The organism is Microbulbifer sp. GL-2 (assembly GCF_007183175.1).
Lineage (GTDB): Bacteria > Pseudomonadota > Gammaproteobacteria > Pseudomonadales > Cellvibrionaceae > Microbulbifer.
In genome coordinates this window covers 1,686,091-1,777,500 of the sequence record NZ_AP019807.1, presented here as the reverse complement: position 1 = coordinate 1,777,500, position 91,410 = coordinate 1,686,091, and the positions used below count along the sequence as shown (strand labels likewise).

At 51.9% G+C, this 91,410-nt stretch carries 86 protein-coding genes, 1 tRNA gene and 1 pseudogene (2 of these 88 cut by a window edge); 40 read left to right on the top strand and 48 right to left on the bottom strand.

Annotation, left to right across the window (positions count from 1 at the left end):
- From GL2_RS07805 to GL2_RS07795, 3 genes are all read right to left on the bottom strand, one after another.
- Positions 1–288: the 5' portion of a superinfection immunity protein gene (locus GL2_RS07805; protein WP_143730125.1), read on the bottom strand. 45 nt of this gene lie to the left of the window's left edge; 288 of the gene's 333 nt are visible here — the first part of the coding sequence; it begins with the start codon at positions 286–288; the stop codon falls past the left edge of the window.
- A gap of 72 nt (positions 289–360) precedes the next feature.
- Positions 361–954 carry a DUF1673 family protein gene (locus GL2_RS07800; protein WP_143730124.1) on the bottom strand — a complete coding sequence of 198 codons (594 nt, stop codon included), beginning with the start codon at positions 952–954 and terminating at the stop codon, positions 361–363.
- Entirely contained in the window at positions 951–1,454 is a 504-nt protein-coding gene (locus tag GL2_RS07795; protein ID WP_143730123.1) for an RNA polymerase sigma factor, read from the bottom strand. The genes GL2_RS07800 and GL2_RS07795 overlap by 4 nt, the downstream gene beginning before the upstream one ends.
- 493 nt (positions 1,455–1,947) lie before the next feature.
- Here GL2_RS07795 and GL2_RS07790 point away from each other — a divergent pair, with 493 nt between their 5' ends.
- On the top strand, positions 1,948–2,376 hold the full coding sequence (locus tag GL2_RS07790) for an organic hydroperoxide resistance protein (RefSeq protein ID WP_143730122.1): 429 nt from the start codon (positions 1,948–1,950) through the stop codon (positions 2,374–2,376).
- A 128-nt stretch (positions 2,377–2,504) separates the two neighbouring features.
- On the opposite strand, the gene GL2_RS07785 is transcribed toward GL2_RS07790, so the two are convergent.
- The 4 genes from GL2_RS07785 to hutI all read right to left on the bottom strand — a co-directional run bounded on the left by GL2_RS07785 (position 2,505) and on the right by hutI (position 6,227).
- The gene (locus tag GL2_RS07785) at positions 2,505–2,906 is read right to left on the bottom strand and encodes a RidA family protein (protein ID WP_143730121.1); all 402 of its coding nucleotides are present in this window, start codon (positions 2,904–2,906) and stop codon (positions 2,505–2,507) included.
- Between the two features lie 98 nt (positions 2,907–3,004).
- Positions 3,005–3,895: a LysR family transcriptional regulator gene (locus GL2_RS07780; RefSeq protein ID WP_143730120.1), complete on the bottom strand. Its 891-nt coding sequence runs from the start codon at positions 3,893–3,895 to the stop codon at positions 3,005–3,007.
- 156 nt (positions 3,896–4,051) lie between these two features.
- Positions 4,052–5,014, bottom strand: a complete 963-nt coding sequence (gene hutG, locus GL2_RS07775; RefSeq protein ID WP_143730119.1) for a formimidoylglutamase — start codon at positions 5,012–5,014, stop codon at positions 4,052–4,054.
- The gene (gene hutI, locus GL2_RS07770; RefSeq protein WP_143730118.1) at positions 4,998–6,227 is read right to left on the bottom strand and encodes an imidazolonepropionase; all 1,230 of its coding nucleotides are present in this window, start codon (positions 6,225–6,227) and stop codon (positions 4,998–5,000) included. The genes hutG and hutI overlap by 17 nt, the downstream gene beginning before the upstream one ends.
- 189 nt (positions 6,228–6,416) lie before the next feature.
- On the opposite strand from hutI, the gene hutC reads away from it, so the two are divergent.
- The 4 genes from hutC to GL2_RS07750 all read left to right on the top strand — a co-directional run bounded on the left by hutC (position 6,417) and on the right by GL2_RS07750 (position 11,200).
- Complete coding sequence (hutC, locus tag GL2_RS07765) at positions 6,417–7,127, top strand: histidine utilization repressor (protein WP_143730117.1); 711 nt, start codon at positions 6,417–6,419, stop codon at positions 7,125–7,127.
- A gap of 92 nt (positions 7,128–7,219) precedes the next feature.
- Positions 7,220–8,896: a urocanate hydratase gene (gene hutU / locus GL2_RS07760; RefSeq protein ID WP_143730116.1), complete on the top strand. Its 1,677-nt coding sequence runs from the start codon at positions 7,220–7,222 to the stop codon at positions 8,894–8,896.
- A gap of 115 nt (positions 8,897–9,011) precedes the next feature.
- A complete protein-coding gene (gene hutH, locus GL2_RS07755) occupies positions 9,012–10,562 on the top strand; it encodes a histidine ammonia-lyase (protein WP_143730115.1) in 1,551 nt (516 codons plus the stop codon).
- 299 nt (positions 10,563–10,861) lie between these two features.
- Positions 10,862–11,200 carry a hypothetical protein gene (locus GL2_RS07750; protein WP_143730114.1) on the top strand — a complete coding sequence of 113 codons (339 nt, stop codon included), beginning with the start codon at positions 10,862–10,864 and terminating at the stop codon, positions 11,198–11,200.
- Between the two features lie 238 nt (positions 11,201–11,438).
- Here GL2_RS07750 and GL2_RS07745 read toward each other — a convergent pair whose 3' ends face one another.
- Positions 11,439–11,795 (bottom strand): hypothetical protein, encoded by a 357-nt coding sequence (locus GL2_RS07745; protein ID WP_143730113.1) that lies wholly within the window; start codon positions 11,793–11,795, stop codon positions 11,439–11,441.
- 300 nt (positions 11,796–12,095) lie between these two features.
- On the opposite strand from GL2_RS07745, the gene GL2_RS21450 reads away from it, so the two are divergent.
- Positions 12,096–12,272 (top strand): hypothetical protein, encoded by a 177-nt coding sequence (locus GL2_RS21450; RefSeq protein WP_172621089.1) that lies wholly within the window; start codon positions 12,096–12,098, stop codon positions 12,270–12,272.
- Between the two features lie 64 nt (positions 12,273–12,336).
- Here the strand turns inward: GL2_RS21450 and pyk are convergent, their stop codons facing one another.
- Positions 12,337–13,773 carry a pyruvate kinase gene (gene pyk / locus GL2_RS07740; protein ID WP_143730112.1) on the bottom strand — a complete coding sequence of 479 codons (1,437 nt, stop codon included), beginning with the start codon at positions 13,771–13,773 and terminating at the stop codon, positions 12,337–12,339.
- A 179-nt stretch (positions 13,774–13,952) separates the two neighbouring features.
- Here pyk and GL2_RS07735 point away from each other — a divergent pair, with 179 nt between their 5' ends.
- Together GL2_RS07735 and GL2_RS07730 are read left to right on the top strand one after the other, a co-directional pair.
- Positions 13,953–14,426: an META domain-containing protein gene (locus GL2_RS07735; protein WP_143730111.1), complete on the top strand. Its 474-nt coding sequence runs from the start codon at positions 13,953–13,955 to the stop codon at positions 14,424–14,426.
- 64 nt (positions 14,427–14,490) lie between these two features.
- Positions 14,491–14,991, top strand: a complete 501-nt coding sequence (locus GL2_RS07730) for an META domain-containing protein (protein ID WP_172621088.1) — start codon at positions 14,491–14,493, stop codon at positions 14,989–14,991.
- 162 nt (positions 14,992–15,153) lie between these two features.
- On the opposite strand, the gene smrA is transcribed toward GL2_RS07730, so the two are convergent.
- The 6 genes from smrA to GL2_RS07700 form a co-directional block, all read right to left on the bottom strand.
- On the bottom strand, positions 15,154–15,744 hold the full coding sequence (gene smrA, locus GL2_RS07725; RefSeq protein ID WP_143730109.1) for a DNA endonuclease SmrA: 591 nt from the start codon (positions 15,742–15,744) through the stop codon (positions 15,154–15,156).
- 19 nt (positions 15,745–15,763) lie between these two features.
- Complete coding sequence (locus GL2_RS07720; RefSeq protein WP_143730108.1) at positions 15,764–16,627, bottom strand: NAD(P)-dependent oxidoreductase; 864 nt, start codon at positions 16,625–16,627, stop codon at positions 15,764–15,766.
- Positions 16,620–17,072, bottom strand: coding sequence for a thioesterase family protein (locus tag GL2_RS07715; protein ID WP_143730107.1), 453 nt, complete (start codon positions 17,070–17,072; stop codon positions 16,620–16,622). Before GL2_RS07715 ends, GL2_RS07720 begins: the two co-directional genes overlap by 8 nt.
- Before the next feature lie 123 nt (positions 17,073–17,195).
- Positions 17,196–17,690 carry a protein-export chaperone SecB gene (gene secB, locus GL2_RS07710; RefSeq protein ID WP_143730106.1) on the bottom strand — a complete coding sequence of 165 codons (495 nt, stop codon included), beginning with the start codon at positions 17,688–17,690 and terminating at the stop codon, positions 17,196–17,198.
- 158 nt (positions 17,691–17,848) lie between these two features.
- Positions 17,849–18,109 carry a glutaredoxin 3 gene (gene grxC / locus GL2_RS07705; RefSeq protein ID WP_143730105.1) on the bottom strand — a complete coding sequence of 87 codons (261 nt, stop codon included), beginning with the start codon at positions 18,107–18,109 and terminating at the stop codon, positions 17,849–17,851.
- A 40-nt stretch (positions 18,110–18,149) separates the two neighbouring features.
- Positions 18,150–18,566, bottom strand: a complete 417-nt coding sequence (locus GL2_RS07700; protein WP_143730104.1) for a rhodanese-like domain-containing protein — start codon at positions 18,564–18,566, stop codon at positions 18,150–18,152.
- 227 nt (positions 18,567–18,793) lie between these two features.
- Between GL2_RS07700 and gpmI the strand changes: the two genes are divergently transcribed.
- The 3 genes from gpmI (at position 18,794) to GL2_RS07685 (ending at position 23,062) form a co-directional block, all read left to right on the top strand.
- A complete protein-coding gene (gene gpmI / locus GL2_RS07695; protein WP_143730103.1) occupies positions 18,794–20,341 on the top strand; it encodes a 2,3-bisphosphoglycerate-independent phosphoglycerate mutase in 1,548 nt (515 codons plus the stop codon).
- Complete coding sequence (locus GL2_RS07690) at positions 20,341–21,468, top strand: murein hydrolase activator EnvC (RefSeq protein WP_143730102.1); 1,128 nt, start codon at positions 20,341–20,343, stop codon at positions 21,466–21,468. Before gpmI ends, GL2_RS07690 begins: the two co-directional genes overlap by 1 nt.
- A 235-nt stretch (positions 21,469–21,703) precedes the next feature.
- Entirely contained in the window at positions 21,704–23,062 is a 1,359-nt protein-coding gene (locus GL2_RS07685) for a S41 family peptidase (protein WP_143730101.1), read from the top strand.
- Positions 23,063–23,152: 90 nt separating this feature from the next.
- On the opposite strand, the gene hisF is transcribed toward GL2_RS07685, so the two are convergent.
- The 4 genes and pseudogenes from hisF to hisB all read right to left on the bottom strand — a co-directional run bounded on the left by hisF (position 23,153) and on the right by hisB (position 25,933).
- Positions 23,153–23,914 carry an imidazole glycerol phosphate synthase subunit HisF gene (hisF, locus tag GL2_RS07680; protein WP_143730100.1) on the bottom strand — a complete coding sequence of 254 codons (762 nt, stop codon included), beginning with the start codon at positions 23,912–23,914 and terminating at the stop codon, positions 23,153–23,155.
- Positions 23,914–24,645 carry a 1-(5-phosphoribosyl)-5-[(5-phosphoribosylamino)methylideneamino]imidazole-4-carboxamide isomerase gene (gene hisA, locus GL2_RS07675; RefSeq protein WP_143730099.1) on the bottom strand — a complete coding sequence of 244 codons (732 nt, stop codon included), beginning with the start codon at positions 24,643–24,645 and terminating at the stop codon, positions 23,914–23,916. The genes hisF and hisA overlap by 1 nt, the downstream gene beginning before the upstream one ends.
- A gap of 48 nt (positions 24,646–24,693) precedes the next feature.
- Positions 24,694–25,347, bottom strand: a complete 654-nt coding sequence (hisH, locus tag GL2_RS07670) for an imidazole glycerol phosphate synthase subunit HisH (protein WP_143730098.1) — start codon at positions 25,345–25,347, stop codon at positions 24,694–24,696.
- Positions 25,347–25,933 (bottom strand): annotated as a pseudogene (gene hisB, locus GL2_RS07665) (imidazoleglycerol-phosphate dehydratase HisB). Before hisB ends, hisH begins: the two are co-directional and overlap by 1 nt.
- A 101-nt stretch (positions 25,934–26,034) precedes the next feature.
- Here hisB and GL2_RS07660 point away from each other — a divergent pair.
- The 18 genes from GL2_RS07660 (at position 26,035) to GL2_RS07585 (ending at position 46,031) form a co-directional block, all read left to right on the top strand.
- On the top strand, positions 26,035–26,349 hold the full coding sequence (locus GL2_RS07660; RefSeq protein WP_143730097.1) for a hypothetical protein: 315 nt from the start codon (positions 26,035–26,037) through the stop codon (positions 26,347–26,349).
- A gap of 83 nt (positions 26,350–26,432) precedes the next feature.
- Positions 26,433–28,535 carry a TonB-dependent receptor gene (locus tag GL2_RS07655; protein ID WP_143730096.1) on the top strand — a complete coding sequence of 701 codons (2,103 nt, stop codon included), beginning with the start codon at positions 26,433–26,435 and terminating at the stop codon, positions 28,533–28,535.
- A gap of 173 nt (positions 28,536–28,708) precedes the next feature.
- On the top strand, positions 28,709–30,871 hold the full coding sequence (locus GL2_RS07650) for an AsmA family protein (RefSeq protein WP_143730095.1): 2,163 nt from the start codon (positions 28,709–28,711) through the stop codon (positions 30,869–30,871).
- Positions 30,872–31,111: 240 nt separating this feature from the next.
- Entirely contained in the window at positions 31,112–31,639 is a 528-nt protein-coding gene (locus GL2_RS07645; protein ID WP_143730094.1) for a hypothetical protein, read from the top strand.
- 302 nt (positions 31,640–31,941) lie between these two features.
- Positions 31,942–33,027, top strand: coding sequence for an A/G-specific adenine glycosylase (mutY, locus tag GL2_RS07640; RefSeq protein ID WP_143730093.1), 1,086 nt, complete (start codon positions 31,942–31,944; stop codon positions 33,025–33,027).
- A gap of 16 nt (positions 33,028–33,043) precedes the next feature.
- Positions 33,044–33,319 (top strand): oxidative damage protection protein, encoded by a 276-nt coding sequence (locus GL2_RS07635; RefSeq protein ID WP_020414063.1) that lies wholly within the window; start codon positions 33,044–33,046, stop codon positions 33,317–33,319.
- Positions 33,320–33,444: 125 nt separating this feature from the next.
- Positions 33,445–33,520: transfer RNA gene (locus tag GL2_RS07630), tRNA-Phe, on the top strand.
- A 570-nt stretch (positions 33,521–34,090) separates the two neighbouring features.
- Complete coding sequence (locus GL2_RS07625; protein ID WP_143730092.1) at positions 34,091–34,375, top strand: BrnT family toxin; 285 nt, start codon at positions 34,091–34,093, stop codon at positions 34,373–34,375.
- 8 nt (positions 34,376–34,383) lie between these two features.
- Complete coding sequence (locus tag GL2_RS21445) at positions 34,384–34,560, top strand: hypothetical protein (protein ID WP_172621087.1); 177 nt, start codon at positions 34,384–34,386, stop codon at positions 34,558–34,560.
- Positions 34,557–34,739, top strand: a complete 183-nt coding sequence (locus GL2_RS07620) for a hypothetical protein (protein WP_143730091.1) — start codon at positions 34,557–34,559, stop codon at positions 34,737–34,739. The genes GL2_RS21445 and GL2_RS07620 overlap by 4 nt, the downstream gene beginning before the upstream one ends.
- Positions 34,740–35,367: 628 nt before the next feature.
- Positions 35,368–36,282, top strand: a complete 915-nt coding sequence (locus tag GL2_RS07615; RefSeq protein WP_143730090.1) for a restriction endonuclease — start codon at positions 35,368–35,370, stop codon at positions 36,280–36,282.
- A gap of 87 nt (positions 36,283–36,369) precedes the next feature.
- Positions 36,370–38,061: a class I SAM-dependent DNA methyltransferase gene (locus GL2_RS07610; protein WP_143730089.1), complete on the top strand. Its 1,692-nt coding sequence runs from the start codon at positions 36,370–36,372 to the stop codon at positions 38,059–38,061.
- A complete protein-coding gene (locus GL2_RS07605; RefSeq protein WP_143730088.1) occupies positions 38,051–39,547 on the top strand; it encodes a restriction endonuclease subunit S in 1,497 nt (498 codons plus the stop codon). Before GL2_RS07610 ends, GL2_RS07605 begins: the two co-directional genes overlap by 11 nt.
- Before the next feature lie 303 nt (positions 39,548–39,850).
- Positions 39,851–41,197, top strand: a complete 1,347-nt coding sequence (locus GL2_RS07600; protein ID WP_143730087.1) for an FRG domain-containing protein — start codon at positions 39,851–39,853, stop codon at positions 41,195–41,197.
- Positions 41,194–44,355, top strand: coding sequence for a type I restriction endonuclease subunit R (locus tag GL2_RS07595; RefSeq protein WP_143730086.1), 3,162 nt, complete (start codon positions 41,194–41,196; stop codon positions 44,353–44,355). The genes GL2_RS07600 and GL2_RS07595 overlap by 4 nt, the downstream gene beginning before the upstream one ends.
- Positions 44,356–44,533: 178 nt before the next feature.
- Positions 44,534–44,704, top strand: coding sequence for a hypothetical protein (locus GL2_RS21440; RefSeq protein ID WP_172621086.1), 171 nt, complete (start codon positions 44,534–44,536; stop codon positions 44,702–44,704).
- A 202-nt stretch (positions 44,705–44,906) separates the two neighbouring features.
- Complete coding sequence (locus tag GL2_RS07590; RefSeq protein ID WP_143730085.1) at positions 44,907–45,332, top strand: thioesterase family protein; 426 nt, start codon at positions 44,907–44,909, stop codon at positions 45,330–45,332.
- Positions 45,333–45,596: 264 nt separating this feature from the next.
- The gene (locus tag GL2_RS07585; RefSeq protein WP_143730084.1) at positions 45,597–46,031 is read left to right on the top strand and encodes a DUF1810 domain-containing protein; all 435 of its coding nucleotides are present in this window, start codon (positions 45,597–45,599) and stop codon (positions 46,029–46,031) included.
- 31 nt (positions 46,032–46,062) lie between these two features.
- On the opposite strand, the gene GL2_RS07580 is transcribed toward GL2_RS07585, so the two are convergent.
- The gene (locus tag GL2_RS07580; RefSeq protein WP_172621085.1) at positions 46,063–47,400 is read right to left on the bottom strand and encodes a dicarboxylate/amino acid:cation symporter; all 1,338 of its coding nucleotides are present in this window, start codon (positions 47,398–47,400) and stop codon (positions 46,063–46,065) included.
- Positions 47,401–47,742: 342 nt separating this feature from the next.
- On the bottom strand, positions 47,743–48,687 hold the full coding sequence (locus tag GL2_RS07575) for a LysR family transcriptional regulator (RefSeq protein ID WP_232053788.1): 945 nt from the start codon (positions 48,685–48,687) through the stop codon (positions 47,743–47,745).
- A gap of 108 nt (positions 48,688–48,795) precedes the next feature.
- Between GL2_RS07575 and GL2_RS07570 the strand changes: the two genes are divergently transcribed.
- From GL2_RS07570 to GL2_RS07560, 3 genes are read left to right on the top strand one after another with little or no spacing between them, the layout of a single operon-like run.
- Positions 48,796–49,710, top strand: coding sequence for a CmcJ/NvfI family oxidoreductase (locus GL2_RS07570; protein ID WP_143730082.1), 915 nt, complete (start codon positions 48,796–48,798; stop codon positions 49,708–49,710).
- 58 nt (positions 49,711–49,768) lie between these two features.
- Positions 49,769–51,097 carry an aldehyde dehydrogenase gene (locus GL2_RS07565; RefSeq protein ID WP_143730081.1) on the top strand — a complete coding sequence of 443 codons (1,329 nt, stop codon included), beginning with the start codon at positions 49,769–49,771 and terminating at the stop codon, positions 51,095–51,097.
- A gap of 26 nt (positions 51,098–51,123) precedes the next feature.
- A complete protein-coding gene (locus tag GL2_RS07560) occupies positions 51,124–51,951 on the top strand; it encodes a 2OG-Fe(II) oxygenase (RefSeq protein WP_197736533.1) in 828 nt (275 codons plus the stop codon).
- 67 nt (positions 51,952–52,018) lie between these two features.
- Here GL2_RS07560 and GL2_RS07555 read toward each other — a convergent pair whose 3' ends face one another.
- Positions 52,019–52,663 carry an SOS response-associated peptidase family protein gene (locus GL2_RS07555; protein ID WP_143730080.1) on the bottom strand — a complete coding sequence of 215 codons (645 nt, stop codon included), beginning with the start codon at positions 52,661–52,663 and terminating at the stop codon, positions 52,019–52,021.
- A 557-nt stretch (positions 52,664–53,220) separates the two neighbouring features.
- Between GL2_RS07555 and GL2_RS07550 the strand changes: the two genes are divergently transcribed.
- Complete coding sequence (locus tag GL2_RS07550) at positions 53,221–54,723, top strand: lipopolysaccharide assembly protein LapB (protein WP_143730079.1); 1,503 nt, start codon at positions 53,221–53,223, stop codon at positions 54,721–54,723.
- Between the two features lie 132 nt (positions 54,724–54,855).
- Here GL2_RS07550 and map read toward each other — a convergent pair whose 3' ends face one another.
- The gene (gene map / locus GL2_RS07545) at positions 54,856–55,590 is read right to left on the bottom strand and encodes a type I methionyl aminopeptidase (RefSeq protein ID WP_370452150.1); all 735 of its coding nucleotides are present in this window, start codon (positions 55,588–55,590) and stop codon (positions 54,856–54,858) included.
- Between the two features lie 34 nt (positions 55,591–55,624).
- A complete protein-coding gene (locus GL2_RS07540) occupies positions 55,625–55,831 on the bottom strand; it encodes a ParD-like family protein (RefSeq protein ID WP_143732826.1) in 207 nt (68 codons plus the stop codon).
- A gap of 125 nt (positions 55,832–55,956) precedes the next feature.
- Here GL2_RS07540 and GL2_RS07535 point away from each other — a divergent pair, with 125 nt between their 5' ends.
- The gene (locus GL2_RS07535; RefSeq protein WP_232053787.1) at positions 55,957–57,690 is read left to right on the top strand and encodes an NAD(P)/FAD-dependent oxidoreductase; all 1,734 of its coding nucleotides are present in this window, start codon (positions 55,957–55,959) and stop codon (positions 57,688–57,690) included.
- Positions 57,691–57,767: 77 nt separating this feature from the next.
- On the opposite strand, the gene GL2_RS07530 is transcribed toward GL2_RS07535, so the two are convergent.
- The 6 genes from GL2_RS07530 to GL2_RS07505 form a co-directional block, all read right to left on the bottom strand.
- On the bottom strand, positions 57,768–58,340 hold the full coding sequence (locus GL2_RS07530; RefSeq protein WP_143730077.1) for an OmpA family protein: 573 nt from the start codon (positions 58,338–58,340) through the stop codon (positions 57,768–57,770).
- A gap of 107 nt (positions 58,341–58,447) precedes the next feature.
- Positions 58,448–59,095, bottom strand: a complete 648-nt coding sequence (locus GL2_RS07525) for an HAD family phosphatase (RefSeq protein WP_143730076.1) — start codon at positions 59,093–59,095, stop codon at positions 58,448–58,450.
- Between the two features lie 14 nt (positions 59,096–59,109).
- Positions 59,110–59,475, bottom strand: coding sequence for a hypothetical protein (locus GL2_RS07520; RefSeq protein ID WP_143730075.1), 366 nt, complete (start codon positions 59,473–59,475; stop codon positions 59,110–59,112).
- A gap of 52 nt (positions 59,476–59,527) precedes the next feature.
- A complete protein-coding gene (locus GL2_RS07515; protein WP_143730074.1) occupies positions 59,528–60,274 on the bottom strand; it encodes a 16S rRNA (uracil(1498)-N(3))-methyltransferase in 747 nt (248 codons plus the stop codon).
- Positions 60,275–60,410: 136 nt separating this feature from the next.
- Positions 60,411–63,542 carry an efflux RND transporter permease subunit gene (locus tag GL2_RS07510; RefSeq protein ID WP_143730073.1) on the bottom strand — a complete coding sequence of 1,044 codons (3,132 nt, stop codon included), beginning with the start codon at positions 63,540–63,542 and terminating at the stop codon, positions 60,411–60,413.
- Complete coding sequence (locus tag GL2_RS07505; RefSeq protein ID WP_143730072.1) at positions 63,542–64,789, bottom strand: efflux RND transporter periplasmic adaptor subunit; 1,248 nt, start codon at positions 64,787–64,789, stop codon at positions 63,542–63,544. Before GL2_RS07505 ends, GL2_RS07510 begins: the two co-directional genes overlap by 1 nt.
- Before the next feature lie 293 nt (positions 64,790–65,082).
- Here GL2_RS07505 and GL2_RS07500 point away from each other — a divergent pair, with 293 nt between their 5' ends.
- Entirely contained in the window at positions 65,083–67,425 is a 2,343-nt protein-coding gene (locus tag GL2_RS07500; RefSeq protein ID WP_143730071.1) for a Tex family protein, read from the top strand.
- A 66-nt stretch (positions 67,426–67,491) separates the two neighbouring features.
- Here GL2_RS07500 and GL2_RS07495 read toward each other — a convergent pair whose 3' ends face one another.
- The 5 genes from GL2_RS07495 to GL2_RS07475 form a co-directional block, all read right to left on the bottom strand.
- Complete coding sequence (locus tag GL2_RS07495; RefSeq protein WP_143730070.1) at positions 67,492–68,163, bottom strand: RluA family pseudouridine synthase; 672 nt, start codon at positions 68,161–68,163, stop codon at positions 67,492–67,494.
- Positions 68,164–68,252: 89 nt separating this feature from the next.
- Complete coding sequence (metF, locus tag GL2_RS07490) at positions 68,253–69,089, bottom strand: methylenetetrahydrofolate reductase [NAD(P)H] (protein ID WP_143730069.1); 837 nt, start codon at positions 69,087–69,089, stop codon at positions 68,253–68,255.
- Between the two features lie 61 nt (positions 69,090–69,150).
- A complete protein-coding gene (gene ahcY / locus GL2_RS07485) occupies positions 69,151–70,536 on the bottom strand; it encodes an adenosylhomocysteinase (RefSeq protein ID WP_143730068.1) in 1,386 nt (461 codons plus the stop codon).
- Positions 70,537–70,637: 101 nt separating this feature from the next.
- Positions 70,638–71,858, bottom strand: coding sequence for a methionine adenosyltransferase (metK, locus tag GL2_RS07480; RefSeq protein WP_143730067.1), 1,221 nt, complete (start codon positions 71,856–71,858; stop codon positions 70,638–70,640).
- Positions 71,859–71,930: 72 nt separating this feature from the next.
- Positions 71,931–72,887: a metalloregulator ArsR/SmtB family transcription factor gene (locus GL2_RS07475; protein WP_143730066.1), complete on the bottom strand. Its 957-nt coding sequence runs from the start codon at positions 72,885–72,887 to the stop codon at positions 71,931–71,933.
- Between the two features lie 257 nt (positions 72,888–73,144).
- Here GL2_RS07475 and tkt point away from each other — a divergent pair, with 257 nt between their 5' ends.
- Both tkt and gap read left to right on the top strand, forming a co-directional pair.
- The gene (gene tkt, locus GL2_RS07470) at positions 73,145–75,145 is read left to right on the top strand and encodes a transketolase (protein ID WP_143730065.1); all 2,001 of its coding nucleotides are present in this window, start codon (positions 73,145–73,147) and stop codon (positions 75,143–75,145) included.
- Between the two features lie 86 nt (positions 75,146–75,231).
- Positions 75,232–76,236: a type I glyceraldehyde-3-phosphate dehydrogenase gene (gap, locus tag GL2_RS07465; RefSeq protein ID WP_143730064.1), complete on the top strand. Its 1,005-nt coding sequence runs from the start codon at positions 75,232–75,234 to the stop codon at positions 76,234–76,236.
- 418 nt (positions 76,237–76,654) lie between these two features.
- Here the strand turns inward: gap and GL2_RS07460 are convergent, their stop codons facing one another.
- On the bottom strand, positions 76,655–78,679 hold the full coding sequence (locus GL2_RS07460; RefSeq protein ID WP_143730063.1) for a hypothetical protein: 2,025 nt from the start codon (positions 78,677–78,679) through the stop codon (positions 76,655–76,657).
- 214 nt (positions 78,680–78,893) lie between these two features.
- Positions 78,894–80,066 (bottom strand): aminopeptidase, encoded by a 1,173-nt coding sequence (locus GL2_RS07455; protein ID WP_232053786.1) that lies wholly within the window; start codon positions 80,064–80,066, stop codon positions 78,894–78,896.
- Positions 80,067–80,168: 102 nt separating this feature from the next.
- Between GL2_RS07455 and GL2_RS07450 the strand changes: the two genes are divergently transcribed.
- Positions 80,169–80,402 (top strand): hypothetical protein, encoded by a 234-nt coding sequence (locus GL2_RS07450; protein WP_143730061.1) that lies wholly within the window; start codon positions 80,169–80,171, stop codon positions 80,400–80,402.
- A gap of 102 nt (positions 80,403–80,504) precedes the next feature.
- Positions 80,505–80,705 carry a DUF3149 domain-containing protein gene (locus GL2_RS07445; RefSeq protein ID WP_143730060.1) on the top strand — a complete coding sequence of 67 codons (201 nt, stop codon included), beginning with the start codon at positions 80,505–80,507 and terminating at the stop codon, positions 80,703–80,705.
- Positions 80,706–81,061: 356 nt separating this feature from the next.
- On the opposite strand, the gene tatC is transcribed toward GL2_RS07445, so the two are convergent.
- From tatC to ubiE, 8 genes are all read right to left on the bottom strand, one after another.
- Positions 81,062–81,811, bottom strand: a complete 750-nt coding sequence (gene tatC, locus GL2_RS07440; RefSeq protein ID WP_143730059.1) for a twin-arginine translocase subunit TatC — start codon at positions 81,809–81,811, stop codon at positions 81,062–81,064.
- A complete protein-coding gene (gene tatB / locus GL2_RS07435) occupies positions 81,808–82,383 on the bottom strand; it encodes a Sec-independent protein translocase protein TatB (RefSeq protein WP_143730058.1) in 576 nt (191 codons plus the stop codon). The genes tatC and tatB overlap by 4 nt, the downstream gene beginning before the upstream one ends.
- A 30-nt stretch (positions 82,384–82,413) precedes the next feature.
- A complete protein-coding gene (gene tatA / locus GL2_RS07430; RefSeq protein ID WP_143732824.1) occupies positions 82,414–82,689 on the bottom strand; it encodes a Sec-independent protein translocase subunit TatA in 276 nt (91 codons plus the stop codon).
- Positions 82,690–82,814: 125 nt separating this feature from the next.
- Complete coding sequence (locus GL2_RS07425) at positions 82,815–83,153, bottom strand: phosphoribosyl-ATP diphosphatase (RefSeq protein ID WP_143730057.1); 339 nt, start codon at positions 83,151–83,153, stop codon at positions 82,815–82,817.
- 10 nt (positions 83,154–83,163) lie between these two features.
- A complete protein-coding gene (hisI, locus tag GL2_RS07420; RefSeq protein WP_143730056.1) occupies positions 83,164–83,565 on the bottom strand; it encodes a phosphoribosyl-AMP cyclohydrolase in 402 nt (133 codons plus the stop codon).
- Positions 83,566–83,631: 66 nt separating this feature from the next.
- Entirely contained in the window at positions 83,632–85,242 is a 1,611-nt protein-coding gene (ubiB, locus tag GL2_RS07415; RefSeq protein ID WP_143730055.1) for a ubiquinone biosynthesis regulatory protein kinase UbiB, read from the bottom strand.
- A gap of 2 nt (positions 85,243–85,244) precedes the next feature.
- Positions 85,245–85,874 (bottom strand): SCP2 domain-containing protein, encoded by a 630-nt coding sequence (locus GL2_RS07410; RefSeq protein ID WP_143730054.1) that lies wholly within the window; start codon positions 85,872–85,874, stop codon positions 85,245–85,247.
- A gap of 53 nt (positions 85,875–85,927) precedes the next feature.
- Positions 85,928–86,677: a bifunctional demethylmenaquinone methyltransferase/2-methoxy-6-polyprenyl-1,4-benzoquinol methylase UbiE gene (gene ubiE / locus GL2_RS07405; protein WP_143730053.1), complete on the bottom strand. Its 750-nt coding sequence runs from the start codon at positions 86,675–86,677 to the stop codon at positions 85,928–85,930.
- 140 nt (positions 86,678–86,817) lie between these two features.
- Between ubiE and GL2_RS07400 the strand changes: the two genes are divergently transcribed.
- Entirely contained in the window at positions 86,818–87,639 is an 822-nt protein-coding gene (locus GL2_RS07400) for a CHAD domain-containing protein (RefSeq protein WP_143730052.1), read from the top strand.
- A 69-nt stretch (positions 87,640–87,708) separates the two neighbouring features.
- Here GL2_RS07400 and GL2_RS07395 read toward each other — a convergent pair whose 3' ends face one another.
- From GL2_RS07395 to GL2_RS07385, 3 genes are all read right to left on the bottom strand, one after another.
- The gene (locus GL2_RS07395) at positions 87,709–89,280 is read right to left on the bottom strand and encodes an alkaline phosphatase (protein WP_143730051.1); all 1,572 of its coding nucleotides are present in this window, start codon (positions 89,278–89,280) and stop codon (positions 87,709–87,711) included.
- Positions 89,281–89,296: 16 nt separating this feature from the next.
- A complete protein-coding gene (locus GL2_RS07390; protein ID WP_143730050.1) occupies positions 89,297–90,832 on the bottom strand; it encodes an alkaline phosphatase in 1,536 nt (511 codons plus the stop codon).
- A 291-nt stretch (positions 90,833–91,123) separates the two neighbouring features.
- Positions 91,124–91,410: the 3' portion of a gamma-butyrobetaine hydroxylase-like domain-containing protein gene (locus tag GL2_RS07385; protein ID WP_143730049.1), read on the bottom strand. The gene runs 88 nt beyond the window's last position; 287 of the gene's 375 nt are visible here — the last part of the coding sequence; its start codon lies off the right edge, out of view; its stop codon occupies positions 91,124–91,126.

The following is a 91,410-nucleotide window of genomic DNA, read 5'->3' as shown; positions in this document are numbered from 1 at the left end:
AATAGGGCTTTTATTCTGCACATCCAACTTTTCACCCTTCTCCTTACTCCTGCGCTTACCTGTAAACGCCCAAGCCAACAGTGCAAGCCAAGCGATCCAGGAAAGCGTTGCGGGCACATTGGCTGCAACGATCTTTGGGAAGTGCTTACGGTTAAAAAAAAACGCAACTATCGAAGGCAAAAAACAAACTAGCAAGAAAAAAGTAACAAAAACAAAACCTTTGTACGCACTGATACCACTGAGGATTTCCAAAAAGCTGGCAACCAACTGGTCGAGATCTGTAAACATAAATTGCTTCTCCTTATTGCGAATTTTTATTTACTTATTACTTACAGTCTCGTCCGATTTATTTTCTTTACATTAATTGAGATATTTTTTTTGTAATTCCTTCAAGCTCGATTTTTCACGCCCGGTGCGCCAATAGATGTAAGTACTATACACTGACAGAAAGGCAATCATTCCAGCACAAAAAATTAAGAAACTCTCTGGGTTGCGTATTACCGGTATTTCTAACCCCAAGCTAGTAGATCCAAAGTGCCAAATATTGATAATTACCAGCTGTATAAGTAGAAACAACCAGCTAAAATGTACTTCTCGACGTTTACGCCTCAATCTTAAAAGTGCAAGATTGACATAGGCTTGAGCAGTTTCCTCCAGAGGAGCCCATAAACCACGCCGATTAACTATGGAAAATCCCAAGCCCAAAGCAAACATGCTAAAAGCAAAAAACAATCTGGCAGGGGCGTCCGGTAGGCTCTGATCCAGTATTACCTTGACCAGGAAAAATCCAATTGCCACCCACATTAGCCACTCGGAAGCTAAAACCAAACGCATACGCCGCTCCTGACGACGTACCCAGCTCAAAATCTCATTGGGTACCTCAGAGCGAACCGGCTGCTCTTTCCACAAGCTTTCCAGTTCCGACCATTGCTCTTCAGTGCCAGCGGCTTTCATTTCGCACCCCCTGAAAGGCTGATATTAAGGCGCTCTTTTGCTCGGTTAAGACGCACAGCAATATTTGATTCGCTAATACCCAAAACCTCAGATATTTCTGCATAACTAAACCCTTCCAGGCGGAGAGTCAATGTCTGCCTAAGTCCTAGAGGCAATTGCTGCACAGCATGGACCAGCCGCTCAGATTTACGTTCAGCATCCAGGCACTCTGCAGGGCCCGGCTGGCTATCTTCTAACTCCATAAGCTCATTTTCACCATCATGCTGAGGTTTTCGCCTGGCAATCTCCGTTACACAGCGGTTATGGGCAATACGATATACAAAGGTTTTTAGGCTGGCATCACCACGAAAAGCTGGTAGGGCTCGCCATAGCCCCAGCCATATCTCCTGCAATAAGTCTTCATGCTCCACCTTGGAGCGCACGTAGCTGCTCACCACACGAGAGATGCCCTCGGTATACTCCGCTATCGCTTGTTGAAATAATTGGTCCCGCAATTCCACCGGCTACTCCATCATCTATGTAAGCTACTGTATCGACGGCACCAAAAACCTTACAAAAATCTTCACCACGAAGAGTGTAACCGGTACCACCTAGGTGCCGTATGGAGCTGCTGATGTAGAATTGAATCAGCCAGTGGGCAGGATTAGGATGCCCTGCTTTTGTTCTTTTCACCCATCGAAAACCTTCGGTGTTTTAACTCAATTCGCTATCAATGAGGTGTGTGCCCTGCCCTCATCTGCTGGCGATCAGGGCCCAGCCACGACCAATAGGCTCTATAGAGCCAACAGGCGCTTAATCGCAGACACCAGTCTTAGCAATGGGCCAAATTTCAGCTACTTTTTCTTTAACGATCTAACCACGCAGAGGTCATGGGTTACCGCAGCCTTTGCTGGTTCACTTGCTTTACCAATAGCCGACATTCACAGCTACCTGGAACATATGCTGACTCTCAGGTAACTCCACTGTTTCCAAGACGATCGAGAGGACATTTATATGCAAGCTTTATATAAAGCTGTAGCTACAGCCCACGGTGGCCGCGAAGGCGAAGCCGAATCTTCAGATGGGAAACTGCATGTAAAGCTCAGTATGCCAAAGGAATTAGGGGGCACTGGCGGTAAGGGTACCAACCCGGAGCAGCTATTTGCCACAGGCTATGCTGCGTGCTTTATTGGTGCTATCAAGTTTGTCGCTGGCAAGGAAAAAGTAAAAGTGGCTGATGAGACCACAGTGCGTGCTGAAGTTGGAATAGGTCCGCAGGGCAAGGGTTTTGGTTTTGGTTTAGGTATTGATCTTTATATTCATCTTCCAGGGTTGGATCAGACCACAGCAGAGAAACTTACTAATACCGCCCATGAAGAAGTTTGTCCTTACTCCAATGCAACCCGTGGTAATGTCGATGTGCGCCTGCACGTCTCGACCTGAAACCAGTAATAGATCCAGTTAATAACGTTACGATAAGCTTTGGCACAGGCTGACTTTCAACCAAGGGGACACCTAAGGTATTCCGAGAAAAGCGCAGTAGCCCCGCTCACAGGGCTACTTGGAAATGTCTAAGTTGATATTTTAGCCACAGCTTCGATTTCAATTAATGTCTCTGGCGTGGCCAAGGACGCCACCCCTATTCCGGTTATCGCTGGACGGGGGGCACCTAAATATTTTGCGATAATTGGTACGACCTTAGGTATATGGTCACCAAGTTCGCCTCTGACATAAATGCGCAGGTGCAGTAAATTTTCAACCGCAGAACCACCTTCGGTTAAAACGGTAAGTAGGTTTTTAGCCGCACTTTCAGTCTGTGCCTCAATTGTGTTATTGATTACTTCACAGTCCGTATCCCAGTCCACCTGTCCGGATACAAATATCAAATTACAGTCTGTATCCACTCTGGCCTGGGAAAGGCTGAACGGACTGCCATCATAAAGCGATGCCGGATTAATATTTACAATACTCATGTAAAGCCTATAAATCATCAGATAACTGAAGGCTTATAGTATGGGGGATGGCCCGGTTGAGCGATCAATCCAGACTTGTTACGGGTACAAGCTATCGTTTATTGATTACGGAATCTTTCCGTGAGCTTATCAATTAACCAGCCCACTAGCGGATCATGCCGCGCACTGGGATGAAAAGCTGCCACGACTTCATATCCTGGTGGATATTTTTCAAGAGAAATATCGTACAACCCTTTTTCTGGTAATAGACGGGATGGTATAAAACCAACTGCATCAGTTTTCTTCAGATATTCCTTGGCCATAAAAAATGATGGAACAGAAATAACCACATCCCTTTGCAGCCCCTGATTTTCAAACCAGCGATCCGCCGACCCTTTCAGGCCACCCACACTGGGTGAAGTAATTATGAATCTGTAGCCAACCAATTCATCAATCGACAGAGCTCCTTCTGAGGAAAGTTCTTTCTTTGCCGTTACACACAGATACTTCTCTGTAAATAATGATACAGACTCCAGGCCTTCCGGTACGTAGCCTTCAGAGGTAAAAGCAAGATCGATCTCACCTTGATGCATTTTTTGGGGCAAAGTGGCACTTTCGATATTTGTGACTACTAGCCTCGTATTGGGCGCATAATTTCTCAATTCGTCAATTAGCTCGGAAAGAATGATTTTTTGTGTGTAATCTGTTGCGGATATTACTAATGTCCTTTGCGCACTTTTTAAATCGATAGCATCCGGTGCAGGAATCTCATTGATAAGAGCAAGTACTCGATAGACTTGTGGTTCTATCAACCTTGCATAATTAGTGGGCGCCATTCCATGGCCGGTTCGCACAAACAAATTATCCCCAACAAGCACTCTGATTCTCTTCAGCTGCGAACTTACGGCCTGCTGGGATATCTGCAGGTGTTCTGAGGCCCGGGATAAGCTTCCAAATTCATACAGTGCTTTCAGTGTTTTTAGATGGTGAATTTCCAGGTTTTTTATCATTCTGGCCTCTGGAAGCATTCAGTTGGTGATCAATCCGGCAAAAAGTAAAGGAGTCAAAACAGTATGCGGATGTAATTCATCATTTCACAGGTAATACAGGCTTGCGGCTGATAACTATCGCCGCAACCCTTTCTAAATATTAATTTAAAAAGAAACTCAGGAGACCCGATTGGCCGCACTATTTACTATTTGGAAACCGAGTCGTGCCGCCGTCCGTGCAGCATGATCTTCAATATCAAAGTAGGGATTGAATTCAGCCATATCCGCAAGACAGACTTTATTGGAACTCAGTACCGTATCCAGTAGAACTTCAAGTAATTCCAACGGCACGCCCCGACCAGATGGGGCACTGACAGCCGGCATCACTGCAGCAGGCAATACATCCAGGCACACAGTGAGATAAACAAAATCAACTCTATCGGTGAAATCACGAATCTGGTCTTTCACCTTTTCCAGGTTCCAGCTGCTGATTTCTCTATCTCGAATTACCTCAACACCCAGCTCATCAGCACGGTTATATAGAGCCGGCGTGTTGGCATTATCGGCAGCACCAACACAGAGATAATTAAATGGCCGACCGTTGATCTGGCACTGCTCGGCAATTTGATAAAAGGGTGTCCCCGAGGAGCCCTTGGGCGCAGGGATACGAAGGTCCAGGTGCGCATCAAAATTAATTATTCCCAGGCTTTTATCCCGCTGTTGCTCACGCATCCAACGCGCAATGCCCTGGTAACTACCGAAGGCAATTTCATGGCCGCCGCCTAGAATCATTGGGAAGTGGCCATTGTCCAGCAGCTCATTAATTCGCGCACCCAATAGCGCCTGGCCGGACTCCAGATCCTCGCGCTCCACACGCACATTACCCGCATCATAAAGCGGCAAATCAAAAGTGGCCGGCAGGTTGGCCATAGCCAGGCGCAGGATGCGCGGCCCTTTGGCAGCACCGATACGCCCTTTGTTACGACGCACTCCCTCATCGGAGGCAAAACCTAATATGGCGATTCCCGGAGGGTTATCCAGCTGCAGTGGCGAAATTCGCTGGTGCCAGCGCTCACCGGCGCGGCCATCCTCGCTATCGGTGCGGCCACTCCACAGGTGCATATCAGCCAGCTGTAACATCTCTACCTCCGAGGAAAATTTGTGCGGGCTTCAGCGCACCCACTTCGTAAGCCAGCAGGTCCGGGGTATCCATTGGCCACAGCACCATATCTGCACGCAGCCCCGGGCGCAGTACACCACGGGAGCAGCACAGCCCCAATGCGCGCGCCGCCGAGCGGGTCACACCAGCCAACGCTTCAGCAGGGGTAAGCCCAAACAGGTTACAGCCCATATTCATCATCAGGCGCAGAGAAGCGATGGGGCAACTGCCAGGGTTCAAGTCGGTAGACAGGGCCATACACACTCCCGAGTCACGCAACTTTTCTATTGGCGGAACCTGGGTTTCATGCAAGGTATAAAAAGCGCCAGGCAACAGTACTGCGACGGTACCACTCTCAGCCATAGCCAATACGTCTGCGTCGCTGATGTATTCGATATGGTCTACAGACAGCGCGCCTGCCTTGGTAGCCATGGCGGTAGCACCAGTGCGGGCAAGCTGTTCGGCGTGAACTTTTACCGGTAGATCCAGCTTCTTTGCGGCATCAATTACTCGCTGACACTGATCCACGGAGAAGCCGATGGTTTCACAAAACATATCCACAGCATCAGCCAGCTGCTCACGGGCCACCGCCGGCAGGATCTGCTCGCAAATCAGGTCGATATATTCATCGGCACGGCCGTCGTATTCCGGTGGCAGGGCATGAGCAGCCAGGCAACTGGTCACAATATTCACTGTATTGTGTTGGGCCAGGCGGCGGGCTGTGCGCAACTGTTTAAGCTCTGTGTCCAGGTCCAGGCCGTAACCGGATTTAATTTCCACCGTGGTAACCCCTTCAGACATCAGGGCATGCAGGCGCGGTTCAGATAATCGATACAGTTGCTCGGCACTGGCTGCGCGGGTGGCGCGCACCGTAGAGATAATACCACCGCCGGCTCGGGCCACCTCTTCGTAGCTCTCCCCTCCCAGGCGGCGGGCGAACTCACCAGCTCGATGACCGCCGTATATCAAATGGGTATGACAATCGATCAGGCCAGGCGTCAGCCACTGGCCTTCACCATCCACAATTTCATCTGGGGCGCAGTCCGGCAATTCCCGGCGTGGCCCCAGCCAGACAATCTTGCCACCGGTCACCGCTACAGCGGCATCCTCCACAGCACCGTAGGCCCCCACAATCGAGGGGTCCATGGTGGCGGCATTCACATTTGTAATCAGTAGGTCACAGCGTTCTGTCATAAGCTTCTAGCGGCGCGCTTTCCCTTCTTAAACCATAGATCCCAGCAAGGCTGCCGGGTGAAAACCGAGGCGTTCAGGATACAGGCCATAGCCACGGCTTGACAGTCATCATTCTGGCCACCATAGTAGCCGCAAACAATCTTGTATATACAACCATATACAAGAACATTCAGCACTTTACCTGAGTCTATGAATACTGCAAGCGAACCACGCTACGCGGCGATTAAACGCCATATCCGTCAAAAAATTGAATCCGGTGCCTGGCCCATCCACTTCCAGGTGCCCTCGGAAAACCAGCTTGCGCAGGAATTTAGCGTCAGTCGCATGACTGCCAGGCGCGCGTTGAGCGAATTGACCGATGAAAGGGTACTGATGCGTTCCCAGGGGCTTGGTACATTTGTCGCCGAGCCTGTGCCGGCAGGCTCCCTGCTGGAGGTGCGCAATATTGCCGATGAGATTTCTGCACGGGGACACAGCTACAGCAACCGAATTTTGCTGGCGCAGCAGTGTATGGCTAGTGCAGAGGTGGCCCGTGCTCTGGAAGTACCCGAACAGGCCAAGGTATTTCACTCCATTATTGTGCACTGCGATAACAGCCTGCCAATCCAGTGGGAAGAGCGCTTTACCAATCCGGCCCTGGCCCCGGAATACCTGCAACAGGATTTCGCCCATACCACGCCCAACGCCTATCTTTCCAGGGTCGCACCTTTAACCGAGGCAGACACTACCGTGGAGGCAATTGCCGCGGAGGCATCCATCGCCTACGCCCTGGAAATAGCGACCGGCGATGCATGCTTACAGGTTTGGCGGCGCACCAAGAGCAGTGCCGGCACCGTGAGTTTTGCACGCCTAGTGCATCCGGGGAACCGTTATCGCCTGGGAGCACAACTGAGATTCTAGTTACTGATTTATCCCCGATGATGCCCCTGCTGGCCAGATAGCCAGAAACAGAGGCAAGTGAATTTTTACCAGACATTTCTTGCGAGGAACCCATGCCCACCGATAAACGTCACGATCCAAGCCGTAAAATCAGCGCTCCTCACGGCACAAAACTCAATGCCAAAAGCTGGCTCACCGAAGCTCCCCTGCGCATGTTAATGAACAACCTGGACGCCGAAGTGGCAGAACGCCCGGAAGACCTGGTGGTTTACGGCGGTATCGGCCGTGCCGCGAGAGATTGGGAGTGCTTCGATAAGATTGTCGAAGTACTCAAGCGCTTGGAAGACGATGAAACTCTCTTGGTACAGTCCGGCAAGCCCGTAGGCGTATTTAAAACCCACGCCGACGCGCCGCGTGTGTTAATTGCCAATTCCAACCTGGTACCCCATTGGGCCAACTGGGAACACTTCAATGAGCTGGATAAAAAAGGCCTGGCAATGTACGGCCAGATGACTGCCGGCTCCTGGATTTATATAGGTTCCCAAGGCATCGTGCAGGGCACCTACGAAACCTTTGCTGCAGTTGCACGCAAACATTTTGATAGCGAAGCAAAAGGCAAATGGATTCTGACCGCTGGCCTCGGCGGCATGGGCGGTGCGCAGCCACTGGCAGCCACCATGGCTGGATTCAGCATGATTGCGGTGGAGTGCGATGAAACCCGCATCGATTTCCGTCTGCGCACCGGCTATGTAGACAAAAAAGCCACCAGCCTTGATGAAGCACTGCAAATGATTGGAGAGGCTACGGAAAAGGGCAAAGCTGTTTCCGTGGGCCTGCTGGGCAATGCAGCCGATATTTTCCCGGAAGTTGTCCAGCGCAATATCCTGCCGGACTCGGTTACCGACCAGACTTCCGCACACGACCCTTTAAATGGCTACCTGCCCAAAGGCTGGTCTATGGAATACGCTGCGGAAATGCGTAAAAAGGACGAAGCTGCAGTAGTGAAAGCGGCCAAGCAATCCATGGCTGTTCAGGTCGAAGCCATGCTGGAACTGCAGAAGCGAGGCGCCGCCACCCTCGACTACGGCAATAATATTCGTCAGATGGCCCTCGAAGAAGGTGTGGAAAATGCCTTTGATTTTCCCGGTTTTGTACCCGCCTATATTCGCCCGCTGTTCTGCGAAGGTGTAGGTCCTTTCCGTTGGGCCGCCCTGTCCGGCAACCCGGAGGATATCTACAAGACCGATGCAAAAGTTAAAGAACTGATTCCCGACAATCCACAACTGCACAACTGGCTCGATATGGCTCGCGAGCGCATTCACTTCCAGGGACTGCCCGCACGTATCTGTTGGGTGGGCCTGAAAGATCGCGCGCGCCTGGCATTGGCGTTTAACGAAATGGTGGCCAACGGTGAATTGGAAGCGCCGGTAGTAATCGGCCGCGATCACCTCGACAGCGGCTCTGTAGCCAGCCCCAACCGCGAAACCGAAGCCATGATGGACGGCTCCGACGCCGTCTCCGACTGGCCGCTGCTGAACGCGCTGCTTAACACTGCCTCCGGTGCCACATGGGTGTCCCTGCACCATGGCGGTGGTGTGGGCATGGGCTTCTCCCAGCATTCTGGTGTAGTGATTGTGTGTGACGGCACCGAAGCGGCAGGTAAACGTATTGAGCGCGTTCTCTGGAACGACCCCGCCACTGGTGTGATGCGTCATGCCGATGCCGGATATGAAATTGCAAAAAACTGTGCGAAAGAGCAGGGCCTGGACCTGCCAATGTTGAAAGACTGATTTTTTACCGCAATAAAAATTGCGTCGGCAAATTTAATACACTACCCGATAAATTGATATTGGGCCGTGCTCAAGCTGGCGCCAAGGCAGTAAATGTTTATTGGTGAAATTATTTATGTATCAATTGGAAATAAATCCTGGCCAACTGAGCCTGGCACAGCTGCGCCGTGTTGCTCGCGAGTCAGTTCAGTTATCCCTGGCAAAAAGTGCCTACCCCGCTATCGAAGCCTCCGCTCATACCGTTGCCGAGGTAATTACTGAAGGTCGCACGGTTTACGGTATCAATACTGGGTTTGGATTATTGGCAAACACCCGTATCGAAAAGCACGATCTGGAAAACCTGCAGCGCGCTATCGTTTTGAGCCATGCCGCCGGCACCGGCAACTTTATGAGTGAAGCCACCGTGCGTCTGTTAATGGTGCTAAAAATCAATTCCCTCGCCCGTGGTTTTTCTGGCGTGCGCCCACAAGTTATCGAGGCGCTGATGCAGCTGGTTAATGCTGGCGTTTACCCTGCAATCCCAGAGAAGGGCTCCGTAGGTGCTTCCGGCGATCTTGCGCCTTTAGCCCATATGAGTGTGGTTCTGTTGGGCGAGGGTGAAGTAATTATCAAGGGCGAGCGCAAAAGCGCCCATGAAGGTCTTAAGGCCGCCGGCCTGGAGCCCATTACTCTGGCTCCCAAAGAGGGCTTGGCACTTTTGAATGGCACCCAGGCGTCCACTGCCTTTGCCCTAAAGGGACTGTTTGCCAGCGAAGACCTGTTCGCCGGCGCACTGGTTGCCGGTGCCATAACACTCGAAGCCGCCAAAGGCTCGCGCCGCCCCTTCGACGACCGCATCCACAACGCACGCGGCCAGCGCGCACAGCGAGATGTGGCAGCCGTATATCGGGAGCTGCTCGGTGAGACCAGCCAGATCGGCGACTCCCACGAATTCTGCGAAAAAGTGCAGGACCCCTACTCCCTGCGCTGCCAGCCCCAGGTAATGGGCGCCTGCCTGCAGCAAATGCGCTTCGCTGCCGAAGTATTACTGGCCGAGTCGAATGGTGTATCCGATAACCCATTGGTATTTACCGATGCGGAGAATCCGGAAAACTCCGATATCATTTCCGGTGGCAATTTCCATGCAGAACCAGTGGCCATGGTCGCCGATAATCTCGCACTGGCGCTGGCGGAAATTGGTTCGCTGTCCGAACGCCGTATGGCATTACTGATCGACAGCAACCTGTCCGGCCTGCCACCTTTCTTGGTGGAAAATGGTGGGGTCAATTCTGGCTTTATGATCGCCCAGGTCACTGCCGCCGCCTTGGCCAGCGAAAACAAATCCATAGCACATCCCGCCTGCGTGGACTCCCTGCCCACCTCAGCCAACCAGGAAGACCATGTCTCGATGGCCACTTTCGCCGGCCGTCGCCTGCGAGATATGGCCGATAATACCTGTGGCATCCTTGCCGTAGAACTGCTTGCCGCCTGCCAGGGGCTGGATTTCCGCGCACCATTGAAGTCCACAGAAAAACTGGAAGCCGCCAAGGCAAAACTGCGCGAGCGCGTACCTTTCTACGATAAGGACCGTTATTTTGCTCCGGATATTGAAGAAGCCAAACAGTTGCTGAGTAGCGGCGTTTATCTGCAGGCCGTCGATCCGATAGTACTGCCAAGCGCCAGTTAATTCGATCCAGCTCCTGCAGCAACCACAGCTGACAGAAGCCTCTTTGACAAAATACGGAGCGAATCATCGCTCCGTATTTTGTGCATATTTAGTGGTTTTGCCCCCTTACCCACCTTACCGTTTTGGTCCAGACAGATGGGGTTCCAGATCGGAATTTTTCACCCCCCCCCTCCCATCGATACAAATAAACCGAAAAATTGAGCTACTAGAACATTTTTTTGTCTTTGTGATGATTTTTGCGACAAAAGTGCTAGGCTGATTATTAGACGTTTTACCCGCCAAAAGGCGTGGAGGTCTTGATGAAACCGCTGTCCAGAAGGCTGCTGTGTGGCGCTGGCTGTGTGCTCGCTATCGCAGCAGGGCTCTCCCTCTCGGCCTGTAACGGATCCGGCTATCCCTGTGGTAGTAACGATTGCTCAGCCAGTTATTACGGATATAGCCCTTATTACAGTAAGACCTATTACAACCTGCGCGGCCGCTATGCCCACTGCCATCCCGATGGCACTTGCCACAACGTGCAGCATTGCAATTTTTACTGGGACGGCAATTTCTATCGCCTGAGACCACCGGCAGTAGTGAACAGGGGCTTCCAGGTTCTTGATCCCCCTGACCCACGCTTTCGCGCCAGACCTTATTAATTCCGAAATTTAGTGTTCGCCTGCTTGGCACACGTAAGGGGCTTGTCCCCTGTGGGCAAGGCCTCTCCGGGGGGAAATTCCACTTACCGGAGAACGCACTATGAATAGAGCTGTTAAGACGGTGATTATCGCCGCCACGGTATGTACGGCCCTTACTATGGGGGCTTGTACAACCGGTGGTTATTACGGTGGGGGGGAGTCGCCTATACCTCCTCTTATGTTTATCCTTACGCTACCCCTAACTATTACCCTTCCAGTAATGTCTATGTCTCATACCGGACACCGGTCTATCAGTACTATCGGGTAACGCCACGCTACGGTTACTATTATGGTGGCGCCTATTCCTATTACCGCTCTCCGGCATTACGTGGCAATCCCCGTTACCGGGCGAGGTACTACTATCGCGGGCTGCCCTATTACAACCGCTTTTACTCTCCCCGCCCATCATACCTGCGCGTACGCGGATACCATCGCGGATATCGCGGTCACCGGGGATATCGCAGTCACCGCGGGTATAGAGGACATCGCGGTCACCATCGCGTACGCGGTGGATATCGAGCACGTGGTGGACATCATCGTGGAAGACGCTAGCCATCCGCTGTTATAAAAATTTTCACCCCCACCCGGACTTACCCAGTCCCGGTGGGGGTATTAAATTTCAGAGAAAAATTACACCTTGAGATATTCATTCCCCCTTAAAGCCGAGCCCACAGAACTTCAATATCAAGAAATGGAAAAAACCCTCCGAGTTAATTTCTCTTGTCCTTATGGGCTCACTGTCGCCACATTTTACAAATTGTCGCCTTAATCCTCACTTTGACAGCTATTCCCTCTAACCTGAGAAAAGACACATCACAAGCTTGCACAATTTTTCGCAAGCCAAGAGGTAACTACGGTGCAGAAATTGCTGCTGGTTCTGCTTGCCGTGGCCCTGGCAACAGGAGTTGCCGGTTGTTCGACAACCGCGCCCAAGGGAACTCCCAAATCCTTATCATTGAATGGCCAGAAATTTCATTGCGTGGAGCAGGAGCTGGAAAGCAAAATCCTGGTTCGCTGTAGCCGATCGGGGTAAAAAAGGCTTTTAAAGTTCCTGTTTATATTTAAATTAGAAATTTAAAAACCGGGCAATCTGCTTTTTACTCAACCCGCACAACCCGCAGAGTATCTGTGTGGCCACCGATATCCTGCTGATAACCGCGCGATACCAGAACGAAATCTCCCGGTAGCAATAATTTTCGCTGTTTCAGATGATCAATCGCCTTCTGGTCTCTGGATGGGCCATCCATACCCGCCACTGCCATTAATACCGGGTCGACACCCCTATACAGGGCCACCCGATTACAGATCCGGCGGTGTCGACAAAAAGCATAAATAGGTATTACTGCACGAACCCGCGACATTAGCAGAGCGGTATTACCAGTTTCTGTCTGGCAAATAATCGCCTTGATATCCCGGCAATGATTGGCGATGGTTATAGCGGCAACGGCAATACAGGCATCCCCAGCTGGGTAATCACCGCGTAAAACATCCATGGGCCTTTGGGTGGCTCGGTGCTTTTCCGCTCCAATAATCACTTCAGCCATGTGCCGCACAGTTTCCACCGGGTATTGGCCGCTGGCGGTTTCCGCCGACAACATCACCGCATCAGTACCATCCAGAACCGCATTGGCGACATCGCACACTTCGGCCCGGGTCGGAACCGGGCTGGATATCATCGACTCCATCATCTGGGTTGCGGTTATCACAGTGCGGTTCAAGTAGCGCGCAAGTTTTATCAGGTGCTTTTGCACCCCCATTAATTCGGCATCACCAATTTCCACCGCGAGATCACCGCGTGCCACCATAATGACATCGCTTGCCAGAATCAGCTTTTCCAGATGCTCATCACTGGACACCGCCTCGGCGCGCTCTATCTTGGCTACTATCTGGGATGTGCCACCCGCCTGCCGTAGTAATTCCCGTGCGCGGTGGATATCCTGCGCTTCACGGGGAAAGGAGACGGCGAGAAAATCCAATTGCAACTCCGCAGCAACCTGAATATCCCGCAAGTCTTTCTCAGTCAGGGTCGGGGCAGTGAGGCCACCACCCTGCTTGTTAATGCCCTTGCGATCTGACAGCCAGCCGCCGGACTCCACCTCAGTAATTACCGCCGCCCCTTCGATTTTTTTTACCCGCAACCTGAGACGCCCATCATCCAGCAGCAAGCTGTCTCCGAGGATGCAGTCCTGGGCTAATTGCGGATAGTCCACTGATACCCCGTCACTATCGCCCTGCCCATCGGGGCGGGACGGATCTAAAACAAACGGCAAACCGTTTTCCAGCTGGACACCACCGTCACTGAACTTGCCAACGCGGATTTTTGGCCCCTGTAAATCCCCCAGGATAGCGACGTGACACCCCTGACGCGCAGCCTCTGCGCGAACCTGTTCTGCACGGCGGCGATGATCTGCAGTATCGCCGTGAGAAAAGTTAAGGCGCACAGTGTTAACTCCCTCCGCAATCAACTGGCGCAGGGTATTGCCACGATCGCTGGCAGGACCGAGGGTTGCGACAATTTTTGTGCGTCTGATCATGCCGAATCAAATCCTGTATCAGTCCCTGAATACCTGCTCCTATCACAGTGGAAGCATAGCTTGTCACTCCTGTCGACTCTCCAGCACAATCCATTACTAAGCTTATGTATGAGCCGAAGTCCGGATCTGGCACCTTGCCAGTAAGGAATCGTAGAAGTGGATAAGGAGGTCATTCACCGATGAGCAGGTTGATGCAACTGTGGCTACTTGGAGCCCTGCTAGTGATCGGCGGATGCCTGACAACTGGCAAGGAAGAAGCGCGGGTGATACAAAATGCCGGCAATGCTACAAGTGTGTGCGGTAAGAAGTGGCAGCTGGTACGCCTGCGGGTCAACGGTGGCACTATTCCGATCCAGGGGCCAGAGAACTTCACTTTCCTATGCAACCAAGATGGCAATGTGATGGGGCGCAGTGGCGTTAACACCTATCGTGGAGAACTACAGGTTACCGATAATGGCCAGATGCTGTGGGATACCTCCAGCTTTGTCTCCACCAAGATGGGCGCCCCACCCCAACTGCTACAGCAGGAGCACACCTATCTGCGCGCACTGTCTGGTACTCGTCAGGCTTTTACCAAATCTCGGGGCAAACGACTGATCCTACGCGATGCCTCCGGTGAGATTTACATTGAATATGTCCGTGCAGGACCTTGAACACCACCACAGACCACTGGTAGTTTTTACGATTAAATGTCGCAAAACTCATGAGAACGACATCATGCCGCGAGACCACTTACGCTTGCAGCTTATGATCCCCACCTTGCTCACCCTGTTTCTTTTCGGGTGCACGTCCTTTGACGCCCCCAGTCAGCCCCAGCCCTTGCGGCATTCGGCCTGGTCCGCATGTAATCACGAGTGGGTTCTGTCGAGCCTGAAAGACGGCGAACGCACCTATGAATATCTTCTCCTGTGGCGGAAGTTCTGGCGCGAAAGGCCATTTTTTACCTGCGATCGCTTCGGCTTTGTCCGTGGTAGCGGCGGTGTTAATCCCTACCTGGGACGATTTTCACTGGAAAGCAGCGGAGATTTATCCTGGTCGACAACCCCAGCCATCTCACGCAAAGGCCGGGCCCACCCAAGCGATGGGCTGGAAACCGACTACCTGAGGGCACTGCGCAAGGTCCGCCTCCTCGAAATGGTTGGGGATAAATTAATCTTGAGCAGCCGCGACAGTAACACCCAACTCGAGTTTGATCGGGTAGATAAAATTATGCGCTAAAGCTGCTCCCAGAAAAGCTCCGCACATAAAAAAGGCGACCCAATGGGTCGCCAATATCACAATCAAGAAGAATCAAAATGATGAGCCAGATACGCATTCACTTAATGAAAGCCTCTATGGCACATCCTAATTCCATAAAGTGACAGGAAAATGACGGTGCGCTTAAAGGCGACGGCGCTGGTGCCTTTCCAGGTTTTCCTGCCGCTTGCGCTCACTCTTGCGTAACAATATATAAGTCGCACCCATACCGCCGTGCTGTTTTTGCGCACTATGGAACGCCAATACCTCATCCAGCTGTGGCAACCAGTGGTTGAGACAGCTCTTCAGCAGTGCCGGCTGCTTGCGTCCCTCTCCCTTGCCGTGAGTAATCAGGGCACAGCGAACATCCGCCTCGATACAGTCCCGTATAAACTCCACGACGACACTGCGCGCCATCTCCACAGAGTGACGGTGTAGGTCAAGGCGCGCATCTACCGTGTACTTGCCCAGGCGCAGGTTGCGGTAAACACCATTCTGTACTCCGTCCCGTTTGAATTCAATTGGGTCCCAGGGCGCCACCAGCTCGATATATTCGCCGGACAGGGGATTCATTTCGCGCTCAGTCTGGCGGGTAGCAGCCGAGCGGCGCTCACGCAGGATCTGCTCAGGTGGCTTACTATCCTTGCGCAAGGCTACGCGGCGTTCCTGCACCAGCGGTTTAACATCTCCCAGGTCACCGAGAGCGTCTTTGAATAATTTGCTGTCGCTGCTCACGAACTACCCCCTGCCAGCGTCAGTCGAGAAATAAATCCTTGGTTAATTCCCCCGCGTTGGACGGGTTGTGGGCATAGTCGGTGAAGTCCTTTACACCGCGCTCTACCAGCAGCTCTTCATCGATCAGCTGGCGTCCTGTGAGAGCACCCTCACGGGTTACCAGCACTTCATAGGCGGCATCCGCCATGATCGCCGGCTTGCGGCTCTGCTCAAACATCTCGCGATTCCCAACCGCAAACTCAATTGCCGCGGTAGCCACCAGCGTACGCGGCCAAAGGGTATTCACGCTAACTCCGGTCTCACGCAATTCCTCCGCCAGCCCCAGGCTCAGGATGGTCATACCGAACTTGGACAGAGCGTAAGGTGCAAAAGGCCCCAGCCACTTGGGCTGTAAGTTCAGCGGGGGGCACAGGCTGAGAATATGAGCGTTATCCGATTTTTTCAGGTAGGGAATTGCCAGGTGAGCCGTTAGGTACACCGCACGGCTATTGATATTCTGCATCAGGTCATAGCGTTTGGGCGGGGTGGACTCCACATTGGTCAGGTTGATCGCACCGGCGTTGTTGATCACCGCATCAATACCACCAAACTTGTCTGCAGCCTGTGCCATCGCTTCCTGCACCCGCTGCTCATCGCGCACATCTACCTGTAAGGGCAACGCCTGGCCACCGGCGCCCTCCACTTCTTGCGCCACCGAGAAGATAGTGCCAGGCAGCTTGGGATGAGGCTCCGCCGATTTGGCAGCAATGACAATATTAGCGCCATCCGCTGCGCATTTGAGGGCTATGGCGCGGCCGATACCGCGACTGGCACCGGTAATAAAGATGGTCTTGTCTTTAAGCGCCCCTGTGTTTTCGGTCAGGGTTACAAACTCTTCACTCATTTTTCTCAGCCTCCGGGGCAATAACTGCCGGACTGTAAATTTCCTTGAAGATCACAGGCATGCGTTTCGGCCTGCCACTGGACAGCTCGATGCACACCAACCGCCACTGGGCACGCAGTACCAATGCCCCATCGGCGGCGCGAAAGACTTGAAAGTGGCGGGTCATATTCAGGCGCCCATCTACTTCTGTCAGCCAGGTGCCGAATAGCAGTTCATCCCCCTCTCTCGCCGCCAGTATATAGTCATACTCTCCATGGCGAATGGCCATTCCGCGGTCCAGGTCCTGGTAATTCCTGACACCTAGTCCCAATTCAGCACTGTGGGCCCAGGCCGTGGCTTCACACCACTGCACATACTCAGCGTTATTGGCGTGGCGCAGGCCATCCACATGTTGCGCACCAACAGTCACCTTACGGATAAAGGGGGTCGGTAAATCCCACTGCATAGGCAATTCCCGGCTGGATTTTGAGAGCTAATAGAAACAGATTTCTGCTGATTCGCCCAGGGGTTCCAAATCGCAGGTATAAAAAAAGGCCCCCTCGGGGGCCTTTTTGCCAGCAAGACGGGACTATGCGTCCGCTTTGGCCTGTGCGCCTTCAGTCTGCTGTTGCGCCTGGTTCAGGGCCTGTGCAAACAGCGCATCGAAGTTCACCGGCGGCAGCATCAGGGCCGGGAAAGAGCCCTTCACAACAGCGTTGTCGATCACTTCGCGAGCATACGGGAACAGGATCTGCGGGCAAGCGGTGTTCAGAGCCTGAGCCAGCTGCTGACCTTCCAGGCCTTTGATACCGAACAAACCGGCTTGTTTAACTTCTACCAGGAAAGCGGTGTCTTCTTCCAGCTTAACGGTGATAGTCAGGGTCAGCGCAACCTCATACAGGTCTTCATCAACCTTGGCGGTTTTGGTGTTCAGTTCCTGATTAACCTGAGGCTTCCATTGCTTCTTGAAAACCTCAACACCCATGGGGGTCTCGAAGGAGAGGTCCTTCAGGTAGATACGCTGCATCGCGAATTGTACTTGTGGAGCCTCTGCGTTCGCCGCGCCGTTTAATTCTTCAGCCATGTTACAGCCTGTTCTTTATAAAAGTTTATTGATGCCTTCCGTGAGAAAGACTCCCTGTATGAGCCTTTTGATTGGGGCCTGTAAATACCGTTTCAAGGCCCGGAACGGATAAATAGCAAAAATCTGCTGCCGCGTGTGGCCCGCGACGACAACCTTTCTCAACCCGCGGATTTAAGCAGCTTATCCAACTTGCCGGCGCGCTCCTGCGCCATTAACTCATCGCAACCGCCCACATGAAATTCGCCAACCCAAATCTGCGGTACTGTACGGCGACCAGCCTTGGCCGCCATCTGCTCGCGCAACTGTGGTTTGTTGTCCACTGCGATTTCGCGATACTTCACGCCCTTGCTGTCGAGCAGCTGCTTGGCGCGAATACAGTAGGGACAGAAACGGGTGGTGTAGATGACTACATCCTGCATAACAAAACTCCGCCTAACGCCATCAATACGGCCTGCCGGCCTAGCCTTTACCCTTGACCAAAGGCAGGTTCTGGTTGGTCCACTCGCTCATACCACCCTGCAGGCGGCGCACCTGGAAACCTTTTTGCTTCAGCTGGCGACCCACCGGCCCTGCGTGCTGACCCATTTTGTCAGCAACAATTAATACCTTGTCCTTAAACGGCTCCAGCTCAGCGATGCGTTCGATTACCTCCCCATGGGGGATATGCAAGGCATCGACAATATGCCCGGCGGTAAACTCACTGCGATCGCGTATATCGAGCACCCTGGCCCCATCGCTGTTAATCAGCCGGGTCACTTCATGCATGGATACCGGCACGCCAGCCTTATAGCGCTCGCTCAAAACCAGCGCATAGAGCAAAGCTACGAGCAGGCCGACCAGCAGCCATTGCTCACTCAAAAAGACGAAAAAATCCACTCCGCCCCCAAAATCCTTAGTGGTTATCGTTACAGCGCAGCTGCGCCAAAGCTGGCGGGAGTATACACGATTGTGGCGAATTTCTAACCAGCAATATGGTACTCCCATCACTCGTGCAGTGGCTTAGCAGAACAGTGCGTATCCTCATCGACGTGGTTAAACGATGGCCGAACGGGTTAAAATCCGCGTCCGCAATGTAAACCACCCAATACAGGAAGCCCGTCGCTATGGCCGCTCCGCAAGCCCCGCAAAAACGCCCCTTGGTCCTGCTGATTCTGGACGGCTTCGGCCACAGCGACAATCCCGAGCACAACGCGATTCACGCCGCGAAGTCCCCGGTGTGGGACAAGATCTGGGCTACCTACCCCAAAACCCTGATCCAGACCTCAGGTATGGCGGTAGGCCTACCCGACGGGCAGATGGGTAACTCCGAAGTAGGGCACATGACTCTGGGTGCCGGTCGAGTGGTTTACCAGAACTTTACCCGCATCAATAAAGCGATCCAGGACGGCGACTTCTTCCGCAATCGCGCCTACACCTCGGCAGTAGATAAGGCGATAGCCAACAATGGCGTGGTACATATTATGGGGCTGCTCTCTGAGGGCGGCGTACACAGCCATGAAGATCATATTGTCGCCATGGTAACCCTGGCCGCACAGCGCGGTGCGCGCGCAATCTACGTACACGCCTTTCTCGATGGCCGCGACACGCCACCGCGCAGTGCCGAGCCCTCCATCGCACGCCTGATGCAGGTGTGCGATTCCGTCGGCAACGCCCATATGGCCACCCTGGCCGGCCGCTATTTCGCCATGGATCGCGACCAGCGCTGGGAGCGCATCGAACCCGTTTACGACATGCTGACCTTGGGCACTGCAAAGCACAATGCCAGCGATGCTCTGGGCGGACTTTCCGCCGCCTACGAGCGCGGTGAAAACGATGAGTTTGTCGCCCCGACAATTATTGGCGAGCCCGCCCCGATCCGGGACGGTGACGCCCTTATATTTATGAATTTCCGCCCGGACCGCGCGCGCCAGTTGACCCGCGCATTCACCGAACAGAACTTCGATGGTTTTGAGCGCAAAACCAGGCCACAACTGGCGGATTTTGTAATGACCACCGAATATGCTGCCGATATCCACGCCAGCTGTGCCTACCCCCCGGAAAACCTGGTGAACTCCCTCGGTGAATACCTGTCGGCGGAGGACAAAACCCAGCTGCGTATTGCTGAAACTGAGAAGTATGCCCACGTTACTTTCTTCTTTAGCGGCGGTCGCGAAGAGCCATACAAAGGCGAAACCCGCGAGCTGATCAAGTCGCCGGATGTAGCCACCTACGATCTGCAACCGGAAATGAATGCACCGGAAGTCACTGACAAACTGGTAGCAGCGATCGAAAGCGGCGAATACGACGCCATTATCTGTAATTATGCCAACGGCGATATGGTCGGCCACACCGGTGTATTCGAGGCCGCAGTGAAAGCGGTAGAAGCCCTGGACCAGTGTGTCGAGCGAGTAGTGGACGCGGCCCTGGCCGCCGGTGGCGAAGTGCTGATTACCGCCGACCACGGCAATGTTGAAGAGATGTTCGACGCCAACTCCGGCCAGGTCAGCACCCAACACTCAACCCTGCCGGTGCCGTTCGTGTACGTCGGCGCACGCAATGTGCAAATGTGTGACGGAGGTAGTCTGGCGGATGTGGCGCCAACCATGTTAGCGTTAATGGATCTGCCACAGCCGGCGGAAATGACCGGCCACAGTTTGGTAAAAATGGACTGATGAAAACCCTCGTACTCTTCCTGATCGCCCTTCTATCACTGCCCGCCTGGAGCCAGGCGGAGGGCAATGAACAGGCGCGCCTTGCGGAAATCAAGCAGCGCATAGAATCCTTGCAACAGGAACTCAACCAGGTGCGTGGTCAGCGCGACCAGCTGCGCAAAGATCTGGAAGAGAACGAGAAAGACATCTCCGGGCTGCATCGGCGTATAGACCAGATCCGGCAGGATATGCGCAGCCGCACGGACAAGCTGCGCGAGCTCCGGCAGGAGCAGAAACAGTTACAGGAGGCCCGGCGAAGTATGCAGCGGCGGGTCGAACAGGAGATCGCCGCCGCTTACCGACTGGGACGACAAGAACAGATCAAACTCCTCCTCAACCAGCAAGACCCACAGAACATCGCCCGCCAACTCCGCTACCACGATTACTTCCTCCAAGAACGCAGCCGCACCATTGACGATTATCTGGAAACGCTCTCCTCATTGCAGACCGTCAGTAGTTCTATTGAGCGTGAACAGGCAACCCTGGGGACGGAGAGAAAACAGTTGCAGGAGCGACAGAGCAAACTGAGTAGCGCCCAGCAGAACCGCAAACGTACCCTGGACCAGCTGGCAGCAAGACTCGCCGATGGCAGTGGTGAACTGAAGCAATTGCAAGGCGACCGTACACGTCTGCAAAAACTGATCGATGAAGTAGGCCGCGCCATCGCCTCCCTGGTAAATCCAGGTGAGCAAAAGCCCTTCGCCCGCCAGCGAGGCAAGATGCAGTGGCCGGTGAAGGGCCGCCGCGCCAACGCTTACGGACAGCGTCGCGCCAATGGCATTACCTGGAAAGGCGTGACTATCCGCGCTGCTGAGGGCGAACCCGTACGCGCAGTACATCGCGGGCGCGTGGTATTTTCCGACTATCTGCGTGGCCACGGCATGCTTGTGATTCTCGACCATGGCGATGGCTATATGAGTCTCTACGCCCACAACCAATCTCTCACTCGCAATATTGGCGAGTGGGTGGAGAGTGGCGATACTATTGCGCGAGTGGGTAATACCGGTGGCCACACCCAGAGCGGAGTCTATTTTGAAATTCGCCGCCACGGAAAGGCGCAAGACCCAACGGCCTGGTGCCGTTCCTGACCGACGACTGGCGGCGGAATTTATCTTTTGCCGCCAGCACACAACCCAAAAAGCGATTACTTCAAAAAGCCAGGCGCTTTTCCAACCTGCACTCAGCACAGCTGTAAGACCATTCGTTTTATCGCGACTAAGCCTGTGGCACTGTAGAAATTGGCGTCATATTAGAATCCCTGCCAATCTCTGCGGTCTACACTTTCGCAAAGCAGCGAAGAAATAAGGCAGAGGTCACAACAACATGTTCATCCCCAAGGCGCTGACCACCTTTCTCGGAGCGGCCACCCTCGCAACACTGCCGTTGATGGGTCTCAGCGAAGGCGGTAACCAACCAGATATCGCCGCCGAGACCGCCGGGCGCCTGCCACTGGAAGACCTGCGCAGCTTTGCCAAGGTGTTCGAGCAAATCCGCCAGGGCTATGTTGAAGAAGTGGACGACCGCACCCTGCTCGAATACGCCATTAAAGGCATGCTGCAAGGCCTCGACCCACACTCCTCCTACCTGGACCGCCGCTCCTTTGACGATCTGCAAGCCAATACTACCGGCGAATTTGCCGGCCTCGGTATCGAGGTTGGTATCGCCGACGACCACATTACTGTGGTAACCCCAATGGACGATACCCCCGCCTCGCGCGCTGGCCTCAAGGCTGGGGATGTAATCCTGCGTCTGGCAGGCAAGTCCATGAAGGGGGTCAGCTTGGATGAGGCCGTGGAATGGATGCGCGGCCCCAAGGGTAGCAGTGTCACTCTGACCATCGGCCGTAAAGGCCATAAGAAACCCTTCGACGTCACCCTCAAGCGCGACACTGTCCGCGTGCGCAGTGTGCGCAGCAGAGTCCTCGATGATGGCTACGGTTACTTGCGCATCAGCCAATTCCAGCTGGATACAGGCACAGATGTGGCAGAAGAATTGATCAAGCTGCAAAAGAAAGGCGCTCTCAAGGGCCTGATTATTGATCTGCGCAACAATCCTGGCGGCGTGCTGCAATCTTCCGTGGAAGTGGTCGACGCATTCCTGGAAGAGGGCCTGGTGGTCTACACAGAAGGCCGCAACGAGGCCGCCAACCTGAGCTACTCGGCCGAACCCGGTGACCTGACCGAGGGCGCTCCCCTGGTAGTGCTGATCAATGCCGGCTCCGCTTCAGCGGCGGAAATTGTCGCCGGAGCCCTGCAGGACCATCGCCGCGCCGTAGTCATGGGCACCGACAGCTTTGGCAAGGGCTCGGTGCAGACCGTCATTCCCATCAATAATGAGCGCGCCATCAAGCTCACTACAGCACTCTATTTCACCCCTAACGGCCGTTCGATTCAGGCCCAGGGCATCACCCCGGATATCGTGGTGGAACGGGTTAAAATCACCCGTTTGAAAGACTCCAAGCGACCCACCGAAGCCGATCTGGCTGGTCACCTGAACAACGGCAACGGCGGCGCCGATCGCACTTCTGAGGACCGCGCGCGCGAACAGGACGAGCGCGATAACTGGCTGGATCGCGACAACCAAATCTTCGAAGCACTCAATGTACTCAAAGGGCTGAATCTCTACGCTCACAGGAACAGGGGTCTGCGCGAACGCTTTGCCCACGCAGACGAAAAGCTGTAACTGGCGCGCGGCGGGCCTTACGGCCCGCTGCCAGCGCACCTGCTTCAACCTTTTCCAAAACCCAACTTACCAAGCGGCCATTCAATACACCTACAGGCGCATCTCTATCCCCGCTTCCTGCATATATGCCTTGGCTTCGGCAATGCTGTACTCGCCAAAATGAAAAATACTGGCTGCCAGTACTGCATCGGCACCGCCGTGTAGAACACCCTCCGCCAAGTGCTGGAGATTTCCAACGCCACCGGAAGCGATCACCGGCACTGGCACCGCCTCGGTCACCGCCCTGGTCAATCCCAGGTCGAAACCGTTCTTAGTCCCATCCCGATCCATACTGGTAAGCAGTATTTCCCCGGCACCGTACTCTGTCATTTGCCGTGCCCAGGCCACAGCATCAATGCCAGTGGGCTGGCGACCGCCATGGGTGAAGATCTCCCAGCGCCCCTCTCCCACCTGTTTGGCATCAATGGCCACTACAATGCACTGGCTGCCAAAGCGCTCGGCGGCCTCGCGCACAAACTCGGGATTTTTCACAGCCGCTGAATTGATTGCAGTCTTGTCCGCACCGGCATTCAGCAGGTTGCGGATATCTTGCAAGGTGCGCACACCGCCGCCAACGGTGAGAGGGATAAACACCTCGTGGGCCATTTTCTCCACTGTATGCAGGATAGTATCGCGCTGCTCGTGGGTGGCGGTGATATCTAGGAAGGTAATTTCATCCGCACCCGCTTCGTTGTAGCGGCGGGCAATTTCCACCGGGTCGCCGGCATCGCGGATATCGACAAAGTTAACACCCTTCACCACGCGGCCGTTGTCCACATCCAGACAGGGAATAATACGTTTCGCCAGAGCCATTATTTGTTCCGTTGGTCGCAAAGCTGCTGCGCTTCGCGCAGGTTCAACTTGTCTTCATAGATCGCCCTACCGGTAATCGCACCGTAGATTTCACCGGCATCCAACAGCTGTTCGATATCCTCGATACTGCTGACACCGCCAGAGGCAATAATAGGCGCCTGCACTGCGCGGGCCATTTCCAGGGTCGCCTCAATATTGACGCCCTGCATCATGCCGTCGCGGGCAATATCCGTATAAACAATAGAGCTGACGCCACAATCGGCAAAGCGCTTGGCCAGTTCTGTCGCCTTCAGCTCGGAGACCTCAGCCCAGCCCTCGGTAGCCACCAAGCCATCTTTGGCATCGAGTCCAACAATAATATGGCCCTCAAACTCGCGACACGCCTCTTCCACCAGCTTGGGATTTTTTACCGCCGCAGTGCCGATAATCCCCCACTGCACACCGGCATCCAGATAGCGCTCGATAGTGTGCAAATCGCGAATGCCTCCGCCAATTTGCACCGGTAAATCGGGAAACTGTTTGGCGATAGCAGTTACCGCTTCACCATTCACCGGGTTGCCGGCGAAGGCACCATTCAGGTCCACCAGGTGCAGGCGCTTAGCTCCCTCGTTCACCCAATGCTGGGCTGTAGCCAGGGGATCATCGGAAAATACAGTGGCGTCATCCATCTCGCCCTGGCGCAGACGCACGCATTGGCCGTCTTTTAAATCAATCGCGGGAATTACAATCATGTCTTTTCTTACGTCGGCAGTAATTTCAGTGTGATCGGTGAGCTGGGTCTATTGGGCCCGGCCGTTCCAGTGGACAAAGTTCTTTAGCAGCTGCAAGCCAACCTCGGCACTCTTCTCCGGGTGGAATTGGGTGGCGAAGATATTCTCCCTGGCAACTGCGGCAGCCAGGGGGACACCGTATTCGGTTTGCCCGGCAATATCCGGATTTTCAGCAGCCGGCACATAGTAACTGTGGACAAAGTAGAAACGGCTGCCATCGGCAATATCGGCCCACAGGGGGTGGGACTGCCGCTGCTGCACGCTGTTCCAACCCATATGGGGCACTTTGAGCCTCTCCGCACCCTGCGCTTGAGGAATGTTATCGCCGAAGAACTTCACCGGCTCCGGGAAAATCCCCAGGCAATCAACGCCATTATTCTCCTCGCTGTGGTGCATCATGATCTGCATACCCACACAGATACCCAGCACCGGGGTACCTACACTGATGGCCTCACGAAGCAGTGGCGAAAAACCCGCATCGACAAACCCCGCCATACAATCCCGAATGGCACCCACACCGGGCACCACCAGGCGCTCTGCGCCCTCGGCCTGCTCCGGAGTTTGTGCCAGCATCACCTCGGCCTCCGGCGCCACCTTGTTCAGGGCGCTGGCCACCGAGTGCAGGTTGCCCATACCGTAATCGAGTACAGCGATCTTCCCCATCACAGGACTCCTTTGGTGGAGGGCATGGTGCCGGCCATACGGGGGTCCGGGGTCAACGCCATACGCAGGGCGCGGCCGAAGGCCTTGAATACTGTCTCCACCTGGTGGTGGGCGTTATAGCCACGCAGGCAATCAATATGCACCGTCACCAGCGCGTGATTTACGAAACCCTGGAAAAACTCATAGAAGAGTTCAGTATCAAAATTGCCGATACGCTTTTGAGTGAAAGGCACTTCCATCACCAATCCGGGGCGGCCGGAAAAATCGATCACTACTCTGGAAAGGGCCTCATCCAGGGGACATAGCTGTGGCCGTAACGGGTCATCCCCTTTTTGTCCCCCAGCGCTTCGGTAATGGCCTTGCCCAGGGTAATGCCTATGTCTTCCACCGTATGGTGATCGTCGATATGAATATCGCCGTCGCAGCTAATGTCCATGTCGATCATGCCGTGACGGGCAATTTGATCGAGCATATGCTCCAGGAAAGGAACCCCAGTCGCGAACTTGCCATGACCTTGGCCGTCCAGGTTAACGCTGACTTGAATCTTGGTTTCCAGGGTGTCACGGGTGACGCTAGCTGTACGCATCGAAAGCGATCCTTATTTGCACGATAAGACAGAGGGCGCAAATTATAGGATGAATGACATCCCCTGTGGCTCTCTAGTGTCAGATGAAACTTGATTCGTAATTGTTTAGCCCTATCATGCACCGCATGGTTACTCTAAAGCGCCGAAAATCCCAATACTGGGCCAGCCTGTTCCTGTTACTCGCCGTAGTAGCAGCTCAGCCGCTGTGGGCGGAGCACTTTCACCTGGGTAGCACCCAAGTGGAGATGTGTGACCTGTGCTGCATGCATTCACCTGCAGCACTCGGCAGCGAGCCATTGCTCGTACAGGCTGAGCCCCAAAGTCACTATGAACGGCCCTCTGCGCCAACCGCGCGCGATTGCCAGCCAGAGCGCCAGAGTGCGCGCGCCCCTCCCTTCTTCCTGTCACTCAGCTAACACCCAAAAACCGATATTTTTTTAGTGAATGCCCGCGCTGGAGCGCGTATGGCATTGTCCGCCTGTGACAGGAATAAAAAACAATGACTAAGTTCAATACTTTGGCCCTGGCTATTGCCAGCCTGGCCGTGCCCGCTATTTGCGCCGCAGAAGACAGCAACAAACTGGAAGAAGTTAACGTCACCGTATCTCCCCTGGATAAGCCCGCCGACGCAGTAGCTGCCCCGGTATCCGTGCTCTCCGGCGAGACCCTGCGCAAAGCCGCTTCCGCCACCCTGGGCGAAACCCTAAAGAACCAGCCGGGAGTGGCCAACGCCTCCTTTGGCAGTGGCGTGGGCCTACCGGTTATCCGTGGCCAGAGCGCCAACCGGGTGAAGATCCTGAACGACAACCTGGATGTCTCTGACGCCTCCAACACCAGCGCCGATCACGCCGCCAGTATCGAACCTCTACTGGCGGAGCGCATCGAGATACTGCGCGGACCGGCGGCACTGCGCTACGGCAGCGGCGCTATCGGTGGGGTGGTAAATATTATCGACGGTCGCATCCCCACTGAGGTACCCGAGGAAGTTGAAGGCGCGGTTGAGATGCGCCACGACACCGCCAATAGCCAGGATGCCTCGGTATTCCGCTTTACCGGCGGTGCCGGGCAGCTGGCCTGGTACTTCGACGGTGTCTACCGCGAAAATGACGATACGGAAATTCCCGGCCTCGCTATTGTCGAGCACGAGGAACACGAAGAGCACGACGAGGACGAAGGCGAGCACGAGGAAGAGTTCAACACCGACGGCTACGTCGGCAACACCAACGCCCGCGCCCACAGCTACAGCGGTGGAGTTTCCTGGATTACTGAAAGTGGCTATATCGGTCTGTCAGTAAACAAGCTTGAGAACAACTACGGCATTCCCCTCGGCACTCACGAGCACCACCACGAAGAAGAAGAGCACGACGAGGACGATCACGAGGAACACGAAGAGCATGAGGAGGAGAGCGAAGTCGAAGCTGTGCGTATCGATATGGCGCAGACTCGCTACGACCTCAAAGGCGAGCACCGCTTCAACAGCAACTATTGGGACAAATTGCGTTTGCGTATCGGCTATAACGACTACGAGCACGTAGAGTTGGAAGAGGACGCAGCCGGTACCCGCTATGCCAACGAAGCCTGGGAAGGGCGCTTGGAAATCACCCACGACAGCGGTAGCGAGTGGCGTGGCGCCTATGGCCTGCAGTTATCCGATAAAGACTTTACCTCTGACGAAGGGGCATTTATCCAGCCCTCCCGCACCCGCAGCGCCGGCCTCTTCACCATGAAGGAACGCGAATGGGGCAACTGGCACCTGGACCTGGGCGCGCGTATTGAGCGTGTCGATGTCGATCCTGAGTACGAAGAAGACCGTGACTTCAACCTGTTCAGCACCAGCGCTACCCTGCAGTACTTCCTGCAAGAGCACCAGCATATCAGCGTCGGTGCCACCCGCTCCGAGCGCGCCCCGGTAGCCGAAGAGCTGTTTGCCGACGGCGAGCACCTAGCCGAGGGCACATACTTAATTGGCAACAGTGACCTGGACAAAGAACGATCCATTAACCTGGAGTTGGGCTATCACCACCACAACGAAGCGGCCAGTGGCTGGCATGCAGCGCAGATTGAAGCCAGCGTCTTCTACAACCGCATCGGCGACTACATCTACGCGCAAAACACCAATGAGTTGTTTGAAGAAGAGCTGCCCATCTACGCCTATGGCAACCGCGATGCCACCTTCTACGGTGCTGAAGCCTCGGTGAAATTTCCCCTGCGCAGCAACTTCCACCTGACTCTGTTTGGCGATGTTGTGCGCGCGAGCTTCGACGAAGATATCGCTGGTGAGAGTTCCGATGTGCCGCGCATGCCTCCCCTGCGCCTGGGACTCGCCCTGGGAGCGGAATACGAACAGTGGGGCTGGGAGTGGCGCACCACTGAAGCTGCAGACCAGGATCGTGCTGGCGCCTACGAAGAGGAAACCGACGGCTATACCCGCATGGACCTGAGTGCACACTACAACTTCAATATTGGCAGCAGCGACGCGGTGATTTTCGCCAGCGCCCGCAACCTGCTCGACGAAGAAATTCGCAACTCCACCTCACTACTGCGCGACTACGCTCCTGAAGCTGGTCGTAGCGTCGAAGCCGGTGTGCGGTTTATTTTCTAAGACACAACTGCTTCAATGACCCCGCGGCGCGCCCAGCCCCGCGGGGCTACATCTCCTACACTTCCCGAATAACTTCTTTGTAGAAATGTGCGGGAACATCGAGTCGTACCGCGGCGTCTGACGTGTATCTACACGACAAATCTTCTACGAAATAAACAGGGACAATCCACTCCATGGCCTGGATCAAGCGCACTTTTATCGCTCTACTGGTCGTTTTCCTGCTGCTCGCCGGTGCTGTTGCCTGGCTTTTGGCCGGTCTCGACGTAAACCAGTACAAACCACAGCTGGAAAAACTCGCTGCCAAGCAGGGGATTTCCCTGCAATTGGAAGGTGATATCGGCTGGCAGCTTTGGCCAAAAATAGGGCTGCAGCTAAACGATGTTGCCCTGGCACCGCTGCAGCTACCTAAAGAAACCCTGGTGCGCGCTGATAAGATTGCTGTGGGCGTCGCCCTCAAACCACTGTTACAGCGCCGTGTACAAGCCGAAGAAATCGTCTTGGTGGCACCACAAATTGAGTTATCTGTGGATAAAGAGGGCCGCGGTAACTGGGAGCTGATCAGCGAAGCCCTGGAAGCACAGAGCAAGCAACCTCCTAAATTGGAAATTCCCAAGGAAACCGAGGAGCCTAATCAACAGCAACAGGTACAGCTCAGCCTGGACAAATTGCGTATTGAGAATGGCCTGATCTCCTACACAGACGCCCGCACCGATAAAGCCTATAAAGTTGAAAACTTACGCGTGACCGCTGACAACCTGGTGCCCGGCGGCGAACCGGGGCAGCTCAGCGCCGACGCCAGCGTGAGCGGCAATGACCTGCGCCATCCCCTCAACTTGAAACTGGACAGCACTCTGGCGTTGGACGAGGGCCTCAATGGCCTGCGCTTGCAACCCCTGCAGCTAACCTTCAGCGCCGACAACAACGCCAAAGCCTCTGTACACCTACGCGGTTATGTACGCCGCGATAACAGTAATCAGCCCTGGCGTGTACAAATGAATCTCAACGCCAGCGCCGACCCCCTGCGCCCTTGGCTTGAGCTTACCGGTACCGAAGTGATCACCCGTGACAGCGCCGTATTACAGAAGCTGAATATCGAAACCAGCCTAGAGGGCACAGAGCAAAAACTGGACCTGACTCCTCTGCAACTGCAACTGGACAGCACCACCTTCAGCGGCAACGCCCAACTGCGCAATGCAGAAATGCCGGGGCTGGACCTGAGCTTGCGCGGTGGTGCCTTTAATCTGGATAGCTACCTCCCCCCTTCCGAAGAGAATCAAGGTGGGACCACAGAACAGGCGGCTGCCTCTGAAACCACAGCGCAAGACGCCAAGACAGTTCAAACTCCAACATCCGCTGAAACTATCAGCGCGCAACAAGCCGAAAAGAAAGCCAAGCCCAGGGCCGGTGAACAACAGGACACTGCCCAGCAAGTACCCGCAGAGCCCCTGCCCCTCAGCGCCCTACGCGGCTTTACCGCCAATATCAATCTGGCCCTCGACCAGTTAAAGGCCGCCGATCTGCAGTTGGACAGCCCGGAAATACAACTCACCGTGGATAACGGTCTTTACCAGCTGCAGAAGCTGAGCGCCGATATTTACGGCGGGCAGCTCAATAGTAACGGCCAGTTTAATGCCCGAGCCCAGACTGCAGAGGGCCAGGCGCGCGGCGGCCTCACCGATGTGGATATCGGCAAAGTCCAAAAAGCTCTGTTCCCCAGTGAGAAAGTGCAGGTCACTGGCGAAGCCAGCGTAAACTGGGATGGACGCACCAAGGGTAAAACTTCTGAGGATTTGCAGAAAAACCTGGTCGCCGCGGTCAATGTCTCCAGCAAGGAACTCTCCATAGCACCGTTCAACCTGGAAAAAAGCATGTGCCAGCTATTCAGCTATGCGGAAAATACCCCATTGCCAGACAGGAACTGGCCCGCCCAGACCGGCCTGCAGGACGTGCGCGCCACCATCGCTGTAAAGGGCGATGAAGTAAAGGTGACCGAAATCCTTGCAGGCATTGAGAATATCGCCATGACCGGCGATGGAGAGATAGATTTACAGAAACAGGATTTCGACTTTGCCCTCGGTCTCGCCCTGGTCGGCGAGAGCACCTCTGCCGATGGTTGTACTGTTAAGAACAAGCGCTGGCGCAACCGCCCGCTACCCTTACGCTGCAAAGGCGACTTCGACGATGTAGGCCCAGGCACCTGTAAACCCGACAGCCGCCGCCTTGACGACCTGGTACGTGAGGAACTGAAATACAAAGCCAAGAAAAAATATGGGGATAAGGTAGAAGAAAAAGTCGATGAGCTGAAAGAAAAATTGAAAAATCTCTTCGGCCGTTGATCAGAGCCGCACCGGGCCTCGCCCGGTGCGCAACTCCGGTCCCACTATCCCACGCCACCCAAGCTCTCACTACCTCCAATTCCAAATTAGTTTCAAGATTCCGCTCAGAGGGCAGCATTGTTGCAGGCTGCTTAGATTTTTTTCCTAGCGCACCTCAACTTCCTTACTGTTTACACATTCTTTTCCCAATATCAGCCCGATCTCAACGAAATCAATTGGTCATATAAAGGGAATAACAAAATGCCAACGATGGTCCGAGAGCAAGACAATAACTCCAAGCAGGTGATCGCGAGGCTGGTCACTGCTACCAAGCACCACAAGCCTGATGAGGTGGAGTGGGGTAACGACCGGGTTAACTGCTACGCCTGGGCTGCGAACTGCGAGGCCCCAAACTCGGGCAAGCCCAACCCCGGCTCCAACGCCGGCTATGTAGCAACTTTGGAAGATGCCAGCCTGATTGAGGGAGCCAAGCGCGATGGTATGGCCTATGTGGCCAACGCCCCAGCAAACGAGCCACCGCCTTTTTCAGAGGGTTGCTACTGCGTTGCCCTGTATAAGTCCGCAACCGATCACCACTGGTACCGGCGGGACCCGAAAACCGGTATCTGGACTCACAAACCAGGTCCTCATGGGGTGAGAAATTACGGCCCCAATTTTGTGGTCCTGCCCGAGCAGCTGGAAATGGCAAACCATAACTACGGCCTGGCTGCCACCAATTATCGCTTTGTGGCCTATTTCTATGTGGTGGAAGAAGGCATTCAGGTCTGATGGCTGCATCGTGAGGAACAAGTACCGACGCAACCGCCCACGGCCCCTGCGCTGCCAGGGCGACTTCGATGATGTGGGCCCTGGCTCATGCATACTCGACATCCACCGCCTCGACGACCCGGTGTGCTAGGAGCTGAAATACAAAGCCAAGAAAAAATATGGCGATAAGGTGGAAAAAAAGGTCGACGAACTGAAAGAAAAATTGAAAAATCTCTTCGGCCGTCGATCAAAGCCTCACCGGGCCACGCCCGGTGCGCAACTCCGGCCCCAATATCCCACGCCAGCAACCTCGCAGTACCTTCATGACTCCAAAGCAGTTCCAAAATGCCGCTCTCAAGTGGTTCGATAAACACGGACGCAAGGACCTGCCCTGGCAGCAGGATATCAATCCCTACCGTGTATGGGTTTCCGAGATCATGCTGCAACAAACCCAGGTGAGTGCTGTAGTTCCCTATTTCGAGCGCTTTATGCGGAGCTTCCCCACCCTGGAAAGTCTCGCCGTTGCGCCGCTGGATAAGGTACTGGCCCACTGGAGCGGCCTCGGTTACTACGCCCGCGCGCGCAACTTGCACAAATGTGCGCAGACAGTTTCACAAGAGTACGGCGGGGAATTTCCACAGGATGTAGAAGCGCTCATCGAGTTGAGCGGTATCGGCCGCTCCACTGCCGGCGCTATCGCCAGTATCAGCATGGGACTCAGGGCACCGATCCTGGATGGCAACGTAAAACGGGTACTGGCCCGCTTTCATGCCGTGGCAGGCTGGCCGGGGCAGACTGCGGTAGCCAACAAGCTGTGGGAACTGGCCGAGATTTATACCCCGAATAAGCGTGTCAACGACTACACCCAGGTCATGATGGACCTGGGCGCCACCCTGTGCACCCGTTCCAAGCCCAGCTGTAGCGACTGCCCGCTAAAAAAATCCTGCGTGGCCCACGCCCAGGGCAACCCCCAGGATTACCCCGGTAAAAAACCGCGTAAGGAAAAACCGGTACGCAGCGCCACCATGCTGCTGATGGAATACGAGGGCGAACTTTATCTGGAGCAGCGCCCCGCTAGCGGCATTTGGGGCGGCCTCTGGTGCCCACCCCAGGCAGAAGACCCTAAGGCTTGGCTCAAGCAACAACGCTGGCGCGCCAGTGAAATACAAACGCTGCCGGTACTGCGCCATACCTTTACCCACTTTCATCTGGATATTTCCCCGGTGTGGATAAAAATCGACAAAGTCCCCGCGCAGGTAGCCGAGAGCCGCGCCGGCTGGTATAAACTGCGGCGTCTAAACCGCGCCCGCGCGGCCCAGGAACTGGGGCTACCCGCCCCGATCGTAAAGCTGGCAAAACAATTACTGGCGCTGCAGGCGCCGCTGCTAGCCCCAACTACGGCCGACTAAAAACTAGGAGGAGTCCATGTCCAGAACCGTATTCTGCCGCAAGTACCAAGAGGAATTGGAAGGCCTGGACGCACCGCCTTTTCCCGGCCCCAAAGGCGTGGATATCTTCGAACACGTTTCCAAAAAAGCCTGGAAGGAGTGGATGTCACACCAGACCATGCTGATTAACGAGAAGCACCTCAACATGATGGAGCCTTCCAGCCGCGCCTATTTGAGCGAGCAGATGATGAAGTTCCTCAGTGGTGAAGAGTACGACGCAGCCGATGGTTACGTACCCCCGGAACAGCAGTAACAAGGCCCTGTAAACAGCCCCCGGCAAAGAAGAAAAACTTTTTACAATCAAGGGGTTGACTCTGCCTCGGGGAAGGGCTTTAATACGCGCCTCGCGACGCAGGGGAAGCCCAGCAAGATCGCAAAGCCCGGATAGCTCAGTCGGTAGAGCAGGGGATTGAAAATCCCCGTGTCGGTGGTTCGATTCCGCCTCCGGGCACCATATTTAAACCCGCGCAAGCACTCGCTTTCGCGGGTTTTTTAATTCTACCGCCCTCAAGGTTTTGGCGGCAAATTCCCCCAAAGTGTCAACATTGTGTCAACGCAAAATCACGTTGCCTCTTTGCTACTCCGCAAGCCTTCCGGCTGTGCAATATCCTTTCACTTCTCTTCGCAACTCTTCAAAGTGTGAAATCCAATTCTTACCCCGCACCAGCTCAGGCCAGGGCCGCTAGTCTCATTTCATCAACTAAGTGTGTGCCAAAAATCGGCAGGCGTGAGGAGGAGTGACCGGCAGCACTTTTTGCGGTACGTTTTTAGCCAGTACGGCTTGTGGGCCCAGGAATCTAAGAGGTTAGAGGAAGATTCACAGATTTTGGGGCCAACGGAGCCTATCAAGGATTTTGAAGTCTAGTCGTTGATAATTTTTTATGGAGAATAACTGAAAGCACTTTCAGCCAAAAACAAATAAATTTCGAAAAACTCTCTGTAAGTAGCTGTAGTTGCTCTCAAAAAAAACGGATATATGATTGGCGTAACAATTAATAAGGAAAATCTAACCCAAGGATAGAAAATGGATTTTGAATGGGATGAAAATAAACGCCTAAGAAATCTCGACAAGCACAACATTGACTTTGCTGTAGCAACCGAAGTATTCCAAGACCAGGAGCGTATTGAAACCGAAGATACCCGAGAAGACTACGGCGAAGAAAGAATTCAAGTTATCGGCATGGCTAAACCTGGTATTCTTTTCGTTGTGTATACTGAAAGAAATTCGGGAAACAGCTATCGGCTAATCTCCGCACGAAGAGCAAACAGGAAAGAGCGTGCAATTTATAATTCAATGCTTGGACAATAGGCTTAATTATGAGTATCAAAAAATACACTCAAGAAGAAGTTAAAAAACTTAAAGACTTAACTGATTATGAACGCCAGAAAAAAATGACTGAAGAAGAAATAGAAGAAGGCGCCAAAACAGACCCTGACGCATTAACCCCAACTGAAGAAGATTTTAAAAAATTTAGAAAGGTAAAGAAAAAATGAGCACCACAAAAATTAATGACAAAAATGCCTTTAAGGTGAAAGACAAAACAGACTGGAATAGATTGATAAATGAAAGCCAAGACTTAGCGGACATGAAGTCAAATCAGGACTCAGAAAACCCAGTCTTGCAGTCTAATAAATTCATCAAGTCAAAGAAGAAAGTAAACCCGCAAAAATGAAAGCCTTTGATTTTTTAGCTCGACACAAAAGTGCCAGCATAAACGAGCACTTTTACTAACCCTACGGACAATGTTGTTCCTTCAATACTCTACCCCACAATATTGAATAGCAGGCAACTTTCTTCGATCAAACACCCAAAAATGTTTAACTACGCGTAAAACATTACTTTCTTAGACTTGGCTATTTCTTTTGGAAACCCAGGCAGTGGTAACGGCCAAGAAAGTCTTGACAGGCCGTCAAAGGGAGTGTCGCAATACTCCATCCTGGGCACTGACTCGAGGAAAAGGGCAAGCGCGGCTAGAGTAGATTTCTGAAGGCAGAACGATTTCGTGCAAGTCGCCTGTCAATAATGTAACAACCACACTCAGACCTTATCGACCAGTACTTACCGAGCGAAAAAATTCCAGGCTAAGGATCTTGGACAAACCAACTCCACTATTGATCACATATCGTACAGATCAAGATTAACACAGCAACACAAAGCTTACGCAGGCCCTCACGCTAGCTAGGTGGGCATTGCAGTAATAGCCCCAGGACCACCTCTCACTACTCGCTCAGAAGCACCAAGCCACTCTTACCGAGTTTTGTGGTATTTTCTATTGCTAAAAACGGCGTCACTAAACCAAAATGCCTATCCCAACCTACCAGCAAATGTTCCGCCCCTTGTTAGCCGCAATCGAAGATGGCCAGGTACACAGCCTGTCCGACCTTCACGACCGGATAGCTAACGCAATTGGGTTAACCGCAGAGGAAATCCAACAACGCGTCCCCAGCGGCCGCCAAACCTATTTCCGCAACCGCCTCGGCTGGGCCCGCACTTATCTAGGCAAAGCAGGACTTATCGAAATCCCCGCACGCGGTAGCTACAAAATTACCGACCGTGGCCGGCAAGCATTGGTCGACTGCCCCAATGTCATTAGCAATGCCTACCTGCGCCAATACCCGGAGTTTGTAGAATTCACCCGCGGCTCCCGTGAAACCGCTGATAGATCCCAGGCAACCACCACCGACAACGACCTAACCCCAGAAGAACGCCTGCGCAGCGCCCATGCCGAGCTCAAAGACACCCTGGCAGACCAATTGCTTACCCATATCAAGCAATGCAGCCCGCAGTTCTTTGAGCGTTTAGTCGTCGACCTGATGCTCGCTATGGGCTACGGCGGTACCGCCGAAGACGCAGGCCTTGCCACCCAATACAGCGCCGATGGCGGTATTGATGGCATTATCAAGCAAGATCCACTGGGGCTAGACAGTATCTACCTGCAAGCCAAGCGCTACACCGAAAACACCATTGGCCGCCTAGAGATACAAAAATTCTGCGGCGCACTGGATATGTGCCGCGCAAAGAAAGGGGTATTCATAACCACCAGCCGCTTTAGCCAGGAAGCTCAAGCATTTGTGGGCATGATTGAAAAGAAAATTATCCTGATCGACGGCGACAAACTCGCCGACCTAATGATTACCTATGGACTCGGCACTAGTGTCAAAGAAACCCTGACCCTACAAGCCATAGACTCCGATTACTTTAGTGAAGATGATTAATATCGGTCTAAACCTGCCCCATCAGTCGATGCAGGCACTGAAGAACACATCGAACAACCACAAGATTTAACCAATAGTCGTAACTCCATGACCAACAGCGAAGAACAACAGTTTCTCAACGACCTCGAGAAAAAACTCTGGAATGCCGCCGACAAGCTGCGCTCCACCCTGGATGCCGCCCAATACAAACACACCGTGCTGGGCCTGATCTTCCTCAAATATGTCTCCGATGCCTTCGATATCCGCCGCGATGAACTCAAGCAGCAGCTCACCGATGCCGACCACGACTACTTCCTCGACCCAGAGGACTTTGGCGGTGCCGACAGTAAAGAATACGCAGCAGAAGTTAAAAGCGAACTGGAAGTGCGCGACTACTACCTGGAAACCAACACCTTCTGGGTGCCGCAGCAGGCCCGCTGGCAGTTTCTGCAAGACAACAACAAGACCGTGATCGGCGGTGCCGAACTTACTTTCCAGGACGAGAAAGGCAAAGACAAAACCCTCAAGATCAGCTCCGTCGGCCATCTGATCGACAACGCTCTGGAAGCCATTGAAGCCGACAACCCCAAGCTCAAAGGGGTGCTCAACAAGCGCTATACCCAGCTGCAAATCGACCAGTCCAAACTGGGTGAACTAATCGACCTGATCGCCACGGTGCCGTTCAACCACGCCAGCCTCAACAGCAAAGATATTCTCGGCCACGTCTACGAATATATGCTCGGCCAGTTCGCCCTGGCCGAGGGCAAGAAGGGTGGCCAGTTCTATACGCCCAAGTCTATCGTCAGCCTGATCGTGCAAATGCTCGAACCCTTCAAGGGCCGTGTATACGACCCGGCCATGGGTTCCGGCGGTTTCTTTGTGCAGTCCGAGCACTTTATTACCGAGCATCGGGGTAAGATTGGCGAAGTCTCTATCTACGGCCAGGAATACAACCACACCACCTGGCAGTTGGCCGCGATGAATATGGCCATTCGCGGTATCGACTTTAACTTTGGTAAAGAGCCGGCCAACACCTACACCAACGACCAGCACCCGGACCTGCGCGCCGACTTCGTTATGGCCAACCCGCCGTTCAATATGAAGGAGTGGGATACCGGCATCGCCGACGATGACAAACGCTGGCAATACGGCAGGCCGCCGTCGGGCAACGCCAACTTCGCCTGGCTGCAACATATGCTGTTCCACCTGGCCCCCAACGGCAGTATGGGCTTGCTGTTGGCCAACGGCTCCATGAGTTCCAACACCAATAACGAAGGGGAAATCCGCAAGCGCCTGATTGAGGCCGACCTGGTGGAGTGTATGGTGGCCCTGCCCGGCCAGCTATTTACCAATACCCAGATCCCCGCCTGTATTTGGTTCCTGAGTAAAAACAAAGGGGCGCGCACCTCCGCCGCCGGCCGAAAGCTGCGCGATCGCCAAGGCGAAGTGCTGTTTATCGACGCCCGCAACCTGGGCTATATGAAAGACCGGGTACTGCGGGATTTCACCCAGGAAGACCTGAACCAGGTTACCGAGACCTACCACAACTGGCAGACCGGCGAAAACTACGAAGACATACCCGGCTTTGTTAAAGCCGCTAAGTTGGAAGAGCTGCAAAAGCACGATTTTGTATTGACCCCGGGCCGCTATGTGGGCGCCGTTGCGGAAGAAGATGACGGTGAACCCTTTGCCGAGAAGATGGCCCGCTTAACCGGTCAGTTAAAATCGCAGTTTGATGAATCGGATCGCTTAGAAGTGGAGATTAAAAAGAATTTGGCGGGGTTGGGTTATGAGCTTTAATTTGCCTAACAGTTGGCAATGGCTACCTTTTGAGAAACTTTTAGCCGAGCCTTTACGTAATGGAATTTACAAAAAGAAAGAATTCCATGGTCGGGGATGCAAAATTGTTAATATGGGGGAGCTCTTTGCACATCCGCGTCTCAAAGACGGCGTAGAAATGAAGAGAGTCGAACTAAATGAAAGAGAACTTAAAAAGTCCACCTTGAAAAAAGGTGACTTGATCTTTGCAAGACGCTCCCTGACGGCAGAAGGTGCCGGAAAATGCTCAATTATTCTATCGTTAGATGAATCAACAACCTTTGAGTCATCTATTATACGAGCACGCCTAAATAGTGACATCGCAAATCCAGAGTTTTATTACTACGTATTTAACTCCCCATTTGGAAAATGGCTGCTTGGAACAATCCTACGACAAGTTGCAGTAGCGGGTATTACCGGCTCAGACTTAGCAAAACTGGAAGTTCCTGTTCCCCCTAAAAAAACTCAAGATGAAATAGTTGTTACCGGCAGACTCCTCGACGATAAAATCGAACTCAACCGCCAAACCAACCAAACCCTCGAACAGATCGCCCAAACCCTATTTAAAAGCTGGTTTGTCGATTTCGAACCCACCCACGCCAAGATCGCCGCAAACCAGGCCGCCCAGCTGCGCCAGCAAGGCCAAAGCGACAGCGAAATTCTAAGTAAAATCCAGCAAGACCCACGCTGGACCAGCGCCCAGGCCGCCATCATCGCCCAAGGCAACTCCGAGCAAGCCGCCATCGCTGCCCTTAATGGTGGCCAAGCCTTCGATACCCTAAGCGAAGCGCAGCAAGCCCAACTTAAAACTACCGCTGCTTTGTTTCCGGATACGCTGGTGGATTCTGAACTAGGGGAGATACCAGAAGGATGGGAGGCTTCCCCACTATCTTCATGGGGAAGGATAGTTTGTGGTAAGACACCTTCGAAAAAGAAGGCTGAATACTATGGCGGAAAAATTCCATTCATTAAAATCCCTGACATGCATGGAAAAATGTATGCGATTGAAACTCTCGATTCCCTTTCACAGAAAGGTGCAGACACTCAGAAGAAGAAACTAGTACCAGAGGGTAGTATTTGCGTTAGTTGTATCGCGACTGTTGGCCAAGTCTTGATCACCACTGAAGATAGCTTCACCAACCAGCAGATTAATAGCATTGTGCCGGATCAAGCAATCCATTCCGCATACTTGTATTACTCCATGCTAGGGCTAAGCAACCTTCTTCATGATTTAGCTAGCGGTGGCAGTACAACCTTGAATTTAAATACTGGAAATTTTTCTAAAATTGAAATTATCAGACCGAAAGATGAAATTTTAGAGGAATTTTCAAGTTCGGTCGGAAATTTGATGAAACAAATTCTGGAGAATTACCGTCAAGACCAAAACCTTGAAGACATTCGGTGCACTCTCTTACCCAAGCTTCTTTCAGGTGAGCTTAAATTCGAGGCCGCAAGCGAGGTCGGATAAGAAAATATTAAATGACAATGGAAGCGATATCTTTACGAGGCTATTACTCCCCGTAACTTCTCTCCAAACCAGAAAGAAGGGACGAGAGAGTCGACTCCATGTTTCTCTACCAAAAACTACACACTGCAAATAGCTGAGATATTAAGTGCAATACTGAGGCTAGACGAAACTACCTTGTCAACCGAATAAATCAGGCAATCTATTCGCGAAAACGACATAATAAGCTTCCAAAAAATTGGAATCAGTTAGAGATACATTGCTACCGAAACTACTGCTGGGAGCGCTAGAAGTAAACAGGGACAAATGATGGAAGCACAATGTGAAAAATATCTAAAGCGCGAAGAAAAGTACTACAAAAATCTACCGCTTTGGCCCAAATTTGACATATACAACCAAACCATTGACGGATTGATTCCTGCGACAAGGCTAGATAGCTGGGAACAGTTTCATGACATAGTAAAATATTATCGCACCGATGAAGATGGAGCAGAGTTTGTTTTCCGTGGACAACACAACTACCGATGGGAGCTACAACCCACGTTAGACCGTATGTCGCCAGGAGCTATTCAAGAAGACATAGCTAAAAAACAACTAAGAAACTTCCGCCTATCAATTCGCGGGCGCGTGCACAATAGTATTTTAACTGATACAGATGATGAAGAACTTTGGGCAATAGGACAACATCACGGGCTGGCTACGCCCCTACTTGACTGGTCACTAGCACCTTACGTTGCTTTATTTTTTGCCTTTGTTAACGAAGACCCAGTTGATTGGGAAGACAGTAAAGGCAACCCGACGAATCATAGCCGAGCTATCTACATCCTCAATAAGTCATTTATAGAAGACTTAGTTGAAAATGAAAATTCCAATCCTTTAGCTGATGGATACCCAAAAATCGTCGAGCCATCAAAGGATGACCATGGCCGCCTCGTTAACCAAGCTGGATTATTCACAATCTCTCCATATGGAGAGACTATAGAATCCGCCCTGCTTAAAGCACTTACAGATTCAGAAGTGGATATTGAAAGTCCAGACGAAATCAGCAAGTACATATGTAAGCTACACATTCCTAATTCCGAAGATTGCCGAAGGGAATGCTTAAAGCATCTTCGAAAAATGAATATTCATCATGCAAATCTATTTCCAGATGTAATTGGCGCATCAGGTTATTGCAACGAACTCATTAGTGAGTCAATTGAGGCAAAAAATAGAAAACTAAGAATCGCGAAAGAAAAACAAAAGGAAAAAATTTCGGACTTTTCGCATCTGAATTCAAAGCCCAAAGAGTTCTCCATAACTGAAACGAACGATGTATTTCGTACGCTAATAAATTCCTTATTTATTGATGATTCAATACGACAAAAAGCCAATGAGTTAGACCTTAGTAAGATAGCTGAAACCGCAGTCGATTTTATCGACAATAAAGCAGGACCAGATTGGTATGATCGAGAATCTCAATTAGCACGACTGAAAAACATTCTTAGAAGGCAATTAAAAAACAGCCAATTCCCCTATGACTTCATTTCTCCAGCAGCTGAAAGGTTGGCATCGACAGCTGCTGAAATGAGTCGATCTAAAGAAAAAGAAAGTACTAAACAAGCGGTGAGTCTTATATCTGTGGGTGAAGAACAGGACTGCAATACGAAATGATCACGGAAGACCAACTAGAACAACTTTGCCTAGAATGGTTTAACGCCCTCGGCTACAACTATGCCTGTGGCTACGATATCGCCCCCGATAGCGATACCCCGGAGCGCAGCGATTACCGCCAGATTATCCTGCACGAACGCCTGCTGAGCCGCTTGGAAGTTATTAACCCGCAGGTACCGCTATCCACCCTTGAGCGAGTCACCCAACAGATCGCCACACCCGAAACGCCCATCCTGATCAAAAATAATAAGCAGTTTCACCAGTGGTTGCAGGAAGGGGTCAAGGTCGAGTTTAAAGATAGCAACGGCGAAGTAGTAACCGACTATGTAAAGCTGGTGGACTTCGCCAATACCAAACGCAACGAATTTTTGGTGGTCAACCAATACACCATCACCGGCACCAAGGGAAGTCGCCGCCCGGACATTATTGTATTTATCAATGGCTTGCCGCTGGCGGTGATTGAGTTAAAAAATCCCGCCGACAGCAGCGCCGATATCTGGTCCGCCTACCAGCAGCTGCAAACCTACAAAGAAGAAACCCCCGACCTATTTATTTTTAACCAGGCACTGGTCATCAGCGATGGTCTCAATGCCCGCGTCGGTTCCCTCACCGCCAACAAAGAGCGCTTTTTACCCTGGCGGGTGGTCAATAACGAGCACGACAAACCGCACTTTGAATACTTCTTAGAAACCCTGGTAAAAGGCTTCTTTAAGCCCGAACTGTTGTTGGACTATATCCGCCACTTTGTGCTGTTTGAGCAGGACGGCGATCAAATCGTTAAAAAGATCGCCGGCTATCACCAGTTCCACGCGGTGCGCCAGGCGGTGAAAGCGACCGTGATTGCCGCCGAGCGATCAAACCTGGTGGCCCAGCCCCGGGCGAATTATGCCGATAAAGTAGAACCCGGTTCCGGCAAGGCCGGGGTGGTTTGGCACACCCAGGGCTCCGGCAAGTCCATCTCCATGGTGTGTTACGCCGGCAAATTACTGGCACAGCCTGCCATGAATAACCCCACCATCGTGGTCGTCACCGACCGCAACGATCTGGATGGCCAGCTGTACAACACCTTCTGTATGGCCGCCGATACCCTCAAACAGACCCCGGTACAGGCCGGCGACAGAGACGAGCTGCGCCAGATACTCGCCGCGCGCCAGTCCGGCGGTATCGTGTTTACCACGGTGCAAAAATTTGCCCTACTCGCCGAGGAAACCAGCCACCCGGAGTTGAGCCGCCGCCACAATATCGTCGTGGTCAGCGACGAGGCCCACCGCAGCCAGTATGGCGACAAGGCCAAGTTCAACACCAAAAAGGGCACTTACACCTTCGGCTATTCCAAGCATATGCGCGATGCCTTGCCGGCGGCCTCATTTATCGGCTTTACCGGTACCCCGGTCGACTCGGCCGATAAAGATACCCGCGCGGTATTTGGTGAATATGTCTCCATCTACGATATTCAGGATGCGGTAGACGATGGCGCCACGGTGCCTATCTACTATGAATCGCGCCTGGCCAAGCTGGATATCCACGCGGCCGATATCGAGGCGCTGAACGAGAATGTTGAAGAGGTTATTGAGGACGAAGAAGATGTGGCCGAGCGGGAGAAAACCAAGTCCCGCTGGGCCACGCTGGAAAAACTCGTCGGCAGCAAGCCCCGGGTGGAGCAGGTGGCCAAAGACCTGATCCGGCATTTTGACAGCCGCACCGCCTCCATGCCCGGCAAGGCCATGATCGTGGCTATGAGCCGCGAGATCTGTGTCGACCTCTACGATGCCATCGTCGCTATCAAGCCCGAGTGGCACCACCCAGACCCCGACAAGGGCGCGATCAAAATTGTGATGACCGGTTCGGCGTCGGACAAAGCCAAGTTGCAGCCGCATATCTACAACAAGGAAACCAAGAAAGCGTTTGAAAAGCGCTTTAAGGATGTGAACGACCCGTTACAGCTGGTGATCGTGCGGGATATGTGGCTCACCGGCTTCGATGCCCCCATTTGCCACACCATGTATATCGATAAGCCCATGAAGGGCCACAACCTGATGCAGGCCATTGCGCGGGTTAACCGGGTGTTCAAAGACAAGCCCGGCGGCTTGGTGGTGGACTACATCGGCATTGCCAATGAGCTGAAGCAGGCACTCAAGACCTATACCGGCGCTAACGGTAAGGGCAAGCCCACCCACGACGCCCATGAAGCCTACGCCATTCTGCTGGAAAAGCTCGGCGTACTGCACGATATGATGCACGGCTTTGATTACAGCCAGTACGAGACCCAGGCCCTGCAACTGTTGCCCGGCGCCATGAACCATATCCTCAGCCTGATAAACCCCGGCAGCGGCGAACTGGATGGTAAACGGCGCTTTCTCGATGTGATGGCCGCGCTCAGCAAGGCCTACACCCTGTGCAGCACCCTGAAGAACGCCGCGCCCCACAAGAAAGAGATCGCCTTCTGGGGTGCGGTGAAAAACGCCATCACCAAGTTCACCACCATCGACAAGCGCCGCACCGATGAGGAAAAGAACTCCGCACTCAAGCAGATTATCGACAATGCCATCGTCGCCGACGGTGTGGATGATATCTTCAGCATGGTGGGCCTGGACCGCCCGAATATCGGCTTGCTGTCCCCTGAGTTTATGGAAGACGTCGCCAATCTTAAGGAAAAAAACCTGGCCGTTGAGCTGCTCGAACGGCTACTGCGCGACGAAGTAAAAGCGCGTATGAAATCCGATGTGGTGTCGGAGAAAAAATACTCCGACCGCATTATGGAAGCCCTGCGCAAATACCACAATCGCGCTATCGAAACCGCCCAGGTTATCGAAGAGCTGATCCAGATGGCCAAGGACATGGCCGAAGATGCGCAGATGGCAGAAAATTCCGGCCTCAATACCGACGAAATCGCCTTCTACCGCGCTTTGATCCAAAACCAGTCGGCGGTAAAAGAACTGGGCGATAACAATCTGCGCGAACTCGCCAAATACGTCACCCAGCAGCTGCGCAAATCCACCACCGTGGACTGGCAGGTGCGCGACAGCGTGCGCGCCAAACTGCGCAACCTGGTGCGCCGCGCACTGCGCAAATGGAAATACCCACCAGATGGGGCAGATGAGGCAGTGCAGCTGTGCTTAAAGCAGGCGGAGACATTGAGTCATAGCTGGAGTGCTTAGGTGCTATAGGAAGCCTCTGGCTTACAGGGTGGCAGAACGGAATGAACTCGTTCACCACCTTACCTTGCCACCTAAATTCAGCAGAACATGCCCCGAAAGCCATGCAAATCTGGGCGAGAAATTGGACTGGTAGCTGGGAAAGACTGTGCGGGTCTCCTATTCCGATAGGAAGAACCTATTGGGCGAACCCGTCATGGGAATCAAGGAGCTCGCCATTGCCGTAATTAGTATAAATATTCATTTACAATTTGATGCCAGCTTTTTATTGCTGATTTCTTTTACTAATCAATCGCCACAACGTAGGGGTAACGATATTTCTAACTCACATCAAGTTGGCAACCAATTATAGGTAAACTAAATCTAGAGCTGCCTGGCAGCTTACAAAATAAGCTTCGATTAAATTCCTGTTAATGAATAAGAAAAATAAAGGCAATATTGACGTTTTCTTACAACCTTGCATGACCTTTACGATATAAAATATAAACCTACTCATAGCACCAACAGCCCATTACAATTAACCGCTTTACTGTTTTGATTTAAGTGTAATAACAATGAGTGAAGCCCCCCGCAACCTTCTACATCAGGAAACCTTAGCTGTACGCTGGGGCGATATGGATGCCTTTGGCCATATTAACAACGCTACCTACTTCACCTACTTTGAGCAATGTCGCTGCAGTTGGTTAGCCTCGATATATAGCTCAGGCGCTCTCAGCAGCAATCAAGGAGGTGGCCCTGTATTACTGAATGCCTCAGCCAATTTTCATTTACCTTTGGTATTTCCTGCCAGTATTACTGTAAGTATGTATGGCGGCATTCCCGGGCGCAGTAGCTTTAATAGCTATTATGAAATCAGAGATAAGGATAACACCGATAAACTCTACACAACCGGTGAAGCTAAGATTGTTTGGGTAGGCCAACAGGCTGGGAAATCTATGCCGATACCTGATGATATACGGGCTTTATTGCCCACCGCTTAAATTGAATTTCTTCAATCAAAAGGGCGGTTAACCCCGTCTTTTATATAAAAAATCTTGAAAAAATTTAGCGTCGAATAAGGCGTAATGTGCAAGGGTTTTATCACCACGAGTAAGCACGGCGCGAAAGCAGCCGTTTAGTGGGCAGGTACTACTTCTTTCTACTATAACGGGTCAAAAGATGGGCCCGGTAACCTGCCCTATTGATATTCATGCTACGCTTTTTCTTTCCTGTAACACCTGGATAGCTTGTTTACGGAAATTTTTATGAGTGATTATTTTGACCTGGAGCGGTTCTGCCAGGCACAAAACGATACTTATGCACAGGCCGTGCAGGAGTTACGACAGGGGCACAAACGCAGCCATTGGATTTGGTATATTTTCCCGCAGCTAAAAGGGCTAGGACACAGCGCTACATCACAACGATATGGAATGGCAAGCCTGGAGGAGGCACAGGCTTACCTGAAGCACCCAAAGCTTGGCCCGCGATTGCGAGAGTGTTGCCAAGAGTTATTAAAGCTGCAAGATCTCAGCGCCCTGGAAATATTCGGTAGCCTTGATGCCATCAAGGTAAGATCCAGTATGACCCTGTTCGCCCTCGCTGCAGGCGGTTCAGACAATCTATTTATGCAGGTTTTAGAAAAATATTATGGGGGCAAACAAGACCCCCGCACCCTGGAGATACTGCAAAGCTCCCATTAACTCCTAGTCCCCAAACCTCCCGAAAAGACACTTAAGCGGTTTGGGTTTCAGGTTCCTCCAGGCTGTCGCTGCCCAGTAATTTATCCATCACCAAGCAAGCAGTGAGGTCGCCCGTGACGTTTACGGCGGTCCTGCACATATCGAGTATCCGGTCCACACCAATAATCAAAGCAATACCTTCCGGTGGAACACCAATTCCGGCGAGGATAGTCGCGAGAATAACAATACCCACACCAGGAGTGCTTGGCGAGCCAATAGAGGCGCCCACGGTAGTTACCGTCAGTCCCACCAATTGGGCAGTACTGAGGTCAATCCCGTATACCTGGGTCAGGAACACCGCTGCAATTACCTGATATAGCGCGGTACCATCCATATTCACGGTAGCGCCGAGGGGCACGATAAATTTGGCGATAGGGGGCTTTACTCCAAGGGAAGTCTCGGCAGTCCGCATAGACAATGGCATCACCGCCGCTGAGCTTGAGGTAGAAAAGGCGAGAAGCTGAACACCACTTATACGCTGCAGGAATTTCAGTGGGCCGGCTGGAGAAACCAGGGAGACAATTGCCAGGTAAAACATCAGCAGGATCAGCAGTCCTAAAATTACTGTGCCAACATAAACCGACATCCCGAGAATCGCTGTCAGGCCGACGCGAATAGCGATGTCCGCCAGGAGACCAAATACAGCCAGCGGCGCAAACAACATGGCCCAGCCGACTATTTTCAAGGCAATTTCCTGCACTATACCGAAGGCATACACTGCCGTTTCGCGCTGCTTCTGCGGTAGTAACATCACCGCAACACCGGTAAAGATGGCGTAGACCACCAGCTGCAACATATTACGCATGGCAATGCTTTCATTCAGGTTGGCTGGTATCAGCTCGGCAATCCGCTCGGGCAGAGGTTTGGATTCAAGCACCTGAAGGGGAGCAGATTTGGGTAATTCTGTTGCCGCCGTAAGCAGTGATTCATCGATATAGTTTCCCGGCTGGATCAACTGTACCAGCAATATGCCAATAACAACTGCGACTGTAGTGGTGGCGACGAAATAGGGCGCTATACGCAAACCCACCCGCTTCAGCTGACCCACATTACCGCTGCCGCAAAGCCCCAGAATGATAGAAGAAACAATCAAGGGAATAACCACCATCTGAATCATATTCAGAAACAGTGCACCAGGCAGCTTGAACCAGCTGGCCAACACCACACTAAGATCCTGATTCACCAGGGCTGCCCCTTCTGGAGAGAGCAGCAGGCCCAGCCCCAACCCCAATACCATTGCCACAACGATCTGCATCCACAGGCGTTTTCTAACCAGAACACCTAGGGATTCAACCATTCGCATCAGGTAAACATTGGTATTGTGTTGCATAAGTGGGCTACCAATTTCCAAGTGGTTTGTTATCGGTGGCAGAAAGGGGCGATTATGCCCGCTTTCCATTTAAATACTTCTGGGTCAGATCAAGCTCAGGAGAAAGATCCAGGCATATTTTTCAGCCTGTAGATTTTTACCGGGCAAGTGTAGGAAGCTGAGCTTTCATTTTATTAAGTGCCTACCATTGAGAACCTCTTCCCTACGCTAAGAGAACTCCAAAGGGCCCTGACCCGATAGAGCCAGGCACAATATCCATAATCTCGTCATCTCTGCCCTTAGAACTTGCTGCCCCCAGCTTGGCAAGCATTCACCCTCGGACTTGATCCAGCACAAGGCTCTCTAAAGGTACTCATCCACAGCAGCTCCCGAGGTGAATAACCCCGCCAACAACTGCCTGATCCATTTATGCAGCGGGTCTTGCCCACTGCGGGTGTGCCACGCGGCCACCACATCAAACCCGGGAGGTTGTTCGCTAATAGGTAGGGTATGCAGGCGCGGGTCTGGTAAGAGGCGCGATGGTAAAAAAGCCACAGTACTGGTGGAGGCTATACACTCAGCTGCGGCGGCAAAGGAAGGGACCGATAGTACAACATTACGCTTCAGGCCAAACTGCTCAAACCAGCTGTCTACCATACCGCGCAGGTCACCGCGGGAGGGGGAGACAACCAGCTGGGGAATCTCTGCCAGCTTATCCAAGTTAAGGGGTTTTCCACTTTCAAGCGGCACCCCTGTGTGCCGGCAACTTACACAGACATAGTGCTCACGGTAAAGCAACATACTCGGGCAGCTATCCGGTATAAATCCCGGTGTACTGAACACCAAATCCACCTCGCCGGTTTGCAGTTGTTGGGCCATACGGTCAATTTCCAGCTTGAGCACTACGACCTTGAGGCCCGGCGCCTGCTTGCGCAATTGCTTGAGCAAGACCGGCAACACCACTCGCTGCTCGAAATCGGTGGCACTGATAGTAAAAATTCCTTGGTGCTCAGCCGGATCGAACTCATCATCACGTAACAGAGCGGCAATCTCATTAAGGACACTATCCAGCCTTGGCGCCAGGCGTTCGGCCAGTGGGGTGGGAATAACGCCGTTGCTGGTTCGAATGAACAACCGGTCATCAAATATTTCCCGCAATCGTTTCAACTGCTCGCTGACCGTCTGCTGGCTTACACCAAGCTGATCCGCTACCCGCGATAGATTCAATTCCCGTAATATGGCCTGCAAAAGACGCAATTGTTTCAGTTCCAACCTGCCCAGTCGGTCGACACCGTGATTTCTGCTCAAACCTGTATCACTCACAATTGTTACTTGATTTTCATTGTATCCAGCTGAACCTACCATTGCCCATAAGAACTGATGCATCTCGCATCAAAGATATGGGAGGAAGCCACCATGCTGACCGAGACTCTGCACGCCACGCCGAGCCGGCTGCTCAAGGCGACAATCAACTACGCAAATACCGATAGTGAGCTGGTATACGATCACCGCAAGGCGGGGCCTGGCCCCAGTCACCTGCTGGATGAAGTTAACCCTCAACCCATGCCTATTCAGGATGGCCGCGCCCTACAGCGCACGGGCGAAGAGTTTAGCCTGGATATTCAGGGCTTTGAGCTGGTGAGGCCGTTGCTGGCAATAGACTTGCACCAGTTTGATGATGTCCTGAAGGCTCTGGACAGCCACACTGCCAATAGCGTCACTCCGGCCGAACGCGACCGCTTAATTCGCAGTGAGTGGTACCCGGCCATTGAGACCTGGATAGCGAAACGCCTCGGCGCGGCCCATGTCCTTACCTTTGATCACACCCTACGGGCACAGCCCTCAGCTGAGGGGCCCACTGAACAGAGCCGCAGCCGCCGCTCTCCAGTGAAGACCGTACACAACGATTACACTCCCTGGTCCGCCGACAGACAGCTTCGACAGACACTGCCTGAGCACGGATTAAATACGGAAGAATATCCTCGCTATAAGTTCATCAATTTGTGGCTGCCACTGCTGCGCACCGTAAAAGAATCGCCATTGGCAATGGCAGATTTACGCAGCGTGGACGAAGCGGATTTCCACAAGATGCGTCTGATTTACCCGGAGCGAGAGGGCCAAATCTCGGTGATTAGCGCCAACCCGAAACATCGCTGGGTCTGGTTCAGTGATATGCAACCGGGGGAAGGGTTACTGCTACGCGTATTCGACAGTGAGCAGCAGGGCCCCATCACCGGCGTGCCCCACACAGCATTCGATCTCCCCGGAAGCTCTGGCGCCCCGCGCCGTACCAGTATCGAGCTGCGCACCATCGCCTTATTTAAAGACTAAAGTCCAAATTGCGGAGCGATTTAAATCCAGCTCCACATAAAATTTTTGAGACCAGGATATGACCCAAAATTTATTTTCTATTGATCCACTAAACGGTGAACAGGTTGGCAGCGTTGAAGTGAGCGACCGGAATTCCATTCAAAAAAAAGTTGCTAAAGCCAGGAAGGTCCAGACGCAGTGGGCCAATCAATCGGTGCAACAGCGTGTGCAGGTTCTGCAACGGGCCTATGAAAAACTGCAGCCAGTGCAAAGTGCCCTGGTGCAACTTATCAGTCGTGAAATGGGTAAGGATGCGCGACGTGCTCAGTATGAAGCCGGCGGCGCTATTCAAGGTGGTATTTGGCTGGCGGGGGATGCCGGTACAGCATTGAGCAGCCGACGTAGCGGTGGCAGTGAAATTCAATATCGCCCTCTGGGGGTTGTGGCCGTAATTTCTCCGTGGAATTACCCATTGGCTATGGCCAACAACCTGCTTGTACCTGCCCTTGTAGCCGGGAACAGCGTGATCCTCAAACCTTCGGAGGAGTCCCCACTGGTGGCAGATCTACTGGTGCAAACCCTAAATGAAACCCTGCCCGAGGGTATTCTGCAAATTGCCCATGGTGATGGCCACACAGGTGAAGCCCTGGTGCGATCAGAAATTAACATGGTCGCCTTCACCGGCTCACGGGCAACCGGCCAGACGATCATGGCCAACGCCGCGCCCGCCCTGAAGCGCCTGGTGATGGAGCTCGGTGGCAATGACCCCATGATCGTACTGGCCAGCGCCGATCTTCAAAGAGCTGCACAATTTGCGGTGGCCTCCAGTTTTGAGAATGCCGGGCAAATGTGCACCTCCACAGAACGTATCTACGTGGATGCCCGCATCGCCGATCAATTTGAAAAAGCGGTGACTTCTATTGCCCAGCAATATCGCACCGGTGGCTGGCAGGACCCACAAGCTGATATTGGCCCTCTGGTGAACCAGCGCCAGCACCAGAAAGTAGTCAATCATATACAGGATGCCTTGCAGAAAGGCGCATCGCTGCTACTCGGAGAAAAAACACCCGAGCCACCCTTTATTCCACCCACTGTAATCAGTGGTATACAGCCGGGAATGCAACTGGAGGATGAGGAAACCTTCGGCCCAGTGGTCGCCATTGACCATTTTACTGATGTGAATGATGCCATCCATAGAGCAAACGACTCGGTGTATGGACTCGGCGCAGTAGTTTTTGGTGGAGCAGATGCTGTACAAGTGGGTAATCGTCTGCAGGCCGGCATGATCGGAATCAATCAGGGCGCCGGCGGCACTCCTTGGGTTGGAGCAAAGCAAAGTGGCTTCGGCTATCACGGGGGGGCTGACGGTCATCGCCAGTTTGCACAATTAACTGTAATTAATCTCTAAGATTCGGTAGAACGGAATTTGAAGTAATGAGTACAGCAACTGTAAACAAATCACAGACTTCGGAAACCCAAGGTAAATCAAAACTGCCCGTTGAGGATTTCTTTGTTATTGCCAGGGAGCCTGGTGCGGAGCACCCGGCCCTGCCCACTTGGGCAACCCACCGGGAAAACCCCGCTTCGCTCTCGGACTCTATTCCTTCCGATATAGAGAGACGCGATATCCTGGAGGTGCCCGGGGCTTTTCAACTGCTCAACGTATTCTCTGCGGAGGAATACCAACGTTTTATTGAAATAACAGAGGCCATTGGTTATTTGCCGGATGCCGCCGTGTCCCTGCCCAGAGAGGTTCGCCACAACGATAACCTGACCTGGGTTGTGGATGAGAGCACCGAGCGCTTAATCTGGCAACGTGTGCAGAAATTTATGCAGGACCCGAAAAGCTATTTTGGCGGACGCGAACCATTGGGAATAAACCAACGTTTCCGTTTTTATCGCTACGGGCCTGGCGACTACTTTAAATTCCACACTGATGGTGCCTGGCCGGGTAGCAGGATTATTGATGGACAACTGGTTGCCAATGGTTACCCGGATCGCTTTAGCGAAATGACTTTCCTGATATTACTCAGTGAAGATTTTTCTGGTGGAGCTACTCGCTTCAGGATCAATGGAGAAAATCCTCTTCAACAGCCAAACCGACACTCATTAAAAGATGTCGATGTACGAACTCCGGCAGGATCGGTACTCTGTTTTCCCCATGGTATGCACCCACTGCACAGAATACATAGCTCAACACCTATAGAGCACGGGATAAAATATATTATCCGCACAGATATATTATTTCGCCAGAATAGTTAGCATTACCCCATAACGATGGGTCAGGCCTGATTTAATGTCAGGCTTGCTGCTGAATTTAACAGGCCTATTAACTTATAGTTATAGAATCACCTATATATTCAGTTGATGTGGCGCGCGCCACTGGCCTGGCAGTCAGCTGACAGTTATCGTACTCAATTTGCGGCTGTAAAAAAGGCGCAAATTGATTGGTTTGTATGCTGCTGCTCAGCCACCTATGTACAAAATCTGAATCCCTTGGAGCAATCATTGGCAGGGATTTCTCATGATAGATTTTTGTCGCCGGGTGGGCCTCCAGGGTGATAATTGAGCAGCTTAAAGTAGAACCCCAGATTTTATACAGACCACAGAAAAAATAGGGTTTACCATAACTGAATTCCACTGGATGCCTACCGCGCAAACTCTCAATCCAGGCAGTCGCAGGGATCAGACAGCGGGATTTTCGGTACTCCGGGCGGCTGTCCAGTTTTTTCCAATTGCTATTGATCGACCAATATTTTTTATGGGGCTTCCAACCCTCCCCCCCCTTTTCCAGATACAAATGCCAGATAGCATTTTCCACTTGGGGCTCGCCATACCTGCCAGTTACAATCGATACCTGTTGGGTGGGCCTGCGACGGCGGCCAAAAATTATACGTTCGGGATACTGCACACCGTAGATATCTAGGAAGCGTTCCATGCTCGCCTGTTTGTCCACATCAAAAATACTGCACACTCCCTATCCCTCCTAGCCTATTTTTCCGCTGGAATCGCTTTATCAGTATACCCTGCCAGCCACTCCAGGCTACTCTGGATACTACCCATTAGGCGCAGAGTTAACGCTAGCTCTCGGTATGTTCACAGCAATGGCCAACGAGAAACGGTGAACTAATTTTCCATAGTTAAAAATACTGATTGCGTACATCGTACTGTTGTCAAAGGTGGATCAATATCCACAAACCCTGTTAGGCTTACCACCAAAAATATTGGTTTTGGGCGCATTTTCTCCCTAGCAGTAAAGCTGTATATATCTAGCATTCGTTGAAGCGGGAAGTGCCTGTCAAGGTTCCTTAACTCTTATACTCTGATTGTGGTCCTTTAAGCCCATCACATTCAATTACAGTGGCAATACTAGTCAATGAGTCATTAAAAGACTAAATATAGAGGTGGGCCCAAATGTCGCCCAAAGTCAAAAATATGCACATTAACCATAACCTTTAATTATCTCGTATAATTCAACCAAACCCGCATAGGGGCATACTTAGAAGATTTACAGTCAATTTGAGATGTTTCATGAAGTCTAGAATATCTAGCTTACTATTTGTTTTTTTCCTATCCATTTTATCCAGCTCAGCTTATAGCCGAGACTGGCATGAATATAAAAGCGAAAATTTTACTGTTTATTCGGATGTTTCTGCTAAAAAAGCCAAGAGCCTGATACTTGATTTAGAAAAGTTTCGCAGAGCTTCACTCCTACTAACAGGATTGGAAGATAGGCCCGAAAATTCAAGGCTCAAGGTATACCATTTCAACAAATCCAGAGATTTCGATGAATTATCAGGAACAAGACGTATCGCTGGATTTTACACGAACACAATCAACGGCCCTTTAATTTTTTCTCAGGAAAACAAACGAGGAATATTAAATGGTGGGGAAATCATGTTTCATGAGTATGTCCATCATCTCATGCGAGAGCATGGCAACATGCGTTATCCCAAATGGTATTCTGAGGGTTTTGCAGAACTATTGGCAAGCGCCATTATTAAGAAAGACTCGATAGTAATCGGAAACCTCCCCAAATGGAGGCTTTACGGTTTGGAGCAAGGCCCCTTAAAAGCCAAACAAATAATCAAGCCAGATCTAACAAAAAAAGGCGGAGAATATAATAATAGGTATTATGGCAGCGCTTGGTTACTACTTCATTATTTATTTTTTAGCGAAGACTCCAGGAAAAACTCGTACAATCAAGCCACAAAGGAATACCTAACAAAAATTAATGAAGGAGGCGATGCCTTAAAGCAATTCCCTCTATATTACAACATTGAACTGAAAGAGCTAGACGTTGCACTAATGCGCTATCTACGTGAGCGTAAGCTATCGGGATATGAGGTCAAACTCACAAAAGATGATATTCAACTTAGCAAAAGAAAACTCAGTAAAAATGAAAAACTGCTGGTTCTAGCAGAAAGAGCCATTGATTTGGAAAAGTACGATCTCGCTCTTAGATACCTGGAAAGAGCAGAAAGTAAGTCAACCTCATCTCCAGCAATTGATTCTCTTAAAGCCAATATTTTGTTTTACAAAAAGGATTATGAGTCGGCAAACACTCTTATCGAGAAAATATCAAGGATAGATGAAATAGATTATAGAATAGCTACGAATTTAGCTATCTATTTCTTCAATCGACTGGAGAGTAATCTTGAGTCCAACCATTGGGACAATGAGAGCTACTCTAAAACCTTGGAATACACTGATATAGCTATAAAAATGAATCCAGATTCACTTTCGGCTTATCAGTTTAAATGGATGGCTCAGCAGAGAAAGGGTAATACTATCGATGCCTTAAAGACCATGATGGCCGCTTACCAACAAAACCCAAATAGTATTGAAATTAATGGCTCTATTGGTTTTTTTCTGGCTGAACTCAAAAAACCAAAGCTGGCCAAGCCTTTCCTTGAGAGAACCCTCGCTTGGTCTCACGATGCAAAAATCCGTGCACAGACAAAAAAGCTTCTCAAATGGATTGAAGATGATTCTGCGGTCGCAGCCGAGTCAACTGAAAAGCAGCCAAAATAATCCAGTGCTGAAAGGGTAATTTATGCAAGCCCCTATTATAATTTAGTGAAGGTTAAAATAGGGGCACGTAGTGCGGATACTTAATAAGTACTATAGGCGTGACGTGTAAATTGATAATAGAAATTTATTGGGCTAGTGTGCTTTTTCTTCTTCCCTTAAGGTCAATACTTCACAGCCGTCCGCGGTAACCAACACCGTATGCTCCCACTGGGCCGATAACTTCCCATCCTTGGTCACAACGGTCCAGCCATCTTTTTTCAATTTTGTCTTACGATTGCCCTGGTTGATCATGGGCTCTATGGTAAATGTCATGCCTTCCTGCAAAACGATACCGCTACCAGGGCGTCCATAATGTAGTACCTGTGGCTCTTCATGCATTTCCCGACCGATTCCATGACCACAGTATTCACGCACCACACTGAACCCCTGTCGCTCTGTATAGCGCTGTATTGCATGACCTATATCCCCCAGAGTGGCGCCAGGTTTAACCGTACGGATTCCAGCCCACATGGCCTCACAGCAACTCTGCACTAGCTTTTTTGCCATCGGGGTGACACTGCCAATCATATACATTTTGCTGGAATCGGCGATGTAACCTGATTTCTCTAGGGTGATATCCACATTCACAATATCACCATCACGCAATACCTGGCCCTGGCGCGGCATACCATGACACACCACTTCATTCACTGAGGTATTAAGGGCATAAGGGTAATCATATTGGCCCTTACTAGCCGGGCGCGCTTGCAGTTCCTGGACAATGAACGACTCTACCCGATCATTAATTTCCATAGTGCTGATACCTGGCTTCACAACGCCATCCAGCATGGCGAAAACCCGGCTTAGTAGTTCACCGGATACTCGCATCAACTCCTGTTCTTTTGCGCTCTTGACCTTGATGTTATTCACGAATCAATTCTTCCAAGGTGAAAGATTCAGTGCGCAACAACATCTTGCACAACTGGCTGTAACTCAGCTCAGGGTTCAGTTCAGCCAGCATGCCAATCTTGATCCAGTACTCCGCCTGAGCATTGATGGAGCGCGCCAGGGTAGTACTGGCTTTGCGAATCTCATCGTGTAGATCATCAGAAATTTTCACAATACCCATATTTATACGATTCATAAGCGTTTTATATATGAAGTGTATATTCAATTTGAGAGTTCGTATAGAGGGCATATACGCAATTACAGTATGCAACTTATTGCATAGCCTTTACGGGAGCGATATGGTTAATGAATAACAACAATAGCTATGAGGCCACTATGACCGACCCCACTGAAAAAAAGCGCAGTGCCCCCAAGCCGAGCCGCCTGCGTATTGGCCGGCGCTATCGCCCGAGCCGCCTGGAGGGACCCTATGACGCTTTGGTAATTGGCTCCGGGATAGGTGGTCTCACTACTGCAGCTATGCTCAGCGCCACCGGCAAAAAAGTGTTGGTGCTGGAGCAACACTACACCGCTGGCGGCTATACCCATGCTTATGACCGCAACGGCTATGAGTGGGACGTAGGTGTTCACTATATAGGCGATGTGGGCGAGCACCCCACTATGACCCGCAAGATCTTCGATTTTATATCCAACCATCAGCTTCACTGGGCGCCGATGGATACGACGTACGACCGTATCTGTGTCGGTGAGGAACAATATGATCTTCGTGCTGGACGCGAGGCCTTTATTGAAGAGCTGATAAAGAACTTCCCCGACGAACGGGAAAATATAGAGCGCTACCTTGGCCGCCTCAACGAAGTGGCCAAGTCCATGCAACGAATAGCGCTGGAAAAATTACTGCCTTCCTGGTGTGGTCCTATTACACGAATGTGGCGCAAACTGCGCGACCCTTCCTGGCTGAATAAAACCACCCGCGAAGTGTTGGGCGAGATTACCCAAAACGAAAAACTGATTTCGGTCCTCACCGGCCAGTGGGGCGATAATGGTATGACCCCGGCCCAGAGCAGTTTTATCATTCATGCATTAATCGCCAAGCACTATTTATATGGCGGTTATTACCCTGTCGGTGGTGCCAGCAAAATTTCCGAAACCATTATTCCGCAAATCCAGGCTAGCGGCGGTGAAGTCTTCACATATGCCACCGTTGAAACCATCCTACTGGATGGTAACTGTGTACGTGGGGTGCGTATGGCAGATGGCACTGAGATTGAGGCTCCACTGGTAATTTCCAGTGCCGGGGTTTTCAATACCTTTGAAAGGCTATTACCACGAAGTGCCAGTGAACGTCTTGGCTACGTGCGCGACCTAAAAACTGTTAATCGCTCCATGTCGCACCTTTGCCTTTATATCGGCCTGGAGAAAACTGCGGAAGAGCTGCAGCTCCCAAAAACCAACTATTGGCTTTACGCCAGCGATAATTACGAGCGGGATATGCAGGAGTTCCTGCAGGATAGTAGTAAAGATATTCCCCTGGCCTATATCTCCTTCCCTTCAGCCAAGGATCCAACTTTTACCCAGCGATATCCGGGGCGTGCCACTATCGAAATTGTGGCACCGGCCAGTTACGACTGGTTTGCCCAGTGGCATGACAAGCCTTGGAGCAAGCGTGGTGATGACTACGAGGCCCTTAAAGAGGAGTTCAGCCAGCGCCTGCTGGAACATCTTTACCGGTATTTCCCACACCTGCGCGGACAAATTGACTATTACGAACTGTCGACGCCGCTCTCCACAGATTATTTCTGCTTTTATTCTCAAGGTGAAATCTATGGTCTCGACCACGATCCGAACCGTTTCGAGCAGAGCTGGCTGCGGCCCCAGACCCGCCTAAAGGGCTTATACCTCACCGGCCAAGATGTGATGAGCTGCGGTGTTGCTGGTGCCATGATCTCTGGCGCCTTAACCGCACAGAGTATTCTCGGCTGGCGCCAGGGAGCCAGATTGATGCGTCAGGTACTGACCAGTAAACCAGCACAGGGGGGGGACAATGAAGGGGACGGGCTAAGTAAAGCCGCCGGTTAGTCTTTTTCTTGTATGCAATCTATTGAACCCGGCGCCATCGCACCGGGTTTATTTATGCAATGTCCTTCCAGCAAGGACTATTGACGTCGAGGTAACTTACTGGGCACCCGATCAAAATTCAGTACCCGGATTACCAGGCGGCGGTTTTCTTTTTGCCCCGCCTTATTACTATTGTCGGCAATGGGATCAGTATCCCCATAACCCTGCGCTTCCATGCGTTCCGTCGATATACCCCGCTCCACCAGAAAATGCTGCACCCAGTCGGCGCGCCACTGGGACAGGCGCAGGTTTTTCTTCGAATCTCCGGCGTTATCGGTATGCCCTTCGATAGCGATCCGCAGGTCGGGGAAGTCACGCATAATCACCAGCAGCGCCTCCAGATCAGCGATGCTGTCCATACGCGGCGCAAATCCGCCCGGGTCGAACTCTAGACGCAGGATAAAAGTATCGCCACCCTTGCGCGTATTGCCTCGCAGGAAACGCACTAGGTCATCAGCAAAGGGGGCCGCCTGTCGCGCTGCCTTTTCACTCTCTCCAGTTTGCACCTCAGTCAGGGGTTTTAGCGCGTATTTCTTGTTGGGGTCAGGGCAACCGGCGATGAATGTCACCAGTATGAAAAGGTAGCAGACGAATGTGTATTTGCCCGCCATATACAGGACTTCCAATTTCTAGACGTCAGGTTCAGTGTAGAACAAGGGTCAGAAATCCTTACAGGCGGAGGAGCTGCATGGAAGCAGGTGGCAAATTGCGCCAGATCTTAAATAAAGTTAAGCACCGACATCATGTCGCTGACCACCCTTGCTCCCTGCTGTTCGAGCTGGGGCCCACGCACCGGATGTCCACTGTAACCCACCACGCGCATACCCGCCGCCACAGCAGCCTGCACTCCAAAGATAGAATCTTCCACCACCAGGCAGCGCTCGGGCTCGGCACCCATGGAGCTGGCCGCATGCAGGAAAAGTTCCGGCCAGGGCTTGCCGCGGGATACATCTTCGGCACTGAATATTCTGCCGTCGAAATACTCATACAGGCCGGTTTTATTCAGGGTCAGTTGCATTTTTTGGTGGGAACCGGAAGAGGCCACACAACTGCGCAAGCCGATTTTCTGCAGCTGGTCGAGCAAGCCCTCAATACCGGCTATAGGCTGTAACTCAGCATGAAAAGCCTCGCGAATAAGCCGCTCGGTATTACCAAAATAGTGATCGGGCAGGGGGCCACCATAGCGCTTTTCAATCTCCAGCAGGCAATCCTTGGCGGGCCGCCCACTGAACTGCTCATCCAGCTCTTCCGCGGTGGTGGATATCCCGAGCTTATTCATTTCCTCGGCCAGTATGCGGCAGACGATACTCTCGCTATCCACCAACACACCGTCGCAATCGAAAATAACCAAATCTGTGGAAGACATGGGACCCCGTTAAATCAGCGCGCTGAAAGCAGCATCAGGCCAAGTATCACGCCAATAATGCCACTGATACGCAGGAAGTTTTCATTGCCACGGGAGATCTTGATCGCCAGCGCCTTGCCGCGCTCAAAACCGATTTGCAGCATATAGGCGCCACTGAGTAAAACCAGTACACCCAGCGCATTAAACAGGATATACCAGTGGCGTGTATCTGCGATCAGTAACAGGATCAGGCCGACAATGATTCGTGCCCAAGCGGAAAAAGCGAATCCGGTTTCATTTAAGCGCTCACTGAGATCCCGCGCGAGGTGAGGCCGGGCAATAATCGCGACAGACAACACGATAATCGAGATTCCCAGCAACCATATAAGTACTTTAATCATACTTTCCCTTCCCTGAGTGTACTTGAATCAGTTTTACCCGCTGAATATACGCTTATAAATCGCCCCATTGGAACTGTAACACCGAGAGCGCAGCTATCGGAGCGGTCTCGGTACGCATTACTCGCGGCCCCAGGCGCAGGGGCATAAAGCCCTGCCCTAAGGACATATCGATTTCTGCCTGGGATAACCCTCCCTCTGGGCCCACCAGCAAAAGGGCTGAATCCGGTTTACCGCGTTCGGCCTGCCACTGATGCAAATCCAGCTCGGTGCGGTGGTGTAGCACCAGCTTGGCCATTGCAGAGGGCTCTTGTGTAGAGCCTTGTAGATAGTGCGCCAGTTTCAGTGGCTCGGCAATCTCTGGAAGCAGGTTGCGCTCACACTGCTCACAGGCACTGATAGCAATCTGGCGCCAATGACCCAGTTTTTTTTGTAAGCGGTCCCCGAACAGCTTTACTTCACAGCGTTCGGTAAACAACGGTTGTATTGCCGCCACCCCCAGCTCTGTAGCTTTCTGTATCACCCAATCGAAACGATCGCCACGGGAAATGCCGATCGCCAGGGTCAGTGCCAATGGCGATTGGCGATCTTGCGGATGAAGCTCTCCAGTTCGTGCCAGCGCACGCTTTCCAGTCCCTATCAATTCCGCGCTGTACTCCCCTCCGCAGCCATCAAAGAGAGTCAGAGGATGGCCGGTATCCAAGCGAAGTACTTTGACCAGGTGGCGGGAAGCTGATTCATCCAGTTCCACTTCCTGTTGCGTAGCGAGCGGCTGTCTGGAAAAAATACGCGGGATGCGCATGGGTGAAGATCCTATAAAAACACTATAAAAAAGCCGACAGGAATGTCGGCATTTTGCAGGCAATGAGTTTAGGCATTTATGCTCAGAGGAAGCAATGGCGGAAGAACTCTGCCATTGCTTTGAGCTTAAAGGTCGGTCAAACCGTCTCCAATGAAACTGGGGCCTCACCCTCTGCCATGCGCTTGCTTTTTGGGCGTATCACTTCGATCACTTTGTACAAATTTGGCACCAGGATCAAAGTCACTGCAGTGGCAAACAGTACGCCGAAGGCAAGGCTGATTACCATCGGAATCAGGAATTGGGCCTGGATAGAGCGCTCAAACATGATCGGCACCAACCCAATAAAGGTAGTAATGGAAGTCAGAATAATCGGGCGGAAACGATCTCGCCCAGCCTGAATCACCGCTTCCATTACCGCCCAGCCCTGAGCACGCAGCTGATTGATACGATCCATCAATACCAGATTGTCGTTCACAACTACCCCCGCTGCCGCAAGGAAGCCGAGCATGGACATGATGCTTATATCGTGCCCCATCAACAGGTGCCCGACCACCGCACCGAAGAAACCAAACGGCACAGCGGTAAGAATCAGCAATGGCTGTGAGTAGGAGCGGAAAGCAATGGCCAGCAGCGCATAAATTGTAAACAGGGACAAGACAAAGAATGCCATGATTGCGCCGTTAAACTCTTCCTCTTCCTGCATCTCCCCAGCAGTTCTCAGTGAGAAACCGGGGAACTGGCGCTGTAACTCAGGTACCAGGCTCTCACGCATATCCTTGAGAATTTCCTGTGCCGAGGAAGTATTCGGGGTAATCTCGGCAAATACCCGCACGGTTCGCTCGCGGTTATTACGACGGATGGTGGTATAACCCGGAACGTAAACCGCATCAGCCACTGCCGAGAAAGGTACCTCCCCCTCCACGGTGCGGATACGAATGCGGTCCATCTGATCTTCGCTGGCACGCTCTTCTTGGGGGTAGCGTACCATCACACGTACGTCTTCACGGCCACGGGGAATACGCTGTACTTCCTCGCCATAGAAACCCTGGCGTACTTGCCTGGCCACATCCGACAGGTCGATACCCATGGTGTTTGCATAAGGTTTCAGCTGGATCTCAATATCGCGGCGGGCACTCGTGAGGTTATCTCGCACATCATAAACACCTGCGTAGGTGTTCATCTTCTCCTTCACCGCGTCGGCAGCTGCACGCAGCTCTCCCATGTCACCTGAAGCAGTACTCAGGTTCAGGCTCATACCATTCCCACCATCATTGATAGTGGCGTCGATATTCAAATCCTCAACACTGGCCGGCATCTCGCCGATAAGTTTGCGCCAGCGCAACGACAAGGTCTTGGATGTCACATCGCGCAGCTCGCCATCAGTCAGCTGCAAAATCACAAATATATTGCCACGCCAGTTGAAAACCATGGAGTTCTGAACAAAGGGCTCTCCATTATTAATCTCCAGCATCTCTTCATCGGTTGCCAGCTTGTCCGCCGCAGCCAGTACCTGGTTCATGACACGCTCTGCCTCATGGAAGGGCTCGCCAGAGGCCATGCTGGCGCGCAGCTCCAAAAGATCCGAGGGTACCTGGGGTGAGAAGGAGGAACCCACATAGCCGCTCATGAAGACGCTAATGGACAGGCCCAGAGCCAACATAAACGTCATCACTGTAGTACGACTGTTACCAAGGGATTTTTTCAACAATGGCAAGTAGTACTTATCACCGGCGGTTTTCATTGCCCCGGCAAAGTGTCCACGCAGTTTCTGCAGCTTGATCCCCAAACTGGTTTTGGCGGGTTGCTCCGGCTTCATACCAACTAAGTGCGCTGGCAGGATCAACAGCGACTCCACCAGGGAGAATGCCAGACACAACAACACTACTACCGGTAAAGCAAGCATCATCTGTGCTGTGTAGCCGGGCAGAAACAGCATGGGGATAAAGAACACCATGGTGGAGGTTACGGCGAAGATCACCGGAGCAGAGACCTGTTTTACCCCTTCTTCCGCTGCGGCCAACCCGGTTACGCCGCGATCATGGGCGGCATGCACTGCCTCTCCCACAATAATCGCATCGTCCACCACAATTCCGAGAATTAACAGGAAGGCGAACAGCGACAGCATATTCAAACTGACACCTGTGATCGGCAACAGCCAAAAGGCGCCGAGGAAAGCCACAATAATGCCTACCGTAACCCACATAGCTAATGCTGGGCGCAAAAACAGCATCAGCATTACGAATACCAGCACAAAACCACTCAGTGCATTGGTGGTCAACAGGTTCATACGGCCTTCAAAAGCCTTGGAGAAATCGAACCAGATATCAAACTCCATTCCCGGCGGCAGCTGGGTCCGGGCTTCGGCCATAAAGACTTTGATGCGTTCTGCGGTACCGACTACGTCCAGAGGCTCCCCCTGGACCACCCTCAGGTTCATGGCCGGGTTACCGTTAAAGAGGATGACGTTGTTGTACTCTTCAAAGCCATCGCGCACAGTAGCCACATCCCGCAGCAGCAGTACAGAACCATCGGCACGGCTGACTACTGGGATACGCTCGAAGTCTTCAGCGCTATAGGCCTGGCCACGTGTCTGTACCTGGATGTCACCTCGATCCGAGCGCACCATACCTGCGGGCAAATCCAAAGAGGAGCGACGCACCGCGTCTGCGACATCGTTAAAGCTCAGGTTATAGCGGCGCAGGTCCAGCTCGGAAACTTCAATCGACAACTCATCCGGACGTTCACCCCAGATATCCACACTGCGCACACCGGGAATCAGGGTGAGTTTATCGCGTAAATCCAGGGCAGTTTCCTTAAGCTGTCTCTCGGAAACCGGACCGCCGATGGCGATCATCATCAGTTGGGTATCCCACTCCTGCATGCGGATTACCGGGCGCTCAATCCCTTCGGGGAAGGTGTTGATACTGTCTACCTGCACTTTGATATCGTTGAGCAGGCGCAGCTCGTCGTAACCGTCCACAGCTTGAATTTCAACTGAGGAGTGGCTGCGGCGGGAAGCAGAGTTAACCTCTTTAATCCCTTTAACTTCAGCGATAGCCTCTTCCACGCGCACAGTAACCTGCTGCTCTACTTCTGCAGGGCCGGCACCAGGGTAGGAAATCTCCACTTCGACAATACCCGGCTGGATTGCCGGGAACACTTCGCGGTCAATGCCGCTGATACCAAAAATACCGCCGATGATAATCATGATCATCAGCAAGTTAGCGGCCTTGCTGTTACGTACGAACCAGGGAATGATGCCGTTCATCAGTGGCCTCCCTGAGAAGCATTATTCGTCGCCGCAGTGTCGCTGACTGCTGTAGCCGATGCCTCAGGACTACTTTCCACACTATCGACCAACCCGGCCGGTTTCTCATTCAAAGGGTTGGCGGTCAGTGCCATACCTTCACGGGAGTACCCCAGGCTGGAGACCACCACGCGGTCGCCAGTGGCGATCTCCCCGCGCAGCCATACCTTGTCACCGATGCTTTGTAATAATTCCACCTCTTTGAAAATGAGTTTGCTCTCCTCATTCAATACCAGCAGGTGATCTCCTTCGTGCAGAGCCTGACGCGGTAATTCCACCACATCATCGAAAGTTTTACCGGCGATATCCGCCTCTACAAAGAGGCCATTCATCAGCGGCGCATCACCTTCATAGGGGTTCTGTACCTGGGCCACAGCAAAGATAAAACGACTATTGGGATCAATACTCGCTTCAGTGCGTACCAACTGCGCACGCCACTCGCGCTCGCGCCCGGCTACTACTGCCTGGAGCCGTACTTCAGGACCGTTTTCGATGGATCTACCTAGTGGCAAGTCGAGCAGGGCAAGCTGCTGGTCAGTCAAAGGCAAACGCACCTCGGCAATACCGGTGCTATGGATTTTTGCCAGCCTGGTACCCGGGGTGATGTACTGGCCCAGGTCCACATAGGTTTCGACTACGCGGCCGGCAAAAGGCGCTGTTACTGTTGTGCGCTTAAGGTCAAGTTTCGCTTGATCGCGATCCGCACCTGCAGCCGCCACTGCGGCTTCCGCGGCAGCCAGGTGGGGCTTGCGCAGGAACAGGGCATTGGCGGCCTCGCTACCCAAGTCGCGCCACTCGCGCTTGGCTTGTTTGGCACGACCCTGCTCCTGAGCCAGAGCAGACCTGGCATCAGCCAGCTGTGACTCGGCACGGGTCACTTTATAGGCGTAGTCAGCCTGCTCAAATTTGAGCAGGGGCTCCCCTGCGGCGAAGAAGCCACCAGGTACAAAGGCATCAGCCACACTTTCGATAACACCACCGACGCGGGCCACCACTTCAATTTCATGGCGGGCATGCACAGTGCCCTGGCTTGGTACTAACAGAGTCTGACGGCCCGGCTCCACATAGAGAACATCGGCAACTGGCGGCACAACGGCTTCTGGTGGTTTCTCTTCGGGTTTGGGTTTAAGGAGTACCACTGTAGCAATGGCAGCCGCCCCAATAACCAAAACGGTAAGTAATAGCTTGTTCTTGCTCGAAACTTTCACAGGTACCCTCTACCCCAATCTTGTGACCGAAACTGATCAAATTTTAATTAGCGCGCATTCTACAGGTGTTCGACGCGGCTAAGCGTGTATTTAGATGCAGGTTGCCGCAGGAGTTTGTGTCCTATCGCAAACCTTCCTCGCGACGCCTGGGTAACGCATAATGCCTAACCCAATTTACCGTTGCAGGAGAGGCAGCCGGGCCGCACAAAGCCAAGGAAACCGACAGGCTTGTTCCCGGTCAAACCCCGCTCCTAGAAGTACGAAATCCCCCGGAAAACGGATGTAAACATCAAATGCTGGATATCAACGTTCGCATCGCCGAAGAACTCAATGTACGCCCTCAACAGGTCACAGCCGCAGTATCCCTGCTCGATGAAGGTGCTACCGTGCCATTTATCGCCCGCTACCGGAAAGAGGTGACAGGGGCCCTGGACGACACCCAACTGCGCAACCTGGAAGACCGGCTGCGCTACTTGCGCGAACTGGAAGAGCGACGCGCAACGATCCTGAAAAGTATTGATGAGCAGGGCAAACTCTCACCGGAACTGGCACAACAGATCAACAGTGCCGATACCAAGAACCGCCTTGAGGACCTCTATCTCCCCTACAAACCCAAGCGCCGCACCAAAGGGCAAATCGCCATCGAAGCGGGCCTTGAGCCATTGGCTAACACGCTGATCAACGATCCCAGCCTAGACCCTGCGATAGAGGCGCAGCAATATCTCAACACCGATAACGAAGACACCTCCTTACAGGTGAAAGACATCAAGGCAGCTCTAGACGGAGCGAAGTTTATCCTGATGGAGCGTTTCGCCGAGGATGCCGAGCTGCTGGGCAGGCTGCGAGATTTCCTCAAACGCGATGGCCAGGTCAAATCCAAACTGCTGGACGGCAAAGAGGAAGAGGGAGCCAAATTCCGCGATTACTTTGAGTACGCTGAAGACTGGTCCAGGGTACCGTCCCACCGCGCCCTGGCCATCTTTCGCGGTCGCAACGAGGGTATCCTCGCCATCAGTGTGGGACTGCCGGAAGAAGAGGGAGCCTCTCCTACCTCCGGCCACCCCTGCGAAACCATGATCGCCAGACACTTCGATATCAGCGATGAAGGGCGCCCAGCGGACAAATGGCTTGGCGAAGTAGTGCGCTGGACCTGGCGTATCAAGCTACTCACTGCACTGGAAACCGACCTTCTGGGTGAGCTGCGGGAAAAAGCGGAAGAAGAAGCTATCAAGGTTTTCTCCCGCAACCTCAAAGACTTGTTACTGGCGGCACCTGCAGGACAAAAAGCTACTATCGGCCTGGATCCGGGCCTGCGCACAGGGGTCAAAGTAGCCGTGGTAGATGCCACTGGCAAGATACTGGATCACACTGCGATCTTCCCCAACCCACCACAAAATCGTCACCAGGAATCCGCTGCTGTCATCGCGGCACTGTGTAATAAATACAATGTGGGCCTGATTGCGATCGGCAACGGCACTGCCAGCCGTGAGACCGACAAGTTTGTCGGCGAGACCATTAAGCAATACAAGCTTGGCGCACAAAAGGTAGTGGTGAACGAAGCCGGTGCCTCCGTGTACTCCGCCTCCGAATTTGCCGCGCGGGAGTTCCCTGACCTGGACGTAACTATTCGCGGCGCTATCTCTATCGCCCGCCGTCTGCAGGACCCGCTGGCAGAACTGGTTAAAATCGAACCCAAATCCATTGGTGTTGGCCAATATCAACACGATGTGTCTCAGACACAGTTGGCGCGCTCCCTCGACGCTGTAGTGGAAGACTGTGTAAACGGTGTCGGTGCAGAGCTGAACTCCGCCTCAGCGCCACTGCTGGCCAAAGTTTCTGGCCTGACTGCCTCTATCGCCAGCAATATCGTCAGCTTCCGGGATCAGAACGGCGCCTTTAAAAACCGCAAGCAGCTGATGGAAGTACCGCGCCTGGGGCCCAAGGCCTTCGAACAAGCCGCTGGGTTCCTGCGGATTAATAACGGCGACAACCCTCTGGATAAATCCGGTGTACACCCGGAATCCTATATCGTGGTAAAACGTATTGCCGAGAAATGCGGTCGTGAAATCAACAGCCTGATCGGTGACTCCGCTTTCCTACGTCTCCTGAATCCAGCGGACTACACCGACGAAAAATTCGGGGTACCCACCGTTACCGACATCATCGCCGAACTGGAAAAACCCGGTCGTGACCCACGCCCGGAGTTCCGCACCGCCCGCTTTGAGGATGGCGTAGAAGAAATCAAAGACCTGCGTCCCTCCATGGTACTTGAGGGTACCGTTACCAATGTCACCAATTTCGGTGCCTTTGTGGATATCGGTGTGCATCAGGATGGCCTGGTACATATTTCCGCACTCTCAGAAAAGTTCGTCAAAGATCCCCATGACGTTGTAAAAGCCGGCGATATCGTAAAGGTGAAAGTAATGGAAGTGGACGTAGCGCGTAAGCGCATCGGCCTCTCCATGCGCCTCTCCGATGAACCAGGAGAACAGGGTAGTGGAGGTGTTAAAAAAGGTGACCAGCGGGAAAATCGCCAGGCCCAACGCTATGGCAAGCAACAGGGAAATCGCCCGCAGAAGGGAAGCCAAGGCAGTATGGGCGACCTTCTCTTGGCGGCAATGAAAAGTAAAAAATAGCAGAAAAATAAAAAAGGCGATTATTTAATCGCCTTTTTTCATCTCACAAAATCAAACTCATATTGACTAAATGTTCCTCGCAGAGAACTCTCTTGGAAGTTCACTATTGAATTGCAACATTTCTTCTTTAACAGGATGAATGAACTTCAACTCACTCGCATGCAATAATAACCTGGAAGCTGCAGCCACGGCCTCTTTATGAGCATAAAAGGGATCCCCCAATATCGGATGACCTATTGCCTGCATATGCACACGCAACTGATGCGACCGCCCAGTGATTGGCTTCAATCGAATCAAGCTGCAACTATTTGAATTGGAAATTTTTTCCCAGTGAGTTAAAGAAGGTTTACCAACTTCAAAATCCACAATCTGTCTCGGCCTGTTTGGCCAGTCACATATCAGCGGTAGATCTACTTCACCAATATCAGTTTCAGGTACGCCCCAAACTCGCGCGAAGTAGGTTTTGTCGACTTTACGTTTCTGGAAGAGTGTACTGAGCGCTCTGTGTACCTCTGGGCTGCGAGCCATCACTACCAGTCCTGAAGTATCCATATCTAAACGATGTACGATCAAAGCTTCCGGGTAGTGCTCCTGTACCCGGCTGGCCAAGCTATCCTTATGGGCAGGATCGCGGCCAGGCACACACAGAAGTCCACTCGGCTTATCCAATACCAACAGGGAGGGGTCCTTGTAAACTACAGTAAAATAGGGTTCAGTAGAAGGACAATATTTACGCATTTATAAACTCTCAGAATATGCTGACTGATATCGTCCCTTCTCTGTAAACCGGAAATATTTTTAACTACCCCAGCCAGAAAACTATTTTCTTACTTTTCTAAGCCCAGGGACTGAAGGATATATGCTGAGGCATCGGTCTTATTCATTGTGTAAAAATGTAATCCTGGCGCACCACCTTCCAGAAGCGTTTCACATAGATCCGTAACCAGTTCGAGACCCAACTTGCGAATATCCTCCGGATTCCGGTAACTCTCCATACGCTTTTTCAACCAGCGCGGTATTTCTGCACCACAATTACGGGAGAAACGCACCAAATTATCAAAATTGAGAATAGGCATTATACCGGGATAAATCGGTGCATCTATTCCTGCTTTTTCACATTGATCTATAAAATAAAAATAGGAATCCGGGTTATAAAAATATTGCGTTAAAGCACTATTGGCTCCTGCCTCGAATTTACCCTTTAAATAGCGTATATCATCATCATAGCTATTGGATTCCGGGTGTATTTCCGGGTAGGCGGCAACTTCCAGATGGAAAAGATTGCCTGTATGGCGGCGGATAAACGCCACCAATTCATTCGCATAGACCAGCTGCGCTACGGCCCCCATACCAGAAGGCATATCGCCTCTCAGGGCCACGATACGATTTACACCCGCCTCTTTATATGTATTTAATAAATTGAGGATTGTTTCTTCTTTATCACCACCAAAAGAGAGATGGGGCGCAATAGAAATGCCGTCACGACGCATATTGGTAACAATATTCGAGGTCGTCTCACGGGTAGTGCCGCCTGCGCCATAGGTGACAGAAAAAAACTCTGGATTAAATACCTGTAAAGCCTCGCGGGTTTTATGCAGTTTTGCGCGACCTTCGGGGGTTTTGGGTGGGAAAAACTCGAAACTGATGCGAATGGGATTTTTCATTATATTTTCCAGGCCCTCCGAAATTCAGGTGCCGGCATAGCCGACACCTTTTTAAAGGGAATTAGTATTTATAACTTTCTGGTTTGAACGGACCGTCCACAGAAACACCGATATATTTAGCCTGCTCTTCAGTCATTCGGGTAATCACACCACTAAAGCCTTCTACCATATAGCGGGCCACTTCTTCATCGAGGCGCTTGGGCAGCACTTTTACGTATAAAGCAGATACCTTTTGATCCCCGGGCAAATCAGCGAACTTCTCGTCAAACAGGTGGATCTGTGCAAGGACCTGGTTGGCAAAAGAGCCATCCATAATACGGCTGGGGTGACCCGTGGCATTGCCCAGGTTTACCAGACGCCCTTCAGACAGCAGTAGCAGGTGATCATTGGTTTCGCTATTACGTACCACTTTATGCACCTGTGGCTTCACTTCCTGCCATTCCCAGTTCTCACGCATAAAGGCGGTATCAATTTCATTGTCGAAGTGACCAATATTGGATACCACAGCACCACTTTTCAGAGCTGAGAGCATATGTGCATCGCACACATTGGCATTGCCGGTAGTAGTCACAATTAGGTCAGTATTGGCTAACAACGCCTTATTGATACCTTCCGTAGTACCGGTATTGATACCGTTAATGTAAGGGGATACCAGTTCAAAGCCGTCCATACAGGCTTGCATGGCACAGATAGGGTCAACCTCGGATACTTTTACAATCATGCCTTCCTGACGCAGTGAAGCAGCGGAACCTTTACCCACATCACCGTAACCGATTACCAGTGCTTTCTTACCAGCCAACAGGTGATCGGTGGCACGCTTGATGGCATCGTTCAGGCTGTGACGACAACCATATTTATTGTCGTTCTTACTCTTGGTAACAGCATCATTAACGTTGATCGCAGGCACCTTCAAGGCGCCTTCACGCAGCATGTCCTGCAAGCGATGTACACCGGTAGTGGTTTCTTCGCTGATACCGTGGCAATTATCAAGAATAGAGGAATATTTGCGGTGCAACAGTTCGGTAAGATCACCGCCGTCATCGAGAATCATATTCGGCTGCCAGCCGGCAACATCGGCACCGACGGTGCGCTCCAGGCACCATTCGTACTCTTCCTCAGTTTCACCTTTCCAGGCAAATACCGGGATACCACTTGCGGCTATAGCTGCGGCAGCGTGGTCCTGAGTGGAGAAAATATTACAGGAAGACCAGCGTACTTCAGCACCCAGGGCGACCAGGGTCTCAATCAAAACCGCAGTCTGGATGGTCATATGGATACAACCCATGATACGCGCACCGGCGAGTGGTTGTTCCGCGCGATATTTTTCCCGCAGGGTCATCAGCGCCGGCATTTCGCCTTCGGCAATCTCGATTTCGCGACGGCCCCACTCGGCCAGGGAAATATCCGCGATTTTAAAATCTTTAAATTCGGTGCTCATCTGGTTCATGTTCTTTCAGGTCCAATAAAATTGTTAATACTTTTGAGCATATCGCCCTTAGTGGAATGGCCACTAATCCAGAATTTTTTAGCCACTGTTTTATAAACGGATTACAGTCCGGCCTGAGTGCGCAGGGCATCTACCTTGTCAGTTTTCTCCCAAGGGAAGGCGGTAAAGGTTTCGCTGCGCTCCTGTCCATTACTGTCCACCCAGTTGTAGGTATGAGTGAAAGGGTCGCGACCAAAGTGACCATAAGCTGCTGTCAACTGATACATGGGGTGCAACAAGTCAAGGGACCTGGAAATAGCGAAGGGGCGCAGATCGAAATTCTCACGTACCAGCTCTACAAGCTTTTCTTCCGGAATATTACCGGTGCCAAAAGTATTGATAGCAACGGAGGTGGGCTCGGCCACGCCTATGGCGTAGGAAACCTGGATCTCACAGCGCTTGGCCAAGCCGGCGGCAACAATATTCTTGGCCACATAGCGACCGGCGTAGGCTGCAGAGCGATCTACCTTGGAGGGGTCCTTGCCAGAGAAAGCACCTCCTCCATGACGTGCAGAACCGCCATAGGTATCCACAATAATTTTACGCCCGGTTAAACCACAATCGCCTACAGGACCGCCAATGACAAAATTGCCGGTTGGGTTGATATGGAACTTGGTGTCTTTATGCAGCCACTCTAGCGGCAGGGTATGGTGCACGATCAACTCCATTACGGCCTCGCGCAGATCGGACTGACTGACATCCGGGTTGTGCTGGGTGGAAAGCACCACGGCATCAATCGCACAGGGGCGGCCCTGTTCGTCATAGCGGAAAGTCAGCTGACTCTTGGCATCCGGGCGCAGCCAGGGCAACAGGCCAGACTTGCGCGCTTCCGCCTGACGCTCCACCAGGCGGTGAGAGTAATAGATCGGCGCCGGCATAAAGGTCGGGGTTTCATTGGTGGCGTAGCCAAACATCAGCCCCTGGTCACCAGCACCCTGATCTTCCGGCTTGGCGCGGTCAACGCCTTGGGCGATGTCCACAGACTGCTTGCCGATCACATTGATCACACCGCAGGTCTCGCCGTCGTAACCCACATCGGAAGAGGTGTAGCCGATATCGGTAATCACCTTGCGCACCAGCTCTTCAAGATCCACCCAGGCAGAGGTGGAGATCTCACCGGCAATTACCGCAATCCCGGTTTTCACTAAAGTTTCACAGGCAACGCGGGCCTGCTTGTCCCGAGCCAGTAAAGCATCCAGTACCGCGTCGGAAATCTGATCGGCAATCTTATCCGGATGTCCTTCGGACACGGATTCTGATGTAAACAATCTGTATTCACTCATGTGAGAGTCTCCATTTATTCCGCCGCGGGCGGTTAGCAAAATTCTTGTTCTGACAATACGTAGACATTGTCGTCAGGGTTTAACAAATTCTCGTATCTGGATCTGGAAGCCATTGCGTAGGGCGCTGTAAACACTGCGCCCATCATTCAGGCCGGCACTCTGTGCCCAATCACTCAATTGCTCCGGTGCAAAGCCCAACCACAGGTCACCACAGGCTTCCCTGGCCCAGTCCTGACCGTGCTCCTGTAGCTCAGCCACCAGCAACTGGCCACCACTTTTTAATGCGCTTTGCAGGTCGCGGAAAATCTGTGCCGGGTCCGGGGTGTGATGTAACACCATGTTTACCACGATGGTATCCGCACTGGCCGGACGTGCTGCCGCTGCGCGCGTATCACTGCAGACAAACTCAATATTGTTAAGCCCCTGTTCATCGGCGAAAGCCTGCGCGCGCTCTAGCATGGCCGATGACAGGTCAAGGGCCGTAATCGTGCCGAAACGTAGTGATAATTCCTGTAGGAACTCGCCTTCTCCGGGGCCCACCTCCATCGCATGGCGTCCCGACTTGAGCAGCTGTGCCACCTGGGGACCATACACGCTATAGCTAGCGATCAGCTCTTGTTGCTCGCGGAAGCGGTTACCGTAGTCGGCAAAGAAACGGCGAGAAGCTTCGGCGCGCTCCTCAGAAACTCGCTCCACCGATTGGGCGCGCTCTGGAGACAAAGGTAGTAGGTCGAGATTCGCAAACAATTGTTCAAGAAGTGGAGTGCCTCCCGTACGCCGATAAAAGATGTTGTTGCCTTCCCGCCGTTTACTCACCAGCCCAGCCTGGGCGAGTACCTTCAAGTGATGACTCAAGGCGGGTTGGCGCAGGTCAAAAATACGGCACATCTCCAGAACGCTGTAGGAGTCCTGGCTGAGCAGGCGCAAGATCTCAAGCCGCAGGGGATCTCCTGCGGCCTTCAGGGTCCCCGCCAACTGCGGTATTTCCGCACCAGGGCTGGGTTCAGGGGTGGGCTGGGATTCAGACATGCGGACGAGTCTAGCAGTCGCCGGGGACTATATCAAAATATATTGATATAGCTTTATAAAATTATTTTGATGTAGATAACAATAAGCTGCTTAGAGGTACCCACCCGGAAAATTGCTGCTGTACTTAGTGGCAATTTTTCCAGCAAGCCTTTGCGTGGGGCAGGTCTTTACGGGAAAATACGCCCCCATTTTGTCGTCGCGGGAAAATGCCTATAGAGCGGCACCGCGGTCTATCCGAAAACCAGAGAGCTCTTCCTATGTCTTCTACCCCCTCTCGCACAGACATGGCCAATGCCATTCGCGCCCTGTCCATGGATGCGGTTCAGAAAGCCAACAGCGGCCACCCAGGTGCGCCTATGGGTATGGCGGATATCGCCGAAGTCTTATGGAATGACTACCTGAAGCACAACCCAGCCAACCCGGAGTGGGCCGACCGCGACCGCTTTGTGCTCTCCAACGGCCATGGCTCCATGCTGCTGTATTCACTGCTGCACCTGTCCGGCTACGACCTGCCGATCGAGGAGCTGAAGAACTTCCGCCAAATGCACTCCAAAACCCCGGGCCACCCGGAGTACGGTTATGCGCCCGGCGTTGAAACCACCACCGGCCCCCTCGGCCAGGGCATTACCAATGCCGTCGGCATGGCGCTGGCAGAGAAAGTACTGGCAGCCCAATTCAATCGCCCCGGTTATGAGCTGGTCGACCACCATACCTATGTATTTTTGGGTGATGGCTGCTTGATGGAAGGTGTCTCCCACGAGGCCTGTTCCCTGGCCGGCACTTTAGGCCTGGGCAAGCTGGTTGCCTTCTATGACGACAACGGTATCTCCATCGACGGCGAAGTCGAGGGCTGGTTTACCGACGACACACCCAAGCGTTTCGAGTCCTATGGCTGGCATGTAATCCCCAATGTAGATGGCCATGACGCAGTTGCCATCAAGGCCGCCATTGAAGAAGCCCGTTCAGTTACCGACAAACCCACCATTATCTGCTGTAAAACAGTGATCGGTTTCGGCTCCCCCAACAAGCAAGGCCGCGAAGAGTGCCACGGCGCACCTCTGGGTGATGACGAAATCGCCCTGGTACGCGAGACCATCGGCTGGTCCCATGCACCTTTCGAAATTCCCGAAGATATCTATGCCGGCTGGGACGGAAAAGCCAAGGGCGAAGCCCAGGAAGATGAGTGGAAAGATATCCTGGCCGACTACCGCGAAGAGTTCCCAGAATTGGCAGCCGAGTTCGAACGCCGCATGAGTGGTGAACTACCAGCAGATTTCCTGGTGAAAGCCGATGAGTACATTAAGCAATGCCAGGAAGACGCACAGAAAATTGCCTCGCGCAAGGCGAGCCAGAATGCACTGAATGCTTACGGTCCGCTGCTGCCTGAAATTCTCGGCGGCTCTGCCGACCTGGCCGGTTCCAACCTCACAATCTGGTCTGGCTCCAAGGGCGTGAGCGCTGAAGATGCCTCCGGCAACTACATCTACTACGGTGTCCGCGAGTTCGGCATGAGCGCCATGATGAACGGCATCGCCCTGCACGGTGGTTTCGTACCTTACGGTGCAACCTTCCTGATGTTTATGGAATATGCACGCAACGCCGTACGTATGGCCGCGCTGATGAAGCAGCGTGTCATTTTCGTCTACACCCATGATTCCATCGGCCTTGGCGAAGACGGTCCCACCCATCAACCGGTTGAACAGCTCAGCGCCCTACGTTCAACTCCGAACCTGCACACTTGGCGCCCCTGCGATGCCACTGAATCCGCTGTGAGCTGGAAGATGGCTATCGCACGAAAAAACGGCCCCAGCACCTTGGTATTCAGCCGTCAGGGCCTGGCGCCACAGAAGCGCGACGCCGCACAGCTGGCACAGATCGAAAAAGGTGGCTATGTGCTGTCCGACTGTGACGGCTCCCCGGAAGCGATCATTATTGCTACCGGTTCTGAGGTAGAGCTGGCTATGGCCGCTCAAGAGAAACTCGCTGGAAAGAAAGTTCGCGTAGTCTCCATGCCCTGCCCCGAAGCCTTTATGGAACAGGATGAGTCCTACCGCGAGTCTGTACTGCCCTCTGCTGTACGCGCACGGGTGGCGGTGGAAGCCAGCCATAAAGACTACTGGTACAAGTTCGTCGGCTTTGACGGCGATATTGTGGGCATGAGCACCTTCGGTGAGTCCGCTCCCGGTGGCGAACTGATGCAACACTTTGGCTTCACCGTAGAAAACGTGGCCGAAACCGTTGAGAAGCTGTTGAAGTAATTTCATGCTTTAGCTGAGTGCTTCCCGTGGTTTTGTACTGCGGGAGCATTCAGCATATTTCAAAACTCATACCCGGCTGCACTTCTATGACAACCCGACTCGCAATCAATGGCTATGGTCGCATCGGCCGCTCTGTTCTGCGCTCCCTTTACGAATCCAGCGCCCGCGATACCTTGCAGATTGTCGCCATTAATGAGTTGGCAGACTGCGCCACTATTGGGCACCTGACAAAGTACGATTCCGTACATGGGCGTTTCGCTGGTGAAGTCTCTGTAGAAAATGACACACTGGTGGTCAATGGTGATCGCATTGCGGTGACACATCACGAACAGCTCGAAGACCTAAATTGGAAGCAGGAAAAAATCGATATCGTTCTCGAGTGTACTGGCAGCTTTAAGGAACGTAAACACGCCGAGATGCATTTAGCAGCAGGGGCAAAAAAAGTTTTATTTTCCCAGCCCGCCAGCCGCGATGTAGATGCCACCATTGTTTATGGTGTTAACGATCACACTTTAAATGGCAGCGAGGCAATAATATCTGCTGCCTCCTGTACCACCAATTGCTGTGTGCCAGTGATCGCGGCACTGGACCAAGCATTTGGTATTGAGGCTGGAGTTCTAACCACTATTCACTCCGCCATGAACGATCAGCCAGTAAGCGATGCATACCACCACACCGATTTAAGAAAAACACGCTCCGCTGTTACTTCAATTATTCCTGTCGACACCGCTCTGGCCCGAGGTATCGAACGTATATTGCCGCATTTATATGGAAAATTTGAAGCCCAGGCCATGCGCGTACCCACGGTTAATGTCTCCGCTATTGATCTGTCTGTGCAATTACATAAAAGTGTGAGCCAGAGTGAAATCAATGCCTTATTGAAGTCCACAGCCGCGACAGAGTTTAAGGGCGTACTCGGCTTCACCGAAGAACCCCTCGCCTCCTGTGACTTTAATCACGACCCACGCTCAGGGATTATCGATGCCAGCCAGACACGGGTTGCCGGTGGTAAATTAGTGAAGATTTTAATCTGGTTTGATAATGAGTGGGGGTTTGCTAATCGGATGTTGGACGTAACCAAAATTATTTAGCACAACTGCAGGAGAGTTTTTAAAAAACGTCACCAAAAAGTTAGTAAGCTCTCAGAAAAGCACTGATTTATGCTGTTAAACCGGCTATAGCAAGTTGCGCTCAAAGCAGATATTAGATATTTTTTACGCTAAAATATCTCTTCAGCCACTACAAACTATTTTTTGGCATTCTCATTTATAAAAAGATCTTATTATTCGGCCACTCCTTATTGTAGTAAAACCCTCAATATTGGCCACCAACTTCAAAATAAAATTTATTCACTAATCCACCTGATTAAATTAAAGATATTTCGCAAGAAGTTTCTTCACTAATGAACGCAATTCACCTAAAATAATTCAGGTCGATCTATTGAAAAAAATGCGCAATAGCGGCACTATCGTGCCGCCTCCTTAAATTAACACCAACATTATAAGATATTTACTTAATACTTGGGAAAATAACGGGCCTTTCACTAACTTTATACATAAATGAATTATATATATGACCACTAGAAAAGATGTCACTCGTCAGATCTGATAAACCAGGAAGTTCTTGACGTTTTCCACTTACAAAGAACTTCAATTCCTTTCTCATCCAGAACAACTGCTGCTCTTTTGAGATATGTGAAAGATCCCACTCTCTTTCATTAACAAGTAAACACTCTGTGTTAAATTGTGTGTCCCATTCATTTGGTATACAACTCCCGCCTTGTATTTTCTGGTAAACCCTAATAAGTAAATTTCCATCACCAGAAAACTTCCAAAGCCCCTTATAAATATCAAACTCTTCAGCCTCTAACTTTCCATCAAAATTTGAATCGAAAGTGCTTATTCGATTTACTGTACCATTAGAATTTATCTCAAACCAAGAGTGAACTAGTGGTTGCGTAAAGTGCTGTCTAAACTGATAAATTCCCTCTACTGAATTTTCTTGCCAAGAATCTAAATTTTGGGTCAACACAGTATCAAAATCTATTATCTGTCCTCTCTCTGACTCCTCCAAAACAAAGGTTAATTTTTTTTCATTATATATATAGTCCAGAAAGATATAGGTAAACTTACTTCCAGTAGAGGCATCCACAACTATTTTTTTATCATCTTCTAGGCGCCATAATCCTGATACCGTAGTGTTTACCCTTTTCCCATCACCCTCAATTCCAGGAATCGATATATTGACAGTTCCCCCAATCCCAAACTCTCCGGTAAAGCTCATATCTAGAACGTTTACTGAAAACCAGGGGGAAACTTCCACTACTGGATTTACAATTTCCCCGGCCATAGCTGGTATTGGAAAACTATACTCTTGCTCTAGCTTCAATGATTCAGAAATTTTTATTGTTCTTGATGAGCGAATTGCTGTTTCTGCATAAATTTCACTTTTCAAATCAAGATCAGTATCTTTTTCATCAGGAGAAATATCATATTCATCAACATTTAAAATAATTGATGAAATAACATCACCATCCATCAGCCACACTAAACTATTAATTAAGATATGGTTTTCTACATAATGGGAATCAAAAGCACTTACATACCTTATTAAATCTGCACCTTCAAAAATAATGCCCTCGTCAATCTGCGACCATGTAAAATTAGCATGATCAACTTCCCCATTAACTTCACCAGTCCCATCAGGATGTAAGACAAGCCTCATTCGCAAAAACGGGAGGTAATAAGTGTCTGCTATTGGTAAATTGACATTAGATGTGTACCCAACCAAATTACCATTCCTGATCATATCTGATTGCATTTCTTGAAATAAATCCGGCAATCTTTTTTTTGTGTTATATACAAAAAGAGAGATTGCAGATTCACTTTCTGCTAATTCATATACATGGTTAAAACCATCCGGAAGAAAAAGACCAACATCTTCCATTATATTTTTATTATCGGCAAAAAGCTTAATAGAAGTAGCCACATCAAAAACTATTGAAGCATCAAGTTGTTTTAGAGAAAAAATTAACTCTGAATCGGATTTTATTTCCCCTTTATTTCTGCCTTTAAGATGTGCGGAAAGGGCTGTAGAAATACTTGTGATATTTACTTCATTCATTTCAGAGTGCACTAGGACCTGATCTTCGCCAGCTCTTTGTAACAACTTTTCCATGGAACCAAGGTTACTGAAATATTTTACTTGGCTTATACCAGGGAAAATCGCTTCAGCACTTATAAAATTGTCTATTTTAGATTCATTAACCTCTATATAAATAGAATAATTCCCTAATGAATCAACATCACCATGGAATTCAGTATCACCTACATGGAATTTTACTTCAACGCCTGTATAGCTTGCGGTCTCCACATAACCTTGGATAGTTAAGCTCACGGTATTTTCTGGCTGCTCACCACTATCAGGGACTTTATCACTATCTTTTGACGAGCTTCCACCTCCCCCACTGCATGCGGATAGGAGTAAAATACAACCAAGTAGTAAAAATCTGGATAGGAACTTACGGTACATCATACTATTCATTTTAAGAATTGGGTTACAGAAGGTATTGGGAGAGTGACTATAAAGGAACAGTTAAAATCAGACTAGGATATATAAACATAGAACCATATTAAACAACCAGACTTTTGATATTGGCTGTCACAATACACAAACACACAGAGTGTCATCAAAAGACTATTTGTGTAGCGTAACCAAAGAAATCTAATTTTTTATTCAGTAGATTATTTTATATTGATCGTAAATTATTTGAAAAATAAGTATTCAATAAAAGTAAATATTGCTCAACACTTTCCATACACCTCTTTCCTTCAGTAAAATTTTCTTGGTTTCTCCCCAAGTGTGTTCGGCGATATTCTTCCCCCAGCTTGTATAACCTCGCTTCACGATCCACCTTATCCAAATCTCCCAACCTCTGTGCCGCATTATAAAAGACCTCCCAGTCACTACTTTCTATATACAACTGCTTGAAAGCGGGAACTTGGGATTCATATTCAGCGGCCAAGGCTAAAGTGGCATTGTTAGCTTTTTCTATATACGCCTGGTAGCGCGCTGGATTGGGCCAACTTACGGATATTTTCCGATAGCACTGGCGCAGACGTGAAAGCACTAAATTTTTTTGTTCGAGCTTAAAACTATCCGGTTCAAGGGATTTATAAATGGGTTCGAGCTGCTTGCGCGCCATGTTCATCAGTTGACGTACGGCCATAGTCTCGACGCGGGCCTGGGTGGCAGAACCGGTCAGGCCTTGGCTGCTTAACCAATCCGGCAGGGCGATTTCTGAAACAGCTGTTGCGAAACTTTCATTAAACTGGGTATCGCCGGAAATATATACCCGTCTATGCGCCAGCTCATGGAATAACAATCCGGCGAGGCGCTCAGGTGGCCAATTTACAAAGCTGGAGAGGATAGGGTCATCAAACCAACCCAAAGTACTGTATGCGGGCACTGGCCCTAGATAGGTGTCATAGCCCTGCGCGCGCAAACTATTGGCTTTGGCGATAGCGGCAGACTTGCGGAAATAGCCCCGATAGCTGGCGCAACCGGCAACTGGATAGCACCAGCGCTTTGGCGTTAGGGAAAACTCCGGAGCAGCTAACACATTCCAGATGGGATATTGCTCTTCCAGCTGTACGTATGAACTGTAGGCCTTGCCTACCGGCAAGCTCAGCAGCTGGGCAGCATAGGCCCGTATCTCCTGCACTAACATTAACTGTCGACGTAGTTTCTCACCAGTGCCAGGCTCCTGTACCACTTTTTCAATAGGCTGCCGCGCAGAAAGAATCCGCCACTGACCAGCTGCGGCTTGGGCGTAGTACCCAACCGTCTCGCAGCCACTGAGGAATAGTGTGGTGACTAGCAGCCAAATATGCTTCTTATTTGGGCTTATTACAGTCTTCAAGGCTCCAATGCTGATATACACTTTTGTCCTATTTTCCTTTTCATGGAATGGCGCGCCCGTGAATGTACCCAGTCTCCGCCACAAGCTTCAATGGGTTATAGCATGTTGCCAGTTAGCGCAATTTTGATGGTATTTGCCCTGGCTTTTACCGCCATTGCTTGGTTGCGGCTCCTGTGTGTTTGCTTTTCCGATGGAGCCTTCGCAGGATTCCTCGCTCTGTTTCTACCACCACTGGCACTGTTTTTACTCCTGCCTCGCTGGCGTGAGGAAAAGGAGTTATACCAGCTACTTGGCGCCGCAATAGCCTGCCTGACTTTAGGAGTGGCATTTCAGTGACCCTCTAAGGGGTTAACTAAACTCCGCTTGATTTAAGTCAAGTGTCTTGTTTTTCAGCTCCATAAACTGCATAGCTGAAGCATTGACGTACAGGAGAGAGAGATGGATGCCTTGATTGACCTATTTACCAGCTTTTCTGGCTTGCTCAGCCTGGCCGTAATCGGGTTTATTTTCCTGATGGCATTCTATTTTTATCGCCTGATTCGCAACAATGTGGAAAAGGCGGTGGCAGAGCAGGAAAGGAAAAAACAGATGGCAACTTCCCAAGGGAACAAGCCAGCTGGGGCTGCTGTGTCCCGCTGAGGTCCAGGATCTCAGGGTTATTATATTTAAGCCGTGCAGTGTTTCGGCTATTAGGCGGTTTAACGGGGCATACTTCAGGGTAAGCTCTGAAAAATCGTCAGTTTTCCGAGCTGACCGCCCAGTTTTTGTCGCGATGGGGGCTTGCTAGTAGTGGCACAAAAACCGGGGTCGATCAGCTTATTCTTGCATGGAACGCAGACTGCCCATATCTCCGCATAACTCTTGTATTGAGAGCACAGGGTTACAGTTGGAAACAGGGCAGGTAAAACAACAGGGCTATTGCCCCGGTGGTTTCGACTGCTGGGGCATTTTACGGCTCAGAGCTTTGCTTTTTACTCTACGCAGCCACAACAAGGCTATTCTGCCTGCTCTTTATTGGACCCCCTTTTTATCCAACGTCCAAATAAAATACCCACCTCAAACAACAACCACATGGGTAAAGCCAGCAGTGACTGGGAAATAACATCCGGTGGTGTAAGCAGCATACCAATAAGGAAGCATCCCACAATGACATAGGGTCGCTTACTTGCCAGGGTTTTAGCATCCACCGCGCCACTCCAGATCAGCAGCACTGTGGCGATAGGAATTTCAAAGGCGAAACCAAAAGCAAAGAACAGCTTCAGCACCAGATCCAGATAGCTGCGCATATCCGGCATCACCTTGATGTCTTCGTGGGCCGTGCCGACAAAAAAATCAAAAAGGATGGGGAATACCACAAAATAAGCGAAAGCAACTCCCGCGTAAAAAAGAAAAACGCTGGTGATCAGAATCGGTACTGCAATACGTTTTTCATTTTTATACAAACCTGGGGCGATAAATGCCCAAGCCTGGTACAGCACGAAAGGAATTGCGATAAAGAAAGATACTATAAACGTGGTTTTAAACGGGGTGAGGAAAGTCGATGTAACCTCAGTGGCAATCATCCCCGCATCTCCTACTAATCTCTCCTGCAGGGGATTGGCAATAAAATTGTAGATGTCCGAGGCAAAAGGCACGAGGCAGGCGAAAAAAACCACAACAACCAGCAGGGTGCGTAGCAGGCGATCGCGTAACTCAATCAGGTGATCAATAAACGGCTGGTGACTGTCTTTTGCTTGATCGCTCATGGCTGCTTATCTTTTTCTTGTTGCGATACTTTTTCTTCTTCATCCAGTTCGACGTTTTCCGGGTGGTCGGGGTTTATCTCCGGGTCGCCGAAATCATGCCAGTGTTCGGGATACTCGGGATCTTGCAACTCCTCCACGCTTTCATCCTGTTCCGGTAAGTAATCCTCTTTTTCCGCACGAGGATGTTTCGCGGCCTCAGGGTGTTCTGGTGACGCTTTTCCTTCCGGTTCTTTAGCCACAGCTTCTTCGCTAGGCAAATTTACAGAGGTTTTTTCCTCTGTCACTTTCTGTATGGACTCGTTCACCTCCCGGTTGGCCTCAGTAAAGGTGCGCTCCATTTCCCGGCGACTCTCCTCAATCTCTTTCAGGATTCGCTCATTATGTAATTCCCGACGAATATCATCTGCGCCCACTTCCTTTTCCAGCTCCTCGCGGGCGCTGTGCAAAGTACGCTTTAAGCCGGACCACCAACGCGCTGTGGTACGGATGGCATCGGGCAGGCGCTCGGGCCCGACTACGAGCAGGCCCACAACAGCGACCAATAGCAGTTCAAAAAAGCCAATATCAAACACGGAGCATTACTCGCGTTAACGGTTGCCGAATTACTTGTCTTGGGATTGCTTATCTTTTTCCTTGGCGGTACTGCCCTGCTCAGGCTTTTCATCCTCATCGTGCTGCAGGCGCTCGGGATCTTTATCCTCGCCAGCTTCCTTATCTTTTTCTTTATCCTTGTTCTCATCCTTGATCGCCTTACGGAAGCCCTTAATGGCCCCACCGAGATCACCACCAAGGTTCTTCAAGCGCTTGGTGCCGAACAGCAGAAGGACAATGACCAGAATAATCAACAGTTGCCAGATGCTAATTCCACCGAATCCCATAATTGTCTCCATGTCATTTAATGCGATAGCCGGACGCTGCGCGCTCACCGGCCATCAGGGGTAAATGTAATTCACTGGAAACCCTTCTCAACACCAAGGGCCTCCAGATAATCTATCCAATCTTCTCAGTGCTCCTTGGAGCGCGCCGCCTTTTCCTCGTGTCCTGAAAGGCCGAAACGTCGGGCCAGTTCGTGAAGCACATCCTGCGAATCCGCACCCAGGTGTGAAAGCATTACCAACGAGTGGAACCACAGATCCGCCGTTTCAGCGATCATATCCTTATTGTCACCGCTGGACTGTGCATCTTTCGCAGCGAGGATAGTTTCTGTAGCTTCTTCGCCAACCTTTTCCAGGATTTTATTCAAGCCCTTCTTATGCAAACTGGCCACATAGGACTTATCCGCATCAGATACGTGCTTGCGGCTTTCCAATACGGCGTCAAGTTGCTGCAACAGGTCGCTCATAGTCTGGAACTCACTTATAGATGGCTTCTGGATCTTGAATCACAGGCTGGTTCACCTGCCATTCATCGTCCTGCAAGAGGTTGTAAAAGCAGCTACTGCGTCCAGTGTGGCAGGCAATACCACCCTCCTGTTCCACTAATACCAGTACCGTATCCCCATCACAATCCAGGCGTATCTCGCGTACTTTTTGCAGGAAACCGGAGGACTCCCCCTTGCGCCACAGGTTTTTGCGCGAGCGCGACCAGTAAACCGCATAGCCCTCACTGGCGGTAAGGGCCAGGGATTCGCGGTTCATCCACGCCATCATCAACACCCGCCCACTTTTAAAGTCCTGGGCAATGGCGGGCACCAACCCATCACTGTTCCAGCTGACCTGATCGAGGAAACCGGTTGTCGCTTTTGCTTGAGTCAATGTCCCTTCCTTCAGAATTCCAAGTGTAGGCTGGCCCGATACCAGCGAAGTCCGGTAAGCCTGAACTTAAGGCCAGAGCAGCAATACCAGAGCCGCAATACCCAGAGTCCAGCCCGAGGGCGACAATTGCTCCAACCACTGGGGCTTGCTCAGGGCCAGGGCACCCGCAGCGAGCAGTACTCCACCTACTCGGCGCAGGTACTGCCAGCGCCCACGGCGCTGGCCACTCGCCAATTTCTCACCAATATTTTCCAACTGCGGCGCCAGTTCCCGCGACTGTTCAAGTGCCGAGTAAACAAGCTGTGGCATCTGTGGAAACTTCTCCAGCCACTCGGGCCCGTAGCGCTTTATCTCACCCACAATAGTTTTCGGATGAATACGATCACGCATCCAACGCTCCAAAAATGGATGAGCAGTCTTCCACAGATCCAGCTGCGGATAAAGCTGCCGGCCCAGTCCCTCGATATTCAGCAGAGTTTTTTGCAACAATACCAGTTGAGGTTGTACCGCCATATCGAAGCGGCGCGCGGTCTGGAACAAGCTGATCAGCACCCGCGCAAAGGAGATCTCCCCCAGCGGTTTCTCAAAAATAGGTTCACACACGGCGCGAATTGCCGCTTCAAAAGTATTCACCGGCGTGTCGGGCCGCACCCAGCCGCTCTGCACATGTAACTCAGCCACCATACGATAATCGCGACGGAACATAGCGAGCAGGTTACGCGCCAGGTAGTACTGGTCCTCCCGCGACAAGCTGCCGACAATTGCGGTGTCGATCGCAATATACTTCGGGCGCTCTGGGTGCTCGCGGGATACAAAAATGTTGCCTGGGTGCATGTCCGCGTGGAAGAAATTGTATTCGAACACCTGCTTGAAAAAGATTTCTACGCCGCGTTCGGCGAGCAGCTGCATATTGGTGTCCTGCTTGCGCAGCTGCGCCAGGTCTGTAACCGGGATACCATCGATCCGCTCAAGCACCAGCACATTCTCACGCGTATATTCCCAATGCACCTCGGGGATATACAACAGAGGCGAATTATTGAAATTGCGCCGCAGCTGGGTGCCATTAGCAGCCTCTCGCACCAGGTCCAACTCCCCCTCAATGGTGTGGCGGTAATCCTCCACCACCTCAATTGGGCGCAGCCGACGCCCATCCGGTACGAAACGCTCGATACCGCGGGCAATCACCCCCAACAGGCGCAAATCCTCCTGAATTACTTCGCCAATACCCGGGCGCAATACCTTCACCACTACCGATTCACCGGTGGTGAGTACTGCGGCATGGACCTGTGCCACCGAAGCTGCCGCTAAGGGCTCACGCTCAAAGCTGGCAAAGACTTCATCGACACTCGCTTCCAGCGCCGCCTCAATCATCGCGGTACACTGGTCGCTGGGGAAGGGGGGCACCTTATCCTGCAGGTAATCAAGTTGCTCAACGATATCCGGTGGTAATAAATCCGGGCGTGTAGAAAGCAGCTGACCGAACTTGACGAAAATCGGCCCCAGCTCCTCCAGAGCGCGGCGCAGGCGCTCGCCGCGTTCCATCTTTGGCTGCGGCAACAGTTTTAGGGGAGCCAGCATTCCACGAAGCCACAATGGGCGCCGCTCAGCGGGCAATAACTGATCGAGACGATAGCGCAGGAATACCCGCGCGATGGTGAAACTGCGAAAAAGCGGCAAAACTACTCGGCCTCCCTGCGCGAAAACTGTTCCTGCAACAGGCGCACACGTGCCTCCAGGCGTTCGGTGGCCAAAGAGAGCTCCGCAAGGTCATCGACAAAGGCTTCAAACTGCGCCTGTGGCGGAGTCAGCTGCCACTCTTCGCTGATAGTCTCCGCTGCCGCTACCGGTGCGCGACTGAGACTGGCGCTCAGCCAGCTGCTGGCGCTACGCAACACATTACCGATGGAGTGGGCAGGAATATCGCCAACCAATTGTGCCAGTAGTGCCTCCCAATCGATATCGAGGTCGCTCATGATCCACTGCAATTCCGCCAGCAGGGCACTGGAGCCACTAATCGACACCTCCAAGGCTGCAGGGGTGGCATCCGGGTCTTTCAACAAACGTATTAAAGAGATAGCCGAACCACTGATAGAGGTAGTGACATCCCCTTCCCAGTGCTGGCGCACACGCACCTGATCGCCCTCAATACACAGGCAGCACTCTAGCTTTGGTGCAGTCAGGTCGAGCTGCATAATTTTACCGTCCAGCCCCTCCAGCCGCGCACGGGTGGCCGGATCATACTGCAGGGCCGCATTGATGGCGGTTTCCAGCGCGGCATCAAAACCCGCGCGATAGGTGGGATCGCTCATGGCGGTTACTGGCCTCGTGCCATAACTTGAGAGGAAATCATGTCGGGCGCAGACTAGGGCTTAATACCGCGGTGCAGTGCTACGATGCCACCGGTCATATTATGAAACTCACAATCGACAAAACCGGCATCCTTCATCATCTGCTTGAGAGTTTCCTGGTCCGGGTGCATGCGGATACTCTCCGCCAGGTAGCGGTAGCTCTCTGCATCGTTGGCCACCAGCTTGCCCATAAATGGCAACAGGCGGAAAGAATACTGATCGTAGACTTTTTCCAGGAACTTTGACTCCGGTTTGGAAAACTCCAGCACCAGCAACCGACCACCAGGCTTCAGTACCCGTAACATGGAACGCAGGGCCAGATCCTTATCGGTGACATTGCGCAGACCAAAAGCGATGGTAATGCAGTCAAAGGTATTGTCGGGAAAGGGCAGATATTGGGCGTCCGCCTGAACTGGCACCACATTGCCGGCGATGCCGCGATCCAGTAAACGGTCACGACCTACACGCAACATCGATTCATTGATATCCGCCAGTACCACCTGGCCACTGGCACCCACAATACGCGAGAAGCGCGCTGTAAGGTCGCCGGTGCCCCCGGCAATATCCAAAACTTTCTGTCCCGGCCTCGCACCGGACAACTCGATGGTAAAACGTTTCCAGAGTCGGTGGATGCCTCCAGACATCAAATCGTTCATTACGTCGTAGCGCGCCGCCACTGAGTGGAACACTTCCGCCACACGACCGGCCTTTTCCTCCACCGGGACCTCTTGGTAGCCGAAGTGGGTGGTCTTGCGATCCTTCATGCTTTGCTGCCTGCTGAGCCAAATTCAGGGAAGCCATTGTACATCGCCAAAGCCGGTGGGGCACCGCTCATCATCGGCCCCGTTGAAACTCACTAAAATTGAGCCATGTAGAAACCGGAACAAAATACTGGAAAGGGGCCATGAGTTACCGGCTCGACTGCAATGTAATGCCAGGCGTAGGTCTGCAACTTATCGCCCAGGCAGAAGTTACTGCCGCAATCAGCAACGCAAAGCAGCTGCCAGATGAGCACGCCGTGCATGAATTGCGCAAACACTGCAAGAAATTACGCGCCCTACTGCGCTTGGTACAACCCAAGAGGCCACAGCTGTACCAGCGTGAGAATTCCCATTACCGCAACTTGGCGCAAAGCCTCGCTCAAAGCCGCGATCTAGCTTCTATTCGCGGGGCCCTGCTCGCAATAGCTCCACCTAATTACTTTCCCACAATGCACGCATTCGTCGCGTACATGCTGCAGGCGGAAATAGATGAAAAGACTTTGGCACAAGTAGATACGTTGCTGATTAGAGCTCGCGAGAGCATTGAAAGCTGGCCATTGGGAAAAGTGCGCTGGACTCACCTCGAGTGTGGGTATCACCGTGGCTACAGTCGTGCACGCAAAGCCTGGCATCGTGTACACAAATTAGATAGCGCAGAGAACCTGCACCAACTACGCAAACGAGTAAAAGATCACTGGTATCACAGCCGTTTACTTGGGGAGAGATTTCCACTATCAGCCACTTGGCGCTGTGAATCACTAAAACAATTGGCCCAGGCACTGGGAGACTGGCGCGATACCTATCTACTGTGCCGCCTGGCAATTGCGGCAGGAGAGAATCTGGGAAAAGAGCTAATACCAATATTGGAACTGGGTGACTGGCGCAAGATGAGACTGCGCCGGGAAATAGAAACTATGTGTTCTGCACTCTTCGCCAATAGAAAGTTAGAGGAGGGGAGAATGTAAAACGGCGCAGGAAAAATACCTGCACCGCTGAACCGCAGTTAAGAATTACCGTAATCAACAATACGGCTATTAGTTGGCATTCTGCTCCAGCAGGCCACCTGAACGAGCCATAACATGGAACAGGAAGTTCTGTTCATTGGTTCCGCTCACTAGGTGTGCACCGGGTCCGCTCGCCCATACGCCCACATCTTCACCGGCGTGAGATTCACTGCTCATAGGTACCAGGGCATCCTGCTGGTAGTCGAGTGCCGCAGTATCAATGCTGGTAAGATCACCTCGCCTAGCGTCATCAGTGGAGCTGTAACCTGGGCCATTTGCATAGGTAAGAGTGGTATAAGGCAGGCCATCTCCTGCCAGTGAAGGAGCGGCTTCCGCCTCACCACTGCTGTCATTACCAACCACCTTGCCGAGAATCGGGTTTCCGCGAGTCGGGTAACCAGCAATCGTCATCACGTGGCTGTGGTCGGCAGTGACGATTATCAGGGTGTCTTCTGCATTGGTGTTGTCCATCGCGTATTGGATAGCTTCGGCAAACTCCACTGCATCAGTCAGTGCGCGGTGGGCATTGCCAGCGTGGTGACCGTGGTCAATACGGCCGGACTCAACCATCAGAAAATAACCATTATCGTTTTTCTGCAGGAGCTCGAGACCTTTAGACGTCATCTCAGTGAGTGAGGGTTCACCGGCAATATCACCCTCACGAACGGCTTCATACTCCATGTGCGAAGAATTAAACAAGCCAAGTAGCTTGTCAGTTGAAGCACTGTCTACAGCGTTAAAGCCTGTAGTGTCTTCAACATACACAATATTGTTCACACCGTCGTTATATCGGGTCTTCCACTCATCCACCAGGTTGCGCCCATCTTCACGGCGCCCGGCTTCTCCCTCGATATCGGTGACAGCGCTGGGCAGGAAGTTGCGGCGACCGCCGCCCATGACAACATCGATACCATCGCCGGCTTCCAGTTCAACCAGCTGTGCAGCAATATCGGTACAACCGTCAGGAGCAGCTGCTTCCCAACCGCGCTCTGGTACCTTGGCGTAGGTGGCTGCTGGAGTAGCATGGGTGATGCGCGCAGTACTGATAATACCGGTGCTCTTACCCAGATCCTCTGCCAATTCAATAGCCGTAGTAAGCGGGCGCTCCAAGCTGGCTGCGCAATCGCCGCGAGCTACATCTTCCGCGACACTTAATACACCAGCCTTGGTCTTAACCCCGGTAACCAGAGCCGTCATGGTACCGGCAGAGTCCGGGGTCTGCTGGTTGGTGTTGTAAGTTTTCACCAAGCCGGCAAAAGGCATTTTTTCAAAGCTCAGTTGGTGCTCCTCACCCTCGAGCCCCTGTTGCTGACCGGCGAGAATACGCGCGGCAGTGACTGTGGAAATACCCATGCCATCGCCAACAAACAAGATAATATTTTTTGCCGCGCCGGGAGTATTGTTAATTGTGATTGCCTGTGCAGCTTCCACAGCCTGCTGCCCCTGTTTAAACCAATTGCTATCGAGCTGCCCCTGAGGCAGGTTTAACACATCTTCTGGCTCAGGAAGCTCAACGGGATTGGAGCTGGACTTGTCGTCACTGCAACCTGCGGCCAGCAAGGCTACAGAGAAAGCCAGCAGGGTCTTTTTAAAATGTCTCATGGTGATTTACCCCCAGTTATTCTTCTGTCAACGACAAGTCAGTCGCAGCAGTCATCACATGGAAAAGCGCACTCTGCTCCAGGCTCCCTTGTACCAATTTGGCACCGGCACCAATGGCGTGCAGGCTGATATCTTCACCCGCGTGGCTCTCTGACTCCAAGTGGACCAAGGCTTCCTGGTGAAAGCCCGGTGCCTCAGTGTCTACACCGGAAATATCCTTGCGCCCGGTATCAGCGGCTATATCGTAACGCTCATCCGCATCAGTGTTCTCACCGAGATCAGCAAAGCCCAGACCGTTGGCATAGGACAATGTGGTGTAAGGCAATCCATCGGATGCGGTTTCCACTTCAGCTTTTGCTGCACCACTACTGTCATTCTCAACCACTTTGCCGAGAATCGGGTTGCCGCGAGTCGGGTAACCGGCAATGCTCATCACATGGCTATGGTCCGCAGTTACCAGGATCAGGGTGTCTTCCAGATCTACCTTGTCCAGCGCTGTCTGTACGGCATCGGCGAAGGCGATAGCATCGTGCAATGCGTTATAGGCGTTGCCGGCGTGGTGACCGTGGTCAATTCGGCCCGACTCCACCATCAGGAAATAGCCATCGCTATCCTTCTGCAGGAGTTCGATCGCGGTACCGGTCATCTCGGCAATACTCGGCTCATCGCTCTCCTTGGCAATGCGATCCGCATCGTAACTCATGTGGCTGCTGCTGAAGAGTCCCAGCAGCTTATCTGTGGAGGCGAGGTCCACGCCCGCCAGCTCAGATCCGGTCTGCACATATTCTGCGCTTTGTTCGCCTTCATAGCGCTGTAACCACTCACTGGTGAGGTCGCGCCCGTCTTCGCGTTTCCCATTGGCGTCGGTGGTTGTAAAACTGCGACGCCCACCTCCAAGCATCACATCAATACCATCCCCATATTCCAACTCAACCATTTGCGTGGCGATATCCACGCAATTTCCTTCAGCGCTGTACTCCCAGTTTCGCTCTGGACTACGCGCATATGTTGCAGCCGGGGTAGCGTGGGTCAGTCGTGCGGTAGAAACGATACCGGTAGATTTTCCACGGTTTTCCATCAATTCGAGGAAGGTATTCAGCTCTTTACCTTCGGTGCTGGCGCAATCAGCGCGCAATGCATCGCCATCGATATTGATGACTCCCGCACGGGTTTTAACACCGGTCATCATCGCAGTCATGGTGCCGGCAGAATCCGGGGTCTGCTGATTGGTGTTGTATGTTTTGATCAATGCGGAGTGAGGGAACTCCTCAAAGGAAAGGGTATTTTCCTCACCACTCTGACCACGCAGTTGGCCTTCGAGAATTCGCGCAGCGGTGAGTGTGGAAATACCCATACCATCGCCCACAAACAGGATGACATTTTTCGCAGTTTTGTCTTCACGAGAGAGGGCGGCACGCTCCTCCAGGCGTTCAGCACTATCGGTAAACCAATCGCTACTGGTTTGGTACTCGGGCAAGCTGGCAGCTGAAACTGCAGAAGCGAGGGGGATTAAACAAAAGGCGCTGAGTGCGCGGACAAGTTTTTTTGCCACTGTGGGCCTCCAGAACTCGTGAAATTTCGCAAGCATTAGAGTCTGGAAATGTGACAAAAGAATTACGCGCCGGTTAACTTCTAAAATTATCTATTAGCTGGCCGGCAGCCATTTATCCAAGCGTAAAAGTAGTTACACACTTTTGTTACAGTAATGCGAAAATCACCCGGAAGCAGCTGTTTTCTCGATACTTATTAGTTATCGCGAGGAGGCACATCGATGTGCGCCGACATGCACAAACTGACTAAATAATCTGTACTTCAGATCCAGTTGTATGGATGGCGCGCGGTGTTATCCGATAAGTTTCACCACGCTTTCATCAGGGTCCCGCCCCTTGCCCTCCGCGCGTAAGCGCTGCAGGTAGCTCTCCCAATTAGCGCTGTAATTCTCGACCAATTCGCGCAGGTATTCCCAGGTATAAATACCCGTATCATGGCCGTCATCGAAGTCGATTTTCAACGCATAGCGACCAGCTGCCTCGATCTTGTCGATGCCCACATTCATTTTGCCATCCACCAGAACCGGAGCACTGTTGCCGTGGCCACGCACTTCGGCGCTGGGGGAGTAGACGCGCAAAT

Bases quoted from the DNA above. Each gene is read 5' to 3' on its own strand.
- GL2_RS07800 (WP_143730124.1), bottom strand. From the start codon at position 954: ATGAAAGCCGCTGGCACTGAAGAGCAATGGTCGGAACTGGAAAGCTTG.
- GL2_RS07790 (WP_143730122.1), top strand. From the start codon at position 1,948: ATGCAAGCTTTATATAAAGCTGTAGCTACAGCCCACGGTGGCCGCGAA.
- GL2_RS07785 (WP_143730121.1), bottom strand. From the start codon at position 2,906: ATGAGTATTGTAAATATTAATCCGGCATCGCTTTATGATGGCAGTCCG.
- GL2_RS07780 (WP_143730120.1), bottom strand. From the start codon at position 3,895: ATGATAAAAAACCTGGAAATTCACCATCTAAAAACACTGAAAGCACTG.
- hutG (WP_143730119.1), bottom strand. From the start codon at position 5,014: ATGTTACAGCTGGCTGATATGCACCTGTGGAGTGGCCGCACCGATAGC.
- hutI (WP_143730118.1), bottom strand. From the start codon at position 6,227: ATGACAGAACGCTGTGACCTACTGATTACAAATGTGAATGCCGCCACC.
- hutC (WP_143730117.1), top strand. From the start codon at position 6,417: ATGAATACTGCAAGCGAACCACGCTACGCGGCGATTAAACGCCATATC.
- hutU (WP_143730116.1), top strand. From the start codon at position 7,220: ATGCCCACCGATAAACGTCACGATCCAAGCCGTAAAATCAGCGCTCCT.
- hutH (WP_143730115.1), top strand. From the start codon at position 9,012: ATGTATCAATTGGAAATAAATCCTGGCCAACTGAGCCTGGCACAGCTG.
- GL2_RS07750 (WP_143730114.1), top strand. From the start codon at position 10,862: ATGAAACCGCTGTCCAGAAGGCTGCTGTGTGGCGCTGGCTGTGTGCTC.
- GL2_RS07745 (WP_143730113.1), bottom strand. From the start codon at position 11,795: ATGGCTAGCGTCTTCCACGATGATGTCCACCACGTGCTCGATATCCAC.
- pyk (WP_143730112.1), bottom strand. From the start codon at position 13,773: ATGATCAGACGCACAAAAATTGTCGCAACCCTCGGTCCTGCCAGCGAT.
- GL2_RS07735 (WP_143730111.1), top strand. From the start codon at position 13,953: ATGAGCAGGTTGATGCAACTGTGGCTACTTGGAGCCCTGCTAGTGATC.
- GL2_RS07730 (WP_172621088.1), top strand. From the start codon at position 14,491: ATGCCGCGAGACCACTTACGCTTGCAGCTTATGATCCCCACCTTGCTC.
- GL2_RS07720 (WP_143730108.1), bottom strand. From the start codon at position 16,627: ATGAGTGAAGAGTTTGTAACCCTGACCGAAAACACAGGGGCGCTTAAA.
- GL2_RS07715 (WP_143730107.1), bottom strand. From the start codon at position 17,072: ATGCAGTGGGATTTACCGACCCCCTTTATCCGTAAGGTGACTGTTGGT.
- secB (WP_143730106.1), bottom strand. From the start codon at position 17,690: ATGGCTGAAGAATTAAACGGCGCGGCGAACGCAGAGGCTCCACAAGTA.
- grxC (WP_143730105.1), bottom strand. From the start codon at position 18,109: ATGCAGGATGTAGTCATCTACACCACCCGTTTCTGTCCCTACTGTATT.
- gpmI (WP_143730103.1), top strand. From the start codon at position 18,794: ATGGCCGCTCCGCAAGCCCCGCAAAAACGCCCCTTGGTCCTGCTGATT.
- GL2_RS07690 (WP_143730102.1), top strand. From the start codon at position 20,341: ATGAAAACCCTCGTACTCTTCCTGATCGCCCTTCTATCACTGCCCGCC.
- GL2_RS07685 (WP_143730101.1), top strand. From the start codon at position 21,704: ATGTTCATCCCCAAGGCGCTGACCACCTTTCTCGGAGCGGCCACCCTC.
- hisF (WP_143730100.1), bottom strand. From the start codon at position 23,914: ATGGCTCTGGCGAAACGTATTATTCCCTGTCTGGATGTGGACAACGGC.
- hisA (WP_143730099.1), bottom strand. From the start codon at position 24,645: ATGATTGTAATTCCCGCGATTGATTTAAAAGACGGCCAATGCGTGCGT.
- hisH (WP_143730098.1), bottom strand. From the start codon at position 25,347: ATGGGGAAGATCGCTGTACTCGATTACGGTATGGGCAACCTGCACTCG.
- GL2_RS07655 (WP_143730096.1), top strand. From the start codon at position 26,433: ATGACTAAGTTCAATACTTTGGCCCTGGCTATTGCCAGCCTGGCCGTG.
- GL2_RS07650 (WP_143730095.1), top strand. From the start codon at position 28,709: ATGGCCTGGATCAAGCGCACTTTTATCGCTCTACTGGTCGTTTTCCTG.
- GL2_RS07645 (WP_143730094.1), top strand. From the start codon at position 31,112: ATGCCAACGATGGTCCGAGAGCAAGACAATAACTCCAAGCAGGTGATC.
- mutY (WP_143730093.1), top strand. From the start codon at position 31,942: ATGACTCCAAAGCAGTTCCAAAATGCCGCTCTCAAGTGGTTCGATAAA.
- GL2_RS07635 (WP_020414063.1), top strand. From the start codon at position 33,044: ATGTCCAGAACCGTATTCTGCCGCAAGTACCAAGAGGAATTGGAAGGC.
- GL2_RS07625 (WP_143730092.1), top strand. From the start codon at position 34,091: ATGGATTTTGAATGGGATGAAAATAAACGCCTAAGAAATCTCGACAAG.
- GL2_RS21445 (WP_172621087.1), top strand. From the start codon at position 34,384: ATGAGTATCAAAAAATACACTCAAGAAGAAGTTAAAAAACTTAAAGAC.
- GL2_RS07620 (WP_143730091.1), top strand. From the start codon at position 34,557: ATGAGCACCACAAAAATTAATGACAAAAATGCCTTTAAGGTGAAAGAC.
- GL2_RS07615 (WP_143730090.1), top strand. From the start codon at position 35,368: ATGCCTATCCCAACCTACCAGCAAATGTTCCGCCCCTTGTTAGCCGCA.
- GL2_RS07610 (WP_143730089.1), top strand. From the start codon at position 36,370: ATGACCAACAGCGAAGAACAACAGTTTCTCAACGACCTCGAGAAAAAA.
- GL2_RS07605 (WP_143730088.1), top strand. From the start codon at position 38,051: ATGAGCTTTAATTTGCCTAACAGTTGGCAATGGCTACCTTTTGAGAAA.
- GL2_RS07600 (WP_143730087.1), top strand. From the start codon at position 39,851: ATGATGGAAGCACAATGTGAAAAATATCTAAAGCGCGAAGAAAAGTAC.
- GL2_RS07595 (WP_143730086.1), top strand. From the start codon at position 41,194: ATGATCACGGAAGACCAACTAGAACAACTTTGCCTAGAATGGTTTAAC.
- GL2_RS07590 (WP_143730085.1), top strand. From the start codon at position 44,907: ATGAGTGAAGCCCCCCGCAACCTTCTACATCAGGAAACCTTAGCTGTA.
- GL2_RS07585 (WP_143730084.1), top strand. From the start codon at position 45,597: ATGAGTGATTATTTTGACCTGGAGCGGTTCTGCCAGGCACAAAACGAT.
- GL2_RS07580 (WP_172621085.1), bottom strand. From the start codon at position 47,400: ATGCAACACAATACCAATGTTTACCTGATGCGAATGGTTGAATCCCTA.
- GL2_RS07570 (WP_143730082.1), top strand. From the start codon at position 48,796: ATGCTGACCGAGACTCTGCACGCCACGCCGAGCCGGCTGCTCAAGGCG.
- GL2_RS07565 (WP_143730081.1), top strand. From the start codon at position 49,769: ATGACCCAAAATTTATTTTCTATTGATCCACTAAACGGTGAACAGGTT.
- GL2_RS07560 (WP_197736533.1), top strand. From the start codon at position 51,124: ATGAGTACAGCAACTGTAAACAAATCACAGACTTCGGAAACCCAAGGT.
- GL2_RS07550 (WP_143730079.1), top strand. From the start codon at position 53,221: ATGAAGTCTAGAATATCTAGCTTACTATTTGTTTTTTTCCTATCCATT.
- map (WP_370452150.1), bottom strand. From the start codon at position 55,590: ATGCGAGTATCCGGTGAACTACTAAGCCGGGTTTTCGCCATGCTGGAT.
- GL2_RS07540 (WP_143732826.1), bottom strand. From the start codon at position 55,831: ATGGGTATTGTGAAAATTTCTGATGATCTACACGATGAGATTCGCAAA.
- GL2_RS07535 (WP_232053787.1), top strand. From the start codon at position 55,957: ATGAATAACAACAATAGCTATGAGGCCACTATGACCGACCCCACTGAA.
- GL2_RS07530 (WP_143730077.1), bottom strand. From the start codon at position 58,340: ATGGCGGGCAAATACACATTCGTCTGCTACCTTTTCATACTGGTGACA.
- GL2_RS07525 (WP_143730076.1), bottom strand. From the start codon at position 59,095: ATGTCTTCCACAGATTTGGTTATTTTCGATTGCGACGGTGTGTTGGTG.
- GL2_RS07520 (WP_143730075.1), bottom strand. From the start codon at position 59,475: ATGATTAAAGTACTTATATGGTTGCTGGGAATCTCGATTATCGTGTTG.
- GL2_RS07515 (WP_143730074.1), bottom strand. From the start codon at position 60,274: ATGCGCATCCCGCGTATTTTTTCCAGACAGCCGCTCGCTACGCAACAG.
- GL2_RS07510 (WP_143730073.1), bottom strand. From the start codon at position 63,542: ATGAACGGCATCATTCCCTGGTTCGTACGTAACAGCAAGGCCGCTAAC.
- GL2_RS07500 (WP_143730071.1), top strand. From the start codon at position 65,083: ATGCTGGATATCAACGTTCGCATCGCCGAAGAACTCAATGTACGCCCT.
- GL2_RS07495 (WP_143730070.1), bottom strand. From the start codon at position 68,163: ATGCGTAAATATTGTCCTTCTACTGAACCCTATTTTACTGTAGTTTAC.
- metF (WP_143730069.1), bottom strand. From the start codon at position 69,089: ATGAAAAATCCCATTCGCATCAGTTTCGAGTTTTTCCCACCCAAAACC.
- ahcY (WP_143730068.1), bottom strand. From the start codon at position 70,536: ATGAACCAGATGAGCACCGAATTTAAAGATTTTAAAATCGCGGATATT.
- metK (WP_143730067.1), bottom strand. From the start codon at position 71,858: ATGAGTGAATACAGATTGTTTACATCAGAATCCGTGTCCGAAGGACAT.
- GL2_RS07475 (WP_143730066.1), bottom strand. From the start codon at position 72,887: ATGTCTGAATCCCAGCCCACCCCTGAACCCAGCCCTGGTGCGGAAATA.
- tkt (WP_143730065.1), top strand. From the start codon at position 73,145: ATGTCTTCTACCCCCTCTCGCACAGACATGGCCAATGCCATTCGCGCC.
- gap (WP_143730064.1), top strand. From the start codon at position 75,232: ATGACAACCCGACTCGCAATCAATGGCTATGGTCGCATCGGCCGCTCT.
- GL2_RS07460 (WP_143730063.1), bottom strand. From the start codon at position 78,679: ATGATGTACCGTAAGTTCCTATCCAGATTTTTACTACTTGGTTGTATT.
- GL2_RS07450 (WP_143730061.1), top strand. From the start codon at position 80,169: ATGTTGCCAGTTAGCGCAATTTTGATGGTATTTGCCCTGGCTTTTACC.
- GL2_RS07445 (WP_143730060.1), top strand. From the start codon at position 80,505: ATGGATGCCTTGATTGACCTATTTACCAGCTTTTCTGGCTTGCTCAGC.
- tatC (WP_143730059.1), bottom strand. From the start codon at position 81,811: ATGAGCGATCAAGCAAAAGACAGTCACCAGCCGTTTATTGATCACCTG.
- tatA (WP_143732824.1), bottom strand. From the start codon at position 82,689: ATGGGATTCGGTGGAATTAGCATCTGGCAACTGTTGATTATTCTGGTC.
- GL2_RS07425 (WP_143730057.1), bottom strand. From the start codon at position 83,153: ATGAGCGACCTGTTGCAGCAACTTGACGCCGTATTGGAAAGCCGCAAG.
- GL2_RS07410 (WP_143730054.1), bottom strand. From the start codon at position 85,874: ATGAGCGATCCCACCTATCGCGCGGGTTTTGATGCCGCGCTGGAAACC.
- ubiE (WP_143730053.1), bottom strand. From the start codon at position 86,677: ATGAAGGATCGCAAGACCACCCACTTCGGCTACCAAGAGGTCCCGGTG.
- GL2_RS07400 (WP_143730052.1), top strand. From the start codon at position 86,818: ATGAGTTACCGGCTCGACTGCAATGTAATGCCAGGCGTAGGTCTGCAA.
- GL2_RS07395 (WP_143730051.1), bottom strand. From the start codon at position 89,280: ATGAGACATTTTAAAAAGACCCTGCTGGCTTTCTCTGTAGCCTTGCTG.